107 protein-coding genes and 1 tRNA gene (1 of these 108 running past the window's edge) are annotated in these 114,039 nt (G+C 64.8%); 49 read left to right on the forward strand and 59 right to left on the reverse strand.

The genetic code is table 11. The annotated features are described in order from the left end of the window. The first annotated feature begins 245 nt into the window (after positions 1 to 245). Complete coding sequence (locus RFA01S_RS06560) at positions 246 to 2,075, forward strand: phosphoenolpyruvate carboxykinase (GTP) (RefSeq protein WP_032392102.1); 1,830 nt, start codon at positions 246 to 248, stop codon at positions 2,073 to 2,075. A gap of 66 nt (positions 2,076 to 2,141) precedes the next feature. Here the strand turns inward: RFA01S_RS06560 and RFA01S_RS06565 are convergent, their stop codons facing one another. Beyond that, a complete protein-coding gene (locus tag RFA01S_RS06565) occupies positions 2,142 to 3,020 on the reverse strand; it encodes an ROK family protein (protein WP_032406054.1) in 879 nt (292 codons plus the stop codon). 9 nt (positions 3,021 to 3,029) lie between these two features. After that, on the reverse strand, positions 3,030 to 3,824 hold the full coding sequence (locus RFA01S_RS06570) for a class I SAM-dependent methyltransferase (RefSeq protein WP_052060391.1): 795 nt from the start codon (positions 3,822 to 3,824) through the stop codon (positions 3,030 to 3,032). A gap of 95 nt (positions 3,825 to 3,919) precedes the next feature. Between RFA01S_RS06570 and RFA01S_RS06575 the strand changes: the two genes are divergently transcribed. Beyond that, entirely contained in the window at positions 3,920 to 5,152 is a 1,233-nt protein-coding gene (locus tag RFA01S_RS06575; protein ID WP_032400525.1) for a glycosyltransferase family 4 protein, read from the forward strand. Here RFA01S_RS06575 and RFA01S_RS06580 read toward each other — a convergent pair. Next, positions 5,087 to 6,814, reverse strand: a complete 1,728-nt coding sequence (locus tag RFA01S_RS06580) for an MmpA family trehalose lipid delivery protein (RefSeq protein ID WP_072692035.1) — start codon at positions 6,812 to 6,814, stop codon at positions 5,087 to 5,089. The genes RFA01S_RS06575 and RFA01S_RS06580 overlap by 66 nt on opposite strands. Before the next feature lie 25 nt (positions 6,815 to 6,839). Here RFA01S_RS06580 and RFA01S_RS06585 point away from each other — a divergent pair, with 25 nt between their 5' ends. Next, positions 6,840 to 8,066 (forward strand): lipopolysaccharide biosynthesis protein, encoded by a 1,227-nt coding sequence (locus RFA01S_RS06585; protein ID WP_174557225.1) that lies wholly within the window; start codon positions 6,840 to 6,842, stop codon positions 8,064 to 8,066. Here RFA01S_RS06585 and RFA01S_RS06590 read toward each other — a convergent pair. Continuing rightward, positions 8,035 to 9,111 carry a substrate-binding domain-containing protein gene (locus RFA01S_RS06590; RefSeq protein WP_032406056.1) on the reverse strand — a complete coding sequence of 359 codons (1,077 nt, stop codon included), beginning with the start codon at positions 9,109 to 9,111 and terminating at the stop codon, positions 8,035 to 8,037. The two genes, RFA01S_RS06585 and RFA01S_RS06590, sit on opposite strands and share 32 nt — an antisense overlap. A 103-nt stretch (positions 9,112 to 9,214) precedes the next feature. On the opposite strand from RFA01S_RS06590, the gene RFA01S_RS06595 reads away from it, so the two are divergent. The 3 genes from RFA01S_RS06595 to RFA01S_RS06605 all read left to right on the forward strand — a co-directional run bounded on the left by RFA01S_RS06595 (position 9,215) and on the right by RFA01S_RS06605 (position 12,979). After that, entirely contained in the window at positions 9,215 to 9,652 is a 438-nt protein-coding gene (locus tag RFA01S_RS06595; RefSeq protein WP_032406215.1) for a MarR family winged helix-turn-helix transcriptional regulator, read from the forward strand. Between the two features lie 169 nt (positions 9,653 to 9,821). After that, positions 9,822 to 11,264, forward strand: coding sequence for a purine-cytosine permease family protein (locus tag RFA01S_RS06600; protein WP_032406057.1), 1,443 nt, complete (start codon positions 9,822 to 9,824; stop codon positions 11,262 to 11,264). Continuing rightward, a complete protein-coding gene (locus RFA01S_RS06605) occupies positions 11,261 to 12,979 on the forward strand; it encodes a nitrilase-related carbon-nitrogen hydrolase (RefSeq protein ID WP_032406058.1) in 1,719 nt (572 codons plus the stop codon). Before RFA01S_RS06600 ends, RFA01S_RS06605 begins: the two co-directional genes overlap by 4 nt. Before the next feature lie 101 nt (positions 12,980 to 13,080). On the opposite strand, the gene pgfA is transcribed toward RFA01S_RS06605, so the two are convergent. Beyond that, positions 13,081 to 14,205: a cell envelope lipid trafficking protein PgfA gene (pgfA, locus tag RFA01S_RS06610; protein ID WP_027495378.1), complete on the reverse strand. Its 1,125-nt coding sequence runs from the start codon at positions 14,203 to 14,205 to the stop codon at positions 13,081 to 13,083. A gap of 167 nt (positions 14,206 to 14,372) precedes the next feature. On the opposite strand from pgfA, the gene RFA01S_RS06615 reads away from it, so the two are divergent. Beyond that, the gene (locus RFA01S_RS06615) at positions 14,373 to 15,518 is read left to right on the forward strand and encodes an acyltransferase family protein (protein WP_080966193.1); all 1,146 of its coding nucleotides are present in this window, start codon (positions 14,373 to 14,375) and stop codon (positions 15,516 to 15,518) included. Here the strand turns inward: RFA01S_RS06615 and RFA01S_RS06620 are convergent. The 3 genes from RFA01S_RS06620 to RFA01S_RS06630 all read right to left on the reverse strand — a co-directional run bounded on the left by RFA01S_RS06620 (position 15,496) and on the right by RFA01S_RS06630 (position 20,507). Further along, positions 15,496 to 19,743 (reverse strand): alpha-(1->3)-arabinofuranosyltransferase, encoded by a 4,248-nt coding sequence (locus RFA01S_RS06620; protein ID WP_139278395.1) that lies wholly within the window; start codon positions 19,741 to 19,743, stop codon positions 15,496 to 15,498. The two genes, RFA01S_RS06615 and RFA01S_RS06620, sit on opposite strands and share 23 nt — an antisense overlap. A 22-nt stretch (positions 19,744 to 19,765) precedes the next feature. Then, positions 19,766 to 19,936: a DUF2613 domain-containing protein gene (locus RFA01S_RS06625; RefSeq protein WP_072692026.1), complete on the reverse strand. Its 171-nt coding sequence runs from the start codon at positions 19,934 to 19,936 to the stop codon at positions 19,766 to 19,768. Positions 19,937 to 20,039: 103 nt separating this feature from the next. Beyond that, positions 20,040 to 20,507 carry a universal stress protein gene (locus RFA01S_RS06630; RefSeq protein WP_027495380.1) on the reverse strand — a complete coding sequence of 156 codons (468 nt, stop codon included), beginning with the start codon at positions 20,505 to 20,507 and terminating at the stop codon, positions 20,040 to 20,042. Between the two features lie 154 nt (positions 20,508 to 20,661). Here RFA01S_RS06630 and RFA01S_RS06635 point away from each other — a divergent pair, with 154 nt between their 5' ends. Beyond that, the gene (locus tag RFA01S_RS06635; RefSeq protein ID WP_032406059.1) at positions 20,662 to 21,837 is read left to right on the forward strand and encodes a glycoside hydrolase family 3 N-terminal domain-containing protein; all 1,176 of its coding nucleotides are present in this window, start codon (positions 20,662 to 20,664) and stop codon (positions 21,835 to 21,837) included. A 62-nt stretch (positions 21,838 to 21,899) separates the two neighbouring features. Further along, positions 21,900 to 22,502, forward strand: a complete 603-nt coding sequence (locus tag RFA01S_RS06640) for a TetR/AcrR family transcriptional regulator (RefSeq protein WP_027495382.1) — start codon at positions 21,900 to 21,902, stop codon at positions 22,500 to 22,502. 115 nt (positions 22,503 to 22,617) lie between these two features. Here the strand turns inward: RFA01S_RS06640 and RFA01S_RS06645 are convergent, their stop codons facing one another. Both RFA01S_RS06645 and RFA01S_RS06650 read right to left on the reverse strand, forming a co-directional pair. Then, the gene (locus RFA01S_RS06645; RefSeq protein ID WP_032369490.1) at positions 22,618 to 23,475 is read right to left on the reverse strand and encodes a MaoC/PaaZ C-terminal domain-containing protein; all 858 of its coding nucleotides are present in this window, start codon (positions 23,473 to 23,475) and stop codon (positions 22,618 to 22,620) included. After that, on the reverse strand, positions 23,472 to 24,818 hold the full coding sequence (locus RFA01S_RS06650; protein ID WP_032367092.1) for a 3-oxoacyl-ACP reductase: 1,347 nt from the start codon (positions 24,816 to 24,818) through the stop codon (positions 23,472 to 23,474). The genes RFA01S_RS06645 and RFA01S_RS06650 overlap by 4 nt, the downstream gene beginning before the upstream one ends. Before the next feature lie 139 nt (positions 24,819 to 24,957). Between RFA01S_RS06650 and RFA01S_RS06655 the strand changes: the two genes are divergently transcribed. After that, complete coding sequence (locus tag RFA01S_RS06655) at positions 24,958 to 26,256, forward strand: acetyl-CoA C-acetyltransferase (protein WP_032406060.1); 1,299 nt, start codon at positions 24,958 to 24,960, stop codon at positions 26,254 to 26,256. 149 nt (positions 26,257 to 26,405) lie between these two features. Here RFA01S_RS06655 and RFA01S_RS06660 read toward each other — a convergent pair whose 3' ends face one another. The 5 genes from RFA01S_RS06660 to RFA01S_RS06680 are packed head-to-tail and all read right to left on the reverse strand — an operon-like array spanning position 26,406 to position 31,169. Next, complete coding sequence (locus RFA01S_RS06660; protein ID WP_032406061.1) at positions 26,406 to 27,725, reverse strand: ABC transporter substrate-binding protein; 1,320 nt, start codon at positions 27,723 to 27,725, stop codon at positions 26,406 to 26,408. Then, positions 27,722 to 28,765 (reverse strand): branched-chain amino acid ABC transporter permease, encoded by a 1,044-nt coding sequence (locus tag RFA01S_RS06665; RefSeq protein ID WP_032406062.1) that lies wholly within the window; start codon positions 28,763 to 28,765, stop codon positions 27,722 to 27,724. Before RFA01S_RS06665 ends, RFA01S_RS06660 begins: the two co-directional genes overlap by 4 nt. Before the next feature lies 1 nt (position 28,766). Continuing rightward, positions 28,767 to 29,645, reverse strand: coding sequence for a branched-chain amino acid ABC transporter permease (locus RFA01S_RS06670; RefSeq protein WP_032374817.1), 879 nt, complete (start codon positions 29,643 to 29,645; stop codon positions 28,767 to 28,769). A gap of 26 nt (positions 29,646 to 29,671) precedes the next feature. Further along, positions 29,672 to 30,394, reverse strand: coding sequence for an ABC transporter ATP-binding protein (locus RFA01S_RS06675; protein ID WP_052060393.1), 723 nt, complete (start codon positions 30,392 to 30,394; stop codon positions 29,672 to 29,674). After that, complete coding sequence (locus RFA01S_RS06680; RefSeq protein WP_052060446.1) at positions 30,384 to 31,169, reverse strand: ABC transporter ATP-binding protein; 786 nt, start codon at positions 31,167 to 31,169, stop codon at positions 30,384 to 30,386. The genes RFA01S_RS06675 and RFA01S_RS06680 overlap by 11 nt, the downstream gene beginning before the upstream one ends. A 184-nt stretch (positions 31,170 to 31,353) precedes the next feature. Between RFA01S_RS06680 and RFA01S_RS06685 the strand changes: the two genes are divergently transcribed. The 4 genes from RFA01S_RS06685 (at position 31,354) to RFA01S_RS27405 (ending at position 37,336) form a co-directional block, all read left to right on the forward strand. After that, entirely contained in the window at positions 31,354 to 32,658 is a 1,305-nt protein-coding gene (locus RFA01S_RS06685) for a PucR family transcriptional regulator (protein ID WP_052060394.1), read from the forward strand. A 228-nt stretch (positions 32,659 to 32,886) separates the two neighbouring features. Next, positions 32,887 to 35,115, forward strand: a complete 2,229-nt coding sequence (locus RFA01S_RS06690; RefSeq protein ID WP_052060395.1) for a VanW family protein — start codon at positions 32,887 to 32,889, stop codon at positions 35,113 to 35,115. A gap of 170 nt (positions 35,116 to 35,285) precedes the next feature. After that, positions 35,286 to 35,777 (forward strand): flavin reductase family protein, encoded by a 492-nt coding sequence (locus RFA01S_RS06695; RefSeq protein ID WP_032369483.1) that lies wholly within the window; start codon positions 35,286 to 35,288, stop codon positions 35,775 to 35,777. 968 nt (positions 35,778 to 36,745) lie between these two features. Then, on the forward strand, positions 36,746 to 37,336 hold the full coding sequence (locus RFA01S_RS27405) for a hypothetical protein (protein WP_139278396.1): 591 nt from the start codon (positions 36,746 to 36,748) through the stop codon (positions 37,334 to 37,336). Positions 37,337 to 37,683: 347 nt separating this feature from the next. Here RFA01S_RS27405 and RFA01S_RS06705 read toward each other — a convergent pair whose 3' ends face one another. The 3 genes from RFA01S_RS06705 to RFA01S_RS06715 all read right to left on the reverse strand — a co-directional run bounded on the left by RFA01S_RS06705 (position 37,684) and on the right by RFA01S_RS06715 (position 41,297). Then, a complete protein-coding gene (locus RFA01S_RS06705; RefSeq protein ID WP_027495393.1) occupies positions 37,684 to 39,519 on the reverse strand; it encodes an acyl-CoA dehydrogenase in 1,836 nt (611 codons plus the stop codon). 79 nt (positions 39,520 to 39,598) lie between these two features. Further along, positions 39,599 to 40,222: a class I SAM-dependent methyltransferase gene (locus RFA01S_RS06710; protein ID WP_032406065.1), complete on the reverse strand. Its 624-nt coding sequence runs from the start codon at positions 40,220 to 40,222 to the stop codon at positions 39,599 to 39,601. 22 nt (positions 40,223 to 40,244) lie between these two features. Then, a complete protein-coding gene (locus RFA01S_RS06715; protein WP_052060447.1) occupies positions 40,245 to 41,297 on the reverse strand; it encodes a glycoside hydrolase family 183 protein in 1,053 nt (350 codons plus the stop codon). A 191-nt stretch (positions 41,298 to 41,488) separates the two neighbouring features. Between RFA01S_RS06715 and RFA01S_RS06720 the strand changes: the two genes are divergently transcribed. After that, positions 41,489 to 41,923: a MarR family winged helix-turn-helix transcriptional regulator gene (locus tag RFA01S_RS06720; protein ID WP_032367083.1), complete on the forward strand. Its 435-nt coding sequence runs from the start codon at positions 41,489 to 41,491 to the stop codon at positions 41,921 to 41,923. Positions 41,924 to 41,928: 5 nt separating this feature from the next. Here the strand turns inward: RFA01S_RS06720 and RFA01S_RS27655 are convergent, their stop codons facing one another. The 5 genes from RFA01S_RS27655 to RFA01S_RS06740 form a co-directional block, all read right to left on the reverse strand. Further along, positions 41,929 to 42,090, reverse strand: a complete 162-nt coding sequence (locus tag RFA01S_RS27655) for a hypothetical protein (protein ID WP_167328661.1) — start codon at positions 42,088 to 42,090, stop codon at positions 41,929 to 41,931. A 174-nt stretch (positions 42,091 to 42,264) separates the two neighbouring features. Further along, positions 42,265 to 42,921 carry a TIGR04282 family arsenosugar biosynthesis glycosyltransferase gene (locus RFA01S_RS06725; protein WP_032392113.1) on the reverse strand — a complete coding sequence of 219 codons (657 nt, stop codon included), beginning with the start codon at positions 42,919 to 42,921 and terminating at the stop codon, positions 42,265 to 42,267. Next, positions 42,918 to 43,571, reverse strand: a complete 654-nt coding sequence (locus RFA01S_RS06730) for a glycosyltransferase family 2 protein (protein ID WP_032390239.1) — start codon at positions 43,569 to 43,571, stop codon at positions 42,918 to 42,920. The genes RFA01S_RS06725 and RFA01S_RS06730 overlap by 4 nt, the downstream gene beginning before the upstream one ends. Next, positions 43,564 to 44,622 carry an NAD-dependent epimerase/dehydratase family protein gene (locus RFA01S_RS06735; protein WP_032390238.1) on the reverse strand — a complete coding sequence of 353 codons (1,059 nt, stop codon included), beginning with the start codon at positions 44,620 to 44,622 and terminating at the stop codon, positions 43,564 to 43,566. Before RFA01S_RS06735 ends, RFA01S_RS06730 begins: the two co-directional genes overlap by 8 nt. After that, the gene (locus RFA01S_RS06740) at positions 44,619 to 45,416 is read right to left on the reverse strand and encodes an S-methyl-5'-thioadenosine phosphorylase (RefSeq protein ID WP_032369478.1); all 798 of its coding nucleotides are present in this window, start codon (positions 45,414 to 45,416) and stop codon (positions 44,619 to 44,621) included. Before RFA01S_RS06740 ends, RFA01S_RS06735 begins: the two co-directional genes overlap by 4 nt. Before the next feature lie 112 nt (positions 45,417 to 45,528). Between RFA01S_RS06740 and RFA01S_RS06745 the strand changes: the two genes are divergently transcribed. Beyond that, the gene (locus tag RFA01S_RS06745; protein WP_238325037.1) at positions 45,529 to 46,812 is read left to right on the forward strand and encodes a hypothetical protein; all 1,284 of its coding nucleotides are present in this window, start codon (positions 45,529 to 45,531) and stop codon (positions 46,810 to 46,812) included. Here the strand turns inward: RFA01S_RS06745 and RFA01S_RS06750 are convergent. The 5 genes from RFA01S_RS06750 to RFA01S_RS06770 all read right to left on the reverse strand — a co-directional run bounded on the left by RFA01S_RS06750 (position 46,799) and on the right by RFA01S_RS06770 (position 52,205). Further along, entirely contained in the window at positions 46,799 to 47,464 is a 666-nt protein-coding gene (locus RFA01S_RS06750; protein WP_032367078.1) for a methyltransferase domain-containing protein, read from the reverse strand. The genes RFA01S_RS06745 and RFA01S_RS06750 overlap by 14 nt on opposite strands. Beyond that, complete coding sequence (locus RFA01S_RS06755) at positions 47,461 to 47,931, reverse strand: hypothetical protein (RefSeq protein ID WP_027495403.1); 471 nt, start codon at positions 47,929 to 47,931, stop codon at positions 47,461 to 47,463. Before RFA01S_RS06755 ends, RFA01S_RS06750 begins: the two co-directional genes overlap by 4 nt. 102 nt (positions 47,932 to 48,033) lie before the next feature. Beyond that, entirely contained in the window at positions 48,034 to 48,732 is a 699-nt protein-coding gene (locus RFA01S_RS06760) for a hypothetical protein (protein ID WP_032367076.1), read from the reverse strand. 155 nt (positions 48,733 to 48,887) lie between these two features. Continuing rightward, entirely contained in the window at positions 48,888 to 50,474 is a 1,587-nt protein-coding gene (locus RFA01S_RS06765) for a GMC family oxidoreductase (protein WP_032367075.1), read from the reverse strand. 42 nt (positions 50,475 to 50,516) lie between these two features. Next, positions 50,517 to 52,205: an aldehyde dehydrogenase family protein gene (locus RFA01S_RS06770; RefSeq protein WP_032406221.1), complete on the reverse strand. Its 1,689-nt coding sequence runs from the start codon at positions 52,203 to 52,205 to the stop codon at positions 50,517 to 50,519. Between the two features lie 224 nt (positions 52,206 to 52,429). Here RFA01S_RS06770 and RFA01S_RS06775 point away from each other — a divergent pair, with 224 nt between their 5' ends. Then, entirely contained in the window at positions 52,430 to 53,617 is a 1,188-nt protein-coding gene (locus RFA01S_RS06775; protein WP_032406067.1) for a PucR family transcriptional regulator, read from the forward strand. A gap of 4 nt (positions 53,618 to 53,621) precedes the next feature. On the opposite strand, the gene RFA01S_RS06780 is transcribed toward RFA01S_RS06775, so the two are convergent. The 5 genes from RFA01S_RS06780 to RFA01S_RS27660 form a co-directional block, all read right to left on the reverse strand. Next, complete coding sequence (locus tag RFA01S_RS06780) at positions 53,622 to 54,596, reverse strand: esterase/lipase family protein (protein WP_027495408.1); 975 nt, start codon at positions 54,594 to 54,596, stop codon at positions 53,622 to 53,624. A gap of 188 nt (positions 54,597 to 54,784) precedes the next feature. Then, positions 54,785 to 54,858: transfer RNA gene (locus RFA01S_RS06785), tRNA-Gly, on the reverse strand. A gap of 19 nt (positions 54,859 to 54,877) precedes the next feature. Then, positions 54,878 to 56,671, reverse strand: coding sequence for a putative bifunctional diguanylate cyclase/phosphodiesterase (locus RFA01S_RS06790; RefSeq protein ID WP_051364986.1), 1,794 nt, complete (start codon positions 56,669 to 56,671; stop codon positions 54,878 to 54,880). Positions 56,672 to 56,814: 143 nt separating this feature from the next. After that, the gene (locus RFA01S_RS06795; RefSeq protein WP_072692037.1) at positions 56,815 to 58,926 is read right to left on the reverse strand and encodes an Rv1355c family protein; all 2,112 of its coding nucleotides are present in this window, start codon (positions 58,924 to 58,926) and stop codon (positions 56,815 to 56,817) included. A gap of 2 nt (positions 58,927 to 58,928) precedes the next feature. After that, the gene (locus RFA01S_RS27660) at positions 58,929 to 59,657 is read right to left on the reverse strand and encodes a hypothetical protein (RefSeq protein ID WP_051364987.1); all 729 of its coding nucleotides are present in this window, start codon (positions 59,655 to 59,657) and stop codon (positions 58,929 to 58,931) included. 140 nt (positions 59,658 to 59,797) lie between these two features. Between RFA01S_RS27660 and dcd the strand changes: the two genes are divergently transcribed. From dcd to RFA01S_RS06835, 7 genes are all read left to right on the forward strand, one after another. Continuing rightward, entirely contained in the window at positions 59,798 to 60,376 is a 579-nt protein-coding gene (dcd, locus tag RFA01S_RS06805; RefSeq protein WP_027495411.1) for a dCTP deaminase, read from the forward strand. A gap of 105 nt (positions 60,377 to 60,481) precedes the next feature. Continuing rightward, complete coding sequence (locus tag RFA01S_RS06810; protein WP_162182861.1) at positions 60,482 to 62,050, forward strand: Hsp70 family protein; 1,569 nt, start codon at positions 60,482 to 60,484, stop codon at positions 62,048 to 62,050. Positions 62,051 to 62,135: 85 nt separating this feature from the next. Continuing rightward, positions 62,136 to 63,575, forward strand: a complete 1,440-nt coding sequence (locus RFA01S_RS06815; RefSeq protein ID WP_032406223.1) for a CYTH and CHAD domain-containing protein — start codon at positions 62,136 to 62,138, stop codon at positions 63,573 to 63,575. Between the two features lie 82 nt (positions 63,576 to 63,657). Further along, the gene (locus RFA01S_RS28000) at positions 63,658 to 64,725 is read left to right on the forward strand and encodes a hypothetical protein (RefSeq protein WP_052060397.1); all 1,068 of its coding nucleotides are present in this window, start codon (positions 63,658 to 63,660) and stop codon (positions 64,723 to 64,725) included. 150 nt (positions 64,726 to 64,875) lie between these two features. Further along, the gene (locus RFA01S_RS06825) at positions 64,876 to 65,163 is read left to right on the forward strand and encodes an ANTAR domain-containing protein (protein WP_027495414.1); all 288 of its coding nucleotides are present in this window, start codon (positions 64,876 to 64,878) and stop codon (positions 65,161 to 65,163) included. 161 nt (positions 65,164 to 65,324) lie between these two features. Continuing rightward, positions 65,325 to 66,269, forward strand: a complete 945-nt coding sequence (locus RFA01S_RS06830) for an Hsp70 family protein (protein WP_052060398.1) — start codon at positions 65,325 to 65,327, stop codon at positions 66,267 to 66,269. 83 nt (positions 66,270 to 66,352) lie between these two features. Then, a complete protein-coding gene (locus tag RFA01S_RS06835; RefSeq protein WP_032374830.1) occupies positions 66,353 to 67,432 on the forward strand; it encodes a fused (3R)-hydroxyacyl-ACP dehydratase subunits HadA/HadB in 1,080 nt (359 codons plus the stop codon). 241 nt (positions 67,433 to 67,673) lie between these two features. Here the strand turns inward: RFA01S_RS06835 and RFA01S_RS27665 are convergent, their stop codons facing one another. Beyond that, the gene (locus RFA01S_RS27665) at positions 67,674 to 67,838 is read right to left on the reverse strand and encodes a hypothetical protein (protein ID WP_155289045.1); all 165 of its coding nucleotides are present in this window, start codon (positions 67,836 to 67,838) and stop codon (positions 67,674 to 67,676) included. A 37-nt stretch (positions 67,839 to 67,875) separates the two neighbouring features. Continuing rightward, a complete protein-coding gene (locus tag RFA01S_RS06840) occupies positions 67,876 to 68,589 on the reverse strand; it encodes a GntR family transcriptional regulator (protein WP_032406070.1) in 714 nt (237 codons plus the stop codon). A 119-nt stretch (positions 68,590 to 68,708) separates the two neighbouring features. Between RFA01S_RS06840 and RFA01S_RS06845 the strand changes: the two genes are divergently transcribed. The 7 genes from RFA01S_RS06845 to RFA01S_RS06875 all read left to right on the forward strand — a co-directional run bounded on the left by RFA01S_RS06845 (position 68,709) and on the right by RFA01S_RS06875 (position 76,138). Beyond that, on the forward strand, positions 68,709 to 69,755 hold the full coding sequence (locus tag RFA01S_RS06845; protein WP_032406071.1) for a sorbitol dehydrogenase: 1,047 nt from the start codon (positions 68,709 to 68,711) through the stop codon (positions 69,753 to 69,755). Continuing rightward, complete coding sequence (gene manD, locus RFA01S_RS06850) at positions 69,752 to 70,957, forward strand: D-mannonate dehydratase ManD (RefSeq protein ID WP_032374833.1); 1,206 nt, start codon at positions 69,752 to 69,754, stop codon at positions 70,955 to 70,957. Before RFA01S_RS06845 ends, manD begins: the two co-directional genes overlap by 4 nt. 8 nt (positions 70,958 to 70,965) lie before the next feature. After that, entirely contained in the window at positions 70,966 to 71,901 is a 936-nt protein-coding gene (locus RFA01S_RS06855; protein ID WP_027495421.1) for a sugar kinase, read from the forward strand. After that, the gene (locus RFA01S_RS06860) at positions 71,898 to 73,310 is read left to right on the forward strand and encodes a mannitol dehydrogenase family protein (protein ID WP_032406072.1); all 1,413 of its coding nucleotides are present in this window, start codon (positions 71,898 to 71,900) and stop codon (positions 73,308 to 73,310) included. The genes RFA01S_RS06855 and RFA01S_RS06860 overlap by 4 nt, the downstream gene beginning before the upstream one ends. Next, positions 73,307 to 73,966, forward strand: coding sequence for a bifunctional 4-hydroxy-2-oxoglutarate aldolase/2-dehydro-3-deoxy-phosphogluconate aldolase (gene eda, locus RFA01S_RS06865; RefSeq protein WP_032406073.1), 660 nt, complete (start codon positions 73,307 to 73,309; stop codon positions 73,964 to 73,966). Before RFA01S_RS06860 ends, eda begins: the two co-directional genes overlap by 4 nt. 158 nt (positions 73,967 to 74,124) lie before the next feature. After that, a complete protein-coding gene (locus RFA01S_RS06870; RefSeq protein ID WP_032406226.1) occupies positions 74,125 to 75,522 on the forward strand; it encodes an MFS transporter in 1,398 nt (465 codons plus the stop codon). A 175-nt stretch (positions 75,523 to 75,697) separates the two neighbouring features. Beyond that, positions 75,698 to 76,138: an Hsp20/alpha crystallin family protein gene (locus RFA01S_RS06875; RefSeq protein ID WP_027495425.1), complete on the forward strand. Its 441-nt coding sequence runs from the start codon at positions 75,698 to 75,700 to the stop codon at positions 76,136 to 76,138. 68 nt (positions 76,139 to 76,206) lie between these two features. Here the strand turns inward: RFA01S_RS06875 and RFA01S_RS06880 are convergent, their stop codons facing one another. The 8 genes from RFA01S_RS06880 to RFA01S_RS06915 are packed head-to-tail and all read right to left on the reverse strand — an operon-like array spanning position 76,207 to position 83,205. Beyond that, the gene (locus tag RFA01S_RS06880) at positions 76,207 to 76,827 is read right to left on the reverse strand and encodes a TenA family protein (protein ID WP_032406074.1); all 621 of its coding nucleotides are present in this window, start codon (positions 76,825 to 76,827) and stop codon (positions 76,207 to 76,209) included. After that, positions 76,824 to 77,576, reverse strand: a complete 753-nt coding sequence (locus tag RFA01S_RS06885; RefSeq protein ID WP_032406075.1) for a glutamine amidotransferase — start codon at positions 77,574 to 77,576, stop codon at positions 76,824 to 76,826. The genes RFA01S_RS06880 and RFA01S_RS06885 overlap by 4 nt, the downstream gene beginning before the upstream one ends. A gap of 9 nt (positions 77,577 to 77,585) precedes the next feature. Beyond that, positions 77,586 to 78,611 carry a phosphotriesterase family protein gene (locus RFA01S_RS06890; RefSeq protein WP_032406076.1) on the reverse strand — a complete coding sequence of 342 codons (1,026 nt, stop codon included), beginning with the start codon at positions 78,609 to 78,611 and terminating at the stop codon, positions 77,586 to 77,588. Continuing rightward, positions 78,608 to 79,642, reverse strand: coding sequence for an ABC transporter permease (locus RFA01S_RS06895; RefSeq protein ID WP_032374888.1), 1,035 nt, complete (start codon positions 79,640 to 79,642; stop codon positions 78,608 to 78,610). The genes RFA01S_RS06890 and RFA01S_RS06895 overlap by 4 nt, the downstream gene beginning before the upstream one ends. After that, the gene (locus tag RFA01S_RS06900) at positions 79,639 to 80,424 is read right to left on the reverse strand and encodes an ATP-binding cassette domain-containing protein (RefSeq protein WP_032392130.1); all 786 of its coding nucleotides are present in this window, start codon (positions 80,422 to 80,424) and stop codon (positions 79,639 to 79,641) included. The genes RFA01S_RS06895 and RFA01S_RS06900 overlap by 4 nt, the downstream gene beginning before the upstream one ends. Positions 80,425 to 80,428: 4 nt before the next feature. Continuing rightward, positions 80,429 to 81,442, reverse strand: coding sequence for a substrate-binding domain-containing protein (locus RFA01S_RS06905; protein ID WP_032406077.1), 1,014 nt, complete (start codon positions 81,440 to 81,442; stop codon positions 80,429 to 80,431). Beyond that, positions 81,439 to 82,335 (reverse strand): carbohydrate kinase family protein, encoded by an 897-nt coding sequence (locus RFA01S_RS06910; protein WP_032406078.1) that lies wholly within the window; start codon positions 82,333 to 82,335, stop codon positions 81,439 to 81,441. Before RFA01S_RS06910 ends, RFA01S_RS06905 begins: the two co-directional genes overlap by 4 nt. 3 nt (positions 82,336 to 82,338) lie before the next feature. Further along, a complete protein-coding gene (locus RFA01S_RS06915; protein ID WP_230592013.1) occupies positions 82,339 to 83,205 on the reverse strand; it encodes a BtpA/SgcQ family protein in 867 nt (288 codons plus the stop codon). Positions 83,206 to 83,407: 202 nt separating this feature from the next. Here RFA01S_RS06915 and RFA01S_RS06920 point away from each other — a divergent pair, with 202 nt between their 5' ends. After that, complete coding sequence (locus tag RFA01S_RS06920; RefSeq protein WP_032406079.1) at positions 83,408 to 84,433, forward strand: LacI family DNA-binding transcriptional regulator; 1,026 nt, start codon at positions 83,408 to 83,410, stop codon at positions 84,431 to 84,433. Here RFA01S_RS06920 and RFA01S_RS06925 read toward each other — a convergent pair. The 4 genes from RFA01S_RS06925 to RFA01S_RS06940 form a co-directional block, all read right to left on the reverse strand. Beyond that, positions 84,394 to 85,476: a M20 family metallopeptidase gene (locus RFA01S_RS06925; RefSeq protein WP_032392132.1), complete on the reverse strand. Its 1,083-nt coding sequence runs from the start codon at positions 85,474 to 85,476 to the stop codon at positions 84,394 to 84,396. The two genes, RFA01S_RS06920 and RFA01S_RS06925, sit on opposite strands and share 40 nt — an antisense overlap. An 84-nt stretch (positions 85,477 to 85,560) precedes the next feature. Continuing rightward, on the reverse strand, positions 85,561 to 86,394 hold the full coding sequence (locus RFA01S_RS06930; RefSeq protein ID WP_032406080.1) for an alpha/beta fold hydrolase: 834 nt from the start codon (positions 86,392 to 86,394) through the stop codon (positions 85,561 to 85,563). A 19-nt stretch (positions 86,395 to 86,413) separates the two neighbouring features. Continuing rightward, entirely contained in the window at positions 86,414 to 87,631 is a 1,218-nt protein-coding gene (locus RFA01S_RS06935; RefSeq protein ID WP_052060400.1) for a lipase family protein, read from the reverse strand. Positions 87,632 to 87,640: 9 nt separating this feature from the next. After that, complete coding sequence (locus tag RFA01S_RS06940) at positions 87,641 to 88,507, reverse strand: hypothetical protein (RefSeq protein WP_139278398.1); 867 nt, start codon at positions 88,505 to 88,507, stop codon at positions 87,641 to 87,643. Positions 88,508 to 88,573: 66 nt separating this feature from the next. Here RFA01S_RS06940 and RFA01S_RS06945 point away from each other — a divergent pair, with 66 nt between their 5' ends. After that, positions 88,574 to 89,335 carry a TspO/MBR family protein gene (locus tag RFA01S_RS06945; RefSeq protein ID WP_032406081.1) on the forward strand — a complete coding sequence of 254 codons (762 nt, stop codon included), beginning with the start codon at positions 88,574 to 88,576 and terminating at the stop codon, positions 89,333 to 89,335. On the opposite strand, the gene RFA01S_RS06950 is transcribed toward RFA01S_RS06945, so the two are convergent. Genes RFA01S_RS06950 through RFA01S_RS06960 form a run of 3 tightly spaced genes read right to left on the reverse strand, consistent with a single transcriptional unit; the run spans position 89,323 to position 92,677 of the window. Further along, a complete protein-coding gene (locus RFA01S_RS06950; RefSeq protein WP_032406082.1) occupies positions 89,323 to 91,092 on the reverse strand; it encodes an FAD-dependent monooxygenase in 1,770 nt (589 codons plus the stop codon). The genes RFA01S_RS06945 and RFA01S_RS06950 overlap by 13 nt on opposite strands. Next, positions 91,089 to 92,015: a fumarylacetoacetate hydrolase family protein gene (locus RFA01S_RS06955; RefSeq protein WP_032406083.1), complete on the reverse strand. Its 927-nt coding sequence runs from the start codon at positions 92,013 to 92,015 to the stop codon at positions 91,089 to 91,091. Before RFA01S_RS06955 ends, RFA01S_RS06950 begins: the two co-directional genes overlap by 4 nt. 26 nt (positions 92,016 to 92,041) lie before the next feature. Next, a complete protein-coding gene (locus RFA01S_RS06960) occupies positions 92,042 to 92,677 on the reverse strand; it encodes a VOC family protein (RefSeq protein ID WP_032406084.1) in 636 nt (211 codons plus the stop codon). Between the two features lie 154 nt (positions 92,678 to 92,831). Here RFA01S_RS06960 and RFA01S_RS06965 point away from each other — a divergent pair, with 154 nt between their 5' ends. Both RFA01S_RS06965 and RFA01S_RS06970 read left to right on the forward strand, forming a co-directional pair. Further along, the gene (locus RFA01S_RS06965) at positions 92,832 to 93,455 is read left to right on the forward strand and encodes a TetR/AcrR family transcriptional regulator (protein WP_072692027.1); all 624 of its coding nucleotides are present in this window, start codon (positions 92,832 to 92,834) and stop codon (positions 93,453 to 93,455) included. 28 nt (positions 93,456 to 93,483) lie between these two features. Further along, positions 93,484 to 94,143 (forward strand): enoyl-CoA hydratase/isomerase family protein, encoded by a 660-nt coding sequence (locus RFA01S_RS06970; RefSeq protein ID WP_032406085.1) that lies wholly within the window; start codon positions 93,484 to 93,486, stop codon positions 94,141 to 94,143. On the opposite strand, the gene RFA01S_RS06975 is transcribed toward RFA01S_RS06970, so the two are convergent. The 3 genes from RFA01S_RS06975 to RFA01S_RS06985 are packed head-to-tail and all read right to left on the reverse strand — an operon-like array spanning position 94,112 to position 96,657. After that, positions 94,112 to 94,882 (reverse strand): TetR family transcriptional regulator, encoded by a 771-nt coding sequence (locus tag RFA01S_RS06975; RefSeq protein WP_052060402.1) that lies wholly within the window; start codon positions 94,880 to 94,882, stop codon positions 94,112 to 94,114. The genes RFA01S_RS06970 and RFA01S_RS06975 overlap by 32 nt on opposite strands. Positions 94,883 to 94,894: 12 nt before the next feature. Continuing rightward, positions 94,895 to 95,680 carry an SDR family NAD(P)-dependent oxidoreductase gene (locus tag RFA01S_RS06980; protein WP_052060403.1) on the reverse strand — a complete coding sequence of 262 codons (786 nt, stop codon included), beginning with the start codon at positions 95,678 to 95,680 and terminating at the stop codon, positions 94,895 to 94,897. Next, positions 95,677 to 96,657: an SDR family oxidoreductase gene (locus RFA01S_RS06985; protein ID WP_032406086.1), complete on the reverse strand. Its 981-nt coding sequence runs from the start codon at positions 96,655 to 96,657 to the stop codon at positions 95,677 to 95,679. Before RFA01S_RS06985 ends, RFA01S_RS06980 begins: the two co-directional genes overlap by 4 nt. A gap of 118 nt (positions 96,658 to 96,775) precedes the next feature. Here RFA01S_RS06985 and RFA01S_RS06990 point away from each other — a divergent pair, with 118 nt between their 5' ends. Together RFA01S_RS06990 and RFA01S_RS06995 are read left to right on the forward strand one after the other, a co-directional pair. Next, on the forward strand, positions 96,776 to 97,405 hold the full coding sequence (locus RFA01S_RS06990; RefSeq protein WP_027495446.1) for a TetR/AcrR family transcriptional regulator: 630 nt from the start codon (positions 96,776 to 96,778) through the stop codon (positions 97,403 to 97,405). A gap of 237 nt (positions 97,406 to 97,642) precedes the next feature. Beyond that, positions 97,643 to 100,000 carry a thiamine pyrophosphate-binding protein gene (locus tag RFA01S_RS06995; RefSeq protein ID WP_032406230.1) on the forward strand — a complete coding sequence of 786 codons (2,358 nt, stop codon included), beginning with the start codon at positions 97,643 to 97,645 and terminating at the stop codon, positions 99,998 to 100,000. Between the two features lie 12 nt (positions 100,001 to 100,012). Here the strand turns inward: RFA01S_RS06995 and RFA01S_RS07000 are convergent, their stop codons facing one another. Then, positions 100,013 to 100,219 carry a helix-turn-helix domain-containing protein gene (locus RFA01S_RS07000; protein ID WP_027495448.1) on the reverse strand — a complete coding sequence of 69 codons (207 nt, stop codon included), beginning with the start codon at positions 100,217 to 100,219 and terminating at the stop codon, positions 100,013 to 100,015. Further along, positions 100,219 to 100,701 carry a DUF2975 domain-containing protein gene (locus tag RFA01S_RS07005; protein ID WP_032406087.1) on the reverse strand — a complete coding sequence of 161 codons (483 nt, stop codon included), beginning with the start codon at positions 100,699 to 100,701 and terminating at the stop codon, positions 100,219 to 100,221. Before RFA01S_RS07005 ends, RFA01S_RS07000 begins: the two co-directional genes overlap by 1 nt. A 176-nt stretch (positions 100,702 to 100,877) precedes the next feature. Between RFA01S_RS07005 and RFA01S_RS07010 the strand changes: the two genes are divergently transcribed. Further along, positions 100,878 to 101,723 (forward strand): GAF and ANTAR domain-containing protein, encoded by an 846-nt coding sequence (locus RFA01S_RS07010; RefSeq protein WP_139278399.1) that lies wholly within the window; start codon positions 100,878 to 100,880, stop codon positions 101,721 to 101,723. Between the two features lie 227 nt (positions 101,724 to 101,950). Then, positions 101,951 to 102,163 carry a hypothetical protein gene (locus RFA01S_RS07015; protein ID WP_139278400.1) on the forward strand — a complete coding sequence of 71 codons (213 nt, stop codon included), beginning with the start codon at positions 101,951 to 101,953 and terminating at the stop codon, positions 102,161 to 102,163. 12 nt (positions 102,164 to 102,175) lie between these two features. Here RFA01S_RS07015 and RFA01S_RS07020 read toward each other — a convergent pair whose 3' ends face one another. Continuing rightward, positions 102,176 to 102,856: a TetR/AcrR family transcriptional regulator gene (locus tag RFA01S_RS07020; RefSeq protein WP_032406088.1), complete on the reverse strand. Its 681-nt coding sequence runs from the start codon at positions 102,854 to 102,856 to the stop codon at positions 102,176 to 102,178. Positions 102,857 to 103,015: 159 nt separating this feature from the next. On the opposite strand from RFA01S_RS07020, the gene RFA01S_RS07025 reads away from it, so the two are divergent. The 10 genes from RFA01S_RS07025 (at position 103,016) to RFA01S_RS07070 (ending at position 111,781) form a co-directional block, all read left to right on the forward strand. Further along, entirely contained in the window at positions 103,016 to 104,218 is a 1,203-nt protein-coding gene (locus tag RFA01S_RS07025) for a cytochrome P450 (protein ID WP_032406089.1), read from the forward strand. Next, on the forward strand, positions 104,215 to 104,412 hold the full coding sequence (locus RFA01S_RS07030) for a ferredoxin (protein ID WP_027495453.1): 198 nt from the start codon (positions 104,215 to 104,217) through the stop codon (positions 104,410 to 104,412). The genes RFA01S_RS07025 and RFA01S_RS07030 overlap by 4 nt, the downstream gene beginning before the upstream one ends. Beyond that, positions 104,409 to 105,551 carry an NAD(P)/FAD-dependent oxidoreductase gene (locus RFA01S_RS07035; protein WP_032406090.1) on the forward strand — a complete coding sequence of 381 codons (1,143 nt, stop codon included), beginning with the start codon at positions 104,409 to 104,411 and terminating at the stop codon, positions 105,549 to 105,551. Before RFA01S_RS07030 ends, RFA01S_RS07035 begins: the two co-directional genes overlap by 4 nt. Before the next feature lie 8 nt (positions 105,552 to 105,559). Further along, positions 105,560 to 105,952 carry a hypothetical protein gene (locus RFA01S_RS07040; RefSeq protein ID WP_032406091.1) on the forward strand — a complete coding sequence of 131 codons (393 nt, stop codon included), beginning with the start codon at positions 105,560 to 105,562 and terminating at the stop codon, positions 105,950 to 105,952. A gap of 75 nt (positions 105,953 to 106,027) precedes the next feature. Then, positions 106,028 to 106,717, forward strand: coding sequence for a 1-acyl-sn-glycerol-3-phosphate acyltransferase (locus tag RFA01S_RS07045; RefSeq protein ID WP_238325026.1), 690 nt, complete (start codon positions 106,028 to 106,030; stop codon positions 106,715 to 106,717). Between the two features lie 34 nt (positions 106,718 to 106,751). After that, positions 106,752 to 107,297, forward strand: a complete 546-nt coding sequence (locus tag RFA01S_RS07050) for a TetR/AcrR family transcriptional regulator (protein ID WP_032406093.1) — start codon at positions 106,752 to 106,754, stop codon at positions 107,295 to 107,297. A gap of 106 nt (positions 107,298 to 107,403) precedes the next feature. Beyond that, positions 107,404 to 108,993 (forward strand): GMC oxidoreductase, encoded by a 1,590-nt coding sequence (locus tag RFA01S_RS07055; protein WP_032406232.1) that lies wholly within the window; start codon positions 107,404 to 107,406, stop codon positions 108,991 to 108,993. 20 nt (positions 108,994 to 109,013) lie between these two features. Beyond that, positions 109,014 to 110,306, forward strand: a complete 1,293-nt coding sequence (locus RFA01S_RS07060; RefSeq protein ID WP_032406094.1) for a lipase family protein — start codon at positions 109,014 to 109,016, stop codon at positions 110,304 to 110,306. A 258-nt stretch (positions 110,307 to 110,564) separates the two neighbouring features. Further along, positions 110,565 to 111,308 (forward strand): EAL domain-containing protein, encoded by a 744-nt coding sequence (locus RFA01S_RS07065; protein ID WP_162182862.1) that lies wholly within the window; start codon positions 110,565 to 110,567, stop codon positions 111,306 to 111,308. 140 nt (positions 111,309 to 111,448) lie between these two features. Then, a complete protein-coding gene (locus tag RFA01S_RS07070; protein WP_027495461.1) occupies positions 111,449 to 111,781 on the forward strand; it encodes a DUF3140 domain-containing protein in 333 nt (110 codons plus the stop codon). Between the two features lie 118 nt (positions 111,782 to 111,899). Here RFA01S_RS07070 and RFA01S_RS07075 read toward each other — a convergent pair whose 3' ends face one another. The 3 genes in view from RFA01S_RS07075 to RFA01S_RS07085 are tightly spaced (at most 23 nt apart) and all read right to left on the reverse strand, a layout consistent with a single transcriptional unit that may run on beyond the window. Then, positions 111,900 to 112,502: an RraA family protein gene (locus RFA01S_RS07075; protein ID WP_032367031.1), complete on the reverse strand. Its 603-nt coding sequence runs from the start codon at positions 112,500 to 112,502 to the stop codon at positions 111,900 to 111,902. 23 nt (positions 112,503 to 112,525) lie between these two features. Then, positions 112,526 to 113,518 (reverse strand): tripartite tricarboxylate transporter substrate binding protein, encoded by a 993-nt coding sequence (locus tag RFA01S_RS07080; protein ID WP_032371761.1) that lies wholly within the window; start codon positions 113,516 to 113,518, stop codon positions 112,526 to 112,528. Then, positions 113,515 to 114,039 carry the final stretch of a tripartite tricarboxylate transporter permease gene (locus RFA01S_RS07085; protein WP_032406095.1) on the reverse strand. Its footprint extends 999 nt past the window's final position, so 525 of the gene's 1,524 nt are visible here — the last part of the coding sequence; its start codon lies beyond the right edge, outside the window; the stop codon is at positions 113,515 to 113,517. The genes RFA01S_RS07080 and RFA01S_RS07085 overlap by 4 nt, the downstream gene beginning before the upstream one ends.

A 114,039-nucleotide genomic window follows, 5' to 3' on the forward strand; every position in this document is an offset into this window, starting at 1 on the left:
GAATCGGTCTTGTGACCAATCGGACAACACCCTGTTTCTGGAATCACGTCGCTCGGCGTTAACCTGATGAACAGGACATCCGGCGCTCGGTCCTCAGCTTGCTGTATCCAGTAACATGGTGTACTGCAGCTCGAACGGCCGAGCAGCGCCCCGCCGAGAGGGGAAAACCGAGATCTACTCGTGCGTGCTTGCCCACAGCGATCGTGCGAATTCTTCCCGGTTCCGGCTAACCCCAGGAGAGTTAGATGACCTCAGCGACCATTCCCGGTTTGAGCGGCACCGACAGCGTGCCGACTCGACACAAAGAACTGCTTGCCTGGGTTGCTCAGGTAGCCGAACTGACCGAACCGGACTCCGTGGTGTTCGCTGACGGATCCGACGCCGAATGGGAGCGCCTGACCGACAAGCTGGTCGAGGCAGGAACCTTCACCCGTCTCAACGACGAGAAGAAGCCCAACTCGTTCCTCGGCAACTCCGATCCGTCGGACGTGGCCCGCGTCGAGTCGCGCACGTACATCTGTTCCAAGGAAGAGATCGACGCCGGTCCCACCAACAACTGGATGGACCCGTCGGAGATGCGGTCGTTGATGACCGAGCTGTACCGCGGTTGCATGCGCGGACGGACCATGTACGTCGTTCCGTTCTGCATGGGACCGTTGGACGCTGCCGATCCCAAGTTGGGCGTCGAGCTCACCGATTCGGAGTACGTCGTCATCTCCATGCGTGTGATGACCCGCATGGGTCAGGCCGCTCTGGACAAGATCGGCGACGACGGGTTCTACGTGAAGGCGCTGCACTCGCTCGGTGCTCCGCTGGCCGAGGGTCAGGCCGACGTGCCGTGGCCGTGCAACGACACCAAATACATCACCCACTTCCCCGAGGACCGCGAGATCTGGAGCTACGGATCCGGTTACGGCGGCAACGCGCTGCTGGGCAAGAAGTGCTACTCGCTGCGTATCGCGTCGGCCATGGCCCACGACGAGGGCTGGCTCGCCGAGCACATGCTGATCCTCAAGCTGATCTCCCCCGAGGACAAGGCGTACTACATCGCGGCGGCATTCCCGTCCGCGTGCGGTAAGACCAACCTCGCGATGATTCAGCCGACCATTCCGGGCTGGCGTGCCGAGACCATCGGTGACGACATCGCGTGGATGCGCTTCGGTGAGGACGGTCGTCTCTACGCCGTCAACCCGGAGTTCGGTTTCTTCGGTGTCGCTCCGGGCACCAACTGGGATTCCAACCCGAACGCGATGAAGACCATCGATCAGGGCAACTCGGTGTTCACCAACGTCGGCCTGACCGACGACGGCGACGTGTGGTGGGAAGGCCTCGAAGGCAAGCCCGATCACCTGATCGACTGGAAGGGCAACGACTGGACGCCCGAGTCCGGAACCGATGCCGCACATCCGAACTCGCGGTACTGCGTGCCGATGGCTCAGTGCCCGTCGATGGCTCCCGAGTGGGACGACCCGCAGGGTGTGCCGATCTCCGCAATCCTGTTCGGCGGACGACGCAAGACCACCGTTCCGTTGGTGACCGAGGCCCGCGACTGGCAGCACGGAGTGTTCATGGGAGCCACCGTCGGCTCCGAGCAGACCGCTGCCGCCGAGGGCACCGTCGGTACCGTCCGACGCGACCCGATGGCCATGCTGCCGTTCCTCGGCTACAACGTGGGCGACTACTTCCAGCACTGGATCGACCTCGGCAAGAACGCCGACGAGTCCAAGCTGCCGAAGGTGTTCTACGTCAACTGGTTCCGTCGCGGCGACGACAAGCGCTTCCTGTGGCCCGGATTCGGTGAGAACTCGCGCGTGCTCAAGTGGATCGTCGAGCGCATCGAGCACAAGGCCGCGGGCGTCGAGACCCCGATCGGTGTCGTCCCCACGGCCGAGGCACTCGACATCGACGGCCTCGACACCACCGTCGACGACGTCGCCGAGGCACTCGCGGTGAACACCGACGAGTGGAAGGCCGAGATCCCGCTGATCCAGGAGTGGTTCGACTTCGTCGGCGAGAAACTGCCCACCGGAATTCAGGACGAATTCGACGCCCTCAAGCAGCGTCTGGGCGCGTAGTATTCACGAGACAGAACGGGGCTCACCGAGGGGTGGGCCCCGTTCTGGCTTTCGAAGTATGCGAGATCAGGCAGTGAGAGCGGCCGCGCCGTGCAGGGTGCCGAGTCCGCTCAACGCAGCCGGCACCACCTGCAGGCCGTCGAGGAACTTCAGGCGCGCGTGCAAGGCGATCGACTCCCGGATCGGATCCCACAGCGGCGGGCCGGCCTGAGCGAAGCCGCCGCCGATCACCACCATCCGGACGTCCACCAGTGCGACCGCCGAGGCGATGGCCTGACCGAGCGCCACTCCGGCACGTTGCAATGCGGTGACGGCGAGCGGTTCGCCCGCGGCGGCATCCGTAGCCAGTTCGACACCGGTGTTCCCCGGCCAGCCCTGCTCCCGAGCCCACCGCACCGCCGAGGGGCCGCTGGAGACGGTCTCGACGCACCCGATTCCGCCGCACGCGCAGGGCGTCGTCGAACCGGGGACGACGATGTGGCCGATGTGCCCGGCATTGCCACTGGCCCCGGCAACGATTTTCCCGCCCAGCACCAGGCCCCCGCCGATGCCGGTGGACACCACGAGGCTGAGCACGTCCGGTATCCCGACAGCGGCACCGAATCGATGCTCACCCAATGCCGCTGCGCTGCCGTCCATGGCCAGAAGTACCTCGGCGTCGGGCAGTGCGGCGGAAATGTGTTCGCGCAGGCCGAATCCGTTCTTCCACTCGTCGACATTGATCGGCGCGACCGACCCGGTGACGAGGTCGACCGGACCGGAACACGCGACCCCGACCCGCGTCACGTCGACGCTTCCGACGACCCCGTGCAGCAGTTCGGCACAGGCCTCCCACACGCCGGTGGCCGGTGTCGGAACTGTCTCCGGGTGCTGCGGACGTCCGTCGTCGCCGACGAGTGCCGCTGTCATCTTGGTGCCGCCGATGTCGAGCGCGAGTGCCGTCATCGATCCAGGTTATGCGGGAGTGGAGCCTGCGGAATGCCCCATTGGGTATGCGTTCGGTTTCAGGACCAGGACGAGGTTGCTGCCGAGGAACTCACGGAGTATCGGTATACGCATCATCCACCATGCCCAGCGCGGGTGATAGCGCGGAAACGCGGCCAGTAGCGTTGCGTTGGGAGTGCTTCGCGCCCAACGTAATCCGTCTGCCGCGCTGATGTCGAACAGGGATTCGCCGAATCGGTTCTTGGGTTCGTGCCCGGTGGTGCGGGCGTAGCGTCGGGCCGCGTATTCGCCGCCGAGATAGTGCCACGGCCGGGTCTCGTGGCCGCCGAACGGGCCGAACCAGATGGTGTACGAGAGCACCGTGAGGCCGCCGGGTTTGGTGACGCGCAACATTTCCTCGGCCATGGTCCACGGCTCGCGGACGTGTTCGGCGACGTTCGACGAGAAGCAGATGTCGACGCTGTCGTCGAGGAAGGGCAACGCCATGCCGGAGCCGCGAACCGAACCGGGGATCTGCAGTCCGGCGGCGTGCATTTCCGAGGCGTCGGGTTCGACGGGCAGATAGCGCGTGCAACTCGCGCCGAAGACCTCGGCGAAGTATCCCGGTCCGCCGCCGACGTCGAGCACGGTCGCTGCCGACATGTCGGTGCCGGTCAGGCCGCGGTACAGGTCTCCGATCAGTTCGACCGAATCACGGGCCAGGGCACCGTAGAAGATGTCCGGAGAACTCTGCTCGTGCCCGAAGTCCTTCAGGAGTTTCACCGAGCGACGCAGTGTCGCGCGAGAGGCGAACAGTCGTGTCACGGCGGAAGTCACGAAAACGAACCCTAGCGGTTAGTGTGGCAGCGGTATTCGACGACGGTCGAGAAGCGAGCACGGTGGATGGGGTGAAGCGAGCGGTGCGCGAGGTTCTGTTGCTGTGCTGGCGCGATACCGGGCATCCGCAGGGCGGTGGCAGCGAGCGCTACCTCGAGCAAGTAGGCGCGGGCCTGGCTCGACGCGGTGTCCGCGTCACGCTGCGGACGGCGTCCTATCCCGGTGCTCCGGCCGAGGAGATCGTCGACGGCATCCGGATCAGTCGCGGTGGTGGTCGCCTGTCGGTGTATCCCCGCGCTCTGGCCGCCATCGCCGCCGGTCGGCTCGGTTTCGGGCCGCTCAAAGGGATCTCCCCGGATGCCGTGATCGACACCCAGAACGGCATTCCGTTCTTCTCCCGCGCAGTACTCGGTGTGCCGGTGACGCTGCTGGTGCATCACTGTCACCGCGAGCAGTGGCCGGTGGCGGGCCCGATGATGGCAAAGCTCGGCTGGTGGCTCGAGTCGACGATCTCACCGAAGGTGCACCGCCGCAATCAGTACCTGACGGTGTCGTTGCCTTCTGCAGACGAGCTGATCGCTCTCGGTGTCGACCGGGAGCGCATCGCCGTGGTCCGCAACGGTGCCGACGACATCCCACTGTCTGTACCGGAAGGCGGCGAGGACACCCGCACGCCCCACCCGTCCTTGTCCGTGCTGTCGAGGCTGGTTCCACACAAGCAGATCGAGGACGCGATCGACGTCGTGGCTGCACTGCGCGGCAGCATTCCCGACATCCATCTCGACGTCATCGGCGGCGGGTGGTGGGAACGGAATCTTCGCGAGTACGTCACGAGCCTGGGCGTCGATCGATACGTCACCTTCCACGGTCACGTCGACGAGGAGCGCAAGCATGCACTGCTCGGTCGGTCGTGGGTGCATGTGATGCCCTCCCGAAAGGAGGGCTGGGGCCTCGCCGTCGTCGAAGCTGCCCAGCACGGTGTTCCCACGGTGGGCTATCGCAGCTCCAAGGGGCTGACCGATTCGATCATCGACGGCGTCACCGGTGTTCTCGTGGGTGGTTCGACATCCGGAGCGGAGGACCGCGATGTGTCCGCGCTGACCGGTGCCGTCGCCGAACTGCTGCAGGATGCCGAGGCCCGCACTCGCCTCGGTGAGAAGGCACGAGTCCGCGCGGGTGAGTTCTCCTGGGGCCAGTGCGCCGACGGCGTGTTCTCGGTGCTCGACGGGACGACGCGCGGCACCTGGTCGTCAGGCCTGGTGGGGGCGGCCGACGCGCACACGCCTGCCGAATCGGCTCAGGAGTCCTACCGCTAGTCCGCCGAGCAACAGCAGTGCCCACGCCAGATGTGCGAGCACAACGGCTGTTGCCGAACGACTTTCGAGCATCGCCGGATCCGGCACCCGATAGAGGCTCAGTTCCTCGTCGGAGTACACGGCGTCGAGTCGGTCCAACGTCTGCTGCGCATTGCCGAGCTCGCCCGGAGTCGTGCTCTCCACCAGTACCCAGCCGACCCCCAGGGCCGCCAGAGTGTCCGCGGAGTCGCCTGCGAGCAGGGCGTTCTGCACGTCCGTCGCCCGTTTTCCTTCCCCGCGGACCGTGCCGCCTGCGACGAGGAGTTCACCGGTCTGCAGCACGTCGACCGGCAGCATGCGGGGTGCGGGATCGAGAACGGGTGCTGAGCCGCTGTAGGGAAAGCGGCGAAACATTCCGGCGGGAAGGACGGCCACGTCGCCGTCCTGGTCGGCGAGTTCCGCCGACACCGCTTGCCACGACTGCGGGTACGTCACCGGTTTCAGTGCGCTGCCGACGCCCCAGCCGAGGTCGGGGAGCGCAACGAGCAACGCCAGCACGGCAACGCCCCCCGGGAGCCACGCGTTGCCGAATCGGGTGCGTCGGGACGCCAACCAGCTGATACCGGCCGCAGCGGCGAGGGCGTACATCGGCATGGCCAGCGCGACCCACTTCTGCGAATCGCGGAGCAGACCGGCCCCGGGGACGGTGTCGCCCAGTACGCGAGCCGCCGCCAACCCCGGTCCGGTTGCTGCCAGCGCAGGAAGCACGATGGCAGCGAGTGCAACGACACCCAGGCCCACGATCACCGGATTGCGTCGACGGCGATACAGCGGCCGTATCCCGAGAGCGACGACGGTCAGCAACAGGACCGTCCCCATGACAGCGAAAAGTCCTGTCCGAGAACCGGGTACGGCGTCTGAGTTCCAGATGCCGCCGAGACCGGCCAGACTACCCACCGTGCCCAGACCCGGTTCGGCGCGTGCTGCGAACGCGGCCCAACCCGCCGGATCCGCCGGTTCGACGCCACCGCCCGACACCATCGTCGCCGCCAGCCACGGCACCGACGCGACGGCGGCGATCGCGAGGGTGGCGACCACGCGCAGGCCGCGTCGGGCACCCCCGGGGAGGGCGACGACGAGTAGCGCGACGGTTGCCGCCAGCAACGCACCGGTAGGGGTGAGCCCGGCCGCGGCCAGGCAGACGGCGAGGGCCCACCAGGAGCGACCGGACCTGACTGCGAGTGCGGCGACCACCGTCCACGGGAGGGCGGCGTAGCCGACGAGCAGACTCCAATGTCCCTGCAGCAGGCGTTCGGCGACATAGGGGTTCCACACGGCCACCGTCGACGCGACGAGCAGCGCAGGCAGTGGTGCGGTGGGCAGCATCTTCTGCGCCATCACCGCCGCGCCCCAGCCGGCCGTCCACAACGCCAGCAGCAGAACGGCCTTGACCACAAGGCCGCCGTCGAACACCGTGGTCAGGGCCGCGATCGCGGCATCCTGCGGCACTGCCCGCGCGGCCGCGTCGGCGATTCCCCAGGCGGAGTCGGTGAAGTAGGAACGGGGGGTGCTGACGGCGTCGCGAAGCAGGAGATATCCAGGGCCGAGCAGTGGTCCGAGAACGACGAGCGAGAGCAGCAGGCTGTAGAGCGGCGGCGTCCACCTCGACCTCGACCACGCCATGATCGGCACCCTATACCGTGGACGCATGTCGTTTCGCGCCTCGTCCGAGGCAGACCACCCGGCGGGTGCGTCCGTCGCCGGGATGGGGATGGTGACGGCCGGCTCGATGTTCGCCAATGTCGTGGCGTATCTGCTACAGGTGCTCGCGAGTCGCATGCTCGGCGTCGAGGGTTACGGCGAGTTCGCGAGTCTTCTTGCGGTGCAATTGGTTCTGGCGGTCCCGGCGTTGGCGTTGCAGTCCGTCGTCGCGCGCGAGGTGGTGCGCGGCCGCAGTTCGCGCGAGCTGCGTGGCGTCGGCTACCGCTGTGCGGCGGTCGCGGGTGTGCTGGCTCTCGCTGTGTCCCCGGCTTTGTCGGCGGCCATGGACGTCTCGGCAGCGGCGACGGTGTCGGCCGTGATCGCTGCGCCGGTGCTGGTGTTGTTGGCCGCGGAGCAGGGGCTGCTGCAAGGACGCGGCCGGTTCGGCGCACTGAGCGTGGTGTTGGCGGCGGCCGGTTTCGGCAAGGTGGCGCCGGCGGTGGTCGTGTTGCTGCTCGGCGGCGGCCCGGGTTCGGTGCTGCTGGCCACGGCGGCCGGTATCGGCGTGGTGGCCGTCGGCGCGCGGTCGGCCGCCGGAGCGCCGGTGAACGCGGTGTCGGAAACCAGGGTGACCGTTCTGACGGTGCTGCAGGCCTCGCAGGTGCAGTTGGTGCTGATCGCGATGTCCGCATTGGATCTGGTGCTGGCTCGGTCGTTGCTCAGCAGTACCGAAGCCGGGCTGTATGCGGTCGGTGCCGTCGCGTCCAAAGCGGCGTTCTGGCTGCCGCAGGCGGTCGGAGTGGTGTTGTATCCGCGCATGGCGAACCCGCTGCACTCGGCTGCCGCAGTGCGATCGGCGCTGACCGTCGTCGCCGGACTCGGCACGGTACTGGTACTCGGGGGCGCGCTGGCGTCGCCGCTACTTCCTTTGGTTGTCGGTGACACGTATTCCGGTGTGCAGCAATACGTGTGGCTCTTCGTGCTGCAGGGGGCGTGTCTGGCGGTACTGCAGAGCGCACTGCTGTGGGCAATCGCGGGGGAGCGCACCCACCTGGCCCTCGTCGCCTGGTTCGCCCTCGCGGTCGAGGTGCTGCTGTTGCTGTTCGTGGCCTCCACCCTGGCCCAGTTCGTCACCGTCGCAGCCGTTACCGCCGCGGTCACGATGGCCGTCGTGTGCGGCGTTGTCCTGTTCGGCGACAGAATCAGTCGCGCGCGGGCCGGATCTCGCCGATGATCTCGAAGTCGACAGCACCGGCCAACGCCAGATAGATCGGTTGCGAGACGTGGCCGTCGGACAGAAACAGGTGCCCACGGGCACCGGTGAACGACACCGAATCGGATACGGATTCGATGATGCGAACATCTGCTGTGCCTGCCCTGTTCACCAGCGCGCCCAGCAGTTTGATGCCCTCGTAGCACGACTGTCCCAGTGCGCCGACGATCGGCGCATCGACCCCGAATGAACGAGCGAAACGAGCCGAGAATCCCAAACTTGCTTCGGTGGCGAGGGTTTCGAAATAGCCGGACGCGACGTACAGCCCGTGGGTGTTCTCGCCGCCGGCCGCCAGCAACATGTTCTCGTCCATCAGTGGACTGAGACGGATGCAGTGCCCGTCCAGCCCGGCCCCGGCGAATTGCTGATGAAAATGGACTGCGTCGTCGCCGATGAGGAGGACCACGGTCGCGTCGGCACCCGACCGCTCGATCGCGGTGACGGTCCTTGCGAAGTCGCTCGTGCCGACCGGTGCGAACTCCGCGTGCACCACCGATGCGCCCAGCCCACGGAGCCGAGTTGCCGTGATGGAAGCGCTCTTTCGGGGCCAGACGTAGTCGTTTCCGACGATTGCCCAGCGGCGTCGTCCGAATTCGCGAACGAGGAACTCCAGCGCCGGGACCAGTTGGTTGGCAGGGGTCTCACCGGTGATGAACAGTCCCGGGTAGCGGTCGCCGCCCTCGTACATGGAGGTGTACACGTACGGAATCCGTCCGAGCGTCACCGGAATGACGGCTCGCCGTACCGCCGAAGTGTGCATCCCCGCCACCGCATCGAGGGCACCGGCATCGAGCAGCGTCGCGACCTCGTGGGCCACCGTCACCGGATCGCGGCCGCCGTCGATGGACATCAACTCGACGCGGCGGCCCAACACGCCGGCCGAGGCGTTGAGTTCGTCCCTGGCCAGCTGGGCCGACAGCTCGCTCGAGGGTCCGATGATGCCGAACGGTCCGGACATCGGAAAGATCAGGCCGACGCGAAACGTGTCGAACCGATCGCTGTTCATCGTGCCGTCCGTCCGCTCGGTGTCTCTTCGCGGTTCGCTTCACCATAGAATCGCTGAGGGAGACTGTAGCGCCGACGCAGTAACCGAGCAGGGGGACGATCACGTGGATCACCAGGATGCTGCGTCGGCAGCGCGTTTGCTCACCGTGGTCGAGCGGGCCGTGTCGGATCGATTGCGCGCCTCCCTCGTGCCGTGGGAATTGGACCTCGAAGAATGGCGAGTGCTGTCGCTGTTGTCCGACGGTGAGGGACACACGATGGCCGAGACGGCGGAGTTCGCATTGCTCTCGCCGCCGACGTTGACCAAGGCGGTCAACCGGCTGGTGTCCAACAATCTGGTGCACCGCCGTACCGGCACCGTCGATCGTCGGCAGGTGCTGATCCGCTTGACGGCCCGTGGGAAAGCAAAGCACGACGCGGCCGCCCCGATGATGAACGACGCCGCGGCGATGGTCTTCCCGTCGGAGTCGGATCGTGAGCTGTTGCAGTCTCTGCTCCGGGCCCTCGAGACCAACGCGAAGACGGCCTCGATCACCCACTGACCTTTCTCGGCGTCCGGTCTCGGACGCGGTCTCCGCCGTAACCTGCCAGGTCGGCCGCTTTCGTGATCTCTTTTTAACATGTTTCACATTGCAATAGTGTCCACGGAAAGTATTGTTCCGATGCAGCGCAGCCAGCGCTCTCGCCGCGAACCGAAGTGGACACCCGTTCATGAACATGAAGAAATACTTCGAGGGGCCAGCGACCAGCCTCGACGATCAGATCGAAAGCTACGCAACCTCCCGAGTGCCCGACGACCAACGCTGGCGGCGGCCGGCGATCCTGCTGGTCCTCACCGGCAACGTGACCGCGATGTTCTGGTTCGCCCTCGGCGGCCAGATCGGGTTTCTGGTGGGATGGCCGATGTTCCTGATCCCCGTGGCGTACATGGTGATCGGTGCGACGCTCGTCGGCAGCCTCATCATGCGTATCGCCAGCCAAGAGGGTCTGTCGCTGCCACTGCTCACCCGCGGGCTCGGGTTCGGAACCAAGGGTTCTGCCGTCGCCTCGCTCGTCTACGCGGTCAACTACGTGTTCTACTTCATCTTCGAGGGCAGCATCGTCTCGCACGGGCTCAGTGAGCTCGCGGGGATCGAGATCGACTCCGCCTGGGCCACAGTGGTATTCGCGCTGGTCGCACTCGTGGCGCTGTTCTTCTCCTGGCGCGGTACGCACTCGATGAACATTCTGCAGCGCTTCGGGATGCCGATCTTCCTGATCCTGTTCGCCGTCGGTATGTACATGCTCGCCAGCGGTTACGTACTCGTCGGGCCCGGCGAATGGGAAGCGACCGGTGGATTCACCGCCACCGCACTGTGGCAGGCGTTCAGCCTCGCGAACGGGCAGGTCGTGTTCCAAGCACTCATCGCCACCGACTACGGACGGTTCGTCAAGAAGAGCGTCAGCTATGTCGGAACGGCCGGACTGATGCTGGCAGAACTGCTGATGATCGTCGTCGTGATGATTCTCGGTGTGTTCCTCGGTTTCACGATGCTGCGTCATTTCACCGGAACCACTGCAACACCGGAACTCTCGGCCACCGACCCGGGACTGTACTTCGCCATCGTCATGGGTCTGCTCGGCGTGATCTTCGCGGTGGTCACCCAGGTTCGCATCAACGTCATGAACCTGTATTCAGGATCCCTCGCCCTGTCCAACGCGTGGGATGTGCTCTCGCCCAGGAAGGTCGGGCGTCAATGGTGGATGGTGGCGCTACTGGTGGTGGGCGTGCTGTGCTACCCCGTCAACATTCTGCAGTACACCGACAAGTTCCTGGCCGTCACCGGCATCATGACCAACACCTGGATCTTCATTCTGCTCGCGGACTACTTCGTATGCAGAAGACTGCTCGGCCTGGCACCCCGCGACAACATCGAGTTCCGCGAAGGGCGAGTGCGCAATTGGAACCCCTGCGGCATCGTCGCCATGGCAGCGGGCGTCGCGGTGGGCGGGCTCGGCGTGTTCGGACTCTACCCGTCGTATTACGCGTCGTTCATCGCCATGCTTCTCGGTCCTCTTCTCTACGTTCCGCTCACGATGGCAACCCGCGGACAGTTCTACGAACCACCGAAATCGAACGATACCCTCATCGCCGAAAGGATTGTGGCGTCATGACATTCACTGCAGCAGCCGTACAATTCGAGCCCACGCTGTTCGCGAAGGAATCGAACGTCACCGCTCTGAGCGATCTCGTGGAGAAGGCGGCGTCGGACGGGGCGCGCCTGATCACGACACCCGAGATGGCAACCACCGGCTACTGCTTCCACGACACCGAGGAAGCGGCAACCGTCGTCGAACAGATCCCCGGCCCCACCACCGAGACGTTCGCCGAGATCGCGTCCCGTCGTAACTGCTACATCGTCGTGGGCATGCCCGAAGTCGATGCGACGAGCGGATTGTTCTACAACAGTGCAGTTCTCATCGGTCCCGAGGGAATCGTCGGCACACACCGCAAGACGCATCCGTACATCGCCGAGCCCAAATGGGCGGCCCCGGGCGATCTCGGGCACCAGGTGTTCGAGACCCCGCTCGGTCGCATCGCACTGCTCATCTGCATGGATCTGCACTTCCTGGAGACGGCGCGAGTGGCTGCGCTTCAGGGTGCCGACGTGATCTGCCACATCAGCAACTGGCTCGCCGAACGCACTCCCGCCCCCTACTGGATCAGTCGGGCCTTCGAGAACAACTGCTACGTCATCGAGAGCAACCGCTGGGGTCTCGAACGAACCGTTCAGTTCAGCGGCGGCACCTGCATCATCGAACCCGACGGAAACGTGGCCGGCCGCCTCGACGTCGGTGACGGTATTGTCCTCGGCGACATCGACATTCGTCGCACACGAGAGGCCGGGCCCGTGCGCAGGCCGAATCTGTACCGTGAACTGCAGACCAACACGTACGCGTGGAACCCGCTCGATTTCTTCACCCTCTACGGCCACTCGCCCTTACCGGCCGGGCGGACTTCGTCGGTGAGCGTCGTGCAATGCACTCCGGGGACGTCGATCGACGGCAATCTCGACGACATCGAGCAGTGGGCCGCCGGCCTTGCAGGCGCGAGCGATCTCATCGTGTTTCCCGAACTGTCCGTCACCGGGCCGGTCTCCGCGGATCGCCCGCCGCGCGAGGTCGGGGAGTCGATCGACGGGACGTCGCTCTCACGCGTCGTCGATATCGCTGCCCGGCATGGTGTTTCGATGGTCGTCGGTGTGGCCGAGCACGACATCGGTTCCGATCGGGTGTACAACTCCGCAGTGCTGGTTCAGCCGGACGGAACCTGCACGGCGTACCGCCAGATCCATCTGTCCGTCGAACACACCTCGCTGTTCGACGCGGGCGACCGCTGGACCGTCGTCGACCTTCCCGTCGGGAGAGTGGGAATGCTCGTCGGTCACGATGCACTGGTGCCGGAGGCCGGCCGAATTCTGGCGCTGCGTGGTTGTGATCTGATCGTTTGCCCGGCCGCACTCGCAGGCACCTTCGTCGGCTCCCATCCGGGAACCGACATCCCCCATGCAGCAGAGATTCCCACCGGAGCCGATCCCACGCACTGGCATCACATGCGCGTCCGGGCAGGCGAGAACAACGTGTACTTCGCGTTCGCCAACACGATCGACACCGACCGCGGAATTGCCGGACACAGCGGAGTATTCGGGCCCGACACCTTCGCCTTCCCCCGAACCGAAGCCCTCGTCGAGAGCGACGCGCCGGGCCGCGCGACCTGCGTCGTGGACACCACGAGCCTGGGTGGGGCGTACCCCACCAACGTCGTGCGCCGCAAAGACCTCGTGCTGATGCGGCAACCACACCAGTACGGAATCCTCTCGACGGCCTGAGTGGCCGAAAACGCCAGTGGCGTGGTCATGTCCCCGCTGGGGCACACAACCACGCCACTGGCTATCTGGTCGTTCCGCAGGCTCTACTCCTGCATAGGCACTTACTCCTTGGAGAGGTTCGTCCTCGGAATCTCTTCCGTGCGATCGGTCGTCCAGTCGCGGTTCGGTGCGGTGCCGCCACTGGGGGTCGGGCGGGGACCGGTGTCGGTGCGGGCCGGCTGACGGTGTCCACCGTTGCCGCCGCCGCGCAGCAGCAGAACGACTCCGGCGATCAGCGAGATGACACCGAGGATGCCGGCGACGATCGGAACGGTGCGGCCGAAGAGCGACAGCTTGTCCTGGCCGTCCTTCGCCTGCTGGATCTGGTACTCGACGGTGTTCTCGTCGAACGTGATCGGGGCCTTCAGCACGTCGACCTCGGGACGGCCTGCCTCACGGCCGTAGTACTGGTGGATCTGCTCTTCGCCCTTGACGACGACGCCGGTCTCGGGCTCGACCCACAGGGTGCGGGTGTTCTCGTACCAGCGGGTCATCGTCACCGGTGCGGTTCCACCTTCGACGCCCCAGGTGTCGGCGGGCAGCGTGACCTTGTTGGTCGGCAGGTTCACCACGGTCGACAGGTCGACCGGTCCGACGGTCTGCTGGTACTGGTACACCGGCGTGCCGTTGATTTCGGTTTCCTCGACGAAGTCGATGTCCTTCGAGGCGCGCGCGTTGACGTCGAAGTACGGGTAGCTCTTCTGCTCGGCGTTGAACGGGAACTTGTACTGCAGACCGGTGTGGGCCACTTCCTCGGCCGGCTTGTCGCCTGCCACCTGAATGGTGCCGATCGGGCTTTCGACGGGCATCGAGGTCTTGCGGTCGATGCTCACGCGGTCGACCGTGGCGGTCAGCAGGCCGGTGTCGGCCTGCTTGTCGGTGCGGCGCAACGTCTGTCCGGCCTGAAGAGTCATGATGTCGGCGTCGGAGGGATCCTCGACGGTGACGAATCGCTGTGAGGTCAGCGGAACGTTCTGATCGACCACGGCGCGACCGGCTGCCAGCGACCGCGCGTCGAGGACGCTTCCGGTGCCGGTGGAGACTGTGGTGACCTCGAGGTCGAGTGGAGTCTTCTCGAGCGCCGAGACGGTGTAGGTGGGGATGAGGATGGCGGCAACCACCAGAAATGCGCCCAAGCCGATGAGGAAAAGGGCCAATATCCGGCTCGGCCCTGAGCGCTCCGCCATGCTGAATCTCCTTAGTCGACCGCTTCACTGGAAGACACCGCAGGCGGGATCGTACGAATTCCCCGATGCGCTGCCCGATTTCTTACGACACGTCGCAGGTGACAGTAACAGTCGACAGTGGCACCGGTCTCGTCCATGCCGGTTCGACACGGCACACTTGAGCCACCATGAGCACTCGAGTCCACTCGGCGTCCGTCGTACCGTTGCGTGCCTTCGTGCCCGCTCTGGAGGGGATGCGGGCAGTTGCCGCGCTCGGCATCGTCGTCACCCACGTCGCATTCCAGACCGGGGCCGCCAATTCCCCGCTGATGGGCCGAGTCTGGGGCCGGTTCGATCTCACGGTGGCGATCTTCTTCGCGCTGTCGGGATTTCTGCTGTGGCGCCCGCATGCCGCGCAGGCCCGCGGACTCACGCAGGCGCAGCCCACTCGCCGCTACTTCTGGTCTCGCGCAGTGCGCATCCTGCCCGCCTACTGGGTGGTCACGGTGCTCGTCCTGCTGTTTCTGCCGCACGCAGGCGGGGACTATCGGGTGTGGCTGGCCAACCTGTCGCTGACCCAGGTGTTCGTACCGTTGACGCTGACCGAGGGCATGACGCAGATGTGGTCACTGTCGGTGGAGGTGGCGTTCTATCTGTTGCTGCCGCTGTTCGCCTGGCTGATGATCCGGCTTCGGGGATCGTCGGCGAGGTACCGGGTGTGGGTTCTGCTCGCTGCGTCCGCGGTGACGCTTTCCTGGGCGTTCATTCCGATCGCGACACCGGAAGCCATCCATCACGACAACTGGTTGCCCGGCTACTTCCCGTGGTTCGCCGCCGGCATGGTGCTTGCCGAAGTATCGGTCGGTCCGCAGATGTGGGTGCATCGTTGGGCGCGTCGCACATGGGTGATGCCCGCGATCGCGGTGACGGCATTCGTTCTGTCGGCGACGCCGCTGGCGGGCCCACAGGGATTGGTGCGGCCCGAGCCGTGGCAGTTCGAGCTCAAGATCGTCTTCGGTGCCGTGCTGGCGTTCGCGATGCTCTCGCCGTTGGTGCTGGCCGATTCCGGCCGCAGGCATCGGGTGTTCGAGCATCCGGTGATGCTGACCCTCGGCCGCTGGTCGTACGGGATCTTCATCTGGCACCTGGCCGTGCTCGCCGTCGTGTTCCCGGTGTTCGGCATCGTCCCCTTCTCCGGCGGCATGTGGTTCGTGCTGACGGTGACCCTGGCACTGTCGATTCCGGTCGCTGCCGCGAGCTATGCGTTGGTGGAAGAGCCGGCCCGGCGCAGGTTCGCGCCGAAGAAGGCGGTTACGGCTTCCGCATCGCGCTGACGGCCAACGCGACGATGCCGATCAACGAGGCCAGCTGCACCGCGTAGGACCCGCCCACGTATCCGTCGGCCGACCGCCACGGTCCGAGTGAGAGCAGCGCTGCCCCCAGCAGGGCGAATCCTCCTGCTGCGCACACCGATACGCGAGACGTGAGCTCCGACCCGTAACGGCGGTTCAGCAGCGCCGAGCCGACACCGAGAACCAGCACCGAGATCGCTCCGACGACGCCTGCCAGCACGATCGCCGCGCCGAGCAGCGCCGCGAACGCCACCGGAGTGCTACGCCAGGGCCTGGGCGCGGGGCCTGGATCGACGACGCCGCGGGGCCGTCGCACCGCCGCGATCAGAAACGGAATCAAGAGCAGTAGTCCGCCGAAGATCCCGAGTCGGTACCAGCGGTCGGTGGTGAAATCCAACGACACCGTGCCCGACGCCCCGGCCGGGACGATCCAGGCCTGCTGCCAGCCGTCGACGACCACCGGAGTCAGTTCGGTCCCTCCGGGTGTCGTTGCCCGCCAGCCGTTGTTGTTGCTTTCGGGGATGACGAGCAGGCGATCCGAGGTGCTCGAGGTAAGGGTCACTTCGCGGTGATCGGGGCTCCATGCTGTGGTGCGCGCCGCCTGCGGTGCAGACGTGTCCGGCCACAACGCCGGAATGGGCATGGTGCGCAGTCGAAGCCCGTCGACGAAGAACGACGCTCCGGGTTCGACGACGATGTCCTGGCGTCCCTCGGGGAGCGACACGGGATTGACGAACTTTTCGTTGACCGGGATGTCCGCGTCGCAGACCGATGCGGGTAGAGCTGCGCCGGAACGGAATTGGTCTGCGGTCGCCGTCACCGAGGTGCGCACCGTCTGCCCCGCGATGGACACCAGGGGTCCGTCGAAGCAGTCGACCGTGATCTGCCGGTCACCGTCGTACGGCGGCCCGATCGGCTCACCGGCGGACAACGGTGTGACCTCGGCAAATCCGGGCGGTTGAGATTGGATGAAGCCCAACGAGTTTCGGTCGAGTACGCCGTCCCAGTCGACGATGGAGAGCACGATCCTGTCGGTCACGTACGGTGCCAACGCGAGTGTCGTCGAACCCTCGGTATCCACATCGCGCACCATCGGACCGTTGCCCAGGTTCACTGCCACCCGCGTGGGGTGGGCAGGCAATGCGCCGAGGCTGGGGCTCAGCTCGAGCCCGTCCACCAGTGTCGGAGCGGGCAATTGGATGGTGAGAGTGGGGTCGGTGCCGGCTCGATCGGTGATCGACTTCTCCGGTGCCGTCCACGACGTACGCGGGTCGCCGTCGGTGGCGGCGAAGGCCGAACCGTCGAGGTCCGCGACGTCGGACGCCCCACTCGCCAACGGCCGGCCGGGTTGAGCCAGCAGGGCCTCGAGCTCGGGGGACTGCCGCGTGCGTACCGTCAGCTCGGGGATCACCGCGGTGCCCATCGGGACGTCGATCGTGCGCGAGAAGCGGCCCAGTTCCTCCGGCGACTTGGACAGTCCACTGCTGCACCGGATTCGATCGTCGGTGTCCAGGCAACCGGAGCGGCCCGGAAATTCTTGGCCCAGCTCCCACGCGTCGACGCTCGCGCCCGCAGGAGTGGGCGGCAACACCGCGCGATGCACGATGGAGACCGGCTTCGGGTTGTCCCGGTCGGAGTAGTCGTCCACCGACACCTCGCTGATGCCGAACTGACTGCCCCGGGTGCCGTCGACCGTCGACTTCGCGGTGATGCGCAGCCACGGAGTTTCCCCACCGGGCAGCGACACCGTCATCGGGTCTCCCGGCTTGTCCACCCGGGCCGCCGTCGAGCCGTTCGGAGTGGTGACCTCGACCCACTTGACCGGGTCTCCGATCGTTCCCGGGCTGGTCCGCATGTGCAGCAGCCCGCCGCGCACCGGAGTATCGAAATCGAGTTGAAGCCATTGCCCCACAGCGCGTTCGATGCCGTTGCTGATCCAACCGGTGGCCAGGTCACCGTCCACTGCGGCCGCGACCCCGCTGCCGGGCACACTGCCCCCGATCTGAGTCGCGTCCGACGCCGAACTCGACGCGGTCAACGTCGCGCCTTCCCACTCCGCGTCCACGGTCTGCGCCCCGTACACCGGATAATCGGGAACCTCGTTGAGCGAACGGCGGGGCTCGTCGGCGGCCCGCAACGCGGAGTTGTGATTGTCCACCTGACCGAAGTCGGTCTCGCGATTCATCGGTGTGTCGGTCACCGTCACCGAATCGACGGGCAGGCCCGCAGCAGCTGCATCCGACGCCAACAGCGTCGGCCCGGCCGGAACGGGCAGGCGAACACCGTTGTTGCGCAACTCGTTCGATCGCAGAATCGACTCGGGCCCGCCCTGCACCACCGGCACCCGATCCACATCGACCGTGTACGGACCGGAGGCAGGTACGTCCGCTGCGGCATCGACCGCGTAGATCTCTACGGCCGGATACGGAGGCCGTAGATCGCCGTCCAGAACCACCCCGTCCACCTGACCCGGTGCCACGTCCTCGCCGAACTCTGCCACCTTCTCGAGCCCCGGCGAACCGTCGAGCACGCGGTGGACGGACGCCGGTCGGGTGGACCGCGAATCCTCCGGATCCAGGTCGTTGCGCACGACGACGTAGCTGATGCCCTGTCCCACAAGGGTATCGGCCAAGCCGGTCGACGGCCTGCCGTCGGCGAAGAGTCGTTGCACCGAGTCGAGGGCGCGAATGGCACCGGGCGGCGTGAGCGGCACCGCATCTCGGACGGCCCAGGGCGTGGTCGCGAGAGCCTGCAACGGCTCGTCGCGCGTCAGGCCCCAGGTCTGCAGAGCGAACGGTGCGCCGGGCACGATCAGTGCACGCTGCGCGTCGGAACCGTCGGGACTCGAGCCGGAGGCATGGTCGGTGAGCCAGTCCGCGGCGTCGTGCCAGTACTGCGGCACGGCCTCGTACGCACCGCGCGGCGCGAGCTTGCCCGTCCATGCCAGCGCCGTCGAGAGCGTCAGCGCCACCAGGACCAGCGCGGTCACCGCCATCATCGGGTGCTTTTCGGGATGCGCGACGGCCGCTCGCCACGTCGGCCGTGGAACCGAACCCGGCAGTGGAACCCGGGCCAGCAGATGAGCGAGGCCGAGTACCAACGGGATTCGGATGACCGGCTCGAGTTTGTGAATGTTGCGCAGAGGTGCGCCCGCGGAATCGAGGAACACTCGCACGGTTGCCGCGAACGGACCGTCGAGATCGCCGACGAACCCTGCGCCCAGGCCAACGAGGCCGACGAACAACATGATCGTCAACCGGCCGCGGGCCGGCATCGAGCGCATCGCCAGCCCCGCAATGCCAGCGGCCGCGATCAAGCCGGTCGCGATCACGGCAGCAGGCTGAGTCACCAGCACGGCGCCCGCCACCCGTTCGGGAGAGACGAACGGGGTCCAGCTGCCGGTACCGCGTAGTACCTCGGTCAGCGACGTCCACTGGGTCGTCGTGCCGGACGATTCGATGTAGTCGAGGAACGGCGGAGAGACCTTGCCCAGCAACAGCAGTGGGACGATCCACCACAGTGTCGCCAGCACCAGAAAGCCGGTCCACCAGGCCGCGAATACCAGCCAGCGGCGGTTCGGCCGATGGCACAGCAGCCAGATGACGGCAACGAGAACGGCGGCGGCGGTGGCGACGGCATTGACCGCGCCCATCAACGCCACGGCCAGTGCCGATTGTGCCGCCGCACGCCGAACCGTGTTCGTTGCGGACCGACTGTTCAGGTAACGAACGATGGGAACGAGCACCCACGGCGCGAGCATCATGGGCATCGTCTCCGAGGAGATCGACGCCAGAGTGGTGATCACCCTGGGGGACAGCACGAATGCTGTCGCTGCGATCAGACGGGAAGTGCGACTGCCGACACCGAGTGCCTCGGCGAGCCGGACGATTCCCCAGAAGCCGGCGACGAGTAGCAGCGCCCACCAGATGCGTTGCGTGATCCACGGTGGGATCGACAGCAGATCACCGCCGGCGAAGAACGCCCCGTGCGGGAAGAAGTAGCCGTAGGCCTGATTCTGCACCTGGCCCAGCGGTGCTGCGCTGTTCCACTGATGCGAGGCGCGTTCGAGAAATCCGAGAGGGTTCTGCGCCAGGTCGTACTTGGTATCGGCGACGGTGAAGCCCGGGACCTGCAGAAATGTGAGCAGGAATGCGAGAGCGGAGACTCCGAAGAGCCAAATCCGACCGAGCGGCTCGGCCGAGATCAACGATCCACGTGAGCGACCAGCGTCAGCGGCTGCCGTACTCAACCTGGTTCAGCAAGGACGAGTCGGCGTTTCCGGTGCGATCGATGTCCGGCCGAGAGTTGTCTGCTGCACCGGCGGTGACTCCGAATACGACGCCGGCACCCAGTACGGCTCCGACGACGGCGGCAATGACACCCGGGACAGCGAACTTCATCTCGGTTCTCCAGTCAGTCGGCTCAGTGAAGCAGTGGGCGAGGTTGTCCCCCACGCGGGCATCACGGTATCACCTGCACCCTGTGAACCGGCCGGTGGACGCGTTACTTTCCGGGAGGAACGATCAGCACGGGTCGATGGCTGTGCCGCAGCACGTGCTCGGCCACCGAGCTCTGCAGTAGGGCCCGCAGCCCCGTGGTGCCTCTGGTGCCGGTGACGATGATGTCGACGTTCATCTCGTCGGCCTTCTCCACGATCGCGCTCCAGATGGCGGTGGTGCATTCGGTGCACTGGCCTTCCACCTTCAGGCCTGCGGCCTCGGCCAGGGCGACGCCCTCGCTGTTGGTCACCTTCGCGTCGGTGAGAGCGACGTCCTCGGCCTCGTCGTCCGGCACCCACTCGGGCTGCATGACGCCCGACAGACCTGACATCCGCGCTGCTTGACGCACCATCGGTTCCCAGGCCGTGACGACGATCGCGCGAGAGGTGGTGAGAAACCGTCCCGCATAGTCGATGGCTCGTTTGGCGTTGTCGGAACCGTCGTAGGCAATGAGTATGAGGTCAGCAGTCATGGTGGTGATTCTCCTCATGTCGCTTTCGTCCAGATTACCCCGCCCCCGCCCCGGATCAATGTGGGTTTCGGTCGCTCGGAGTGCAACAAAGTCGCATTGATCCCAACCGGAGGGCGGTCAGCAACACGCAACTTCTCGGCTACCGTCGTATTCCATGCGACTTCGGTTTTCGGTTCGGTCCGCTGCAGCAGTGACGGTCGGGGTGGGGTTGCTCGTCTCGTGTTCCAGTGAATCGTCGCAGGTGGCCTCGACGCAGTCGGCTCCGTCCTCGACGACGACCGCTCCGCAGACGACGGTCCCGCAGTCGACGCCTCCGCCGGCCGACGCGTGTGTCACCTTCGTCGACGGTCTGACCGAGCGACAACGTCTCGCTCAATTGCTCACCGTGGGCGTCACCGGAACGCAGGACGCGATTCGGATCATGTCCACCGAGCAGGTGGGCGGGATCTTCGTCGGCAGCTGGACCGACGAGTCGATGCTCGGTAACCGTGAGGTTCCGCAGGTGCTCGACGCGTCCGCGGTGGCACCGATGGTGACGATCGACGAAGAAGGCGGACGCGTGTCGCGGGTTGCCGATCTGTTGGGTGCGGCACCGTCGGCGCGGGAACTGGCGCAGACGATGTCGGTGGACGAGGCGTATCAGGAGGCCTTGACGCGAGGCCGGGGACTGAAGGATCTCGGCGTCACCGTCGACTTCGCGCCGGTTGTCGACGTCAGTGCTCAGCCCGATGATTCCGTCATCGGCGACCGCTCGTTCTCCGACGATCCGCAGGTCGTCATCGAGTACGCGGGGGCGTACGCGAAGGGGTTGAAGGATGCGGGTGTCGAGCCGGTCATCAAGCACTTTCCCGGGCACGGCTCGGGTTCGGGTGACTCGCACACCGGGGCCGTCACCACGCCGCCGCTCGACGAGCTGAAAGCCAAGGATCTGCTGCCGTTCGCCGCGCTCGACACTACCGGAGTGGGCGTCATGGTCGGCCACCTCGACGTGCCAGGACTGACCGACCCCGGTGTTCCCGCCAGCATCAGCCCTGCGGCCATGGCGTTGCTGCGCGACGGCGTCGGATACGGAGCGAAGCCCTTCGACGGTCCGATCTTCACCGACGACCTCAGTGGCATGGCGGCGATCACGGCCCGGCTCGGGATCGTCGACGCGGTCGAGTCGGCGTTGGTGGCCGGAGCCGATGTGGCGTTGTGGCTGACCACCGATCAGGTGCCGGCGGTGTTGGACAATCTGGAGGACGCAGTGGCGACGGGGCGCCTTCCCGCAGCCCAGGTGGACGAGGCGGCGGCGACGGTTGCCCGGTTCAAAGGGGCGTGCGGAGCCTGATCGGTCGTCGCTCGACCTTACTGTGGAGTAACGTCTAGTGCTTCGTACGTATTGGAGGATCCATGGCTGGCGGCACCAAGAGACTGCCCCGCGCCGTCCGCGAGCAGCAGATGCTCGACGCGGCAGTGGATGTGTTCTCCGACAACGGGTTTCACGAGACATCGATGGATTCGATCGCCAAGAAGGCGGCCATCTCGAAGCCGATGCTCTATCTGTACTACGGCTCGAAAGACGAGCTGTTCGCTGCGTGCATTCATCGTGAGGGCCTCAAGTTCGTCGAGGCCCTGACGCCCGCTGCAGACCCGACCCTGACGCCGCGCGAACAACTGCGCCGTGCGCTGGTCGGTTTTCTCGGCTTCGTCGGCGAGAACCGAAAGTCGTGGATGGTGCTCTACCGCCAGGCGATCGGTCAGCAGGCTTTCGCCTCGCAGGTGCAGAGCAGCCGAGACCGGTTGATCGAGCTGACCGCAGGTCTGCTGGCGATGAGTACCCGAGACCCGGAACAGTCACAGAACTTCGGGCTGATGGCCGTAGCGCTGGTCGGGGCCGGTGAGGCCGTGGCCGACCGCGTGGCAGGCGGAGAAATCGAGGTCGACGCGGCAGCGGACCTCCTGGAAAACCTGGCGTGGCGCGGACTCGCCGGCAAGAAAACTGCCACAACCTAGCTGGCCGCCCGGGTCGTTCCGCAGGCTCCACTCCTGCCGCCACCTACACAGCCGAACTCGAAGTTATGGACGGAAATCCGAGGAAATCCGTCCATAACTTCGAGTTCGAGCCAACTCAGCGCAGGGTTCCCGTCAGATGCGGGTAACCCTTCTTCGGGTTCTTCAGTGACAGGTCCCAGCCGGTACCGACGGCATCGGCGTAGGCATTGATCGTCGCGGGCAGGATGATCGGCTTGCCGAATCGGATGCTGTACTTCACGGCCTCCGGGATGCGGCCTTCGACCGTCTGCAGTACCGCTGCAGCACTCCACATTCCGTGTGCGATGGTCTTCGGGAAGCCGAAAGCCTTTGCACCGAGCGAGGATACGTGGATCGGGTTGCGGTCTCCGGAGATGGCCGCGTACCGGCTGATGATCCGCTGATCGACGCGCAGGGTGCGGGTCGGGGGCGGCGGTACCTCGTCTGCAGGCGGTGTTTCACGGGGTCCACCCGAGAGCGAGGTCTTCTGCAGGCTCAGGAAGCTCGAGGTCTGCTTCCAGACCAGTTCGCGTCCCACCTTGACCTCGCTGATCAGGTCGACCAGCAAGCCCTTGCGGTGCTCGCGCAGATTCTCCGCGTGCACTCGAATATCCAGCGGCTCCGATGCCGAGATGCCGCGGAACTGCTCGATGACGTTCTCGGCGTGCACCGAACCGATGGCGGCGAACGGAAAGCCCTTGGACACCATCAGTTTCATCACTGTCGGGAACACAAGCGTGAACGGGTAGGTGATCGGGAGTTGATCGCCGAATCGCAGCCCCGTCGCGCGGCAGTAGCCGGCCAGGTTGTCCTGGTCCACTCGCAGGCCCTTGAGCTCGAACACGGTGCTGGGCACCGTCTTCGACTTGGACCCGAGGAAGGGCAAGGCACCCAGTGCAGCCGAGGTGTAGATCTGGGACGTCTTCGGCTGCTCGGTGAGCGTGACGGTGCTCATGCGCCGAGGAGGCTCTGGCCGCACACGCGCACGACCTGCCCGGTGACGGCGTTGGATGCGGGAGAAGCGAAGTAGGAGACCAACTCCGCGACGTCGACGGTCTCGCCGCCCTGCAGCAGCGAGCTCATGCGCCGTCCGGCCTCGCGGGTGGCGAACGGGATGGCCGCCGTCATCGCGGTCTCGATGAAGCCGGGAGCAACCGCGTTGATGGTGATGTTCTTCTTCGCGAGCACCGGTGCGGAGGCGTGCACCAGGCCGATGACGCCGGCCTTGGAGGTGCCGTAGTTGGTCTGGCCGCGGTTGCCCGCGATACCGGCGATGGAGGAGACGTCGACGACGCGGCCGCCGTCCTTGAGCGCGCCGGATGCCACCAGCTCGTCGGTGATACGCTGCGGCGCAGCGAGATTGACGCCGATGACGGAGTTCCAGCGGGCGTCGTCCATGTTCGCGAGGGTCTTGTCGCGGGTGATGCCGGCGTTGTGCACGATGATGTCGGCACCGCCGTGGCGCTCGAGCAGGTGCTTCGAGAGGACCTGGCCGGCGTCGGGCGAGGTGACGTCGAGGGCCAGCGAGGTACCGCCGACCTTGTTGGCCGTCTGCGAGAGTGCTTCTCCCGCTGCGGGAATGTCCGCGGCGATGACGGTGGCTCCGTCACGGGCGAGAACCTCGGCGATGGTGGCACCGATGCCGCGGGCAGCGCCGGTGACGACGGCGACCTTGCCGGCGAGCGGCTTGTCCCACGAGGCCGGCGCCTGCGAGTCGGCGTCGCCGACGACGATGACCTGGCCGTCGACGAAGGCGGACTTGGCCGACAGCAGGAAGCGCAGGGTGGATTCGAGGCCGGAGAGTCCGGTCGACGCGTTGGGGGAGATGTAGACGAGCTGAGCCGTCGCGCCGCGCTTGACCTCTTTGCCCACGCTGCGGGTGAAGCCTTCGAGGGCGCGCTGCGCGATGTGCTCGTCGACGCTCGACGTTTCTTCGGGGGTGGTGCCGATGACGACGACGCGAGCGGACGGTGCCAGGTTGCGGATGACCGGCTGGAAGAACTTGAAGAGCTGCTCGAGCTCGGCGACGTTACCGATGCCGGTGGCGTCGAACACCAGTCCGCCGTGCTTGTCGTCGTGCGGCTGCGACTGCGGGTAGTCCGAGAGCAGCTCACGCAGCGGCTCGACGAGGCGGCCGTTGCCGCCGATCAGGACCGGTCCGGCCAGTGGCGGCTCGCCTGCCTTGTAGCGGCGCAGCTTCTCGGGCTGCGGCAGGCCGGCCTGCTTGGCGATGAAGGCTCCCGGCGCGGACGCGAGGAACGTTGAGTAGAGATCTGGGGCTCCCTTGGAGGCTGCCACTGTCGTACCTTTCATTCAGCGCTGCTCGCTCTGAGGGCGAGGCGCACGACCGGGTGTCGACAACCAACTTACTCGCCAGTAAGATGAAACTCCACCAGGGCCATTCCCCACATGCTGGGGACGATGTTTGGAGACGTCAGTGACAAGCAAGCAGCTACGACCGGTCGCAATCGTCGGTGGCAACCGCATTCCGTTCGCGCGTTCGGACAAGAAGTACGCGCTGGCGTCCAACCAGGACATGCTCACCGCCACCATCGACGGTCTCGTCGCCCGTTTCGGTCTGCAGGGCGAGCGTCTCGGCCTCGTCGCAGCCGGTGCCGTGCTCAAGCACTCCCGGGACTTCAACCTCACCCGTGAGGTCGTGCTCGGCAGCGCGCTGAGCCCGTACACCCCGGCCTTCGACATCCAGCAGGCCTGCGGTACCGGTCTACAGTCGATCATCGCCGTCGGCGACGCCATCGCCTCGGGCCGGATCGACGCCGGTATCGGCGGCGGCGTGGACACGACGTCCGACGCTCCGATCGGTGTCAACGACGAACTGCGCGAGTTCCTGCTCTCGCTGAACCGGGCGAAGAGCACCACCGCTCGCCTCAAGCTGCTCGGCAACGTCCGTCCCGGCATGCTCGGCATCGAGATCCCCCGCAACGGTGAGCCGCGTACAGGCCTGTCGATGGGTGATCATGCCGCCATCACCGCGAAGGAATTCGGTGTCCGCCGCGAGGACCAGGACGAACTGGCCGCAGCGAGCCACCACAACATGGCGGCTGCGTACGATCGCGGATTCTTCGACGACCTGGTGACGCCGTTCCTCGGCCTGACTCGCGACGACAACCTGCGTCCGGGATCGACCGTCGAGAAGCTGGCCACCCTCAAGCCGGTCTTCGGAACCAAGCTGGGCGACGCCACCATGACGGCCGGCAACTCGACTCCGCTGACCGACGGCGCGTCGGCTGCGCTGCTGTCGAGCGACGAATGGGCTGCCGAGCGCAACCTGCCGGTGCTGGCGCACCTCGTCGATTCCGAGACCGCCGCCGTCGATTACATCCACGGCAACGGATCGTTCAAGGACGGACTGCTAATGGCCCCGACGTACGCGATTCCGCGTCTGCTCGCCCGCAACGGTCTGACTTTGCAGGACTTCGACTACTACGAGATCCACGAGGCGTTCGCTTCGGTGGTGCTCGCGACGCTGCAGGCGTTCGAGAGCGACGCGTACTGCAAGGAGCGTCTGGGACTCGACGGTGCGCTCGGTTCCATCGACCGCAGCAAGCTCAACGTCAACGGGTCCTCGCTCGCCGCGGGCCATCCGTTCGCCGCGACCGGTGGACGCATCGTCGCGTCGCTGGCGAAGATGCTGGCCGAAAAGGGTTCGGGCCGCGGCCTGATCTCGATCTGCGCGGCCGGTGGCCAGGGCGTCACCGCCATCATCGAGCGCTGATCACCGCAGCTTCGGCTGCTCCCCGATACGGGGACACGATCTGGGGGTCACAGGGTCGGCGGATCCGGCAAACGAGGGGTTTTCGGATCTGCTGATCACAACGTCGAAAAGGCACGCAGAGCTCGCTCTGCGTGCCTTTTCGTATCCGGTCAGCCGGGTATGCCGCTTTCCGGCGGAGTCGATTCGTCCCCGGTGTATTCCTCCACTGCCGAGTCTCCGATGTCGGTCTGCAACACGGCAGTCAGGTACTCGGGTACACCTCCACGGATCTGGAAGACACTGGCTCCGGAGATTCCGAGGTGGCTTTCGTCGGAGTATCGGAACGGGGCCAGCTGCGGGCCTTGGAAGTCCATTCCGCCGTCCTGGATCGCGGAGACGATGCCCTCACGGGTGGGATTCTCGCCGGCCGCCTGAAGTGCCTGTACGAACGCGTACGCCTGGCTGAGTCCGTAGATGCGGTAGTTGGTCAGTGGGTCACCTGTTCCGTTCTGAGCCCAGACCTTCTGCCACAGTTGCGTCCACGGATTCTCGGGGGAGTCGACGCCGGGGATGTATTCGAGCGAAATCATGCCTTCGAGGGACTGGGCACCGTTGGTGACCGCGCCCTGGGAGAAGCGTCCGAGCAGAGAACCGACCAGGTCGACGTCGGAGCCGATCGAACTGTAGAACCACTCGGGATCGTAGTTGAGCCGCATCGCGGTCAGTTGGCTCAGTGCGGTGTACGACGGGACGTTGAAGCCGAGCACGAGGTCGGCTCCGGCACCCTGTAGAGCGGCGATCTGTGGTGCGACATCGGTGTTGCCGGAGGTGTAGCGCACGACCTCGACGATCTGGTCGTCGAGATACTGGCGTACCGCGGCTTCGCTGTCCCTGCCGAGATCGTCGTCCTGGAGGAACAGCCCGACCTTGGCGTCGGGCCGGTTCTTCGTCACCCAGTCGCCGATGATCTTGCCCTCGACCTGGTAGTCGGGCTGCCAGCCGAAGGTATTCGGGTACTTCTCGGGGTCGTTGCCCCACATGATCGCGCCGGAGGAGACGAAGAGATCCGGCACACCCTCCTCGTTCAGGAAGTCGATGACTGCGCTGTGCGTCGCTGTGCCGAGTCCACCGACGACGGCGAACACTTCGTCCTGGAGGACGAGTTCGTTGACGACCTGGGTGGTGGTCGTCGGATCGTAGGAGTCGTCACGAACGACGTACTCGATCTGCCTGCCATTGACGCCGCCCGCGGCATTGACGTAGTCGAAGTAAGCCTTTGCGCCCGTGGGTATTTCGCTGTAGCCCGGTGCTGCGACCCCGGTCAGGGGGAAGTGGGCTCCGATCTTCACCGAGGTGTCGGTGATGCCGATCGTCGAGCCTTCCGAGGATTCTGTTGCCTCGTCTCTACCGCCTGCACCGCACGCTGCGGCCAACGAGACGACGGCGACGAGTGCGGTCGTTCTGACCGCCACCGATCCGAACTTCTTCATTTCATCTCTTTTCTGGTTGAACGCAACCTTCGAAACGTGCCCACCAGACCCAGTGGGGCGAACAGGATGACCAGGACGGTGAAGATGCCGGTCACCAGTGGTGCGAGTTCGGCGGATTGCAGACTGCTCAGCCCCAGATCGAGTCCGAGGTTGGTGACCACCGGTGGGATGTAGGTGAGCAGCAACGCCCCGATCAGTGCCCCGGACAGAGTGCCGAGCCCGCCGATGACGACGGCGGAGAGCAATGTCAGGGAGAGCGTCAGAGTGAACCCGCTCGGGGCCGCGATCCGCGCCGACATCGCGAGGACGGCACCTCCGGCACCCGCGCATGCGGCGCTGACGACGAACGCCAGGATGCGTGCCCGCCCGAGGGCGATTCCGGACAGCTCGGCGGCTACTTCGTCGTCCCGAACGGCCCGCCAGCGACGGCCGATCCGGCTCGACGAGACGTTCGCCAACAGGAAGAACACGACGACGAGCAGCACCCAGCTGACGTAGGCGACGAATTTGGTTCCGCTGAGCTCGTTTCCGGTGACGAAGAACATCATGTCGTCGATCAGCTCCGGCACTTTCGGGGCCGGGACGACGAGACCCTGTTCACCGCCGAGGTAGTCCGAGAAGTACAGGGCCAGTCCCGGTACGGCGACGGCCAGAGCCAGCGTCGCGCCGGCCAGGTACGGGCCGTGCAGTCGGGCGGCGGCCACTCCCACGACCACGCCCACCAGGGCAGAGATCACGGTGGCGGCCAGCAGTACGAGGGGCACCGACCATCCGGAATCGTTGGCCCGCAGCATCAATGCCGCGGTGTACGCACCGACGGCCATGAACGCACCGTGCCCGAGCGAGAGCTGCCCGCTCAGACCGGTCAGCACGGTCAATCCGCCGGCTGCGATCGCCAGGTACGCGACCGACGTCAGCTGACTCTGACGGAAGGTGCTCAGTGATTCGAGCGCCAGCACGATGACGACGAGTCCGATAACAGCGCAGAGGAAGTGGCGTCGTACCGGGGTGGCCGTGATTCGAGTGAGAGTTGAGTTCACGTCATACCCTCCTGGCTGCTGCGCTGGCGAACAACCCGCTCGGACGGACGAGGAGAACGACGATCAGAATGATCAACGCCGCGCTCGACACGAGGTCCTGGCCGAGGTAGCCGCTGACGAAACTGAGCCCGACGCCCATCAGCAGGCCTCCGACCACTGCGCCTGCCGGGCTGTCGAGACCGCCGAGAACGGCTGCGACGAAGCCGAAGACGACGATCGAGTCCATGTACCCGGGGTGCACCAGAGAGCCGCCGGCAATGAGCAGCCCGGCCAGCGATCCGACAACTGCGGCCAAAGCCCAACCGAGCGTGAGCATTCGACTCACCCGGACTCCGAGCAGCTTCGCCACCTCCTGCTCGAATGCGCTGGCGCGCATCTTCAGTCCCAGATCGGTGAACCGGAACAGCAGAATCAGCAAGCCCAGGACCACGAGAACGGCGACGATCTTGAACACGTCGTATCCGGTCAGGGCCACGTTGATCTCCCCGACCTTCTGGCCGGTGAGACCGAACGGTGCTGGGAACGAACGAAATTGGTTCCCGAAGATGATGGCCGCAACCGCGTGGATGATGATGAACAACCCGAGCGTCAGAATCACCGGGTTGATGTGCGAGGAGCTGTCGACGAACCGAATGACGAGTCGTTCGATCAACGCTCCCAACAGCAGTCCGCTGAGCAGCGCGACTCCGAAGCCCAACCAGTACGAGTAACCGGCGTCGATGACGACCAATGCGACGTACGTGGTGATCATGGCCATCGGTGCCTGGGCGAAGTTGACGATGCGGGTCGATCGCCAGATGAGGACGAGAGCGAGGGCGAACGCGGCATAGACCATGCCTGTCGTCACGCCGTTGATGAGGATGGTGAGCAGTTGTTGCACTGTGGCTGGCGTCCTTTCGGCTTGCTCTAGAACCCGAGATAGGCGTGTCGGAGGGCGTCGTCCCCGGCCAAGGTGTCGGCCGGGCCTTCCACCGCGACCTTGCCCAGATCGAGGACGACGGCATGTTCGGCGATGGACAGTGCACTTCGTGCGTTCTGTTCGACGAGCACGACCGTCATCGATTCGGAATCGACGAGTGCGCGCAGCGTTTCGAAGATCTGAGCGGCGACTTTCGGCGCCAACCCGAGCGACGGTTCGTCGAGCAGGAGAACCGACGGCGTTGCCATCAGTGCTCGACCGATCACCAGCATCTGCCGTTCTCCGCCCGACAGCATGTGCGCCGACGAGGTTCGGCGTCCGGTCAGCGGCGGGAACATGTCGTAGATCCGATCGAGGGTCACGGCGTCGTGACTTCTGTTGCGTCCCAACGCACCGAGGCGAAGGTTCTCGTCGACGGTCAATTCGGCTATCACGCCCCGGCCTTCGGGCACGTGTGCAAGCCCTTTGCGGGACATGCGATCCGGAGGTATGCCGACGATGTCGACGCCGGCGAGCTCGATACGTCCCGACGTCGGCTTCAGGAGGCCGGAGACAGTGCGCAGCAGCGTGGTCTTTCCGGCACCGTTCGCTCCGAGTACGGCGGTGATCGTGCCCGCGGTGACGGTCATCGACACCGAATCGAGGGCGGTGACCGGCCCGTAGTGCACGGTGAGGTCGGTGATCTTCAGGTGTGTCGCGTCAGTTGTCATGTGCCACCTCGTTTCCGAGATATGCGGCCAGTACGGCCGGATCCTCCCGAATCTGATCCGGTGTGCCTTGGGCGATGACCTTGCCGAAGTCGAGGACGTAGATCCGGTCGCACACGGTCATGACGAGGTCCATGTGGTGTTCGACGAGCATGACCGATGTTGCCGGTCGGTCCGGGTGGGAATCCTTGTTTGCTGATGTGAGAGAGCGGATTTCGTCACCGAGTTCGCTCATTTCGTCGTTGGACAGGCCCGAGGCGGGTTCGTCGAGCAGGATCAACGACGGTTCGCTTACCAGTGCGCGCGCGAGGGCCACGCGTTTGCGCACCGCGTAGGGCAGGCTCGGTGGCAGCCGGTGCGCGTAGCCGTCGATGCGCAGTCGTTCCAGGGTGTTCATTGCGGTCGAGCGGACCGCCGCGTCGTCGGCCGCGCTCGAGGGAAGGCCGAGGAGGCCGCTGAGGATTCCGGTGCGTGCCGTTCGGTCGGCCCCGACCATGACGTTGTCCAGCACGGTCATTCGATCGAACAGTCCCAGTCCCTGCAGCGTTCGGCTCATGCCGAGCCGGGGCAGGTCGTGTGGGCGCAGGCGGCTCAAGGTTTCGCCGTGTCGGCCCAGGGTTCCCGATTGGGGTCGAACGAGACCGCACGCAACGTTGAACAGTGTGGTTTTGCCTGCCCCATTGGGTCCGATGACGCCGAGGACTTCGCCGGGGCGTACCTCGATGGTCACTCCGGAGAGCGCGACGATGCCGCCGAAGGACACGTCGACGTCCGTCATGGTGAGGACCGGATCCATCGTGTCGAGAGAGTTCAAGTGATGCACCTCACAATCTGTTGGGTCCACTATGGGGCGTCCAGCACAACGCGCGGTATGGGCGCTCCGCACAGAATGTTTGGGTGTCTGGGCACCAGTAACGGTCAAATCACCCTGTGATGTGGGCTCTGTGCGCAAAAATGGGCGGATGGCTTCTCCCGGGGTGCGTCGCGCGACGTCGCGATCCGCTGCGCGCGGCGCTGTGAAGCCCTCCGAACAGGAGAAGATTCGCGGTGCGTGGGCCGCGCTGTTGCCGCGGGCGGATGCGATTGCCGACTCGATCACGCTGGCGCTGATAGAGCAGGAACCCGCGTACCTGGCAAGCACCACTCCTGACATCGCCGGCGAAATTCGTCGCAGTACTCGCGCGCATATCAGCCAGGGCCTACGCACGCTGTCCGGTCTTGCGGCCGCGGGCGACAACGCCCGAGAGGTATGGCGTCGCACCGGGAGAGAGCGTGCGCGCCAAGGCATTCCGATGGAGTTGGTGCTGAAGGCGTATACGCTCGGGAGTCGGACGCTGTGGGAAGAGTTGATGCTCGAGCGTGAACAGTGCAGATCCGTGATCGACGAGCATCTACTGCTCGTCGCCGGCCAGCAGTTGTGGAGAGCGCTGGACAGTCAGTACGAAACTCTCGTCGAGGCGTACCGCCAGGAGAGCGCGCGTATGCAGCAGCGCGATCTCGCCAATGTGCTGGTGATCTTGGACGGTCTCCGGTCGGGCCGAGGCGGCGATCCGGCTTTCGTGATCGAGGCCCGCGCGACCCTTGGCCTTTCGGCCTCACAGCAGATCGCCTGCGTGGTCGGCCCGCTCGACGATCAGGGGTCGCCTCCGCTCCCCGCGCCCGAGGACGCGATGGACCAGATCGGCGCAGTGTCCCACTGGAACACTCGGGACGGGCACCAATTCGCGCTCGTGGCACTCGGGACCGGATCGTGGAGATCGGTCATCGACGCCCTAGCCGCGCGGGCGGTCGGCCCGGTCGGTGTGGCGCATTCGCCCGAGGGCGTGGCGTCGTTCGCGGCGGCGTATCGCCTGGCGGCACTGACGGCCGAGACCATCACCGAAGACAGTGGCGTCGCGTTGGCGACGGACCGACTACCGAGGGTGATCATGGCCGCCGATGATCAGTCGTCGGAACTGTTGGTTCGCCATGCGCTCGGCGCTCTGTTCACGCATCCGGAGCCCCACCGAGAAACGTTGCTCGACACGTTGGCGCACATGCTCGCTTCGGACGGTTCGCCCACCAACGCTGCGAAGGCGCTCTACTGCCATCGCAACACCGTCATCTACAGGGTGCGTCGAATCGAGGAGTTGACCGGGCGTGACTTGACCGATGCACGCGACCGGCTTCTGCTCACTCTTGCGCTGGTCAGGACGGGGCATTGGGCGCGGGCCGTGGAGCGGGACGACGGTTCGACGACCCACGGTTCATTCAATCGAATGAAATGACGATGGCAATTCCGAACTCGCTGTAACGAGTGGTTGAAGTCTGCATATATTCCGTGTGGCTCCGTACTGCTGCCTGACCCCCGACCCGGCAGCAGTGCGGGGCCTTTTGCGTGCGGCGCGTGCGAGGGTCTCAGAACGAGCGGTGCTGTGCGGTTTGCGTAAGCTCGTCCGCGGGGTACGCCGCGCAGCAGGCCGGAATATGAATCGACGGTCCTGGAAGGGTCGAATGTGAGCGAGGGCAACAGTAGGTCGGGTGACGCGCCGAAGGGTGCCGAGCCCCGCCCCGACGTACCGCCGTACGACACGCCGACCGAGGTGTTCGGGGCCATCCGCGACGACGCCGAGGAGCCGAAGCACGCAGAGCAGCCGGTCTCCGAGGGCCAGGACGCCACGGAATCCGATGCGAACAAAGCCGAATCGAACGATGCCGAGCCGACGCTGGCCGAGGGAACCGAAGCCGATGGCACCGCCGAGATCGACCGATCCGAGCCGGTTGCCGACCTCGATACCGCCGGAGATCCGGACGTCGACCAAATCGGCGAGGCCGAGTCTGCTGCACCCGGCGCGAACGCGCAGCCCGCACCGGTGGCAGACGAATCGCCGACGGTGGCGCAGCCCGTTGTTCTACCGTCCTCTTCCTCTGACGCCGGGCAACCTCAGCCACCGGCCGAACCTCCCTCTACTCGTCCTGAGAACGGTCCGTCGGAGCACGACGGATCCGGGTCCACGCCGCCGTGGAAGAAGATTGCCATCGGTACCGGCGCGGTGGTTGCCGTCCTCGGGTTGCTGTACGCGGCGGACTGGATTGCTTCCAGCGATCGGGTTCCGCGCGGTGTGACCGTCGCCGGTATCGAGGTGGGCGGCAAGAGTCATTCCGACGCCGAGGCCGTACTGCGTGCCGAATTGGGACCTCGGGCGGAGGAGCCGATTCAGGTGGGCATCGACGACCGGCAGGTCGAGGTGTTGCCTGCCGCGGCCGGGCTGGGAGTCGATTGGAACGCGACGCTCGATCGCGCGGGGACGCAGCCCATCAACCCGATCACGCGTCTGACGTCGCTGTTCGGAAGCCGGGAGATCGGCGTCGTCTCGACCACCGACGAGCAGGCACTCTCGGTAGCCATCGACGGCCTGCGAGCGGAGACGGACCGTGCGCCCGTCGAAGGCGACGTCGTCTTCGAAGGTGCCACCCCGGTAGCCGTCGAACCGCTGGCCGGGCGAGTTCTGGACGCCGACGGGACGCGTCGAAATCTGCAGACCGAGTGGTCGACGGGTGCGACCGAGGTCGTGTACGAATCCACCCCTGTCACCGTGACGCAGGATGCGGTCGATCAGGCTCTGTCCAACGTCGCGGCCCCCGCGGTCTCTGAGCCGGTGGTCATCGAAGGTCGACAGAACGTGGATGCAACGTTGCCGGTGGACCGTGTGGGTGAGGTGCTGCGCTTCGACCCGGACGGGCAGGGCGGTCTCACGCCGATCTACGACACCGGTATCGCCACCGGCATTCTTGCTCCGCAACTGGTCCGCACCGAAGTTCCGCCCAAGGACGCGTCGTTCACGTTCTCCGGCGGAGCTCCCACCGTCGTTCCCGGAGTGATGGGTGAGCTGGTCGAGTGGAACAAGACCCTCGAGCAGCTTCCCGCCCTGCTGGCTGCGGACGGTCCGCGCTCGACCGAGGCCGTCTACGAACCGGCACCGCCTGCCCTGACCACCGAAGCGGCTGAGAATCTCGGCGTGCGAGAGGTGGTCGCGGAGTACACGACCGGAGGTTTCGAGTACGCGTCGGGCGTGAACATCGGGCTCACCGCGCAGATCGTCAACGGCGCGCTGGTCAAGCCGAAGGAGACGTTCTCGCTCAACGGGTACACCGGTCCGCGCGGGACCGCTCAGGGCTTCGTCGAATCGGGAATCATCGACAACGGTCGACCCGATCGTGCCGTCGGCGGCGGCATCAGCCAATTCGCGACGACTCTGTACAACGCGTCGTACTTCGCGGGCATGGAAGACACCGACCACACCGAGCACAGCTACTACATCAGTCGATACCCCGAGGCCCGGGAGGCGACGGTCTTCGAAGGTGCCATCGACCTGAAGTTCACCAACCCCAACGACACCGGCGTGGTGATCGAGTCGTTCGCGGATTCGTCCAGCGTCACCGTCCGGCTGTGGGGCACCAAAACCGTCGACGTCGAATCGATCACCGGGCCCCGGACGCGGCCCACCTCGCCCAATACCGTGACATTGCCGGCCGGTGCCGGCTGCGTCGCATCCGGCGGGGGACCGGGATTCACCGCCAGTGACACCCGGGTGATCAGCGACGCCGCGTCGGGCAGGGAGATCTCGCGCAACACCAGAACCGTGAAATACGACCCCATCCCGATCGTGAAATGCGTCCAGCCCGATCGTCCGGCTCCGACCCCCGAACCCGACGACCCCCCGCGCCCGAACGACGACGAGTGACGTCCTGTGCTCGACGTGTCACTTCGAATCACGCGGATTCGGACTGTGGCGTCGACGCTCGATCGGGTGTTTGCTGGATGTAGACGTATGCCCGGAACGAATGCCGCCGCGACGAGGTTGCAACAGTAGAGGTGCGCTCGGCACCGCACGATCGAAAGGGAGCATCCTCCATGACGCTCACACGCACCGTCCTCGATCAACAGACACTTCGTGAGGCGTACGCGCAGTTCCCCAGCGGCGTCGTGGCGATCGCTGCGAAAATCGACGGTGCCCTGGTGGGCTTGGCGGCCAGTAGCTTCGTGTCGGTGTCGATCGATCCACCGTTGGTAGCGGTGTGCATCCAGAACACGTCGACCACGTGGCCGAAGCTGGAAGTTGCGCCGAACATCGGCGTCAGCGTGCTCGGGGAAGCACACAACGATGCCGTCCGCACTCTGGCTGCGAAGACCGGTGACCGCTTCGCCGGTCTCGACCTCACCGTCACCGACGGGGGCGCGGCCTTCATCGTCGGTGCCACCGCCTGGCTCGACACCACCGTCGAGCAACAAATTCCAGCGGGCGATCACGCAATAGTGTTGCTACGCATCCATTCCCTCGAAGTGCAGAGTGAAGTGAATCCAATCGTGTTCCACGGCAGCAAGTTCCGCAAACTTCAGCAGTAACCGCTGTTCGACTTGGTTCGGCCCCCTTCAGCCTGTTCGGCCCGCCCACGGGTTCGGCCCTGTCCGCCCACCTTCGGCCTGTTCGGTTCGCCCACCGGTTCGGCCCTGTCCGCCCACCTTCGGCTTGTTCGGTTCGCCCTCCGGTTTTCGCAAACGCGCGCGCACTTGCTGAACGCGCGCGAAATAGTAGCCCAATCACGGGCAATTCTGCGCGCATCTGACAAATGCGCGCGCGTTTGTCAGGTCGGTCTCGTGAAGTCGGCCGGCGACGCTTTGCCGAGCCGGTTCTCCTGGTGGTGCAGCTGCGCTTCGCTCGGTGCGGCCTCGTTTGCTCGTCCACCTGTTTCGGCTCCGTCTGCTTCGCAAACGCGCGCGCACGTGCTGAACGCGCGCGACATAGTGGCCGAATAGTCGACAATTCTGCGCGCACCTGACAAATGCGCGCGCGTTTGCGGGACTGACAGCTAGGCGAACTGGTACGCCGGTACCTGTATTCATCCACAAGCCCGGAGTTGTGCACAGTCGTCAGCTTTCGAGCTCGACTCCGTCGACGCATGGCCGAGACTCGGAGCATGAAGGACGACCGAATGATTCGACGCTCCGAGGCGCTGGCAGACGGGAGCGCCGATCACGAGTTGCGCGCAATGTATGAGCGGGGTGGCTGGGAGCGTTTTGTGAATGGCGTCTACGTTCCGTCGTCGAGATTGGCCGGGCTGACAGAACAGGAGCGGCACAGACTGTTGATCGATGCGGTTTTGCCGATCTTGTCCGGTGGTTACGTCGTCAGTCACCGTTCGGCTGCACTGCTGCACGGTTTACCCTTACCCACTGGCGGATTGGACAAGGTTCACGTCACCCGACACCGCCGCGGCGGCGGTCGTACGAATACGGCTGTGACCGTGCACTGTGCACCGTCCTTATCGAGCGTGACGGTCGACGGTGTCTCGGCGACCTCTCTGGCTCGGACAGTGGTCGACCTTGCTCGAACCGAGACGCTGCTGTCTGCGGTAATCGCAGGTGACGTGGCGTTGAAGTGCTGTGACGAGAGTGAGCTCGACGCGGAGTTGCAGCGGGCTAGGGGCTGGAAAGGTGTGGCGCAGGCGCGACGAGCGGTGAACCTCATGGACGGGCGCAGTGAAAACCCCGGGGAATCGCAGAGTCGAATCATATTGCGCGAGGCTGGATTCGACGTCGAGTCTCAGGTGGAGATCCTGGATCCAAGTGGGCGATCGGTGGCACGGATCGATTGGATGGTCAATGGCCTCGTCGTATGCGAGTTCGACGGTAAAGCCAAGTACACGAAATACTTACGACAGGATGAGAACCCCGGCGACGTGGTGTTCAGGGAGAAGGTACGGGAGGACGCGGTGCGCGATCTCGGATATCCGGTGGTGCGCTGGACCTGGGCGGACCTGGCGAATCCAGCAGAGTTGGTGGCTCGCGTTGCCCGAGCTGTAGAACGGGCCGCTGCCTTGCCGCCACCGCGAGGCAGCGTGCGAATTGCATCGAGTCGGGAGCAAACGCGCACGCATTTGCCGAACGCGCGCGAAATCGCCTAACTATTCCGCAGAATTCGCGCGCATCTGACAAACGCGCGCGCGTTTGCGCCGGGGCCGGGGGAAGCGTCGCCAGGGCTAGGGGGAAGCCTTTACCGGGGGAGCGTCTACGTGGGTCGGGTTCGGTGTCCGTGGCGCGTGAAGTCCATCGGCCCCGGCTAGGTCGCAAACGCGCGCGCATTTGCCGAACGCGCGCGAAATCGCCTAAGTATTCCGCAGAATTCGCGCGCATCTGACAAACGCGCGCGCGTTTGCGCCGCTACGTAGGCCGTCAACCAACCCACACCCGGCGCACATAGAACAACGGCCGCACCCGATGAACAGGTGCGGCCGTCGAAGGTTTCAGGGAATCAGAATGCTGCTTCGTCCAGTTCCATGATGTCGTTGTCGATGTTGGTGAGGATGGCGCGCGTGGCGGTGAGCTGCGGCAGGATGTTCTTGGCGAAGAACGAGGCCACTGCGATCTTGCCCTCGTAGAACGCCTTGTCCTTGCCCTCTGCGCCGTTGTCCAGTGCGGCGATGGCGATTTCGGACTGACGCAGCAGCAGCCAGCCGATGAGCAGGTCGCCGAAGCCCATGAGGAAGCGCACCGATGCCAGGCCGACCTTGTACAGCTCGGTGGGCTGGTCCTGTGCGCCCATGAGGTGCTGGGTCATCGAGGTGACGATGGCCTGGACGTCCTCGAGGGCGGTGGCGAGCAGTGCGCGCTCGGCCTTGAGGCGTCCGTTGCCTGCTTCGCTGTCGATGAACGACTTGATCTGTCCGGCAACGTGAGCCAGGGCTACGCCGCGGTCGCGGGCGATCTTGCGGAAGAAGAAGTCCTGCGCCTGGATGGCGGTGGTGCCCTCGTACAGCGAGTCGATCTTGGCGTCGCGGATGTACTGCTCGACGGGGTAGTCCTGCAGGAAGCCGGAGCCACCGAAGGTCTGCAGCGATTCGGCGAGCACCTGGTAGGCGATCTCCGAGCCGACGCCCTTGACGATGGGCAGCAGCAGGTCGTTGACGCGGTAGGCGATGTCTTCGTCGGCGTCCGAGACCTGCTTGGCGGTGATCGGGTCCTGGTGTGCGGCGGTGTAGAGGTACACCGCGCGCAGGCCCTCGGAGTACGCCTTTTGCATCATGAGGCTGCGGCGCACGTCGGGGTGGTGCGTGATGGTGACGCGCGGTGCGGTCTTGTCGGTCATCTGCGTCAGGTCGGCGCCCTGGACGCGTTCCTTGGCGTACTCGAGTGCGTTGAGGTAGCCGGTGGAGAGGGTGCCGATTGCCTTGGTGCCGACCATCATTCGAGCGTGCTCGATGACGTCGAACATCTGCGCGATGCCCTTGTGGACCTCGCCGACGAGCCAGCCCTTGGCGGGGACGCCGTGGCCACCGAAGGTGAGCTCACAGGTGGCGGAGGCCTTGAGGCCCATCTTGTGCTCGACGCCGGTGACGAAGGCGCCGTTGCGCTCTCCCAGTTCACCCTTCTCGAAGTCGAAGAGGATGGACGGAACGAAGAACAGGCTCAGGCCCTTGGTGCCGGGTCCGGCACCTTCGGGGCGGGCGAGCACGAGGTGGAAGATGTTCTCGAAGAGGTCGTCGGAGACGGCCGAGGTGATGAAGCGCTTGACGCCCTCGATGTGCCAGGAGCCGTCGTCCTGCTTGATCGCCTTGGTGCGTCCTGCGCCGACGTCGGATCCGGCGTCGGGCTCGGTGAGGACCATGGTGGCACCCCACTGGCGCTCGACGGCGACCTTGGCCCATTCCTTCTGCTCGTCGGTTCCGTTGTGGTACAGGATGTTTGCGAAGCCGGGGCCTGCGGAGTACATGAAGGCGGCGGGCTGCGAGCCGAGGAGCATCTCGTTGATGCCCCACAAGAGGTTGCGAGGCGCTGCCATGCCGCCGACCTCTTCGTCGAGGCCGACACGCCACCACTCACCGTCGGCGAGGGCCTTGTAGGACTTTTTGAAGGATTCGGGCAGCTTCAGGCTGTGGGTCTCGGGATCGAAGACCGGGGGGTTGCGGTCGGCGTCCGCGAAGGATTCCGCCAGGGGGCCCTCGGCCAGGCGTACTACCTCGCGCAGCATGTCACGGGCTACTTCACCGTCCATGTCGCCGAAGTTGTCGCCCTCGAGGGTCTCGTCGAGTCCGAACAGCTCGAAGAGATTGAATTCGAGGTCCCGGAGGTTGCTCTTGTAATGGCCCATTGCTCGTTCGCTCTCCAGTCGGTGGTGCGGTCTCGTGAGTACCGCCCAAGTTAGCTACTCGTCGGTAACTTAACGGATATTACCCCCGATCGGTTCCGCTGCCAAGGGCGGACCTACTCGCCAGTAATAGAGCGTCGATCGCTGTGCCGCCGGTCACGTCTCGATACCGGTTCTCGGCCGTGGTGACGGTGAGTCGGTCCCCGATGTCTGTCACCAAATCCTCTGGCGTGTACAGGATCTCGGGTTCCTGTGGACCGCCGACGCCGTCGGTGATGTTCGACGAGTGATGGCCGAGAATCATGAGGATTCCGTCAGGTTTCAACGCGGACATCGCAGCCGATACGGCTCGGCGTCGCTCGTCCGGAGGTGAATGGAGGTAGAACATGAGCACCAGGTCATAGTTGGGCTCGGTTGCCAGCTTCGTCACATCGGCGTGTATCCAGGTCAGGCGCTCGCGCACCGACCGCGGGGCCGACTCGGCCACTCGACTCGCCCGCGTCAATGCCACCGACGAGAAGTCGACGGCGTCCACGATCCAGCCGCGCGTCGCGAGCCAGATGGCGTTGCGGCCTTGGCCGGCCGCCAGATCGAGGGCTCGACCGCGCGGGATTGTCGTCGCGACTTCGACCAACGTGGCGTTCGGAGCCTCGCCGTAGACGAGTTCTCGGCGTTCGTACTTGCGATCCCATTCGGCAGCGTCCACGCCGGAAGCCTAATGGGAACTGCTACAGCGTGGCCCGCAGCAACAGCACGTTGTAGTTCTGGAACACCGTCGCCAAGAAGTAGAGGTCGCGGCCCGTCGAGAACGGGTGGATGTACGGGGCGTAGATCGAGCTGATCTCGCGAGTGTCGACCAGTACCTCGGGTGGGCTCCACGGTCCGACGGGCGATGAATAACGCCGCAGCACAATGGAATTGGCGTTGTCGGTGGTCATCATCAGGTACTGGCCCACCGCAGCGTTGTATGCAACCGACAGTTCGCCGACGCCGTCGACGATGGGGGCGGCCGCAGCAGGGTCGCCCTTCTTCCAATCCTTACCCGTCCAATATTCGTATTCGCCGAGCCTCGTGATGTCCGCATCTCTGACGCGAGCGACGTGGCCGAGTGTGGAGCGACCCGGCGGTGTGCCGTACTGGTAGATGTATCCGTTGTCCTTCAGGTAGGCGCTTTGCTGGAAGTTTCGATCTCCGCCAGCGCTCGGCCTGTGGGTCTCGGGTAGTGCGGCCCAGTTCTCTCCGTTGTCGGTCGAGGCGGCGAGGCCGGAGAAGTTGGTGTCCCAGGTACCTGCGGGTCCCCAGTTCTTGACCGACATGAGGTTGAGGTACTGGGTGTCGCCCACGGCGACTCCGGCGGTGGGGATTCGGCTGATTTCGACGAAGGGGATCTTGGGGCTGGGGACGACTTCTTTGGTCTGTCCGACGGCGTCCTTGACGACACTGTCGAAGTTCATGCCATCGGCGAGGTTTCGGTCGCTGCTGCGGACGATGGCGTTGCTGCGCCAGGACCAGAGGCTGCCTTGCAGGAGGTTGGGGACGCCGACGCCTGCGGTGTCGCCGAAGGCGGTCAGGACCTCGCCTCGGCCGTTGTCCCACATGATGCCGAGGTCGGTGCCGATCATGTTGACGTTCTGGGTCATGTTCGGGCTCGACATTCCGGTCACCTGGGCGACGGCCTGTGCGCGGCCGTGCAGTTGCGGCAATCCGAATGTTCCGTTCAGACCGGCGATGGGGTTGATTGCGTTGGGGTCGGCGAGGGCCGTTTGGCCTGTGACCAGCATCGATGCCGTCACCGTCAGTGCTGCGACTGTCAAGAGTCTGGATCCCACGCGTGTCAAAACTGCCCCGTTTCATGGTGTTTCCCCGATAACACCTCGCAACCATGGCAGCGGTTTGTTATGGGCAAGTTCAATCAACTCGTAGCCTGTTTCGCGAATCGGGCGAATGCCCCTCGGTGTCGTAATCTGGACACGTGAGTGATCTACCCGATTCCCAGCTGGCGCGGGATCTGTCCGTCAGTGCGATGCGGCTGAATCGGAGACTGCGTCTGCGGCATTCGAGCGACCGGTTGCCGGTGGCTCAGTTGTCGATTCTGACGACGTTGCTTCGTGAGGGGCCGATGACTACCGGTGAACTGGCTTCTCGGGAGCGAATCAAGCCGCCGTCGGTGTCGCGGTCGTCGCATCAGTTGGTCGAGGCCGGCCTGATTGTCCGTGAGCCGCACCCGACCGACGGCCGGCAGGTGGTGCTGCAGTTGACCGAGGCGGGCGTTGCGACTGCTCGCGACGAGGTGGCGTCTCGCGAAATCGCTCTTGCCGAACAGCTGGACGAGTTGTCGGCTCGGCAGCGGGAAACGTTGGCCGCAGCGTCGGCAATCCTGATCGAATTGGTCGATCGAGTCGACTGAGACCGTCAGTTCTCGTGTTGAACTTCGCGATCGAGACCGTCGATATTCCACTCGATGGTGGATCCGAGTTCCTCGGAATCTCCTCGGTGCGCGACGCGGCCGAGGACGGTGGCGACTATTGCAGCGCACACCATCCAGACGACTACGCCTATCAGCAACCCGGTCATGGACACTTTGTAGCACTGATGTCTGAGAAATCGCCGTGAAACGGTGGTTATGAAGTGTTGCTGTTCGATATACATCGCGTGCGGTCCGGCAAATGCGACAAAGTGAAGCTTCTTGTTCCCCAACAGATGTGGAGACCCGACGGATTGTTTTCGTGTCCTTCTCGAAAACAAAAATCAATGAGTTTTGCGTAATTGTTCGACGACTCGGCGAAAGCGACTGTTCGGTGTGCACATATGCGACACCACATCGAGATCGGACTCGAAATCCACATCTCGCAATTGCGACACCATGGTGACCTCGGCTCCCGCAGCGGTCAGTGCCACCCGAGTGTCGTCGCCCGTCGACGGTGCCGACATCGGTACGTCCAGCAATGCCCGGGCCTGAGCAGGATTCCGTAGACCCAGGATCCACCAACCGCCGTCCTCGGCGGCACCGAGTAGATCGGTGTCGGCCAGCAGCGCGGCTGCGTCGCTGAGCAGTCGCCCGGTGACCTGCGGGGTGTCCATTCCGATCTGAAGTACCGCACCCGCGGGTGCGGCGTCGGCGTGCGCATTCGCCAGCCGTTCGCCCAGTCCGTCGCCGCGCTGCGGGATCACGGTGAACGACGCGAGGGCTCGGGTGAGTTCCTCGGCGCGGGCCGCGTCGTGAAGATGGCCGGTGAGGGCCACGACGCGGTGGTCGACGTCCGCTGCCGCGACGGCGTCGAGGGTGTCCAGCAGCGCGGCAGCTGCCACTTCGGCGGCGGCCGCGTCGCCGATCGTGGCGGCGAGGCGAGTCTTGGCAAGTCCTGGAACGGGTGCTTTGGCCACGACGAGGGCGGTGACGGTCACGAGAGCACCTTCCAGAAGTCGCGCACGGCCACGATGGTGCCGCGGACCGAGCCGGAGACCTTGGATGTGCCTGCGGTTCGTGGTCGGTAGTCCACGTCGTGTTCGACGACGGTCCAGCCGGCCTCGGCCGCGAGCACGAGTAGCTGCAGCGGGTAGCCGGAGCGTCGGTCGGTGACTTCGAGGTCGAGTAGTGCTTGTCGGCGGACCGCTCGGATGGCACCGAGGTCGTGTACGGGCAACTTGTACTTGGTCCGAAGTCGAAGAGACAGAACGGCATTGCCGATTTTTGCGTGCAGCGGGGAACTTCCCTTGGCGGGCCGGCGACGGCCGACGGCCAGGTCTGCGCTGTCCAGTGCAGCAACCAGGGTGGGTAGGTCGCGCGGGTCCATCGAGCCGTCTCCGTCGAGCACGCAGACGATATCGGTGTCGGCGGCGAGGACGCCCGCGTGCACGGCAGCTCCGTATCCGGGCACGATTTCCGCTACCACTGCCGCGCCGTGGGCGGCTGCCACCGCGGCGGTGGCGTCGGTCGAATTGTTGTCCACGACGATCGTTCGATATCCCGGCGGGATCGAATCCAGCACGGCTGGAAGCGATTCGGCTTCGTTCATGCAGGGAATGACGACGGTGACCGATCCGGGCTCAGACACGGGGTGGGCCCGTTCCCTCGGCGTCGCGCAACGGTGCGTCGGCGAACGCGGTGAGACCGTCCTGCGGCAGGATCTGCGCGCGAAATCCCAGAACCTCTTCTGCCCGCTGTGGACTGGCGACGATGTGCCGTACGTCCCCGGCTCGGTACTGGCCGGTGATTTCGGGCGCTGGTCCACCCCTCGCGTCGGCGAGAACGGACGCCACCTCTCCGATGGTGATCGGATGACCCGAGCACACGTTGAGCGCGGTGAAGCCGTCCAGTTCGGCGGAGATGGACGCGATGTTCGCTGCTGCCACGTCGTGCACGTGGACGAAATCGCGGGCCTGCTTGCCGTCCTCGTAGACCGTGGGCGGCTTCCCGAGTTCGAGCGAGGACCGGAACATTGCCGCCACACCGGAATACGGGGTGTTGCGCGGCATGTGCGGGCCGTACACGTTGTGGTAGCGCAGCGCGACGACGGAACCACCGGTCGACAGTGCCCACGCGGAGGCGTAGTTCTCCTGCGCCAGCTTGCTCGCTGCGTAGGTGCTGCGCGGTTGCAGCGGTGAATCCTCCTCGACCAGTAGCCAATCGAGTGGCTCGCCGGACGCAGGGTCGCGGTTGTCGAACAGCCCGGCGTCCAGATCGGCCCGGGTACGCGGTCGCGGCACGACGGTCTCGCCGGAGGAATTGAGGTAGCGCCCTTCGCCGTAGACCACCATCGACGATGCCAGTACCAGGCGGGAACACCCTGCCTCGTACATCGCCGCGAGCAGGACTGCAGTTCCGAAGTCGTTGTGACTGGCGTATGCCGGTGCGTCCGCGGCGTCGACGCCTGCGCCGACGACAGCAGCCTGATGGCACACGACATCCACACCGCGTAACGCTTCGACGAGTGAATCCTTGTCTCGCACATCCAGATCGGTGATGCCCTCGGCTGTCGCGCCGGGTCCGTGAGCGGAACCCAACATGGCGTCGACGGCGACCATCTCCAGATCGGTGTCGCGCGCTGCGTCGAGAATGTGGCCCCCGATGAATCCGGCTGCGCCGGTGAGCAGTACGCGAGTCATGGCAGCTCGACCGGCAGTGTGACTCCGGCGTGCACCCGGCAGTGCGGGCACTCGCCGGTCGGCGCGTCGCGCACCGCGGATCGGACGAGCGCCTTGAGCGGTTCGATGTTCTTCTGGAATTCGGCGAACACGTCCACTGCTTTGACTCCCTGACCGGATTCGATCCCGGCGTCGAGGTCGGTCACCAACGCTATCGGCGCGTAACAGAGTTCGAGCTCGCGGGCCAGGACGGCCTCGGGGTGACCGGTCATGTTCACCAGTGTCCAACCTTGGCGCGCGAACCATTGGCTTTCGGCGCGAGTGGAGAACCGGGGACCCTCGACGACCACCATGACACCGCCGTCGACCGCGGACCCCTGGACGGCCGCGCTGCGTAACTCCGCGCAGTAGGGATCGGCGAATTCGACGTGGATGCCGCCGTTGTCGAAGTAGGTCTGGGTGCGGCCAGACGTCCGATCGACGAGTTGATCCGGAATCACGACGGTTCCCGGACCGTATTCGGCCACCAACGATCCCACGGCGCACGGGGCGAACACGCGGCTGACACCGAGCATGCGCAGCGCCCACATGTTGGCCCGATACGGCAGGGTGTGCGGCGAGTATTCGTGAGCGCGGCCGTGTCGAGGTAGAAAGGCAACTCGTCGTCCTTCCACCTCCCCGACGGTGATCGGTGCGCTCGGTGATCCGTAGGGCGTGTCCAGCTCGATCTCTTCGGCGTCGTCGGCGAAGAACGAGTAGAAGCCACTGCCGCCGATCACCGCGATCTCGGCCTGTAACCCCGCTTGCGTGTTCATCTACCCATCCTCCATCACCGTCGGTCGATATGCTGGTCCGAAACCGTGTTCGTCTTCAAGTCCGCAGGGAGAAAACACTATCCGTTACTGGAGAGAAGCCGTCGCCGGTGCGCTGGCCGTCGTGCTCGTTGCCGTCGCGTTCGTCGTTCCGTATCTGGGCAACGAGATCGTCACCCCGATCATCAACAGAACACCGCAGCAGGTGCGCGATTTCGCCGACGCCGCACCGCTGTTCGGTTTTCGTGAGGTTCATGTCGGATGGGGAACGCCGTTCGCCGTCCTCATCGCGGTGGCGACCGTGCTGTGGGGACCGACCGTGGCTCGACGCCTGTCCTGGACGCGGCTGTTGTTCGTCGTCTGGGGTGCGTCGGCGGCGTGGACGATGGCGCTGGCGATGGTCGACGGTTGGAAGCGTGGGTTCGTCGACCGATTGGCCTCGACGGACGAGTACCTGCACGAGGTGCCCGGCATCACCGACATCCCCGCGACACTGCGCGGATTCTCCGAGCGCATTCTGGATTACCAGACGGATTCGTGGACCACTCACGTCTCGGGCCATCCGCCCGGTGCGCTGCTGACGTTCGTCTGGCTCGACCGTCTCGGTCTGAGCGGCGGGGCCTGGGCGGCAACGCTGTGCGTGTTGGTGGGAACCAGTGCCGCAGTTGCCGTGGTTCTCACGCTCGGTGTTCTGGGCGACGAGGACATGGCCAGGCGCGCAGCACCGTTCGTGGCGATCGCACCGGCAGCGATCTGGATCGCCGTCTCCGCCGACGCGTTCTATGCCGGGGTCGCGGCGTGGGGTATCGCGCTGCTGGCGGTCTCGACGAAGCGCTGGCTGTGGCCCGCATCCATCGGTGCGGGAGTGCTTCTCGGATTCGGAATCTATTTGAACTACGGCCTGGTGTTGATGGGTCTGCCCGCGGTCGCGGTGCTGATAGCGGGCCGAAAGGTTCTGCCGTTCCTCGGCGCGGTGATCGGTGCCCTGCTCGTTGCGGGAATCTTCACGGCGTACGGATTCTGGTGGTACGACGGGTACGAGCTGGTGCAGGAGCGGTACTACCAGGGCATCGCCAAGGATCGTCCGTTCGAGTACTGGGGCTGGGCGAACTTCGCTGCACTGTTCTGCGCGCTCGGCGTCGCTGTGCCGGCGGCCTTCCCACGCATCGCCGCGCGGGTGCAGCCGATCAACCTGTTGGTGCTCGGCGGCCTCGCGGCGGTGGTGATGGCCGATCTGAGTCAGCTGAGCAAAGCGGAGACGGAGCGAATCTGGCTGCCGTTCGCGATGTGGATGTTGATCGCCCCGGCGGTGCTGCCGCGTCGAACACATCGATTCTGGTTGGCGCTGCAGGTGATCGGGGCCTTGGCCGTCAATCATCTGCTGTTCACGAATTGGTGAGTGGAGCCGGAGTCATCTGCGCGAACCAGCGGCCGTCGATCGGAGCCACGTCCACCATCTGCAAGCCGGCGGCGCGGGCGAGGTCGGCGGTGGCGTCGGCGCTGACACTCGACCAGGCGAACCAATCGCCGACCATGGTGTCGGTTTCCCAGCGAACGGTGCGGTGCCGAATACCGGAGTCACTCGGTTCGTCCACCTCGGCGATGATGGCTCCGTGTGGTGCCAGCAGATCGGCGGCTCGGCGTAGCAGGCGCACCGGATCCCCGCCGATGCCGATGTTGCCGTCGGCGAGCAGCACACACGACCACGTGCCGGTGCCGGGCAGAGGCTCGAAGAGGTCACGGAGAACGGCGTTTCCGCCGCGGCCGATGGTCAGGTCGACGGCAGCCTTCGACGTGTCGACGCCGAGCGCCGAGAGTCCACGTCGGGCAAGAGCTTCGGTCAGCCGGCCGGGTCCGCATCCGAGATCGATGGTGGACCCGGTACATCGGCTGATCATGGCGTGGTCGGCTCGGCGATCCTCTTCCGAGGATGCGCTTCCGCCCATCCAGCGGGCCGTGGGCAGACGTTCTCTCGAGCCGTCGGAATCGCCGATCCAGCAAGGCAATCCAGCGGCGGCGCGGTGGAAAAGGGTGTCTGCGGTGACGCTCATGTTCGGCTCCGTACCACGGTGAAGCGAATGAAGTAGACGACGGCGCTGGCGGCGAACAACACCGTTGTCAGAACCAGCCATCGTTCCAAGAAGGGGTCTTGGGTCAAACCTGTTGCCGCACGATAGGTCTCCGCGCCCTGGGACAGTATTCCGGGGAAGAACATCAAGAACGTCAGTGCTGTGCCGAGGGCCGGGACGCGAATGTAGTTGATGGGCGAGACGGTCAGCTGCAGTCGTCCGAGCCCGGTGAGAAGGCGATCGGCCGCCGAGTACAGCGGGAACAGAACCGCGTCGTGCAGCAGTACCGATCCGAAGAACCAGACGGCAATGGAATGCCACCAGATGTCGCTGTTCCACAACGTTTTCGGTCCGGCGATGTGGACGACGTAGCCGACCAGAGCGAAAGAGAGCAGCAGGCCGACGGCATGCAGAGGGTGGCCACCGTAGATCCGTCGGAAGGCTCTCATTCCCGGTCCCCTGTCGCGTTTTACGAAACGTCTGTGAAAGCACCAGAGCGCGAGCAGCACCGACGTCGTCGGTGACTGCCCGCGCACGGGTTCAGGAGCTGATTATGCGGCAGTCTTGACCGTGATGGTCGCAACGCCGACGAGCAGTCCCGGGGTGACAGCGTCGGTCTTGAACGTGTCGTTGAGCAGTCCGGCTGCGGTCTCCGAGATCTTCACCTGCGTGCCCTGCAGGATGGCGGTGTTCTCGGGGCCGGTTGCCAACGGCTGCAGGGTGCGGCCGTCGAGGTCGAACAGCACGGCGTCGGCAGCAGCCTCTTCGCCGTTGACCGTGACGTCACCGGTGAGCAGCGACGTGCCCGGGTCGATGTCGAAGTTGGTCAGCTCGACCACGGTCTCGCCTGCGGTCAGCGACAATCCGCTGCCGTCGTGGTTGATCTCGCCCTGCACGTAGGGGTCGACCGTGCCGGGCTCCCAGTACTTGACGTCGCCACCGGTGATCGGGAAGCGAATGGAACCGTCTGCGAGAGTTGCGGTTCCGACTACGCCCGGCGTGAGGCCGAGGGTGGTCAGTGCGCCCAGGAAGCCGGGGTCGAGAGCAACTGCGGTGTCGACGCCGTTGCTGAGGTCGGCGACCTCGGCTGCGGGCTCGGGAGTGCTCTCGGTGGTCTCCATGGCCGACGATTCCGAGGAGGTGGCTGCGTCGGTGGTGCTGGATGCGTCGTCGCTGGAGCACGCGGCGAGCGGGACGATGGTGAGTGCACCGATTGCGGTGGCGGCCAAAGCTTTACGAACAGTGAACATGTCGGTCAACCTTCCGTGCTCGTCTCTCGAGCGTTGTGGGTTATTCGGCGCTGCTTGCCGATCGGATGGGTCTTCATCGCGATGCCTGCATTGAAGCGGTGCCGACCTGTTACCCCACGGTGTGAACGGTCAAACCAGACATGTTCACGTTCGGCTCAGCCCAGGATCAGATCCGCGGCTCGTTCGCCGATGATCACCGACGGTGCATGGGTGTGGCCGCGGATGATGCTGGGCATGATCGATGCGTCGGCGACCCGGAGTCGGTCGACACCCCGAACCCGCAGCGCGGCATCGACGACGCTGCCGGCATCGCTGCCCATCCGCGCGGTGCCCACCGGGTGGTACAGAGTGTGCGCGTTCTGCTCGAGGGCCTCGGTGAGCAGATCCGCCGGGGAGATGTTCGACGCCACCCTGGGGCGTACGACGTCCCCGAGCTGGCCCTTCAAGGACGGGGTTTCCGACAGCGCGACGCATACGCGCAGTCCCTCGATCATGGCCTTGCGGTCCATGCCGTCGGGGTCGCTGAGGTAACGCGGCTCGACGATGGGCTTGGCCAGAGGGTCGGCGGACCGGAGCGTGATCTCGCCTCTGCTCTTGGGTTGCAGCAGGACGGTGCCGATGACCGCGGCGTGTGCGTCGGCGGCGATCAGGCCTTCGTCGAAGAACGGGGCCGGTCCGAAGATGAGTTCGAGGTCCGGCAGCGGCAGATCTTCGCGACTCCGGATGAAGCCGTATGCCTCCGCGACGTTGGAGGTGAGCATGCCGCGTCGGCGCGCGAGATAGTTGATGAGTTCGGGAATCTTCTCGGCATGGAAGAGGGAGTCCTTCTCGGTCTTCCATCCGATGAGGGCGGCCAGGTGGTCGAGGAGGTTCTGCCCGACGTCCGGCGAGTGGTGCCGGACGGTGATGCCGTGGGCTGCGAGCTGCTCCTTGTCTCCGATGCCGGAGAGCATCAGCAGCTGCGGTGTGTTGATGGCTCCGCCGGACAGAACGACTTCCTTGTGTGCGCGCACCGTATGGGTGACGCCGTCGGAGGTGTATTCGACGCCGACGGCGGCGCTGCCCTCGAAGAGAACCCGGGTGGCCTGTGCCTCGGTGAGGACGGTGAGGTTGGTGCGCTTCTTGGCCGGGCGAAGGTAGGCGTCGGCGGTGCTCCAGCGGGCGCCGCGTTTCTGGTTGACCATGGTGCGGCTGAAGCCCGTGGGTTCGGGCAGGTTGGGGGTTTCCACCGAGTAGCCGGCTTCCTCGACGGCGGAGAGGAAGGACGAGGTGAGCGGGCGTGAGCTGCGCTGGTGGGAGACGATCAGCGGCCCGCCGGTTCCGGCGTCCAGTTCTGTTGTGCCCTCGATGTTCTCGATCTTGCGGAAGTATCCGACGAGGTTGCGGAACGACCACGAGTCGTCGGAATTGGCCGCCCACTCGTCGTAGTCGGCGGCGAATCCGCGTACCCACATCATGGCGTTCATCGACGACGAGCCGCCGAGCATCTTGCCGCGCGGCCAGTAGATGCTGCGGTCGCGTAGCCCCGGCTGCGGTTCGGTGAGGTAGTCCCAATCGACCTCGGTACGAAAGAGTTTGGAGAACGCGGCGGGGATGTGGGCGAACTTGTTCTTGTCTTCCGGGCCTGCCTCGAGCAGGATCACGCTGTTGCGGGGATCGGCGCTGAGCCGGTTGGCCACCACTGCGCCGGCCGAGCCCGCGCCCACGACGATGTAGTCGGCGGTTGTGTTCTGTGTGCTCATGATTGTCCTTCGGGTTCGTCGGCAGCTGTCGTTGGACGCTGCTCAGCCGCGCAGGGCGGAGGCGAATATTGCCGGAAGTTTGGTCCAGGACGGTGCTCCGGCGAATGCGGTAAGCAGTTTCCCGGTCGATGCTGCGGTTTTGTTGGTGACGAACCACGGCGGCTTGGGGGAGATGGACATCTCTCCGCTGATCAGCGACCTCGACAGTGGGCGGAAGGGTCCGCGTACCACGGTCCGTTCGGCACCGTCGATCAGTAATGCGTTGTGCACGATGCCGATTCCGCTCTGCACATCGTCGACGGTGTGGCCGGGGAACGCGCCCCAGGTGGCCGATGCGGTGAGGAATCCGAGGGCGGTCCAGGCATTGACGGCAATGGTGCCGTACCGCAGGTCTGCAAGCATGGAGTCGAACTTCTCACCGAGTTCCTTGATGGTGCTCGGCGTGCCGATGATGTTGATGCCGAGGGTGCCGGTGAACTCCTCGTTGGCCGTCTGGACGGCCTTGGCGGCGAATGCTGCTCCGCTGTAGGGCAACTCGATGACGCCCATCACGGGTGCGAAATACTCGGTCTGCAGAAGCGGTGCGTACTCGCCGGGATCGAGGTCGGTGATGAGCACCCGGCCACCGCCGTCGCCGAGCCGTTCGGCCGACGGGTACGTGGCGGTGGCGTCGGACACCCGTCTGTCGCTGCCCGGGTAGTAGGGGGCGCGGGCCGGTGCCCGGTCGAGTGCGGCGCGCAGGGCTGCGATGAACTCGTCGCGCTGCTTCCATTCGGAGGACAGCACGACGACCTGCGAAGCGACACAGTTGTATCCGCTGTTGTGCAGTCGCTGGGTGGCTACGTGTTCGGCTTGGAACTCGATGTCCGCGCGGCTCCACTCGCCCGGCAGCACGATGGTGGGCGAGACGCCACCGAGTTCACTGGAGATCTCCTTGGTCAGGATCGGCCGGTTCGCCGCCTTACGGGCGGCACCGTCGGGTCCCGGGCCGAAGACGATGGCGTCGTGGGTGATTGCGCTGCCCGTCATGTGGACGTGGTCGACGCGATCGTGGTTGACCAGGTAGGTGCCGACGTCGGCTCCACCGGTGAGCAGACGCAGCGCGCCGATGTCCACCAATGGGGCGAGGATCTTCTCGAAGACCGGCAGCAGTGGGTCCATGATGGGGTTGAGCTTGAGCGCGACGACCCGGTTGAAGGCGATCAGTTCGTACAGGGCGTCGAGCGGGGCGATCGAGGTGATGTTGCCCGCGCCCAAGACGACGCCGACGCCCGCGGTGCGCGTCGGGTCGAGTTGGGCGAGGCCTGCGGTGCGCTGTGCGGTGGCACGGTCGATTCCCGGCCGGAGCCACACCTCGGCACTGAACCCGTTGAGCAGTAGCTTCTCGAAGTTGTTGAGCGGCAACACCGATACGGTCGTTCGTCCGCCCGGGGCTGTTCCGAACTTCGCTCCGGCCAGCGGGCTGCCGCCTGCCTCGAGCGCCGAGAGGGTGTGCGCGAGCGTGCCGAGACCGCCGAGAAGCGAGTACGGGCCGGAGAGCCATTCCTCACCGAGCAGGTTGGACGAGGGGTCGAGGCCTTTGACCGACGCGGCGGCGGTCACCCATTCCTGCGCATGCGTCGTGGTGAGGGCGTGCATGCGCTCGAGCAGCGTCCGGCGGTCGGCCAGGCCGAGCCTGCCCCAGGTCTGCTCGCCTGCGTCGAGGTCGGCAAGAGCGGTATCGACCGCCAGGGAGGCGTCCGGTCCGTTCGTCGGTACAGGCTGCAGATGCGGGGTGACTTCGCTGGTCAACTTTTCGTCTCCACTCGTCGTTCGGATACACGGCTTCGAGTGTGATTCTGGTCGCATTCGGGGCGGCAGGCTATGGGCCGCCGCTGTCAATCGAGCGCAGCGGATTGTGCCGTCGCACAGTTTGGGTGTGGCGTGGCTTACATCGGCCGGGCTATGGTTCAGTCATGACCACCACCGAGTCCGCTCTGCATCCGTCACCGACCGAGCTGGCGGCGGCGATGCTCGACGACGTCGACGAGCTGGCGAGCGAACTGGTCCGGCGCATCCTGGGAGCCGAGCACGCGTATCTGGAGGCGACGCTGCTCACCGCGGATCAACTTCACGAAGCGTCTCGCAGCAATCTGGCCTCGATGTTGGGCAAGCTGTCCGGGCGTGCGCCGGTTCGGCTCGAGTCGGCGCAGCAGGCGGGCAGGCTCAAGGCCGAGCAAGGTGTACCGCTGGCGGCATTGCTGCACGCGTTCCGGCTCGGTGGTCGGCTGGTCTGGGACGAGTTGATGGTGCGTTCGCACGGCCGGGCCAGCCACGCGCTGCTGGACATGGCGGCGCAGGTGTGGGCATTGGTCGACGTGTATTCCGACGAGGCGGCCGAGGCGTATCGAGAGAGCGCCGATATGCGAGCCCGCGAGAGCGCCGAAGCCCGCGGCCGGCTGATTCGGGTGCTGTTCGCCGATCACGCCGCGAATCCGGCCGCGGCGGCGGATGCCCTGCGTGCGTTCCGAATTCCGGATCGCGGCTTTTTTGCGGTGGTATCCCAGGAACCCTCGTCGACGGGACTCGGTATCGAAGGCGTCGTCGCTCGGTTGCGGGCCGCGGGAACCGAGTCGGTGTGGGATGCCGAGGTGGACGGCAGCATCGGATTGTTCTGTGCCGCTCGGGAATCCGACATCGATACGGCACTGGTCACTTTCGGAGAACTGTGCCCGGGGCGGATCGGTGTCAGTTCGGTGTTCCGGTCGCCGTCGGGAATCGGTGACGCCGTGGGGCAGGCCCGTCTGGCCCGGTCGTGCAGCTTTCCCGATTCTGTGCCGTCGACGCCGGTGCGCTACGACTCGGTCCCGGTGCCGTTACTGCTCGCGCGCGACCCGAAATCCGGCCGTATCGCGGCTCGTCAGATCCTCGGCGATCTGTTGGCGTTGCCCCGCGCCGAGCGGACGAGTCTGCTCGCCACTCTCGATGCGTGGTTCTCGTGCGGTGGCTCCACCAAGGATGCCGCGGAACAGCTGCACTACCACCGCAATACGGTGTTGTACCGATTGCGGCGTATCGCCGAACTCACCGGTCGCGACTTTCGTGATCCCGTGCAGGCCGCCGAACTCTATGTCGGGCTTCGAGCCCATCAGCTACTGACCTGACGGGTCAGTGGCTGGCCAGCACGACGTCGAGGATTCCCGTTCCCAGCGGTACCGGAACGCAGGACGGCTGACGCGCATTCGCGGGGTCGAGTGCGTTGAGCGCCAGACGCAGCGCGGTCGGGTCGTAGGTGAACGTGAAGTGGGCGACCTCGGTGTCGGGGCACACGTCCTGGATCACGATGTTGTGCGCTCCCGGATCTCGCAGCAGCGCATTGGTATACGGCTGAATCACCTCGTCGACCTTGGTGGCGATCGAGGTGTAGTCGACGCCGGGGACGGTGTCGCCGCCGGCGTTGAGGTTCTCGAGAAAGTCCGATCCGGCCATCAACTGGGCGAGGCCCGGTCCGAATTCGTCGGCCACCAGACCGGTCGCGCCGGGCACGGCTTGTACGACGGGGGCGACTCCGTACATGGTGCCGCCGTAGGTCGGTGACGCGATTCCCACCCATCGGTCGACGACATCGGCCCCGCCGAGCCGGTTGACGAAGTATCGGGCGACGGCAGCACCCTGCGAGTAGCCCACCACGTCCACCGCCGCGGCACCGGTCGCGTCGAGGATGGTCGCCGTCATCGATTTCAGTTGTGCTGCACTGTCTTCGATGACGCCGTAGCCGTTGGACTTACCGTCCGGTGAAGTGCCGTAATTGATCGCGAAGACACAGAAGCCTGCGGCGCGCAGGATGGGTGAGAAGCCGGCCCAATCGGAGTAGGCGGTGGCGTCGGTGCCGTGGACGAGAACGACAGGATTGGGGTGCTCGGCAGAGGGCACGCAGCTCATGTCGTTGGCCCCGGGCGGGGCGGCGTCGCGGTTGGTCGACGCGTACCGAATGGCATCGGCGTGGTCGGGTTGAGGCGGTGCAGCGGCGATGGGCATGAGTGGGCCGGCATGTGCGAGTGGTGCCGCTTGGGTCGACAAGGCCGACAGTGCAGCGGTGAGTGCGACGACGAGAAGAATCAGACTTCGGCGTGGTCCGCGCATGATCACACGGTATTCCTGCAGTTGTGAAATGTCCCTACGAATTCGGACATGAACGCATAAAAGTCACAACAATAGTTCTGTAGCGATTTTTGTGTCGCATGCCGATTGCCGACCGAGCTACCGGTGACGGCGAGGGTGCAGACGCAGGGATCGATCGAAAGACGGGTTTACCGCCGACAAGGGGAACGTGGAGCCGGTGACGGGAATCGAACCCGCCTCTCAACCTTGGGAAGGTCGCGTTCTACCAATGAACTACACCGGCGTGTGGTGCGGCGTCCAGATTAGCAGGGTGGCCCGACGTCGATGCGTACACCGTGCAGCAGGGCCTGGGCGTCCTCGGCCGGCACCGGTTCGGAGAAGAGGTAGCCCTGAGCGCGGGTGCAGCCCAAGGCCACCAATGTGCTCCTGGCACTCTCGGTTTCGACGCCCTCGGCGATGATGCTCAGGCCGAAGGCGTGCGCGAGCCCGATGATCGACTGGACGATCGCGAGGTCGTCGGTCGCCCCTGATCCGAGGTCGGTGACGAACGCGCGGTCGATCTTGAGCGCGTCGACGGGCAGTTCCTTGAGGTGTGACAGCGAGCTGTATCCGGTACCGAAGTCGTCGATCGCCACCTGCACGCCGAGGTCCCGCAGTTCTCGGAGCGTCACTCGAGTACGCGAAAGATCCTGTACGACGGCCACTTCGGTGATCTCCAGGCACAGGTTGCAACCCGCGATCGAGAATTCGTCGAGGGCGCTCGCCACGGTGGCCGCAAAGCCGGTGGTGACCAGCTGTACGGGCGAGATGTTCACGCGCATCACGATGTCGAGGCCGGGGATGTCCCGTTGCCACGCCGCCAAGGTCCGGCACGCGTAGTCGAGAACCCACCGACCGAGCTCGCCGGCGAGGTTCGTCTCCTCCGCCACCGGAATGAAGGCCGACGGTGGTAGCAGCCCGCGGGTGGGGTGACGCCACCGAACCAGTGCCTCCACCGCAGTGATGCGCCCGGTGACGAGGTCGACCTCGGGTTGGAAGTGCAACGTCAGCGAGTCGCCTGCAATGGCGTCACGCAGATGGATCTCGACGTCGTTGCGGAGTTCGGATTGCGCGTGCATCTCGTCGGTGAACAGCGAGATATGATGTCCACCAGCACGCTTGGCCACCAGAGCGGCTTGCCCTGCTTGCCGGAGCAGAGAGTCGGCGGTGTGGGTGCCGGGCTCGCCGAAGGCGATTCCGATGCTGGCGCTGCGACCGATTCTCTCGACACCGAGAGTGACCGGTGCCTGTATCGACTCGGCGATCGTGCGGGCACGGTCGGTGGCGACGCGGTGCGAGCACGGGCCGGCCAGGACCACGACGAACTCGTCGCCGCTCAGGCGGGCCGCGAGACTCGCCGATTCGTCGACGAACGCCTGCAGGCGTTCGGCGACAGCCTGTAGGTACTGGTCGCCGGCGAGGTGTCCGAGGAAGTCGTTCAGCGCCTTGGTGCGGTCCAGGTCGATGTGCAACACCGCCACCGGACCGGGCATCGACGGATCGAGTCGGTCACGGAGGTGCTGCGTGAGTGCGGTGCGGTTCGGGAGTGAGGTGAGACCGTCGTGCAAGGCCGAGAACCTGATCTGTTCCTCGGCACTGACTCGCGCCTGCAACTGCGACAGCAGAGCAGCAATTGCTTTGAGGGCGTTCAGTTCTGCCTGGGACCAACTTCGGTCTCCCACTTTGATGAAGCCCAGAATCCCGGTGGTGCGTTCGGAGTGCAGCAGCGGCACGACGGCCATCGAGGTGGCGCTCAATCCCGAGGCGGTCTCGACGCGTCGGCGATAGTCCTCCTGCTCCGGGTCGGGCCGAAACACTGCCGGTTCGGACAGTGTTTCGGCCATCGCGAAGACCGAGTCGGCCTCGTCGAAGTAGACGACGGCCAGGGGGTCGGGATCGGGCACGCTCAGGCGCGGTGGCCATTCCGCGGTGAGTCTGGTTGCCCGGGCATCGAAATCGTGGTGCCGGAGAAAGCTGAAATCGATGCCGAGGTAGTCCACGAGCTGACGCAGTACCGACAGGTATGCTTCTCGCACCGTCGCCGCGTCGACGCCCATGAGTTCGGTGGCGACGCCGGTGACGAGGACCTCGAGTGTCCGACTGTTCTCCAGGGCCCTACTCCCGCCTCTCGTCGACGCGGTCTCGTGAACCGCTCCTGTAGACGCAGTGCAGGACTGTTCCCCCTGGTCTATGCCGGACTCTACCCCGGTAAGGACGCCGAAACCGCGACTCTGCGACTGTATATCGCGCCTCGTGGCGCAGTGCCGAGCCGCAACACCAGAGCGATCGACTCGGCCTCGTCCAGTTCCGCCAACGTCCGCAGCTCGAAGTTCAACTGCTGCAACGTCTCTGCGTGGGTCGGAGACAATTCTCGGTGCTCGTCCATCGTGCGCGCGTAGAGGAACGGTGGTGAGACGGGTTGAACTGCCAGTGCGTGCAGATGTGAAGTCACCCAAACGTTCTCCGTTGCAAATCCACCCCGGATGTAATGCGCTGGAGTCGATCCGGGCACCACGATCACTGCGAGCGCGGAGCTCGCCGATACCCGATCGCGCATGTCGGTGGCCAGAGCAGCGCCTGCGTTCCAGGCAGACACGAGCGCCATGACGTCGGGCCGCCCGATGATGTCCAGCGTGGACAGGTCTGCGGCGTCGATGCCGAGGCTGGCGACGTCGATGCCCCGATCCGGGTCCGGATCGCCTGCCCAGCGCAGTTCGGAGAACATCTCTCGGTGCAGATGCGGCGTGAGATACCGAATCCGGTCGGCGGCCGCGAGAATGTCCGCTGCCGCGGTGATGGACTCGCGCGCCGTCAACAGCACGGCACGTCCGCCTTCGGCGGCTGCGGCCGCAACGAGATCGGCGACCACCGCATCGTCCAGCGTCGACGGTGACCCGAGCTCGCGGTCCGTGGATCGGGTGAGCACGGCGTCGAGGAGGCGTCGATCGGTGATCGGCCCGGCGGTACCGTCGCGCAACGACAGCTCGACCGCCTCGTCGGTGATCTCGATGCCGGCGAGCGTGCCCTGGGCGTCGGCGGCTACGCGCGCGTTGAATCCGGCTGCGCCCACAGCGACGAAGCTGCCGCGGTACGCGATATCGAGAGTGGACGTTCGGGATCGATCGACGTCGACCCGGAAGGTCGGCCCGTTCGAGGAGAAGGTCCACGGCTGACTGTTTCCACCGGAAGGCGCTCGGCGTGCTGCTTCGAGTATCGAGTCATGAGAATCCACGCTCTGCGGACCGGCCGCATCACCCGAGTCGACCTGTCTGCGGGTGGGGGCCGGCGTGTTCAGCCCGTCGAGGTGCACCTCGAGATCGATGCGGATACGGCCGGACGGTAGGTGCGCTCCGGTCCCGAAGCGTCGGACCGCCGCGGCGATGGTGGCACCCCCGAGTTGGACGTCGCCGCCCAGCTGGGGCCATGTCTCGATCGTTTCGCCCACCTCCACCATCGAGGCCGCCATCCGAGCCGAGAGCAGGGAGGCGTCGAGCTGATCGAGGACGATGGGAATCTTGTCGCGGGTTCCGAGTCCGTGCAGGCCGGCGGACTCGATGTCGCCGAGTACTCCATGAAACACCGGCCGCTGTGGTTCGAGGTCGAATCGCTCGACGTCCAGCAGACCTCGATCGGAGGTCTCCATCAGTACGGGGATTCGACGCGACCTGGCCGCCTCTCGTGCGCGGACCTTGATGTCGAGGGAGTCGCATTCCTCGACGAGCAGGTCGAGTCCGTCGAAGAACTCGTCGATCGTGGTCTCGTCGATCCCGTTCCGAAAGACCTCCACCGTCAGGTACGGATCTATTTCGGCGATTCGCCGGGCGGCGACGATCGCTTTGTTGACACCCAGATCGATGATCGACGCCGGAATCCTGTTGAGGTTCGACAGTTCTATCTCGTCGAAATCCGCGAGGCGAAGAGTTCCGCAGATTCCCTCGAGTGCAAGAGTGTGCGCAATGGCGTGTCCGACGCTCAAACCGATGACGCCGATCGTGAGATCTCCCAATTTCTGCTGTTCCTCGAGAGTTATCTTGTTTCTGTTTCGGTCCAGTCGGAGGTGCCGATACGAATTCGGACCGAGAACGGCGACGACGGTATCGCGCCACGGGAAATAGACCCACCTGTCGCTTTCGTCGAGAAGGCTCTGCTCAGGGCTCGGCAACAATGCATGCAGTCCGGCTCGCTGAGTGGCGCGTTCGTCGAGAACGGTGATCGAGGTGTCACCCCGTAGCTCGTCCAGGGCGGCTCGCTGTGTGGCGACCGTCTCGTCGAATATCACAGGCTGCCAGCTGTATTCGGCAGTGTTCGGAATCGTCACGACGCCACCGCCGAGTGCAGGTTCTTCGACGTGCCGTGCTGCGCGAGCAGCGAGACCGTGTTGCGTTTCATGCGCCGCCACGTCTCGAGTTCGGCATCGAACGCGAGAGTCGTTCGGTCCCACCAGAACACCTCGGTTCGGTATCGGTCGTCGGGGTAGGGCACCGGTTCGATGTGCGTTGCGATCGCTGCTCCGGTGCGCAGCCACGCGGCGCGGACGTGGGAGGCGGCAGTGGCCAGCGCGTAACGAGCGCCCAGCAGTGCTGTGCTGTACGCCGGTGACTGCGCGATCATGGTGGTGACGGCGCGGCCGCGGGGTGCTCCCGGGGCAACCCACGCCGACTTGATCTCGACGACCCCGTCCTCGATGCGGCTGTCGAGCATCGCGCGAACGCGGTGTCGGCCCTCGGGATGCGCGGCGAATTCGACGAGTGCGTGTGATTGATCGGCCGAAGAATACGGCCCTTGAACGCGAACTCCGCCGAGGATCGTTCCGGTTCGGTCGAGAGCGGCGAAGAACAATGCGGTGGTCCCGCCGTCGCGAATTGCCGATATCTCGAGCGCTGGTGTCACGTCGTGGCGTCGATAGCTTTCTTCGGCACCGTCGAGAAATTGCGTCCACAAAGCGGGACTTCGGGTGGGAGTCGTGGCCAGAATGTGGCACTGGGAGGGATGATCGAAGTACGAAGGAACGTCGATTCGAATGCGCTTGGGTCGAATGTACATAGGGGCTCTTCCTGAGGGAGTGTCACCGAATGTGAGAGGTGTGACCGATCGATTGTCCGACTGTTCGGTCCGCACGTACCTGTGGAAGTGGTCACTCGGGTGCTTCGCGTAAGGCCCGTGAGGACCAGTAGCCTGCAGTGGTGCTGCTCTCCGACCGTGACATTCGTGCCGAAGTGACCCTGGGCAACCTGGCGATCGATCCCTTCGATCCGTCGATGGTGCAGCCGTCGAGCGTCGATGTGCGACTCGACAAGCTGTTCCGGGTGTTCAACAACACCCGGTACACCCACATCGATCCGTCCCAGCAGCAGGACGAGCTGACGACGTTGGTGGAGCCACGAGCGGGTGAGCCGTTCGTTCTTCATCCGGGGGAATTCGTCCTCGGTTCCACTCTCGAACTGACGACGTTGCCGGATTATCTGGCGGGTCGACTCGAGGGGAAGAGCTCTCTGGGCCGGCTGGGACTGCTCACCCACTCGACGGCAGGATTCATCGACCCGGGATTCAGCGGCCACATCACGTTGGAGTTGTCCAACGTCGCCAACCTGCCGATCACGCTGTGGCCGGGAATGAAGATCGGGCAGCTGTGCCTGTTCCGGCTGTCGTCACCCTCGGAGAATCCGTACGGCAGCGCTGCGGTCGGCTCCAAGTATCAGGGGCAGCGTGGTCCCACTCCGTCGAAGGCGTATCTGAACTTCATCCAGTCGGACGTGACATAGACCAACGTTCGGTCTGTTTTCTTGGACGAAACCTGGTGAGTTCCCGGTTGTAGCGGTATTCTGGTGCTCGAACGTGGGTTGGGGCCTACCAGAATGAGGTTTCTCGTGTCCGCGGTACCCGATCCGTCCGTGCTCGGCGCTTCCTTGGGGTCGAGTGGCGTCCGCAGTGTGATCAGCGACAGCTCGGGTGTCGACACGGTGCTCCACGTCCTCGAACCGGTCGCCACCGGGCCTGCGCCCAACGGTCTCGCCCCGGATCCTTGGGATGCCGTCGTCGCCTCGGTGCACAGCACGGCAGACGAATACGCGTCCGCTCGCCACTACCCGGTGCTCGCCCTTCGGGAGAGCGATCCCGACACGGCCTTCCGCGAGGACTTCTCCGACGGCATCGTGCTCGTATCCGAACTGGGTGCGCAGCTGGGCGCGTTACGAGAAACCGGAGTGCTCGCCGGCGAGCGTTGCGTCGCGCTGTTCGACGTCGGCGCATCCGGCACCAGCGTGTCGGTGGTCGACGTCGAGTCCGGTCGCGTCCTGGCCTCGCATCGCACCGAAGAACTCCGCGGCGACGACTGCGACCGTGTGCTCAGCGACCACCTGATCGAGACGTTCGGCGCGGCGGAGGCGTTGACGGTGGCAGCTCGTCGACATCTTGTGCACGACGTGCGAGACGGCAAACACCAGCTGTCGATCCTGCGCAGCGTCTCTGTCGTCGGGCCGTTCGTCGGCGGTCGCGCCTCGTTGTGGCGACACGACCTCGACGAGCTCATCGGCGACGCCGTTCGTGCAGCAGTCTGCGCTGCTGTCGACGTGCTCGAGTCCGTCGCCGCGAGCGGCGTTCACGTGGAGGCGATCGTCGCAGTCGGCGGCGGTGCCAACATGCAGATCGTTCGGCAGACACTGTTCGACGCCCTGTCGTTGCCCGTCTACGTTCCGGAACGGCCGGAATTGTTGGCTGCCCGTGGGGCGGCCGGGATCGCGCGGACCGTGGGAGCCAGGCCTGCACCGGCCCCTGCCGTGACCGCCGTGACCGCCGTGACCGCCGTGCCCTCCCGTCGTCCGCGGCACAGCGGCAGCCCGTCTCGGCGAATGGCCAGGGCCGCGAAGTCCCGCCGCGTCGGGGGCGCACTCGCCGCGCTCGTTGCGGTGTGCGTGGCCGGAACCGTGGTCGCGGCAGCGGCCCGGACCACCGACGACACCCCCGAACCGTCGATCGCGACCTCCCAGAACGCGTCGCCCTCCGCCCGATCGCAGGTTGTGATGCCGGCGGTGGACGGCTCACCGTCCGTGTCGACGCCGCCCTCGGTGCCGGCCACGGACGTGGCCGCGTCGTCCTCGACGTCTCCGACATCTGGAGTCTCGACGTCCTCTCCTGCACCCACCTCGCCGAACAGTGCCGAGTCACCGCCTCCAACCCGCACGATTCCTGACGTCACTGTCCTTCGGCCCGCGCGTGAGGGCACTCGAGTTCCGACGACGACCACGGCTCGGACCACCACGACGGCTCCGATTCACCCCACGACCACCACTGTGCCGACCACCACTGTGCCGACCACCACTGTGCCGACCACCACTGCGCCGACAACCACTGCGCCGACCAGAACGACGTTGCCGCACACCACCACTCGCGCCTCGACCCCGACGAAACCCACGATCACCACGCCTCGGCGACCGTAGACACCGCCGTTCGATTCGCCGTGGCGGCGATAGATCTACGGTTTCGACCGCCACGGGGCAGCGTCCTCGAGGCAGGATGGTCGGTATGGAGTCACAGACCGAGCGCGAAGACAAGTTCGATGTCGATGCAGACTTCGAGTTCCCCTCCCTCACCTCGCTCGTTCCTGCCGACGGCGCGGCGGTGGAGACCGACACCGAACTGGTCAGCGAGTACTTCGACACCACCGGTCACGATCTGCTGCGTCGGGGAATCACCCTTCGGCGACGCACCGGAGACTCCGACAACGGTTGGCACGCAAAGGTTCCTGCGGAGAAGGCGCGAACCGAGATCAGGCTTCCGCTCGGCCACGGCGACCCGCAGGTCGTGCCCGACGAGCTGGCCGACGTACTGCGCGGGGCGGTCATGGGCAAGCAGTTGTCGGCTGTCGCCACCCTGACGACGCGTCGGAAGATTCGTACCGTCACCGATGCAACCGGAGCCGTCGTGGCCGAATTCGCCGACGACGCGGTGTCGGTCGTCCTGATCGGCGGCGCGACCGGGCCGCAGTGGCGTGAGGTGGAGGTCGAGCTCGGGCCCGCCGGCTCGGAATCGTTCCTGAAGAAGGCGAGCAAGGTGCTTCGCGCGTCGGGTGCGACGCCGTCGGCACATCCGTCCAAGTTGAACCGTGCGCTGTCGGTGATTCGGGAGGAGCCGGCGCACGACGGGCTTCGGTTGCTCGTCGATTATCTCGACGAGCAGGCGCAGGCCATCGTGGCCGGCGACGTGTATCTGCGCCGCGGACTGGATCCGATTCACTCCACGCGGGTGGCCATCAGGCGCTATCGCAGTACGCTTCGCGTCTTCGGTAGCGTGTTCGAGGACGAGCCCGCGGCCGCACTCGAAGCCGAATTATCTTGGTATGCAAGCCTGCTCGGCGAGGTGCGGGATCGGCAGGTGCAGCGGGCGCGGTTTGCAGCGGCGCTGCGAGACCTTCCGTCGGAACTAGTTCTGGGCCCGGTGGCGTCGCGTATCGAGAACGACCTGCTGGCCGAGCAGATCCGACACCGCGAAGCCGCGATGGCCGAGCTCGACGGCGAGCGCTACCGAGAGTTGCTCACGACCGTGGCTGCCTGGTCGAGGGGATTGCCGATCGATGGCGAGGTGAGTGAGCGGTTGCTGATCAAGCTGGCGCGCAAGGCCGGTAAGAAGGCCGTAGACCGCACCGAGAAGGCTGTGCGAGGCACCGACGACGAGGAACTGCACCGCGCGAGGAAGGCCTCGAAGCGGGCTCGGTACGCGGCCGAGTTGGTGGCACCCGTCGTGGACAAGAAGGTGTCCAAGTCGAATATCAAGAGATACAAGCAGATTCAAGAAGTTCTGGGCGAGCATCAGGATGCCGTCATCGCGGCGGAGATTCTGCGCACCCTCGGGGCTCGAGCGGGAACCACCTCCGGCGAGAACGGGTTCACGTTCGGACTCCTCTTCGAGCGTGAGCGCCGTGCAGCCGAACTAGCTCGTGACGAGGCGAGCAAGCTGGAGTTCTGACCCCGCACACAAACCGTCGTTTTCCCCGTTTGTGCCCTCGAAGTGTACTGTGAGGCCGAATCGAGTAGGGGGGTCGACGGGTATGTCCGTTGCGTTGGGCGTTCACGTCGGAACCGACGAGATCTCGGCCGTCTTGGTCGAAACCGATCTGCCCGGTCTGGGCCCGGTCACCTCGCGACCCGTGTCGATCGCCGCTGCCCCCGGCGGAATCGGTGACGCCGTTGCGACGGTTCTCGGAATCATGCGTGTACAGGCAGCTCAACGAGACCTGATCGTCGACGGTGCCGCCGTGGTCTGCGACAACCTTCTGCACGGCGAGATCGTTCGGGCCGCGCTGGCCGACCACCGCGTCGTCGACGTCGAGGTCTTGGCGATGGACGATCCGCGGTTGCCCGACGAGTACCCGTTGGACGTGGCCGCCGCCGTCGTCGGTGCCGCGTCCAGGACGGGCCGCCCGACGGGTGACGAGATCGCTGCGGGGCAACCCGGCTTGGACGATCGGGCCGGAGAATTCGATGCTGCGTCGCGGGGATCTCGATGGACCATGGTCGGATTGGGTGTGGCCGTGCTGGCTGCTCTGAGTGGGGCAACCGTGTGGGCGTTCTCCTCGCCCGCGCCGACTCAGGACGCAGTACTCGATACCGCAGATTCCAGCATCGCCCCATCGGCGCCCGGTCGGCCGGCGTCGAACGCCGGGCCGGTTGTTCCTGTGGCTGGGCCGTCCGCGGTTCCACCGATCGGCGCGGGTGTTCTGGATGTGTCGACCGTCGGCTCCGGGTCGGGCGACATCTGGATCGACGCGGTCCCGGCGGCCCCGAGTGCGACGTCGAACGCACCGAGTTCGTCGTCGACGGGACGGGGCAACTCGGGTGGCGGCAATTCCGCCCCCGGCGGTCGGGATACGAAAACAGAGATCTCGAAGCCCGAGACCGAGACTCCGCCGACCGACGACGAAACCACAGCTCCCACCGATACGGACGTCCCCGATCCCACGGAACCGGGTCCGACCGAGCCCACGGAGCCGACGGAGCCCACGGGGCCGACCGAGCCCGTGGAGCCCACGGAGCCGACCGAACCCACGGACCCTTCGGGGCCGACGGATCCCGCGCCTCGGACGGAGGAACCACCTGTCATCGATCCGGCCGAGTGACGATTTTGTCGATAATCCGTTGTGAGCGAGCGGGTTCGCTACTTCGAAAAGTCCGTGGTGTGACAGGTGTGTGAATTCGACTCGGACACCTGAACTTCTGCTCGAGCCTGGCTACCATCGGGTGATCGACCAGTAGACGGTGAGTTCTCGGTGACCGACAAATCCGCAGTAGAACCGGTGACGCGCACGACCATCGACAGGGCGGTGGGTGTCCTCATTGCCTTGCGCGGCTGCAGTCCGGATGAGGCGTTCGCCGAATTGGCAGCGCACAGTTTCCGTTTCGATGTTTCTCTCGTGCAGTCGGCTCGATCCATCGTCACTGCGGCACGAGGAATGGACTCCGACAACGGCGTGGGCTGTGCCGCGATGTCGTCGGCGCAGGAGGAGTGGGGCTCGTTGCTCGCCGACCGTCGGGACGGATTCGGGCACGTCGCCTGACCCAACTCGTCGCCCGAGTGGTTGTAACGAATCCCAAAACAAACCGAAAGTTGAATAGAACAGGGCATTTACCGACTCCTCGACGGTTCGAGGCGCTACGATCGCCAGGTCGGAGTAGCTAGGCGAGTCGAGGGAACATGAGATCTGTCCTTGGTGTCTCGGTGGGTTCAGCCATTGCCCGGGGTGTAGCCCTGGATGCGTCGGACGAGTCGGTACGTTCTGCGCACGTCGTGCGATCGTTCGATCCCGACGACCATCTGCAGGTCGCGCTCGATCTGTTGGATTCGATGTCGCGGGATCAGATGGTGGATCGACCGGACATCGTTCTCGCCGTTCCGGACGATCCCGGTGCGCGCGGACGCACGTCGGCGTATTCCACGTACGAGGCCGATCGTCTGCTGGTGGCGTCGGAGCTCGGGGCACAACTTCGGTATCTACGCGGCACGGGGATGCTCGAGGGTGCGCGCACCGTGGCCGTATGCGACATCGGAGCGTCGGGAACCACCGTGTCCATTGCCGACCCTGCCACGGGAGCGGTGCACAGTTCGGTCCGCACCACGTTGTTCGGCGGGATCGGGTGTGACGCCCAGATCTCGCGTTACCTTCTGTCCGTCTACGGGGCAGACGAATTGGCCTCGGAACGGGCCCGCGCGGAGTTGCTGGTGTCCGTTCGCACGGCACGCGAACAGCTGTCACGCCTGCGGGTGGCCGAGGTCGCCGGGCCGTTCGTCGGCGGACCGGTCCGGTTGTGGCGCAACACGTTCGACGATGTTCTCGAGCGCAGTATCCGATCGCTGGAAGATTGGGTGGCCAGCATCATCGTCGACGCACCCTGCGCCGTGAATGCGTTGGTGATGGTGGGCGGATGCGCCAACCTGCCGTCGCTTCGTCGGATGTTTCGACGCGATCTGATGTTGCCCGTCATCGCGCCTGCCAATCCCGAGTCCCTCACTGCGCACGGGGCTGCCCTGATGGCGATCGATGCGGTCGCGTCGCGCCAACACCGTCCGCGCGGCGCGATGAGCAGTGCGTCGGTGCTGACGCAGCCGGCCGCGATGGTGGGCATGGTGGGGTACCGGGACGCCCCGCGGCACCGTTCTGCCTGAGCCCCTTCCTGGCCAACGTGCGTCGTCGTTGGGTAGGTTGCTCGGGTAATGATGAACAGTAGGGACGAGACGGTGGGGCAACAGTGGCAGAGCAGGTAGCGGAGTCCGGCGCAGCAGCATCCGATGCGGGAGCATTCGATCCGGCGGAGCACGCGCGCAGCATGGTCGGGTATCACTACCGCACCGAGGACTACTACGAGGTGGGCCGCGAGAAGGTTCGCGAGTACGCCCGTGCCGTTCAGGATTTCCACCCCGCCCACTGGGACGGCGATGCCGCAGCAGCGCTGGGCCACAGCGCTCTGGTGGCCCCGCTGACGTTCATGTCGTTGGTCGGCACTCTGGCGCAGAAGAAGCTGTTGCAGTCCATCGCCGAGGGCTACGACCTCAGCCAGATTCTGCAGACCGATCAGGTACTGGTGTTCCAGAAGCCGATTCTGGCCGGTGACCAGTTGACCTGCGATGTCTCCCTCGACGCGTTCAAGACGGTCATGGGTCGAGACATGATGATCACCAAGAACGTCGTGTCCAACCAGAAGAACGAACTGGTGCAGACCACGTACACCACGCTGCTCGTGGGGCGATCCGGCGAGATCGATCCGGCCATCTCCGAGGCGGCTCGCAACATCGTGATGTTCGGTGCGACGACCGACACCAGCAGTGCCGAGGCGAGTGAGCACGACACCCTGTCCACTCCGCAGGAACACGAGCCGCTCATCGTCGAGGAGTACCGGGGTCAGCCCACTCGGAAGTTCGACGAGGTGAATGTCGGCGACGAGTTGCCCTCGCGCACTGTGCGTTTGACTCGCGGAGATCTGGTGAACTACGCCGGCGTCGCCGGTGACGCGAACCCGATTCACTGGGACGAGAAGTTCGCCAAGATGATCGATCTCGAGAACGTCCTGGCGCACGGGATGCTCACCATGGGTGTCGGCGGCGGATTCATCAGCGAGTGGCTCGGCGATCCAGGCGCGGTGAAGGACTACACCGTTCGATTCACCACCCCGATCCCGGTGGACACACACAAGCCGGCCGAAATCGTTTTCGGCGGCAAGATCAAGTCGAAGGACGAGGAGTCCCGTACGGCCGTCATCTCGATCGGCGCGACCTTCGAGGGCAAGCGAATCTTCGGCCACCGCGCTACTGCGACAGTGCAATTGGGCTGAGCCTGTTGCCGCGTATCGGCTCCTCGGTTTCGGATTTCTGACTCCGATCGGCGTCGGGTTTCCGAATGTGGGGAGCTGATGTGTGGGTGGGGGCGTGGATGTGTGGGTGGGGGTTGCAATCTACGCCCCGGTTCGGAATTTACGCCCCATGCGGGGGGCGTGGATTGCTGCTGGGGGCGTAAATGTGTCGGCTGAGCCACGCCGTCGAAGCGGTGTGACCCGAAGAAGGCACTTGCGCAAATCAGCGAACGATGTCCATGCTCGGGTCGTTCTTGGGTTTGTGGTCCCAAATGGAGGTGTCGGACTCGAGGGTCTGGCCCTCATGGGTGGGTTCCACCGGCTCCGGTAGTTGTCGCCACTGTGCCCGCGGGGCGTGCTGAGGTTCGATGCTCGATTCATCGTCCATGGTGGTCAAGCTACCCGCCGTAGCGGCGCAGCCGCACTCATTCCCAGCTGGAGACAACCTTGCGCGTCGGGCGTTCGTTGCTGTTGGAGAACAGGTGTGGGCTTTTGCTCTTGATGTATTCGACGTCGGCGAACACGGCGCGCAGGTGCTCGCGCATCGACTGGGCGGCGGCCTCGAAGTCTCGGGCTTCGAGGCCGTCGACTATTGCGGTGTGTTGTTCGATGAGGTCGGGGATGGGACGGGTGTCGCGCAGTCCGAGTCGTCGGGCCCGGTCCAGATGAGCTTTCGCGGATTCGACGGATCGCCATGCGGCGGAATGTCCTCCGGCTGCGAGGAGTAGCTGGTGGAATTGCTCGTCCAACTCGAAGAATTGGTCCATGTCGATTCCCGGCTCGGCCTGCGCTGCCAGATTGGCGCGCAACGCAGCGAGGTCCTCGTTCGAGCGAGAGGTGACTGCATCTTTCAAAGACGCGGTTTCGATTGCCTCCCGGACGAATTGGGCATCGGCAACACGGTCGGTGTCGACCCGCGAGACGAAGGTGCCGAGTTGTGGGAAGACCTGAACCAGACCCTCTTCGGCCAAGAGGATCAGGCTTTCGCGGACGGGCGTGCGGCTCACGGACATTTGCTCGGCGAGGTCGTTCTCCGACAGCGGGCTACCCGGGGGGAGCGTCAGCGACACGATGCGTAGGCGCAATTCTCGGTACGCCCGCTCCCGTGCGGTGACTTTCCTGCTGCTCTGTGTGCTCACCGGTCAAGACTAACGTGACCTCGTGGGTGACCCACAGGGCCGAAGCCTTGACGAAGTGCTGGCCGTCACTAGTATGGTAGTACTGATATTCAAGGCACTACGGCGGAGGCTCTACAGCGATGGCAGTGATCAGCGGCAACGACGAGGCAGCCGTCCTACACGGTCCACGTGACCTGCGGGTCGAGAAGATCGACCGTATGCAGGTCGGCGACGGCCAGGTCAGGGTGGAGGTACACGGCGTGAGCCTGTGTGGCTCCGACCTGCACTACTACGCCGACGGCCGCAACGGCTCCAACTCGCTGACGCAGCCCACCGTCTTGGGTCACGAGGGATTCGGGGTCGTCACCGAGGTCGGCGCGGGCGTGCCCCAGGACCGGATCGGCCAGCGAGTGGCCATCGAACCCGCGATTCCGAACGGCACCTCACCGCTGAGCCTGAGCGGTCACTACAACGTCTGCCCCAGCGTTGTCTGTTTCGGATCCCCACCGAACCACGGACTGCTGCGGCAATCCGTCGTTCTCGCAGCCGAATTCGCGCACCCACTCCCGGATTCGATCGGCGACGACGTCGCTGCGCTGATCGAGCCCCTGGCCGTCGCAGCGTGGGCTGCCGCACGGGTCGGGTCGGTGCTGGGCAAGCGCATCGCGATCACCGGTGCCGGGCCCATCGGTCTGTTGGTTCTGCAGACGGTCATCGCCCTGGGCGCGTCGGAGACGACCATCACCGACGTCGCACCAGCTCGACTCGAGGTCGCGGCAGCGCTGGGTGCCACCACGACAATGCGTTCCGGCGAAGACGCACTGCCGGAAGGCGCTTTCGACATCGCCTTCGACTGCTCGGGACATCCCGGAGCCATTGCCGACGCGGCACGCTCACTCGGCCCGGCAGGCATTCTGGCGCTCGTCGGCGTGCCCGGACGCGCGTCTGCCGAATTCCCCATCGGAGCAGTGCAACGCTGGGAGCTCGACATCCGCGGGTGCTTCCGTTACGGCCCCTCGGCATTCGCCGACGCGATCGCACTCGCCGGATCGGCGCGAGTGGACCTCGCGGCACTCGTCACATCGACGTACCCGTTGGCCGAATCTGCCGCAGCGCTCGAGGCCGCGCTCGCCGACCCCACCCAGCTCAAGATCGTCATCGACACCACTTCGCAAGGACCGCAATGAAAATCATCGACGCCACCGTCATCGTGACGGCTCCGGGCCGCAACTACGTCACGCTCAAGATCACTACCGACGAGGGCATCGTCGGGTGGGGTGATGCGACGCTGAACGGACGCGAGCTCGCAGTCGAGTCGTACTTGAAGGACCACATTGCGCCACTCCTGATCGGACGCGATCCCCATCGGATCGAAGACATCTGGCAGTACCTGTACAAGGGTGCCTACTGGCGACGTGGGCCGGTGACCATGACGGCCATCGCAGCCGTCGACGTCGCACTGTGGGACATCAAGGGCAAGGCCGCCGATATGCCGGTCTACCAGCTCCTCGGTGGTGCTGCACGAGACGGGATCATGGTCTACGGGCACGCCAGCGGCGGTAGCATCGAAGAGATGCTCGACGACGTCCAAGCGCATCTCGACAAGGGCTACAAAGCAATTCGTGCCCAGTCGGCCATTCCCGGTCTCAAGAAGACCTACGGAATTCCGGTCGACGGCTTCTACGAACCCGCATCCGGCGCTGCGCCGCAGGAAGATTCGTGGGATACCGCCCCGTACATGCGGTTCGCACCGCAGATGCTCGGTGCCGTGCGCGAACGTCACGGGTTCGACTTCCATCTCCTGCACGACGTGCATCACCGTCTGAGTCCGATCGAGGCCGGACGCCTGGGTCGCGACCTCGAAGAGATGCGGATGTTCTGGATCGAGGATCCCACTCCAGCCGAGGATCAGAGCGCCTTCGCCACCATTCGCCAACACACGACCACCCCCATCGCCGTCGGCGAGATCTTCAACTCGATCTGGGACTGCCAGGATCTGATCACCAACCGGTGGATCGACTACATCCGAGCGTCGGTCTCACACGCCGGCGGCATCACCCATCTGCGCAGAATCTTCTCGTTGGCGGATCTCTACGGCGTTCGGTCCGGATCTCATGGTGCGGGCGATCTTTCGCCCGTCTCCCTCGCAGCCGCATTGCATGTCGATCTGTCGATCCCGAACTTCGGCGTGCAGGAGTACATGGGTCACGTCGACCCGACCGGCGATGTGTTCCAGACCAGCTACACCTTCACCGACGGTTTCATGCACCCGGGAAACAAGCCGGGCATCGGCGTCGAGGTGAACGAAGAGGCCGCCGCGAAGTACCCGTACAACCCCAAGTATCTGCCCGTCAATCGCCGTCTCGACGGCAGCATGCACGATTGGTGAAGCGCCACATGACCACAACGCAATTCGATGTCGTCCTGCTCGGCGAGCCCCTCGTCGAGGTCTCGACCACCGAGGCCTTCCGACACGGAGCGCACGGGGTGCTCGGGGTGTCGGGAGATGTCGTCAACGCAGGTGCCGCTGCCGCGGCCGCGGGTGCCTCGGTCGCGCTGATCGCGCGGGTATCCGACGACGAGCTCGGCGACGCCGTCTGTCGGCGAATTCGTGAACTCGGTATCGACGACACCTACATTCGGCGAGTTCCCGGACAGCAGGGTGTCTATTTCCTGCACATCGATCCGGAGGGGAATCGCCAGTTCTCCTATGCCCGAGCCGGATCGGTGGGCAGTCAGCTCGATGTGGCAGACCTGCCCGAGGGTGTGATCGAGCAGGCGGGTGCCGTGCTGGGCGGCGGAATCGCTGCGGCACTGTCGCCGACGCTCGCCCGCACGATGCTGCACGCGGCGCAGCGCTCGGGCAGATTCGTCTACGACCCCAACTTTCGCCCCAGGTTGACCACGGCCGACGAGGCCCGCGCATTCCTGCAGAGCGTTGCTCCCTGTACCGAGGTGATGGTGCCATCGGCACCGAGCGAGATCGAATTGCTCCTGGGCACAACCGAACCGGAGGCTGCTGCAGCTTTCCTGATGGGCTGGGGTGCACGTTCCGTGGTGGTCACGCGAGGGTCCGAAGGGTCCAGCATCTTCACCGCTGCGGGGACGTCGCACCAGCCGGTGATCCCCGCGCTCGAGGTCATCGATCAGACCGGTGCCGGTGATGTGTTCGCCGGCACCCTGACGGCGCGTCTCGCTCTCGGCGACGATCTTCGCGAGGCGGCGGCCATGGCAGCTGCTGCGGCATCGCTGAGCGTCGGCGGGCGGGGCGGCACCGGTCTCATCGCACCGCTGTCCGAAATCCGACGTCACAGAGAACGAGTGACGACATGACGGTGGCCACGCGATTGTCCGATGCGACCGCCGAGGTCGTTCGTCCCACCGCCAGCGGAATCGTGCATCTCGGCGTCGGGGCATTCCATCGGGCGCATCAGGCCGCGTTCACCTACGAGGCGGCGCTGCTGACCGGTGAGACCAATTGGGGCATCACCGGTTTCACTCAGCGCAGTAACACCGTGGTGGAACAGCTTGCCCCACAGGACGGGTTGTTCACCCTGGTGCAGAAGGGAACCGAGGAGACGACGGCGACCGTCGTCGGTTCGATGCTCGACGTACGGAACGCGGCCGCTGACCCCGGCGCGGTTGTCGAGGCCATCGCCGATCCCGCAACGCACATCGTCACGCTGACGGTCACCGAGAAGGGGTATCGACTCGACCCCGCGTCGGGTCGATTGCGCCTGGACGATCCGGAGATCGCGGCGGATCTGGCCGGCAGGCCGCCGCGCACCGTTGCCGGACAGTTGGTGGCGGGCTTGGCTCGACGCATGGCGGGCGATGCGCCTCTCACGGTGTTGTGTTGCGACAACCTACCGTCGAACGGGCGGATTCTGTCCGAACTCGTCAGTGCTTTCGTCGAGGCACGCGGCATGAACGACGGCCTGGCCGAATGGATCTCGCGTCGAGTCACATTCCCCAGCAGCATGGTCGATCGAATCGTGCCGGCTACCACCGATGAGGACAGGGCGGACAACGAACGAAGAACGGGCCTGCGCGACGACGCCCTGGTGGTGTGCGAACCCTTTCGGCAGTGGGTGATCGAGGACGATTTCGCGGGTCCGCGACCGGCGTGGGAACGAGTGGGCGTGCAGTTCGTCGACGACGTGGAGCCGTGGGAGACCATGAAGTTGCGCGTCCTCAATGCCACTCATTCGGTGTTGGCCTACCTCGGAATTCTGCGTGGACACAACACCATCGCGGAGGCGGTCCAGGATCCGGAGCTCGACGAGATATGCCGGGCCATGGTTCTCCGAGATGTTGCGCCGACGACGGCCGGCGGAATGGACGCTGTCGGGTACGGCAACGAGGTACGCACGAGATTCGGCAATCCGGCGCTGAAACACACCACCCGGCAGGTGGCGATGGACGGATCGCAGAAGCTCGGACCGCGCCTACTCGGAACCGTGCGGGACGCCACAGACGCCGGTGGTTCGACGGACATGCTCGCCCTTGCCGTCGCAGCCTGGTGCGCCTTCGTTCTCGCCGAGACGGAAGCCGGACGTGCACTAGACGATCCGTTGTCGGCGCAGTTGACCCGGGCCGGGTCGGCGTCGGACCTGCTCGCTGTCGAGTCCATCTTCGGGTCCGATCTCGGGCCCACGTCACCGTTCGGCACGCAGGTCGTTGCGTGGACCGACTTCCTACGGACCAACTCGCTCGGCGAGTGGAAACGAGTACTCGTATGACCTTCGAACCCACTATTTCTGGCGAAAGCCTTACCGCTCGCGACGTATTGCGCGTGAGCCCGGTGATTCCTGTGGTGGTCATCGATCGGGTCGAGGACGCAGTGCCGCTGGCGCGTGCACTCTATGCGGGCGGTATCGGCATCATCGAGATGACGTTGCGGTCCGAGGCCGGGCTCGGTGCCATTGCGGCGATCGCTGCGGACGTGCCGGAAGTGGTCATCGGCGCGGGAACGGTGTTGAACCGCGACGATGCCATGAGATCGGTGGATGCCGGCTCTAGGTTCCTGGTCTCACCCGGATCGTCGAAGGGTCTTCTCGACGCGGTACGCACGCTACCGGTGCCTGCTCTGTCAGGCGTGTCGACTGCGACCGAGGCGATGACCGTTGCCGAGGCCGGATCGACCGAGATGAAGTTCTTCCCGGCCGAGTTCTCGGGTGGCGCAGCGGCACTGGGCGCGCTGGCAGGCCCGTTGCCGCACTTGACGTTCTGCCCCACCGGCGGGATCACTCCGCAGAACGCTGTCGACTACCTGGCATTGCCGAATGTGGTGTGCGTCGGCGGTAGCTGGCTCACGCCGCGCTCACTGGTGCAGGCGGGGGACTGGGCCGCGATAGAGGAACTGGCCCGTTCTGCGAGTGCGCTCGGCACCGCGTAGTTCGGTTCGCGAAGGGTCATTGACGTATTGGTATAACAGTGCTTGTATATCACTGTGGCGAGCGCCACCAACCCTCCTCGATGAGGCACAGGTCTCGCGGAGGCCGCGGCGAACTCGCATCATGAACTCATCGATCATCACCAGCAATGGAGCTTCGGATGTCACAGGACACCAACGAGTCGACGGACGATCGCGGTAACACCGCCGTCCCGACTCGCAGCACTAAAGACCTCACCAAGGCGGCGATGTCCGGTTGGCTGGGTACGGCAATGGAGTTCATGGACTTCCAGCTGTATTCGCTCGCCGCCGCGATCGTTTTCAATCGCATCTTCTTCCCCGACGTGAGCCCGGCGATCGGCTTGATCGCGGCCATGGCCACTTATGGAGTCGGCTACGTGGCCCGCCTGGTCGGTGCCATCTACTTCGGCCGGATGGGCGATCGGATCGGTCGAAAGAAGGTCCTGTTCATCACCATTGCGATGATGGGCGCATCCACCACCCTCATCGGCGCACTGCCGACGTACGACGCGATCGGCATCATGGCACCGATCCTGCTCGTTGCCCTCCGCCTGATCCAGGGATTCGGTGCCGGAGCCGAAATCGCCGGTGCGACGGTCATGTTGGTCGAGTACGCACCGGACAAGCGTCGAGGCCTCATCGCATCGCTGGTCTCTCTGGGAACCAACTCCGGAACCCTTGCGGCCTCGGCTATCTGGGCCCTGCTGCTCGCTGTCCTGTCCGAGGATCAGTTGCTGAGCTGGGGCTGGCGAGTGCCGTTCCTCGCGAGCTTCTTCCTGATGATCTTCGCAGTGTGGTTGCGCTCGAACCTGAAGGAAAGCCCGGTCTTCGAGGAGCGTGCCGACGTGGTCGACGGTGTGGCTCTCTCGCGCGACGAGATCGAGAAGACCGACGAGGACGTGAAGGTCAGCGTTCTCGAGTCCGGTCTCAAGCAGAAGAAGGGGCGCGCGTTCTTCATCGCGCTGGGTCTGCGGTTCGGTCAGGCGGGCAACTCCGGACTGATTCAGACGTTCCTGGTCGGTTACATCGCGTCGACGCTGCTGATCGATCGTTCCATCGCCACCAGCGCGATCGTCTACGGCTCGCTCATCGGATTCGCCACCATTCCGCTCATCGGAATCCTGGGCGACAAGTTCGGCCGCCGTCCGATGTACATGGTGCTCAGCGCCCTCACCATGATTCTGGCGTTCCCGCTGATGCTGATGGTCACCAGCGGCAACACCGTAGCCCTCGTCGTCGCAATGGTTCTTGCTCTGAACCTCGGTGTGCTGGGCCTGTTCTCGCTCGAAAGCGTGACGATGGCGGAGCTGTTCGGCGCACGTACCCGCTTCACGCAGCTCGCGCTGTCCAAGGAGATCGGCGGCATCCTCGCCACTGCCATCGGACCGCTGCTCGCGGCCAGTCTCACCGCGTGGACCGGTAGCTGGTGGCCCATCGCGGCAATGCTCGTGATCTACTCCGCGATCACCCTGGTGTCGGCCTACCTGGCACCGGAAACCAAGGGGCGCGATCTCGTCAGACTGGCCGACGCAGCCTGAGATGTCCGCAGTGGTGCAGTTGAGCCCACAGCTGCACCACTGCAACACAATTGGACACAAAAAAATCGAACTACCCTATTGGCACTCTCCGGTGGAGAGTGCTAATTTGGGTTCTGCACAGTGAAGGGCGGCCCGCCACAGGGGCGGACGCTTCGTCGTACAGGAGGTGGTTGCTGTGCTTCGCTTCGATCCGTTCCGTGACCTCGACTCGATTGCTGCCGGCATGCTCGGCGCGACCAGTGGTTCGGACCGTGCGCCCAGATTCATGCCGATGGATCTGTACAAGCTCGACGACCATTACGTACTCAACGCCGACCTACCCGGCGTCGATCCCGGCTCCATCGACGTCGACATCGACCGCGGCACCCTCACTCTGACGGCACATCGCACCGCTCCGAGTAGTGATGGTGTGCAGTGGCTTTCGTCGGAGCGGTTCGCCGGAACGTACCGTCGGCAACTCTCCTTGGGAGACGGCGTCGACGCGGAGAAGATCTCGGCCTCCTACGACAACGGGGTCCTGACGGTCACCATCCCGCTGGCGGAGCGGGCGAAGCCGCGCAAGATCGAGATCGCTCACGACAACACGCAGAAGACCATCGAGCCGCAGAAGAGCTGAGTGCGCTTCGCGCAGTGGTGCGGCAATGCGCCGCCCAGGGCACATAACCGCACCACTGCCGCAGGCACTCACACTGCGTTGTGAAATTTGTTCTCGGCGGCCAGCATCCCCTCGAACCACCTGTCGAGTGTCTCGTCGTCCACGGCGGCCATCCGGTCGACTTCTCGGGCCAGAGCGTCGACCTGAGCGGCAAACGCTGATCGAGTGTGCATCGCAATCCATTCTTGAAGTGCCGGTTCGCGTTCGGTGGAGAACCTCATCGCAGTTCGGCACCACGACAAGTACAGAGTCTCGGCGGCGAACATCGCTACCAGAGCGGCACTTCTACCTTCTCGCTGCGTGAGTCCGAAGGCATAGTCCGACAGCGCCGAGGAACTCGCGATCAACTCTTCGGTATTGCCGTCGAACGGAAACTTCTCGCGGAGACCGGCGAAGTACGCTCGCTGTTCTCCGACGAGGTTCGACATCGACATCACATGATCCGACGCGTCGTCCAATGACGTCGACTCCGCGACGACCAGCCCCAGAATGCGGACTGCAGTGAGTACGAACGCCTCCTCGATCACCAGGTACCTTCGAAAGTCCTCATCGGAGAGTGATCCGTCCGTCGATTGCACGATGAACCGAACTTGCTGAGCAGCAGCGAGGTTGGGCTGTTGACGCTCGACGAGTTGCTGCGAGCGGGTCACGCGCCGGCAACCCACGTGATCAAGCCGTCGAACAGGTCGGTGTAACCGGGCCATAGTTCGCAGAACTCGGGCGGGGCCCAGTGCGGCGAGCAATCGGAGGTGAAGACCGCGGATCGGCCCGAGCCGTATTCGCCGACCGCGACGAGCGGATCTCCATTGATGGTGGCGGGCACGGCAGCGCCCTCCTTCGGTACCACTCGGTTGTAACCGAGCAAGGCGGGCCACTGTGTTCCGCTGGCACCCAGTGCGGCGTGCGTGCTGTCGACGACATCGGGAACCATTCCGCCGGGAGCCTCGACTCGGTCGTCTTCGGCCAGCAGTGTCACCGGCAATACGTCGGCGAGCACAGTCTGCCGATACGCGGCGCGCGCTTGGAAACCGGAGAACGACAGGTACCCGCCGATCATGATCAGTCCTCCTCCGCTGCTCACCCACTCACGCAGTGCGGCAAGCCTGTCGTCGCCGGCCTGGAAGCGGTCGAACACGTTGGGCGCGAGCTGAATCGAATTGGCTCCGATATCCGACAGCACGATTACGTCGAACTCGGACAGGGCCTCGGCCGTGCCGGGGAATTGTGTGGGAACGAGGTGCGCGGGCATGTGAACCACTTCGTGCCCGCGCGAGGTGAGTGCGTCACGCAGGGGTCCGACCCCTTCGACGTAGGAATGGACGGTGAATTCGTCGACGCCTTTGACGTGGGTGGACGAGGTCATCCAGCTTTCGCCGGCGATCAGAACTTTCTTACCCATGGTGGTTCTCTATCCTTTTCCGGCGCTCTCGAAGAGCGACCTGGGGTTGTCCTGCATGAGCGAGGAGACGTGGTGTGCGTCCATTCCGCTGCGGACCAGCCGCGCTGCGAAAGAGACTGGAACGTAGGCCAATCCGTTGCCACCGAACTTGCGGAGCATCGACTTGAGAAAGAGATCGTGACTGAGCAGCAACTGGGATCGATAGCCGCCACCGACGAGGCCGCAGATCGCGAACGCCGTATCGGCGGGCGACGGCGACTGGCCCTCGCCTGCGAACTCGAAGGGCATGCCGATCATGTCGAACTCGAGGAAGACTCCGCGATCGGCGAGGGCGCACTGATAGTCGGGGTCGTCGCCCGAGGGGTCCATGTGGCAGAGCACCACAGCTGCCGGGTCGACACCCATCTCGTCCACGACGATGTCGAGGACTTGATGCCCTCTGCGTTGCCAGCCCGGGAGATGGACGAACAAGGGTACGTAGGTTTCTCTTTGGGCGATGCAGGCGGCTCTCAGCGCTTTGGCCTCGGCGTCGGTGAACGACGGCGAAACGCCGATCTCACCGATCACCCCCGGCCGCGGCCCGTCGCCGGTGAATTCGGCGATGAGCCGGGCCGCGAGGTTGTCGATACCGAGCGCGGTGACCTCGGGCGGGTGCGTGGGTTCGAGATACCAGCCCGAACCCATGACGACGCGTACTCCGGTCTCGCGTGAGTAGTGCTCGAGGATCTCGGGTCGCCGCCCGATGCCCGGCGGCGTGAGGTCGACGACCGTGGTACCGCCGTTGTCCGCGAACACTTTCAGGTCGTCGAGTACGGCCGCCGCGTCGTCCACTCGGCAGTTGTCTGCGCTGTGGTACGGGTTGTCGTGCAGCAGCCAGGCGCGGTCCGCCGATACCGGACCGGACAGCAACTGCGCCAGAGCCGGGTCGGCAGCTTCGGAATACGCGGTCGAGGCGTCGTTGTGCAGATGCTCGTGCGGTAGCACCAGTCCCAGTTCGCTGGAGTCGATCGGCCCGGTGACGGTCTGGACGATCATTGCTTACCCGGTGCGCTCTGCAGGTGCTTGAACAGCGAAGCCAGAGAGTGCCCGCGCATGTTGATCCAGATGGCAACGAGCAGAACGACACCGGTGATGATCGGTGTCAGGAACGGGCTCACACCGAGTAGCGTCAGACCGTTGGCGATGATGCCGGTCAACACTGCACCGATGACGGTGCCGATGACCGTTCCCCGGCCGCCGAACAGGTTGGTGCCTCCCAACACCACTGCGGTGATGACGGTGAGCTCGAAACCATTGGCGGAGTTGGCCGATCCCGAACCGAGTCGTGCAGCGATCAATAGGCCCGCGATGCCCGCGGCGAGCCCGGTGAAGACCAGGGTCATCATCAGCACGCGACGGGTGTTGACGCCGGAGCGTCGGACGGATTCGACGTTCGAGCCGATTCCGGTGACGTAGCGGCCGAATCGTGTGCGATTGAGCGCAACAGCGCCGACGATCACGACGGCCAGAGCGATCCAAGCGCTTGCCGAAAAGCCCAGCCACGACGCCGTACCCAGTTTCGCGAAGGCGGTACCGGGAGTGATCGGCACCGAGAAGCCCTCGGTCCTGTACAACGCGATGCCGCGGATGATGGACAGGGTTGCCAGGGTGACGATGAACGGCGGAATGCCCTGATACGCGGCGAGCCAGCCGTTGACCAGGCCCCATGCTGCGCCCATCAGTGGTGCCGCGACGAACACCACCGAGGAGTCGACGCCGGCTTGGATGAGTTCGGCACTCATCGCGGCGACGAAGGCAACGGTCGCTCCGACCGACAGATCGATCTGACCGGTGGTGATCACGAACGTCATGGCAACGGCGATGATGAGCACCGGAGCAATCTGCGTCGCGAGATTCGAGATGTTGGTGAAGGTCAAGAACGAGGACGTCGTCACCGAGAACACCAGGGCCACTGCGACGGTGACCGCCAGCATGGCCAGGGTGGGTTTGTTGGTCTGCTGCCACAGAGTCGGGCGAGCCGCGAGTTTCTCCACGGTCGGCTGGGCTTTCTTGTCCACGGTGATCATGGGCGGCCTTCCGGCGAGGAGGGTGAACGCTGGGGAACCGGCGTGCGCGTGATCAATCCGACGAGCGACTCGATGTTCAGATCGCCGATCGGAACATCGTCGACGCTCTGCCCCTCGTACATGACGGTGATGCGGTCGCAGACCCGGAACAGGTCCTGTAGGCGGTGCGTCACCAGGATGACTCCGACGCCTTGGGCTGCGACGTCGGTGATGAGCTTCAGAACCGATTCCACCTCTGCCACAGCAAGAGCGGCGGTGGGTTCGTCCAGAATCAACACGTCCGGTCGAAACGAGACCGCGCGTGCGATGGCTACCGTCTGGCGTTGCCCACCGGAGAGTTGCCCGATCTCCTGGTAGGTCGACTTCACCTTCACGTGCAGGTCCGCCAGAATCTTGGCGGAACGTTCGTGCATCCCGTGGCGATCGAGGAACGGCCCCTTGCGTGGCTCGCGGCCGAGGAACAGATTGCTTGCGACGTCCAGGGTGTCGCACAGGGCGAGGTCTTGGTAGACGATGCCGATTTTCTTCTGTTGTGCGTCCAGCGGTGTCGAGAAGCGCACGGGTTCTCCGTTGACGCGCATCTCGCCACCGTCGTGTTGGACGGCACCGGCAAGGATTTTCATGAGCGTCGACTTGCCGGCGCCGTTGTCTCCGACGACGCCGAGTACTTCGCCGCGGGCGAGTCGAAGGTCGACTCCGCGAAGCGATTTCACCGGGCCGTACGATTTGGTGATTCCCGAGAGTTCGATCAGTGGCGCGACCGTCAGGTCTTGTTGTGCCATAGGGCTACTTCTCCAGGTAGTACATGTAGTCGCCGACGTTCTCCGGAGTGACGATCTGGGTCGGTACCGGGATGTCAGCGAGTGCGGTCCGTCCGCAGCCGAGGTCGATGGCGGCATTCATGGCCTCGTAGCCGAACTCGAAGGTGTTCTGCTGCACGACGCCTTTCAGCCACCCTGCGTTGAGAGCGGAGACGGCCTGATCGGACAGATCCCAGCCGACGGCCTGAATTCGGTCCTGCGCGTTCTGACTGTTCACGGCGGCGACCAACCCGATCAGAGCAGGCTCCCCGGTGGCGTACACGTACTGCATGTCCGGGTTGCCGGTGAGCAGGTTCTCGGCTGCGGTCTGCGCGTTCTCCTGGATGTTGCGGCCGTCGACCACGGTGCCGACGGTCATCCCGGCCGCCGAGACGGTATCGGTGAAGCCCTTCTGACGTTCGAGCTGGATGGTGCTGTTGAGTGCGCCGACGATTCCTACGGTGCCGGTGTTGTTCGCCAACGCAGTGAGGGTGTCGCCGATCTGAACGCCGCCTTCGGCGTTGGCGGTGCCGACCTGCGTGTCCACGGCAGGATCGTCGACGGTCGCGTCGACTGCGACGACCGGAATGCCCGCAGCATCGGCCTTGACGATCGAGGGCTTGATGCCGTCCGTGTCGATGGCATCGACGATGATCGCGTCGACGCCCGAGGCGATGAGATTGTCGAAAGCGTTGGCCTGGCTGACCGAGTCGTCGTTACCGCTGATGATCTGCAGCTCTACGCCGGTCTGGTCCGCGATCTTCTGGGCAGCATTGTTGATCTGATTGAAGAACAGCGCCTGGAGGTTGATGGTGACGAGGCCGACCTTGAGGGCACCGTTCTTACCGTCGCACGAATCGGCGACGCGGCTCGGATCCGGGATGCTCGACGCGGCTGCGTCGGTTCCGCCCGCGGTGTCGCTGCTGGATGCGGAGTCGCACGAGGTGAGGGTGAGCGCGAGTGCGGCACCGAGAACGAGGGGGAGTGCGCGTTTGATCATCGGGTCTCCTGAAGGTCGACAGTGGCGAGCGTGGTCGTGAAGTCGGTGAGTTCGGTCGGCGTGGGGCATCCGCGTGGTCCGGCTGTGGCGCAGGCGAGTGCTGCCGAGATTCCCGCCATTCGGGCTGCGTGGATCGGGGGTTCGCCCGCGTCGATGAAGGCGATGTAGGTGCCGCAGAAGCAGTCTCCGGCTCCGACGGCATCTATGACGTCGACCGGTACTGCCGGTTCGGTGATGGTCTCACCCGAGGGTGTGACCAGGGTCCACCCGCGTTCGCCGTCGGTGACGACGAGGTGGGTGTCGTGCTCGGCGGTCAGTATCGGCCACCGTTCGGCTGGGATGCCGAAGCTGTTCTGCCACAGACTGCGTCCGACGATGACGTGGTCGGCAAGGGCGAATGCGTGCAGTGCGGCGTCGAGGTCGTCACAGCCGTCGAGGTCGATGGCGAGGCCTACGTTGTCGGGGAGTGTGGGTGGGAGCATCGATGCGCGGTAGCCGTCGAGGAACACGCGTCCGCCGTCGACAGAGAGCTTGTCGAGGACCGTGCGTAGTCTGCCTGCGTCGTTGGCGTCGTCTTGGCTGATGATCGATCGGTCCCCGCCGTCGGCGATGAGAACCACTGCGGTGGAGAGGAATGCGTCGCGCGGTGCCCAGCTGGTGTCGACTCCGTCGCGTTCGAGGGCCGCGAGGAATTCGGAGGATCGGATGTCCGGGCCCACCGCGCCGGCGAACGCGACGCGGGCTCCCATGCGGGCTGCCGACACTGCGGCGTTGGCATTCATGCCGCCGTCGATCGACTCGATCGTCGTGGCCTGCACCCTCTCTCCGAGGGTCGGAACATGCGGAACATGAACCGTCACATCGTTGTTGGCGTAGCCGAAAAATACGATCATCGTCTACTTCCCGGCTGCGCGGGACACGTCGCGAACCTTCTCGCCGGAGACCCGGCCCCACCAGCGTGCGTTCTCCTTCACCGAAGAAGCGATGATGGCACCGTCGCATTCGTTCATCAGGTCGGCGACGTTGGCCGCCGTGATTCCCGATCCGATGATGACGGGGAGGACCGTGTTGTTCTTGATGACCGACACCTCGTCGACCGAGGCGGCGTCACCGGTTCTCGAGCCGGTTGCGATGAGCACGTCTGCGTCGAAGAATTCTGCGTCCTCGGTCTGTTCGGCGATGGTGCGATCGGCAACGATGGCGTGGGCACCGTGCTTGACGTGCACGTCGGCGAAGATCTTGACCGGGTCGGCACCGATGCGATGGCGAAAGCGGGTGGTCTTGGCTGCCTGGCCTTCGATGAATCCCTCGTTGGCGATGTAGGCGTTTGCCCACTGGTTGACCCGCACGAAGCTCGCTCCGGCGGCCCACGCTGCGGCCACGCCGCATTCGCCCGCGTTGGACAGGATTGATACTCCGACTCTGCTGCCGAACTCACCGACGACGGAGGCGGTGACGACGCCCATGCTGGCCGCTGTTTCGTATCCGTGCTCTCCGGGCTTGAGGAAGGGTATGTCCCAATGATTTTCGACGATGACGCCATCGAATCCGTTGTCGATGTACGCGTGCGCCTCCTCCACGGCGAAGCCTGCGATCTCGGAGACGGGCTGGCCCTTGTAGTGCGGGCTGCCCGGCAGTGCGGGTAGGTGGATCGCGCCGATGAGTGCGGGTGCGGAGGTGAACATCTCGGCCAGCGCCGACGGCTTTGTCGGAAATACCCCCAGCGAAGCTGAGGGGTTCGGATCCGACGGGGACGTACTCACGTAAGGAGCTCCTCTGGTGTGGGCGTCGACCAAGGCGATGTAATCGATTGCCTCGTATGTATGCACCGTAGGCGATCGGCACCGGGTCGTGTCAAGGAATTCTTGAGTCGTTTATGTAAACGATTACCTCTACTGTGTAAACAGCATCGCAAGCGACCGTGCGGTTCGCTAGCCTCGGTTCACACGCGAGAGTAGGAGTTGGATGCGCAAAGCAACCATTCGTGACGTCGCGGAGCGCGCGGGCGTCTCGACAGCCACGGTGTCTCGGGCGCTCTCGGGGTCACGTCCGGTGTCGGACGACGTTGCCGCGAGTATTCGGCAGGCGGCGGCCGATCTCGGCTATTCGGGCAACATCATCGCCAGTTCGCTGCGCCGCAACCGCACGGACACGGTTGGGATGGTGGTGCCCAGTATTGCCAACCCGTTCTTCACCTCGCTCGTCGTCAACGTCGAACATGTTCTCTCGCAGCGTGGACTGCAGTTGTTCCTGTGCGATTCGCGATCGGATCCGGAAGTCGAGGCGCAACGGCTGCGTAGTCTGGTCTCGCGTCAGGTCGACGGCATCATCATCAGCCCGTGCCATGGAGAACGTTCTGCCGAGGCGGTTCGTGCGTCGGCCCGTGCGATCCCCGTGGTCCAGCTCGACCGCTTCGCTCTCGATACTCATACCGATTGGGTCGGCGTCGATGATGATGCCGCTCAGGGCCTGATCATGGATCACCTTGCTGCACAGGGTGTTCGGAGTGCCGCGTTCATCAGTTCCGAGCTGACCAATTCGTCGACGGAGTTGCGGCGGGCCGGCTTCTTCCGCCATGCCGAGCGCGTGGGGATTCGGACGCGGGACGAGTGGACGTTGTTGGGTGATTATTCGATCGACTGGGGGCGTGAGTCGTCGCGCTCGATCCTCGCTTCTCCCACGCGGCCCGATGCGGTGGTGGGTGCGGACGACCTGATCGCCCTCGGGGTGCTGCAGAGCTGCCAGGCTCTGGGATTGTCGGTCCCGGGCGATGTGATGGTCACCGGGTTCGACGACATTCCGTTCTCTGCATTGAGCAATCCGCCGCTGACCACCATCCGGCAACCGCAGGAACGAATCGCTGAAGAGGCCACTCGCCTACTGGATCAGGCCATGAACAGCGATCACACCGGCACTGCGCACATCGCGTTGCAGCCGGAGTTGGTGGTCCGTCAGTCGACGGTCGGCCACGCACGCGTCGCCGCGGTGTAGGCCACGATCGCCGCATCGAGTTCGTCGAGCGTGACGGTTTCGTCGGCGGCGTGCATCAGTGCCGGCGTCCCCGGCCCCCACACGACAATAGGGGCACCGGGGGCAGCGGATCCGATGATGGACGCGTCGGTGAAGTACGTGACCGGTTCTGTAGCAACGGTATGCGGAAGGCCATCCACCCATCGGTCGCCTTGGGGTGTGCGAACTCCGGGCAGATCGATGCGAGCGTCGGCGTGATCGACCTCGGGTTGATCGCGCCACCAGGACAGCAGTGCCGAACCGTCCCCGACGGTGCGATGGTCGACGACGACGTGTGCGGTGTCAGGAACGATGTTGGGTGCCGAGCCGCCGTCGATCAATCCCACGTTGAACGTTTCGGCGCCCAGGAACTGATCCGTAGACAGCGGGAGCTCGGTGCGGGCTCGTGCCAACACGTCGACCAGTTTCATGATTGCACTCTCACCCCGATGCGGAGTACTTCCATGTGCTGCAATGCCTTTGGTGGTCACATCGACCCACAACGCACCTCGATGCCCCAGATGGACGCGATTTCCCGTTGCCTCGGGAACCACGACCGCTCCTACGGCGCACTCGGCGACGGCGTGGCGAGCGGCACGCGCACCGAGTGACCCGATCTCTTCGTCGCTGGTGAGCAACAGGGCGGCAGGAACCCCGTTGTCGAAGGCGTCCATCACCGCAGCGGTGGCGGCAACAAGCCCGGCCTTCATGTCCGAGGTGCCGCGGCCACGGAGAACACCGTGTTCGATATCTGCAGCGAAGGGATCGAACTGCCAATTCGACAGATCACCCGCCGGCACGGTGTCCACGTGGCACGCGAACATCAACCGCGTCGACGTCGGCGGGGAGGGATTGGTGATCAACAGCCATGGGTGGGGACCATCCGGATCGCCGTCGATGGCAAGGTCACCGACGCGGGCCCTGAGCACGGACACGATTTCGTCCATCGACGAGCGCTGGGGGCGGGGATCACCCGACACAGTGGGCTGGGTGACCAGTTCGGTGAGAAGTCCGACGGAATCCATGACTCCAGTATGCCCGTGGTGCCTGCGGCAGTGGTGCGGCAGAGCGCCGCAGAGGGCACATAACCGCACCACTGCCGCAGGCATCTATGAGGCGTTGGCGATGATTGCCTGCGCGGCTTCGGTCGGTGCCTGAGTCGGGATCCAATGTGTCACTCCGGCAAGCACAGTCAGGGTGTAGCGGGCATCGACGTACTGTTGTGCGCGTTCGATGGCCGAGCGGCCGATGAAGGTGTCGCCGTCACTCCACACCATCGATGTCGGGACTGTGATGCGCAGACGGCCGATACCAGGGTTGGAGAACGGCAGTCCGCGATACCAAGTGACAGCGAAGGGAAGTGCGCCGTAGTCGACGACGTCCCTGCGCGTGCGCTCCAGGTCGTCCGCATTCATACCGCTTTTCTCATACCACTTTTCGGCCCTCTGGCCAGGCCGTGTCATCCATTTCTCGGGGAGCACCGGCAGTTGGAAGAATGCGAAGTACCAGGAGTGCAGAATTTGTCGTGAGGTGAGCAGAGCCGTCATGAACGACCCGGGATGCGGGACGGAGAATGCCGTCAGCGACGACACCAGATCGGGGCGTCGGCCTGCGGTGACCCACGCGATCATCGCTCCCCAGTCGTGGCCGACCACATGCACCGGGGCACCGATTTCGTCGATGAGGGCCACGACGTCGTTGACGAGCGCACCGACGCGATAGTCGCGTCGGCGTTTGGGTCGGGCACCCGGCGAGTACCCGCGTTGATCGGGCGCGATTGTTCGGAACCCCGCCTCGTTCAGCTCGTTCATCACGGCGGACCACGACGCGGCACGTTCGGGAAAGCCGTGCAGCAGCAACACAATCGGTCCGTCCAGAGGTCCCTGGTCGAGGACGTCGAACTCGAGTCCGTCATGGGTGTAGCGTGCGATCCTCCCGCTCACCGAAGAATCCTTTCGTTGGTCAGCACGTGCTGGGAACCGATGCACCGGCGAATTCGGCGGCGAGGAATTGCATGGCCGAGTCGTCGCTCACGTTGTGTCCCTGCTCTGTTTGTTCCTGAGCGACGACCCGATCGCCGAGCGCACACGCTGCGCGGACGGCGTCGGCCGTCCACTGCGGTAGCACGATGTCGTCGCGCGCACCGTAGGCGACGAACATCGGCACGGTGGTTCGTACCTGAGGGAGGGTGTAGCGGCCGATCAGATCGAACAGCTTCTGTTCTGCCTCGGGGGATCTCGGCGCGAACTCCGTCGGTGCCATCTCGCTGACAGCGCGCTCCTTGGTTGCGGTGTTCGTGCCCTGGCACGCGAGTAGTAGTTCTGTGTTGGTCTGAGCGACCGTGCCGCTGTAGTCCCGAGGGTCGAGGGTGGGATCGACCTGTTGCGCCCCGTAGAGCAGGTACGGCAGCAGCCCTTTCTGCGGTGTGGTCAGGGTGCCGTCCCTGGCGGCACGCGCAAGCGGTGCCAGATCCGTGGGCGGGGACAGTGAGACCGAGGCGATCAGTTCCAGCCCTTGCCCATAGCTGGAGTTCAATTCGTTTGCGGCCCAGGCTGCTTGCCCGCCCTGCGACAGTCCGACGGCTGCCCACCGAGCAGAGGTCTCGGGCAGGGCGTTGTGGACGGCGCGAGCCGCGTCGATCATGTTGTGGCCCGCAGTGCGCGGCTCCAGGTACGGGTGGGTGCCGTCTCCGCTGCCGAGTCCTTGATAGTCGGGTAGCACCGTGACGTAGCCGAGTTCGGTGAAAGCCTCGACCGTGGAGTCCAATCCGAGTAGGTCGGGGTACAGGGAGGGCCCGCAGTCGGCTTGTACGCCGGTGGTGCCGTGGCCGTAGACGACGATCGGCCATCCACCTGCCGGAGGTGTACCGGGCGGAACAGCGGCGACGCCGGAGACCGCCGTCGCAGAATCATCGACACCGGATGTCGATTCGTACACGAAGCGATAGACGGTCGCACCTGTCGCAGTGAGCCTGGCCGACCGGGACCCGAAATCCTCCGATTCGAGCAGCGTCCCCGCAGTGCCCGTCAGCTCGTACTGCGACTGTGCTGCAGACGTACTTGCGGGCGCGGGCGAGTCGGGTCCAGCGGGCGACGAACTGCATCCGACGGCCGTCAGCAGCGTGAGCCCGCACGCAATTGCGAAGACTCGGCGAGACGGCAGGGCAATGGATGCGGGCATATCGCGTGTCTACCAGAACGCAGCCAACAACTCGTCGGTCGCCTGCAGCGGCGCATACCCGTCGGGAATGGCGCGACGGCATCCGTCGAGTTCGATGGTGAAATTGCGAATGTTCGACGGCCATCCAGCAGCATATGTCGTCACCGCCGTCCGCGTCGCAGACATCGTGCAGGGTCCGGCGGGTGCCAAGTCCTCGATCGATATCCCGATCTCGCCGGTGACTCCGGTGAATTCGGTGCCGGAGAACAAGCAGTACGTGTAGCCGATGGTCAGACCCGCTGCGCGCTCACTGCCGAGGAGAACCTCGGAGTAGTGAGGGGAGCAGCTCGAGACTCGTTGCCGGTCGTAGCTGATCACCGATACGTCGTGTTCGAATTCGGTAACCATATCGAGTGCCCGAATTTCGGCGATGGCGCTGTAATTCAGCAGCCCGCATTCCCCAGTAGGGAGAGTCGGTTCCATTGCGCGCCCTCGGTTGTCGACGAGCCATATCTGCGGCGGCTCGACGACGCTGTATGTCGGGCAATAGCCGCGGATCAGCGTGCTTTCGGACGGCGCGTTGAGTAGGCGGATCACCTCGGTGAGGTCACCTTCGTATCTGTGCTCGCGGTAGGGCACGGTGTCGGGGGCGACCCCCTCGTCGATTTGGTCGCAGACGATCGCCGCGACTGGAACGAAATCGTCCGGCACCGTCCCAGGTGTGGGCCGAGGGAATCTCGGCCGCGGCTCGTCTATCTGGGGCCCTCGGTCGCACCGAAATGCCTCTGCAGATCCGATTTCGGCGACGACCCGGTGGGGACTCAGCGACGCCGGCGACGCACAGGTGACCGCGGTGATGGCGACGAGCATCAGTCCCACCGTCCATCGCCATGTCATCAGCACAACGTAGCGGCATTGCAGTTCAGGGTTTGTCGCTTCTGTTTTTCGGGGACTATCGCAGCCATGAGGATTGGCGTCGTTGTCAGTGCGGTCGTTGCGGTTGTGGTGTCGTTTCTCGGCTCCGGCGCGTGGATAGGGACGCCCATTGCCGAGGCGGTCGGCGGGGCGCTCAGTGCGACGTCGACGCTGGTGGCTCCCGCTGGTCCCGCGTTCTCGATCTGGTCGGTGATTTACACCGGTCTCGTCGTCTATGCCGTCTGGCAGTTCCTACCCGGTCGAACTGCCCGTCATGACGCCTTGCGGGCACCGGTCATCGCGTCGATGTTGCTCAATCCGGCGTGGATTCTCGCGATTCAGTTCGGGCAGGTGTGGCTCAGCGTGGTGGTCATCGTCGCGCTGTTGGCCGCTCTCGTGCGAGTCTTCGTACTCCTGCAACAGCAGCGCCCGGAATCCGTGGTCGACGCGGTGATCACCGACGGCACGATGGGTCTCTATCTCGGGTGGGTGTGCGTGGCCACCATCGCGAACATCTCGGCGTGGCTGGTCGATCTCGGAGTCACCGGTGGCGCGACGGTCTGGGCGGTCGTTGTACTGGCCGTCGCAGCACTGGTCGGGGTGACTCTGGCGCGTTACTCGAACGGAGCGATCGCTCCGATGTTCGCCATCGTGTGGGGACTGGGATGGCTGGCACAGGGGCGCCTCGGCGGCGAGCTGACGAACGCCATGGTCGGATGGACGGCAGTATCTGCCGCAGTGATCGTCGCCGTCGTGACGGTGGGAATCAGGCTCCGATCACGGCGGTCGACGGTCCGTCAGGCGGCGTAGTACTTCCTCCAGTGCGTTTCGAGGAAGTCGGACAGCGAACTCCCCGAATCGTTGGTACGCCAGGCGACGTGACCGTCGGGTCGGACGAGTACTGCTCCGGACTCACCTACCTCGTACAGCGATATCAGTTCGTTGCGATCGACGCCGACGGGTGCGTCCAGTACGACGAGCGACATACCCGGGCGTACATCACGCATACCAGCAATCAACGGTTCCCACGCAGAACCGTCGAAGGTGAACAGCGTCAACATGTTCGGGTCCAGCACGTCGTGCGGCGAGACGAGTTGCCCGTCGACCGAGACGAGCGCGTGAGGCAATCGCGCACCGGGGTACGTGGTGGGCACGTAATCGACAACATCTTCCACGGGCTTCGTCGACGCGTCTTGGGCGATCAGTGGACTGTCGTAGAGGAAGCCGAATTGCAGGCCGGTGGAGACGAAATGCTCCAACTGCAGTGGAATCGCGGCTGCGATTTCGGCGCGCAGTTCCGCCGACCCGGGGGCATCCGGGCGCAGGCTTCGTGATCGGCTCATCTGCTTGCGGGTTGCTGCAGCCGCGATGGGCGCGATCAGTCGGCCCGGAAGTTTGTTCAGTGGTGCCCGCCCCATGGCCTGAGTTGCCTTGGCCAGCATGGCGTTGGTGATCCCGATCCGCTTGCCGATGTCGTCCATGCGGAAGTGGTTGGCCACGCTCTGTTCGGCGAACTTCTCCACCACCGGGCGGCGCTCGGTGTCGTAGGTGTCCAGCAGCTCCGGGCCTGCCGCACCGGAGAGCACGGCATCGAGCTTCCACGCGAGGTTGTGGGCATCCTGCACTCCGGAATTGAGCCCGAAGCCGCCGGTATGCGGAAAGCGGTGAGCGGCATCGCCCAGCAACAGGAGCCGATCGTGGCGGAAGGTGTCGGCCGTCTGAGACGTCATCACCCACGTGCCCGTCGACTCAAGCGTGAAGTCGTTCGTACCCAACGCCTTCGGTAGCGTCTTCTCCCAGAATCGGCGGCCATTCCTGGCGATCTCCTGCGCTGGGTGCAGATAGGCCGTCATCAGGATGTAGCGGTGATACGCGTGCGAGATGAGCACTCCGCACAGGTCCGGGGTGTAGATCCAACTCAACAGCGGACGCGCGTCGTCAGGAAACAGTGTGTTCGACGTGAAGAACGCACTGCCCATGTTGGCGAGTACCGGTCCGGTCAGCGATATCCCGGCTGCGTCGCGGGTCGCGCTGTTGGCACCGTCGCAAGCGAGGACGTACGGCGCACGTACTTCGGCGGCGTCACCAGTGAGGCTGCGGAAGGCGACGCGCGCGTCACCGGAGTTCGATTCGACCGATTCGACGGAGACTCCGCGGCGAAATTCGATCAGCGGTTCGGCGTCCACGGCGTCCCACAGCACGGGCATCAGAATGTGCTGGCCGATGTGCGACACCATGTACGGGCTCTGGCTTTCCACGATGGCTTTGCGTTCGGGATCGGACAGCAGATCGATCGACCCGATGGCGTCACCGGCCAGGTCGCCGTACCAGCTGATCAGATTCACCTGTTCGTGCGGAGGCGACATCGCCGCTATCGACTTGGCCAGTTCGGGGCTGTACTCGTTCCAGATCTCCAGTGTCCGAGCATTGATCACGTGAGCCGCCGGATGGAACAGTGGACTGGTTCGACGCTCGAGCATTACCGTTCGAATACCCCTGCGCGCCAGCAGAAGCGCTGCAGTGGTACCCGCCGGGCCGGCACCGATGATGACGACGGGAGTGCTCATCGGACGACGGTTTCCTGGGTCCCCAGGTCGATCGACCCGTCCGGAGTGCGAATGGTGGCAGTGACGACGTCGTCGACCGAAAGGTACTTCGGGTTCTTGGCTTGGCGTGCGAAGAAGAACTTCCACTTCAGCGCAGGCGGGATGAGTTCACCGATCTTCTGGATCGCTTTGGGCGGCGCGGAGATTGCCGTGCCGATCGGAGTTCCGGTCAACAGGACGTCGCCTGCGGTCATGTTCTGAAAACGGGCCAGTCTGGTGAAGGCCTCGGCGGGCGGCGTGATGAGGTCGTCGCCGACGGTCTGGTCCTGACGGATCTCCCCGTTGACCGCCAGTGTCATGCGTAGCTCTGGCAGTCGTCGCAGCTCGTCGTTGTCGAGCAGCACCAGCCGAGGGCCGAGTGGAGTGAAGGTGGGATACGACTTGCTCTCGTACACCTGCACTTTCGTCAACTGGATCTCCCGAGCCGACACATCGTTGGCCACGACGAAGCCGGCCACGTAGGACGCGAGGTTGTCGTCGGTGACGGTTGTCCCGATGGGGATATCGGCACCGACCACCACGCCCAGCTCGATCTCGTAGTCGAGCAGGGCTACCTCCGGCGGTTGCCGAATGTGATCGTTCGGGCCGCTGATCGACGCGGACGACTTACGAAAGAACGTCGGCTGCAGGGTCTTCGGGTCCGAGCCGGCGTCGATCGCATGGGATCGGTAATTGAGCAACTGCGCCACCACTCGGCACGGTGCGGTGATAGGTGAGAGGAGTTCGAGCTCGGCGACATTCGTGCCTGTCCCCGATGCGGCGTCGATGGCCGACCGGTCGGCCAGTAGCTGATGGGTGGTCTGCGCAGTGGTGTCGATCCTGACGGCCTGGTCGCCGTCGAGACGCCACCAGCCGTCCGTGGTTCGAATGATGTTGATGGGCATAGCTTTCGATCCCCCCTAGCAATCGGTCACAGAGTTTTCGGTGTGATGGTCTTCTTGTTGGCGATCACCGGCCGGCCGGGCCTGGTTCCGGCCTCACGCTGCCGCAGTTCCTCGTGGGTCGCTCCGTTGCGGAGTCGGCTGAGGAGGTAGTCGGGGTCGATGTTGACGCCGATGGGATTGCGCGCGAATTCCTCGGTGAAGAAGAAGGCCGCAGTGTGGTCGGAATCGAAGTTCTCCACTTGGAACTCGAGCCGAATACCGTCCGGGTCCTCGTAGTACAGCGAGATCGTCGGCCCGTGGTTGATGGACCACACCGGAAGGATGCCCTGGCGCTTGAGCCGCACGTAGTTCTCCAGCAGTCGTTCCAGCGATCGGAACGTCAGGGCGATGTGATCGATGCCGTAGGCCTTGCGCCGCAGCTTGGCGAAGGGGAACAGGAACTTCACCGGCTTGGGCACGGCGATGATCGCGAGTCGATGCGACTCGTCGTCCCAGGTCAAGAACGTGATCTCGTCGTCCTGGTAGGCGATCTCGGCCCCGAACACCGTGCCGTACCAGCGCACCATCTCCTCGGTTCGCGCAGATTTGACGACCCAATGCGCGATGTAGTCGGGCGCGACCCGTTGCGTCTCGATCGTCGGTGCATCGTGCGTTGCGCTCATGAATCGACCTTTCGTCGCGATCGGAGTGTGATCCAGATTAAGTGCAGTTTGACTGTCAGTCAATAATTTGACTGATGGTCAGTCGAAAATCCGGAATGGGTGCGGTGCCGAGCGTGTCGTTGTAACAGAGCATTTGCTCTGTTACGGTCACGTCATGCCCCGCCCACGCGTGCACGATCTCGATCACCTACTGGATGTGGCCGAGGCGTTGGCCGTCGAGTCGGGCCCGGCCGCGGTCACCATTCGCGCGTTGTCTGAGCTGACCTCGGTGTCCAACGGGGCGATCTACCACGCGTTCGGGTCGCGGGCCGGACTCCTCGGCCGAGTGTGGTTGCGCGGCGCGCAGCGCATGCTCACCGTGCAGCGAGGGTCCGTGGACGACGCATTGGCGACGGGCACCGCGGTGGACGCAATAGTGGCTGCTGCGGATGCGCCGGCGCGCTTTCTACTCGATCATCCGACGGCCGGGCAGTTTCTCATGATTGTGTCGCGTCGAGAGTTGTTGGGCTCGAACGATATTCCGGACGCGCTTGCCGACGACCTTCGTATGCTCGATTCGACGCTCGTCGAGTTGTTCGTGCGGTTGTCGACCGAGATGTGGAACCGAGCGGATCGCACGGCCGTAGCCGTGATCAAGGATTGCACCGTCGAGCTCCCTGCCGCGTTGCTCCTGCGGGGTCGCCGTGCGCCAGACGCATCGGTGCGCGAACGACTCGCTGCCGCCGTGCGCGGCGTCCTCACTCTTCCTCCGCCCCCTCCACCGCCGAAGTCTTCATAGCCTCGGCACCCTCGAAAGGTAGCTCACGATGACTCCTACGCTAGAAATTCGCAGTGACATAGCGATTTTGACGCTCGGCTCGGACGAGAATCGATTCTCACCGGACTGGCTCGATGCGGTCGACGCCCACTTGGACCAGATAGAGCGGTCGGCGCGCGGGCTGATCACGGTAGGAGCGGGCAAGTTCTACTCCAACGGACTGGACCTCGACTGGCTGATGGCCCATGGTGATCGCGCCGATTGGTACGTCGATCGAGTGCAGACGCTGTTCGCCCGAATACTCACGTTTTCGATACCCACCGCCGCGGCGGTCAACGGGCACAGTTTCGGTGCCGGAGCGATGTTCGCCATTGCCCATGACTACCGCTTCATGCGCGAGGATCGTGGCTACTACTGCTTTCCGGAAGCGGATATCAACATCCCTTTCACTCCCGGCATGTCCGCTCTGATTCAGGCGAAGCTCTCTCCGCAGACGGCCATGGTCGCAATGACCACGGGACATCGGTACGGGAGCGCGGAGGCCCTCACTGCAGGTCTCGTCGACGGCGTAGCGGCCGAGGACTCGGTGATCGATGCTGCGCTGGAGCGGCTCTCGGCAATTGCCGGTAAGGACAAAGCCACCATCGGAGCCATCAAGACGACCATGTTCGCGTCGGTCACCGCTGCGCTGCGTCACGGCCGACAGTGACGTCGTAGTCGGTCGCGTCGCGCCGCGCAGGCGGGATCAGAAGGTGAATACGGCCGACGAGGGTCAGAGCCGTGTCGGCGTCGGCACCGTCGAACACCGCTGTGTGGATGCCGCGCATGGCACCCGTGAGCAGTCGGGCTGAGGCAGGGAGGTCTGTGGCACTGTCGATCTGCCCTGCTTCGGCAGCGGCGCGGAGTAGTTCGGTGATGGCATCGACGAAGCTGTCGTGCCAACGCTCGGCTGTGCCTTCGGATTTGGGGACTCCGAGATTGCGGAACAGCACGTGCGTGCGCGGTGTCTCGTAGATGCTCTCGGCAGCTATTCGCAGAAATGTCTGCAGCTGCTCGAGTGGGGTGCTCGGCCAGCCGGCGTCCGCAGACCGTTCACGGATGCGTTCGATCAGAACGGTGGCGGCGTCGTCGACGGCGGCGTGAAAGAGTTGGCGTTTGTTGGGGAAGTGGTGGAAGGCCGTTCGGGGTGCCAGACCGCATTGCGCAGCGACACTTTCGATCGTGATGTCTGCGTAGTCGGCGTGCCGAAGCAGCTCCTGGGTGGCCTCGATGAGGCGTGTCGGTGCGGGCCCGGGTTCGTCAGTGGTGGACGACCCGGCCCAGCGGTACAGCGTGGTGGTGTGGATGCCCAAGTCCGTGGCTACGGCTGTCGGGCTTTCGGAACCCCCGAATGCCCGTGCCACCGCCTCTCGGCGATCGGCGAGTGTGAATCTCGAGACCCTGGCCATGATCGTGACAGTCTAGTGCAGCATTCGTGCGAGGGCCGGGAGTAAAACTCGTGCGGGGACGATACCCGCCATCGCCGCCTGCAGAGCATTGCGGCGACCCGAAATGACATGTGGCCGTGACCGTTTGGCGTCGAGTTCCTTCATGGCGGTGGCGACGACGTCGGCCGGTGTCTGGTAGGTACCGGTGGCTGTGGCCGAATCGCCTATGACGTCGAAGAATTCGGTGTGGGTGGGGCCGGGGTTGAGTGCGAACACTCTGACTCCGTGTTGCGCTGCTTCGTACCACAGCGACTGGCTGAAGCTCAGCACGAAGGCTTTGGCGGCCGCATACACGGCAAGAGTCGGGACAGGTTGGAATGCCGTCGTGCTGGCCACATTGACGATGGTGCCTGCTGTGCGGGCGATCATGTCCGGCAGGAACGCCGAGCAGATGTCCACGACCGCGCGGATGTCGACGGCGACGAGCCGCTCGAAATCGTCGGCGTCGCCGTCGACGAACGGTCCCTGGACCGCAAATCCTGCGTTGTTGACGATGAGGTCGATGCGCTCGGGAACGATGGCGCGGAGCCGGCGACCACTGGCCTCCTCCGACAAGTCCCAGGGCACTGTTCGGCAGCGCACACCGTAGGTCGATTCGACCTCGTCCGCCAGCGCTGTCAGACGATCTTCCCGTCGGGCGACGAGCACCAGATCGGAGCCGCGGGCGGCCAGCACGCGCGCGAACTCGGCGCCTATTCCGGAACTCGCGCCGGTGACCAGCGAGCGGCCTGGACTGTAGCGAAAAGCCCTGCGGCTCATCGTTCCGTGCGTCCGAGTTCAGCGGCCGAGCGCCGGGCGAACTGTTCGTACGAGGTGGGTGTGCGTCCGAGCAGAGTCGGAAGAACCGTCAGGTCACCTGCGGGTAGGCCATGGCCGTCGTAGTGGGTCATCATCGTGCGGTACGCCTGACGTGCATCTTCCGGCCAGTTCTTCATATCGCGGGGATTCGACGCGGCCTGCGCGCCGCGAACGATATGTCCGAGCGAACGCAGCTTCGTCGATCGCACGGCGTGACCGATGACGGCAGGAAGTGCAGGCACCACATCGAGGGTATTCGTCAGCGACGAGGGCGGGATTCGGATGGCGGTCACCGGATGCCCCAGCACGCGTGACCAGATCTCGGCCATCTGGTGTCGGGTGAGTTCGACCGCGGACAGGTCGTAGGTGCGGCCGGTGTGCGGCGACGGGTCGATCAGTACGTTCGCCGCGGCCTCGGCGACGTCGGCGAGATCGACGACACCCATCACACTGTCCGGCGACACCGGGTACGGCATGACGCCCGCCTGCAGGAACTCCCACACTTCCAGGTAGTTCTGCATGTAGTGCGACGGCCTGAGCACCGTGGTGGGGATCCCGCTGTTTCGGAGCAGACCCTCGGCGATGTCCTTCTGGTGATGGTGTGTCAGCTGATGCAGGTCCGGATGGATGACCGAGTGAAACACGATGTGCTGCAATCCACTTGCCGGAGTCGTCGCGATCAGGTGCTCGATGATCGGTCTTTCGTCGATGACCTGGGTCGGTGCCGCGTGATAGAGCACGTCGGCTCCGGCCAGAGCTCTGTCGAGCGTGTCGGGCGACCGCAGATCGCCCACGACGACCTCGGCTGCCCCGTCTCGACGGGTGGTCGCAGCCTGACTGTCGTTCTTCACGACAGCGCGGACGGGCATCTTCTGCGCGGTCAGCTGCCGGACGAGCAACCGTCCGATCCCGCCTGCGGCACTGGTCACTGTGATCATCGGACCTCCTCGATGGTGAGCGCGGCAACTCCGGCTCGGTTGCATATATTGCAGATGAGCCGCAAATAACGCAAGAGGTCGACGCAAATGCCGGCTCGATCTGCATTAGTCTCGGACGGTGCCCTCGAACGACGTCGACGATGCAGAGCAGTCGCGGCGTGCCCGCCCACGTCGCGATCGCCGTCAGGCGTTGATCGACGCCGCGATCGAGATGATCTCCGAAGGTGCCAGCGCAGACATCAGTGCGGCGGCGATCTCGCGCAGAGCGGGTGTGGCGCACGGGTTGCTCTTCTACTACTTCACCGACAAGCAGGGCCTGGTGCAGGCTGCGCTGGCCGACGTTCTGGGCAAGTTGTCCGACGCGCAGGGGCCGCAGTCCGAAGAGCGGACCGTCCGAGCGCGGCTGGAAGGATTCGTCCGACGGCACATCGAGTTTCTGCGGGATCACCGAGCGCTCTACTTGCGCGTGGTGCGGGAGGAGGAGTTCGGTGAGGCAGGCGTCGAGAGCGCCCTCCGGCAGGCTCGCGCCGAGGGTGAGCGTCAGGTCGCGGCCCTGGCCGAACTTCCGGATCCGTTGCCGCCGCTGGTCGCTGTTGCGATTTCGGGGTGGACAGGCTTTCTCGATCGAACCGCCGATGCCTTCTTCGAGACGGCGGATCTCGATCTGGACGAGTCGGTCGCGCTGATCGTCGACGCATTCGAAGCTGTCATCGATTCCGCGACTCGCCGAGGTGCCGGGCCGCGGTGATCAGGTCGACCAGAAACCGCAAAGGCCGATTCCGAAAATTGCGCAGATTGCTCAATGTCGATGACTTCTATTGCGCAGCCCGCCGGGTTCTGGTCGACTGACGCCGGTTGCATCACAGACGCGACTGACTCGGCGCTTCGCAATCCGAACGCTTGCCTCATGGAGTGACGGGACCCATCCGGTCCCGCCACGTCCACTCGATGCAATCTTTCGTCGCCTATTTCAGGAGTGCTCGCCATGACCAGCCTCAGCTCGACCTCCGGCAATTCGACCGACGGTGATTCGGTCACCGGAGGGCGCGAAACCCTGCACGACATTTCCGAGCGGGTGCTGTGGCTGTCGACGTCGATGATCCATCACGCCAACCGAATCCGACCCAATCCGACGGGTCTCAAGGTGGGCGGTCATCAGGCGTCGTGCGCGTCGATGGTCACCATCATGACCTCGCTGTGGTTCGAGCAGCTCGAAGCGGGCGACCGAGTGTCGGTCAAGCCGCACGCGTCGCCGGTGCTGCACGCCATCAACTACCTTCTCGGTGAGTTGGACGAGAAGTATTTGACGACGCTGCGCTCGTACGGTGGGCTGCAGTCCTACCCGTCGCGCGCCAAGGATCCCGATACCGTCGACTACTCCACGGGGTCGGTGGGTATCGGTGCGACGGCACCTATTTGGGGCGCGATGTCGCGTCGTTTCGTCGACTCCGCATTTTCCGCGGACACCCCGAGTGGGTTTCGCGGCCGGCAGTATTCGCTCGTCGGAGACGCCGAGCTCGACGAGGGTGCCGTGTGGGAAGCCGTCATCGATCCGGGCATCGGTGAGTTGGGCGAGATCGTTTGGATCGTCGACCTCAACCGGCAGTCCCTCGACCGAGTGGTGCCGAACATCGCCGCGCGTCGCCTCGAGAAGATGTTCGACGCGGCAGGCTGGCAGGTCATCACCGTGCGTTTCGGTCGGCTGCTCGAGAACCTGTTCGCGCGTACCGGTGGTGACGCCTTGCGGCGTCGCATTCTCGACATGCCCAATCCCGAGTATCAGCGGCTGTTGCGGTGCTCGGCGTCCGAATTGCGTGATCGGCTGCCCGGCAACGGTTCCGATGCCGCGGCGATCACCGCGCTCATCGGTGACCTCGACGATCTGATTCTCACCGAGTCGATTCGCAATCTCGGCGGCCATGATCTCGACGCGCTGCGCGAGGCCTACGCGCAGATCGACGACACCCGGCCCACAGTGATCATCGCCTACACGGTCAAAGGCTTCGGGCTCCCTACACAAGGGCACCCGCAGAACCATTCCTCCCTGTTGACGATCGAGGAATATGCCTCACTCGCAGAGACTCTCGGCACGGATGCAGACTCGCCCTGGGGCCGCTTCGACGACGCCACAGCTGCCGGGCAGTTGTGCGCCGATGTCGCCGAACGGCTGCGCCGCGAGCCGGTGCCCGTCTCGGCACCGCCTGCAGTTCCCGCCGACATCGGTCGTACTCCCAAGGGCACGGCCACGACGCAGGCCGCGCTCGGCCGCACCCTGATCGACCTGACGCGTGAGGCCCCGGATGCGGCGCGGCGCGTGGTCACGGTCAGTCCCGACGTCAGCTCCACCACCAATCTCGGCGGTTGGGTCAACAAGGTCGGTGTCTGGTCGTCGTCGGAGCGGCACGATTGGTTCGGCGACGATGCCGAAACCATCATGCACTGGCGTGAGGGTCCCACCGGTCAACACATGGAACTCGGTATCGCAGAGACCAATCTGGTCGGATTGATGGGTGAGCTCGGGGCGACGTGGAGCCGGTGGGGAGAGCCGCTGTTCCCCATCGGGGTGATGTACGACCCGTTCGTCGAACGCGCTCTCGAACCGTGGTCGTACGGCATCTACGCGGGTGGTCAGTCGATTCTGGTCGGTACGCCGTCGGGTGTCACGTTGGCCGCGGAAGGTGGTGCGCACCAGTCGATCAAGACTCCGTCGATCGGTCTGGAGCAGCCCGGGTGCATCTCGTACGAGCCGGCGTTCGCCATCGACGTCGAGTGGACGCTCCTCGCCAGCATCGCCAAGTTGGGTCGTCCCGACGGCACCTCGGCATACCTGCGCCTGTCGACCCGTCCGGTCGATCAGACGTTGGCCGACGTGCCCAGCGATCCGGCGGCCCGCGAACGAAGGCGCAAGCAGGTGGTGGCCGGCGGCTACCCGCTCGTCCGACGTGACGGTGCCACCGTCACCATCGCGGCGATGGGTGCGCTCATGCCCGAAGCTCTCGACGCCGCAGCACGATTGGAACGCATCGGCATTCATGCGGACGTCCTGTGCATCACGAGTCCGGGCCAGCTCTATCGAGCCGTCCAGGCTCGACAGGGACACGGCGACGCGGAGTCGTGGATTCTCGATCAGCTGTTGCCGGCCGATCGGGCGACACCGATGGTGACCGTCCTCGACGGCCATCCGCACACGCTGGCGTTCCTGGCCACGGTGAACCGTGTGGCGTCGACGTCGTTGGGCGTCAGCAACTTCGGTCAGGTGGGCTCTCTGGACGAGGTGTACAAGCATCATCACGTCGACACCGATTCGATCGTCGGTGCCGCTCTGGATGTCACCGGGCAGTAGTGCCGCGGGTGCTCATTCGTCCACCCATTCCAGGAGGTCTCCGGGTTGGCAGTGCAGCACCCGGCACATGGCGTCGAGGGTGCTCAGTCGTACGGCTTTGGCCCGTCCGTTCTTGAGGACTGCGATGTTGGCGGGCGTCAGCCCCACGCGTTCGGCAAACTCGCCGACGCTCATCTTTTGCTTGGCCAACTGAACATCGATGCGCACCACGATGGCCATCAGATGACCGCGTCCATGTCGCTGCGCAGTTCCGTGGCCTGACTGAGCAGGGTCCTCATGACGACCATCAACAATGCGGCGACGGCGACGATGACGACGAGCAGGAAGAGCAGTAGCGGCAGGCCTGGGTCGTCGGCTCCGAATCCGACGTAAAGGAATACCGCGACCAGCACCACCCAGGCCGCGACGATCGACCACGTGATCGTGTCGACCCACACCAACGAGGTGCGGGTGAAGATGGCATTGCGGTTCACCATCGTCAGCAGCTTCCATGTCGCGACCACGACCACCTGAATGCACAGCACCCAGAAGATCGACACGATGGTCAGCGGCCATCGCAGGTACGCGGATTCGGGAGATTCCTGGGCCATGTGGGCGAACTGGCCGGGCAACGACATGACTTGCATCAGCACCAGCACCGCGAACAACGCGGCGAGAAACAGGCGAAGCAACAGGACTACCGCTCGATATCCACTCAGCATGGAGCGAGTATCGACAGTAATCTATCGAAAGTCAATAGATCAATGTGGTGTCCGATTCATCCAGTTCGGGTTGACAGCGGGCGTACGGTTGTAACATTCGGTGAAGGTCATCACCGCTGACAGGCCTCGTGCACGCCAACAGGTGTAATGACTGCACCATCTGGGACGCGATCTACTTGACCGATTCCACATCCAACGGCCCCAAACGAAGTGCCGCTACCGAAGCCACGGCTGCAGCCGCATTCGACGAAGAAATTTCGGCTGCTCTGCCTGTCCGGCGACGTCGGTATGCAGGCGAAGACTATTTTGCCGAGGACACCTTCGATGCTCTCGACATATTTCGCGGAATACTGCTCGAACACAAACGTTTTGACACCCTCTTGCAGGGCCTGTGTGAACAGGTGGTCGCTGCCATTCCGTGGGCTGACATGGCGGGAGTGACTTTGCTCCGACATGATTCCGACAATCCCGCGACGGCGGCATGTTCGGATGCGCGTGTGATCGATGTCGACACCGATCAGTACGCCGCAGACGAGGGCCCGTGTCTCGAAGCGGCGAGAACCAACCAGATCGTCAGTGTTCGGATCGACGAGGTCGTAACCCGCTGGCCGACTTTCGCGTCTGCAGCCGCCGCGATCGGAGTGAAAAGTTATCTGTCTGCTCCGCTGGCTGTCGACTCGGGTCATGCCGGTTCGCTGAATCTGTACGGATTCGACTGCGAGGGCTTCAGCGATGTCGACGAGGTTCTCGTCAAGATGTTCGTCACGTCGGTCGAAGCTGCGGTGTGGAATTCGCGACATGCAGCAGAAGCGAGAACGGAAGCGGCCGGTCTTCGTGAGGCGATGAAGACCCGTGGAACAATCGAGCAGGCCAAAGGAATCTTGATAGCCTTGCGCGGCATCTCGCCCGAAGCGGCATTCGCGGTTCTGGCGGAGCAGTCGCAGCGTGAGAACGTCCGTGTTGCCGTACTGGCAGCTCGGGTGGTGAACTCGGCGGTCTCGCAGGCCGTAGGGTCGCATTGACGCCATCAACTCCTCTCCCACTATGGTTCAGCGAAGCCGAACCGACCTGCGTTATCGAAGGTCGAGAAGGTCAAGGCCTATGACGGACACACCGATTCACGACGAACTTCAGCATTTTCTCGACATCGATACCGGCGGCGGGAGCCGGAAGGCTGCGGCCGTCGATCGGGCGGTCCCGGCCCCGGTACCCACGCATGTCCGGCCCCGGCATCACAGGGCCTGACGACGTGGCCACAGCCCGAGAGAAACAAGACGTAGCCCTCGCCGACTATCGACGCGCGAAGGAACACGAGCAAGGGCTCGCGGATGTGCGTGGGCAGACCGACGCCGATGTTCCCCTGGTTGTCGACGTCGACGATGCCGAATTGCAGGTCGCGGTCGATGCCGACGTGTCGGCACAGGAGGCTCTCAGTGTGGCTCTGAGGGCCGTCGACGACTAGAGCTGGACGCGATCAGCTTTCGTTGCCGTGCCGGACGGACGCAGTGGGTGCGACGGCCGCGTGGACGTCGCCGCTGTAGGACGCAGGCAAGGGACTACTGCACAGTGTGCGTGCCTCGTCGGTCGAAATGCCGAGTGCGCGGAGCACTCGCTCGGTGGTGCCGTCGACCGTCGCCGCTTCGTCGCGGTCGGGCTGTGCAAGGAGCAGACGGCCCATGGAGAGCAGCGAACCGGCGACGATCGCGAGCGCGAGATCCGGGTCGTCGACGTCGAATCTCCCTTGCGCTGCGGCCGATTCGATATCGCGACGCGACCGTGGTGCCAGGCCACCGGCCGCGGCGAACGCGGCGGCCTCGGAGTTGAGCAGGACGCGGCTCAATTGCGGTTCGAGGCGGAACAGGCGTCCGGACAGTCTGAACGATTGGGTGAACTTCTCGACCGGATCCTCGAACCCGACGGTGAGCGAATCGAGGTAGTCGCCGACGGACTCGAGAGCGGCGTCGATGGCGGCCTGCCACAGTTCTTCTTTGCTCTCGAAGTAGTTGTAGAACGATCCGTTGCTGACGTCGGCGGCCTGCGTTATTTCGAGCACGGGTGCGTTGGTGTTCCCGTTGGCGAGTAACCCTTGGGCGGCCTGGATCAGCGCGGCTCTGGTGCGTGCCTTGCGGCGCTCGACGCGGTTGCCTTCGGTCACGATCTGCTCCTGCTCTGCGTGGTCCGTGCAGCCTATCGCGAATCAATGATGACGAATTCGTCAAAAAGCCTTGACGTACAGCCGTGCCATGAGTGACGATATCGTCAACACCTTGCGACGGCAGGGGAATCGACTTCCGGCGGCACACCGAAGGACCTCATGACGACGAACGCGACGATCCCGCAGTACCGCACCGATCTGTACTCCACCGATGCGATTCTCGATCCGTACCCCCACTACGCCCGGCTACGCGCCCTCGGCCCGGTGGTGTGGCTGCCGCGCCAGCAGGTGTTCGCCGTCTCGCGTTACGCGGATTGCAAGGCGGTGCTGCTCGACGACGAGACCTTCATCTCGGGGGACGGCGTGGCACTCAATCCCGTCGCCAATCGGCTCGGCCGCGGAACGACACTGAACAGTGACGGCGACGAGCATGCGACCAAGCGATCGGTGCTGGCGCATCGACTCACGCCGAAGGCCGTCCGAAAGATGAAGGCGGCGGTGGAGGAGAAAGCCGAGACCATCGTCGACGCGGCACTGAAGAAACAATTTGTCGACGGCGTGGACGATCTCGCGACAGCGCTGCCGATGTCGATCGTGCCCGATCTCGTCGGGTGGCCGGAGGACGGCCGCGAGGATCTACTCCGCTGGGCTGGTGCGACATTCGACTCCCTCGGCCCCGTGAATCGACACTCGATCACCGCTGTCAAGGGTGCCGCAGAGATGCTTGCGTTCTCGCGGCGCGTGGTGCGAGATCGATCGGTGATTCCCGGGAGCATGGGCGACGACGTTCTGAAGGCCGCCGACGACAACAAGATTGAGAAGTCGACGTGTCCTGCGCTGATGATCGACTACCTCGGTCCCTCGCTCGATACCACCATCGGAGCGATTTCCGGTGCCCTCGACCTGTTCGCGCGGCACCCCGAGCAGTGGCAGGCGATCAGGCAGGACCCGGACCTGATACCCAATGCGATCAACGAGGTCGTTCGATACGAGTCGCCGATCAGAGCATTCTCGCGTCGAGCGGTCCGTGACGTCGAGATCGACGGATCACGAATCCCGAAAGGTGCTCGCGCACTGGTGGTCTACGCGTCGGCGAACCGCGACGAGCGTGAATGGGACAACCCCGATGCCTTCGACATCACCCGTGACGCGGCGCGTCAACTCGGCTTCGGTTCCGGCGTGCACGGGTGCGCCGGCCAGGGGCTTGCTCGTCTGGAAGCCCAGACCATGCTCCGAGTGCTGGCGCAGCGGGTAGAGAAGTTCGTTCCCGCAGGTACACCCGTACGCGCTGTCAACAACGTCATTCATCGATACGAACGGTTGCCGCTCAAATTGGTGGCAGCAGAAGGGGCACAGCCATGAGGATCGACGTCGATTGGGATCGCTGCGAGGGCCACGGCATCTGTGCCGAACAGGCACCCAAGGTGTTCAGCCTCGATGACGAGGGTGAACTGCACTACGCCTTCGATGGCAACGACATTCCCGACGACCTCGCGGCCTCGGCCCGGTCTGCGGTCGGCGTGTGTCCGGTGGCGGCACTGCGAGAACAGGCGTGAGCTCTCTCGAGAGCAGGATCGTCGTCGTCGGAGACTCCATAGCCGCGTGCACCGCTGTCCGCGAACTGCGGGCCCGCGGACACGAAGGTCCGCTGACGATGATCGGGGCCGATGCCGACGGTTGCTACGCGCGGCCGCCGTTGTCCAAGCACGTGCTCAAAGGCGAAGCAGCCGAGGCAGAAACGTGGGATCTGTCGGACCTCGGGATCGAGGCGATCGGCGATCGGGCCGTATCGGTGAATGTCGAGGCCCACACAGTCACGACCGCCGCCGGTACCGATGTTCCGTACGATCGGTTGATCGTCGCCACCGGAGCGGCTGCACGTCGCATCGCGGATCCCGGGCAAAGGGGCGAGACGGTGCTGCGGACCTTCGACGATGTTCGGGCACTGCGTCCGAAACTCGATGCGGCGCAAACGGCGATCGTCGTCGGTGCCGGATTTCTCGGCATGGAGTTAGCCAGTGCGTGCGTCTCGCGCGGAATCGCAGTCACTGTCGTGGACGTCGACCCTCCGTTGAAACGCCTACTGGGTACTTACCTGTCCGACGCGATTTCCGCGCGTGCCGAGGCCGCGTCGGTCGAGTTTCTCCGCGCGGACAGCCCGGTTACGTTGACGGGCAACCCCGTTACCGGGATCCAGTTCGCGGGCCGCACCCTCGACGCCGATGTGGTGGTCACCTGTGCCGGTGATGTGCCCGAGACCGAGTGGTTGAACGGCACCGGAATTGCCGACGATCGAGGTGTTGCCATCGACGAGCGCTGCGCCACAGCAGTTCCCGACGTGTTTGGCGCAGGCGACGTCGCGTATTCACGTGCCGGTTCCGGTCGAGCGCCGTTCTGGTCCAATGCCGTCGCGCAGGGCAAGGTCGCAGCGGCCTCCGCGCTCGGTCTCGAACCCACCTGTGCGCCCGCCGACGACTACTTCTGGACCGAGATTCTGGGACTGTCCATCAAGGTCGCCGGTCCTCTTCCGCTGCTGGGTAATCCGACCGTGCTCGAGGGTTCCGTCGACGACGGATCGGCGCTGCTGCAGTGGAACCACGAGGACGGCCGCACGACCATCGTTGCCTACGGCATGAAGAAGGCCGTCGGACTGCTCCGACGGCTTGCTCGCGACTCCGCTGTTCCCACTACGTAAGGAATTTCATGGCTTTCGGCTCTGCGTCCGGTCTGGTTCGTCGTCTTCCCGAGGCGGTCGGGCTCGGCCGGGCCGCGATCGGCATCGCCCACATGGTTGCGCCCACTCGCGCCAACGAACTCCTCGCTGGGCCCGACGCGGCGGTGGCGACGACGCGAGCTGCGGCTCGCACCTTCGGAATTCGTGAAATCTACATCGGCGGCGGCCTGTATGCGGCAACTCGGTACGCGCCGAAGGCCGTGCGCACTCTGCTGCGAGCAGGTGTGGCCGTCGACGTCTGGGACACCGCGGCGTTCGCGCTCACCGCTCACCTGCCGCAACGAACGAGAACAGCCGGCTGTGCAATTGCCGGAGGCTTCGTGATCGCCGGAGCGCTGGCAGACCTGCAACTGGACCGGTAGTCGGCGGTGGACAACATCGCTCGAGTCGTTCGCGCGGCGAGCATCAGTGCTGTTCGCCTCTACAATCGACTGGAAGTGACGGTAGCGCAACCGGTTCCGGATACCCCGGTGCTGTTCGTCGCCAACCACGGGTTCGGCGGAGTCATCGATCTCAATGGCTTCGCATTCTCGGCCGCATACGACGAGCTCGGTATCGACCGCGAGCTGATCACGTTGACCCACCAGATCGCGTGGACTCTGCATGCCGAGAAGCTGATCGAACCCTTCGGTGCCAGGCCCGCCGGGCGACATACGGCCCTGGACGCTTTTGCGGAGGGTAGCAATGTCCTGGTCTTCCCGGGCGGTGACGTCGATGCATTGAAATCGTGGCGGCATCGCAACGACATAGTGTTCTCGGGTCGGACCGGGTTCGCCCGGTTGGCAATCGAGGCGGGGGTGCCGGTCGTCCCCGTCGTCACAGCAGGAGCGGGGGAGTCCCTGCTGGTACTCAGCAGTGGTAAGCGGTGGGCGAAGGCGCTGAGGTTGGACAAGGTGCTGCGGCTCAAAACTTTTCCGCTGTCGGTGTCCATACCGTGGGGCGTCAATCTCGGTCTGGTTGGGCTTCTTCCGTACCTGCCGCTTCCCACCAAACTCGAGACCTCGGTGCTCGCTCCCATGCACGCCGAGGCCGACGAGACGGCGGAGGAGTTCGCGGGGCGGGTGCACGGGGCGATGCAGGCCGAGCTCGAAAAATTGACAAAGAATCGGCGGCCTCTCATCGGATGACTCGCCGAGCCGGCGATGCAGTCATACTCGGACCATGCGCTCGAAGCAGAAGATTCTCGACGCCACCCTCGGGCTCATCGTCCAGGGTGGGTTCGAGGATGTCACCATTGCCGCGGCTGCGCGGGCTGCGGGCGTGACGCGCCAGACGGTGTATTCGATCTTCAGCACGCGCGAGGACATGATTTCGGAGGCCATGGTCGGCCTTGTCGTCGGCATCATCGGTGGCATCCGAGAGGAGGCCGATCGAGCCGAAACGCCATCGGAGTTCATCGTCGAGATGATCGTGTCCGCACGCAACCTCGTTCGCAGCGAGCCTGTGCTCAACTCGCTGCTACGTTCCGGCAACGCAAATCCGTTGTTCGATCCGGACGTCGTGGATCGGGCCGAGCCGGTGGCGCGTCAATTCCTCGATGGCTACATCGAACGGAACCCACAATTCGATTCGACTCGGTTTGAAGGTATCGAGCGAGTGCTGGTTCGAGTGGCGCTGTCCGTCATCCTGTTCGACGACGCGCAGATCCACGACGACGACGGTTTGCGGTCATACCTGCGGCGCTGGCTGATTCCGCTCCTGTTCTGACGGACCCCCAAAAACTTGACACCATAAGCCGCATCTGTCTAGTTTTGCTTCGCACGTGCACGTGACACAGGTCTCGTGCGCGCTGCTGCACACCATTGGGGGGTACGTGTCGAATTTGAATCGCCGGTCGTTTCTCGGCGCGACTGCGGTTGCGGGATTGGCCGCACTATCGGGCCCGGGAGTGGCGCGAGCAGCGGGCGGGCGACGCGTCCAGATCCCGCTGACCCGCGAGGATCATCGTGTGGTGATCATCGGATCGGGGTTCGGCGGTGGCGTCGCCGCATTGCGCCTGGCCGAAGCCGGGGTGCCGGTTCTGGTGCTCGAGCGCGGAAGACGTTGGAACACAGGACCGAACGCAGACACGTTTCCCGATGCCACGTCACCGGACAAGCGAATGCTGTGGCACGGTTCGAGTCCCAACCTGTTCGGCAGGCCAGTTCCGTTCGATCCGTACGTCGGCCTCCTCGAGGCGGTGCCCGGAGACAACATGACTGCGCTGTGCGCGGCCGGTGTCGGAGGCGGATCCCTGATCTACCAGGGAATGACACTGCAGCCATCGCAGCCGGTGTTCGAGGAACACTTTCCGGCCGGACTGGATTGGCCGACTCTGAATCGGGTGCACTACCCACGCGTGGCGCGGATGTTGCAGCTCCAGCAGGCCCCCGACGAGTTGATCGGTACGCCCAATTATCAAGCAGCACGGGTGTTTGCGGCCAATGCTCGTCGAGCGGGTCTGCCGGTGTCCAAGATCCCGATGCCGATCGACTGGAACTTCGCCCTCGACGAGACGCGCGGGGTGATGGCACCGTCGTACACCGATGGGTCCGGTGCATTCGGAGTCAACAACGGCGGCAAGCACTCCGTGGACGTCACCTACATCGCCGCCGCCGAGGCGACGGGACTGGCCACGGTCGCGACGCAGCACGATGTCACGAGTGTCGAGCGGCGTGCCGACGGCCGTTGGACGGTCTATGTCGATCGAATCGATTCCGACGGAACGGTTCTGGAGAACAAGGTTCTGACCGCCGGCACGCTGATCATGGCAGCCGGAAGCCTGAACACCACCAAACTGCTCGTACGCGCCGGAGCGACCGGAGGCATTCCCGATCTCCCGAACGAGTTGGGGCAGGGCTGGGGCACCAATGCCGATCGCATCTACGTGTGGTCGAGCATCGAGCAGCAATTCGGTGCACCCCAAGGCGGACCGGTGGTGTTCGGCAGCCTGAACTGGGACGACCCGAACACTGCACACACCGTCATCCAGGCCTCGATACCGCCGTTGTCGTTCGATGCCCACAGCACAATGCTCGTCGGGTACGGAGTCAGCAGCGGCCGCGGCCATTTCGGCTACGACTCCTCCATGGACCAGGTGCGACTACATTGGCCGGCCAACGGCGACAGCCTGATTCAGGACGGTTCGATCGATCCGACGGTGCGTCGTATCGCCGGATCGGGCAGTGTTCTCACCGATACCAATGCACTGTTCCCGTCCACCTGGCATCCGTTGGGTGGGGCCAACATGGGCGCAGTATGTGATCTTGACGGTCGTGTCCACGGCCAGCGAGGACTGTATGTCCTCGACGGGGCACTCATGCCCGGCACCACCGCAGCGTGCAACCCATCCATGACCATCGCCGCACTGGCCGAACGTGCGCTGGACAACATCGTTGCCGACGACATCGGCACCGTTATCTGACCCCCACCAGAAAGAGACCGATGCATCTGTACCGCAACATGATCGGCGTCGCAGTCACCGCCGTGCTCGCGTCTTCCCTGACCGTGCTTGGAGGCTCGGCAGCGAATGCCGACCCCGTCGACGACTTCTACGTCCCTCCGGCTCAGGTCGTCGACGACCCGGGGGCCGTGTTGCGGACGCAGCCGATGTCACTGTTCGCGGCTCTGCCCGGTGCGGACGGTGCCTACCCCGTTCAGGCGCAGCGGGTGCTGTACACGTCACGGACGCAGGACGATACGCCGGTGGGCGTGTCGGGCACGTTCATCGAGACCGAGGTGCCCTGGCGTGGTGCAGGCCCGCGGCCGACCATCGTCGTCGCGCCCGGCACGGTGGGTCAAGCCGATCAGTGCGCTCCTTCTCGTGCGTTTCCGACGACTGTCAACGCTGTGACACAACCATTGTCGATCTCGTTCAATCAGGAGTTGTTGTCTTCCACTCTGTGGGGATCGATGGGTGCCAACGTGTTCGTGACCGACTACATCGGGTTGGGAACGCCCGGTGTGCACACCTATGTCAATCGTGTCGAGCAGGCTCATGCGGTGCTCGACGGTGCTCGTGCCGCGAACGAGCTTCTCGGTGATACCGATGCACCCGTTGGTATCTGGGGGTACTCCCAGGGCGGTGGGGCGGCAGCCGCGGCGGCCGAACTCGCCTCGGAGTACGCACCAGGTCTGAATGTGAAGGGTACGTGGGCCGGTGCTCCCACAGCGGACTTGCTCGAGGTGTTGAAGACCGTCGACGGGACGCTGATCGGAGGGGTGATCGGCTATGCCCTCAACGGGTTCGTAGAGCGGGATCCGAGCTTGCTGCCGCTCGTCGAAGAGCGACTCACCGATCACGGCAAGGCAGTGCTGAACGATCTGTCGACGCAGTGCATCGGCGACACCATTCTGAAGTACCCGTTCCTGCGAACCGAATCGTTGACCGCGGACGGCAAGTCGATGCTCGAGAACTTGGGCACCATTCCGCAGGCGGGTCGCATCCTCGAGGCTCAGCGGATCGGTCGCAGTACTCCGAACGCACCGGTGATGATCACCAGCGGACTCAACGACGACACCGTGCCGTACGGTCAGGCCCGGCAGTTGGCTCAGGATTGGTGTGGGCGAGGTGCCACGGTCGAGTTCCGAACCAACCCGTTGCCGCCGATCCTGCAGGGTGCGGTGTTGCCCAACCACTTCGGGCCACAGCTGATCGACGGGTACGGCGGCGCCGCTGCAGCGTTCCTGATGGATCGGTTCGCCGACGTCCCCATGGCACCATGCTCCATGGGTTGATCGGCGGCCGCAGGCGCTGGCGGCTGGTGCGAGGATTTGTACTGCGAAATCGTTGTCCCGCAGCCTCGACCGTCGAGCAGCGTGCCCATGACTATGTGGCGATAGCAGACGCGTTCGGGCTGTGCTGGCCGCCGGATGGACAGCGTGCCAGGGCACTGCTGACCAGTTTCGGCGACCGGGATCCGGATGCCGTCCTTGCCACGATGCGCCCGGTTGCGGCTCCTGTTCGGCTCCACCCGGTGGTTCGGGTGTGGAATCGTGCCGTTGGCTAGGGCCGCGTCGACACCGCTGCGCTCGACACTGCTGCGGTCGCGGCGTCGGGTGGAGGTTGTCATTGCCGGCGGTGGTCCGGACATTGTCTTTCAGCCGATCGTCCGTGCACGCGATGGGGTCGTCGAGGGATACGAGGCCCTGTCGCGTTTCCCGGCGGGCGGCGGTGACACCGAGGCGTGGTTCGCGGATGCAGCGCAGTGCGGCCTCGGTCCTGCTCTGGACAGATCTGCGGCCGTCAAGGCATTGGGCGAATCAGCGCGTCTGCCGGATGGTTGCTTCGTTGCGGTGAACCTCAGTGCTGCAACGCTACTGGTCGATGCCGCCCTCGTGGATGTGCTGCTCGACTTCGGCCGACGACGGTCACTGGTAATCGAGCTCACCGAACATGCCGCCCAGGACGACGAGGATGCGGTGATCGCAGTGTTGGCCGAACTTCGACGCGGCGGCGTCGCTGTCGCAGTGGACGATGTGGGATCCGGATACGCAGGTATGCGGCAGCTCGTCGTGCTCGAGCCGCAGATCGTCAAACTCGACGCGTTCGTCGTTCACGGCATGAAAGGCAATCGCGTGAAGTCGGCCTTGGCCGAACTGGTCCTCGAGTTCGCGCGAAAAACGGAGGCCAGGTGCGTGTTCGAGGGCATCGAGACCGACGACGACCTCGAAGCGGCCACGTCGATCGGGGCCGACCTGCTGCAGGGCTTCCGAGTGGGCCGTCCTGCGACGGTGTGATCCGATCTGACCAGCAGGTTGAGTACCGCCCAACTGTGGGTATGCGGCGGATTAGGAACGAGACGAGTTCCGAAGGCCGATGCGGTCGAACGGGAGACACGCGGCACCACCACCGAGGGTGAATCGAAGGAGACGGATCGATGGCCGATGACGACAGTGACATCAAGACGGAGTTCGATGACCTCGTCAACATGACGGCGAAGGAACTCGACGAGTTTCTCGGCACCGACGACTCGAAGGACGTCGGGCAAAAGAAGGACGGCGGCGAGTCGACGGGCCACGAGAGCGGCCGCCGCATCGTCGAAATCCTGAAGACGAAGAAGGCGGACCTGTCCGACGACGACTACGAGCACATGCGAAAGGTCGTCGGCTACTGCAAACGACACCTTGCGCAGCGGCCCGACGGGGACATCACCGACACCAAATGGCGCTACTCACTGATGAACTGGGGCCACGACCCGAAGAAGAAATGATCTCGCTTCGCTGGCGGGAGGTCTGCTCCACTCGGGGCCCCGGCTGCGGGAATCCCGCCACCGGGGCTCAGGAGTGGAGCAGACATTGCTCACGCCGTGGAGGACCTGGCTAGCGCATCTACGGCGAGAAGCTCGCTCGCTTCGAGGCCTCGCGCGCCACCACTTCCTCGGCCGCGACGATGACGTCGTCCACATCGGCACTCTTGACGACGACCACTCCGTCGGCGTCGGCGACGATGAGGTCACCGGGAGAGACGACGACTCCTCCGAGCGCGACCGGCTCGTTCAGTCGGCCCGGCCCGTTCTTGTAGGGACCCGCCGGTGTGACACCGCGTGCGAATACGGGCAGACCCAACTCGGCCAAGGCGTCGGCATCGCGCACGGCACCGTCGATGACGAAGCCGGCGATGCCGAGCGATTTGGCGCGAATACCGATGAGATCGCCGATGAGGGCGCGTGTGTCGTCACCTGAGCCGTTGACCACGATGACGTCGCCGGGGCGGGCGTCGTCGAGAGCCTTGTGAATGTAAAGGTTGTCGCCCGATCGAGTCCAGACGGTGTACGCCCGGCCGGTGACTGCTGCTCCGGCCCAGATGGGCCGCAGTCCGGCGATGATGCCGAAGCGCTCCTGGGCATCGCCTACGTTGGCTGCGGGCACTCGAGAGAAGCGTTCGATCATGTCGTCGGATACGGCAGTAGCGGAATAGGTTTCGGTACTCATGAGATCAATGCCTTTCGGGTGACTTATTGCTGGTCGGCGAGCAGTTCGGCGATGATCGGTTCGATCTCGGTTTCACGCTGTTCCCACAAGGTCGCGACGTCTGCACCGGAGACCCAATCGGGCTGCGTCGCTGCGCCGGTCAGCTTCTCAGCGACCGCCGGATCGGCCAGTGCAGTCTCGAGGGCATTCTGCAGCGTGGTCATCGTCGCGTCCGGGGTGCCCGCGGGAGCGCTGATGGCGAAGTTGTTGGTCATGAACGGGGCGTCGTATCCCTCGCTCGCCAGCGTCGGTACCTCGGGGATGAGCTTGTTCTGCTCCTCGGTGAGTACCGAGAGGATGTTCACCTCCCCCGAGGCGAACTGGCCGTAGAAGCTCGAGACTCCGCCGAGGGCGAAGTCGGTCTCACCCGAGACCAGGGCCGAGATCTTGTCGGCACCACTGTTGTAGTGGACGATGTTGAAGTCCAGGCCGAGGGTGTCTTCGAGGGTGCGGAGGTTGACGTGGTCGTCGCCGGCCCTGGAATCGGTGCCCACGGTGATGGACCCCGGGTTGGCCTTCACGGCGTCGAAGAGCTCGGCAATGTCTTTGTACGGGCTGGACTTGTTGACCCCGATCACGATGTCGTTCGATGCGAACGACCCGATGGGCGAGAAGCTTTCGCGATCGAACCCGGCTTTCTTGCTCGGGTCGAGGTATCGCCCGAGGATCGACGGGATGTTGGTGAAGCCGATGGTCTCACCGTCCGGCTTGGCGTTGGCCAGGTAGTTCAGTCCGACGACCTGGCTGCCGCCCTCCTTGTTGACGACCTTGACCGGCACGCCAAGTTCGTTCTCCATGGCGGGGGCCATGATTCGGGCCAGGATGTCGTTGCCTGCGCCTGCGGCGGACGGGACGACCCATTCGACGGTGGCACCGTTCCGTGGGAACGGCGCTCCGGAATCGGTTGTGCTCGAGCCGCATCCGGCAATCAGGGCGGCAGCGGAGATGGCCGCGACCAGGGTGGGCAGTGTTCTCATGAGACGGGCTCCTTGATGGGCTGGGTTCGGGTGGCGCGGCGGGAGAGGATGCGAGCGAGGACGGGGCGCAGCATTCCGAACAGAACGGCTGCGATGAAGACGAGCAGGAGAACCTTGTTGATGGGACCTTCGACGAAGACGCCGTAGTCCCCGCGAGACAGCGAGAGTGAACGCTGAAAGTTCTCCTCGAGCAGAGGCCCGAGGATCAGGGCCAGCACCAGTGGAGTCAGTGGAATCTTGGTGAGGTGGAACAGGTATCCGATGACGCCTGCGCCGAGCATGATGAAGATGTCGAAGACGCTGCCGTTGATGCTGTAGACGCCCAGGAACATGAAGGCCAGGATCATCGCCATCAGGTAGTGGAACGGGATCTTCAGTACGGCAATCCACAGGCGAACCAGTGGCACGTTGAGAATCAGCAGGATGATGTTGCCGACGAGGAAGCTGGCGATGATGGTCCAGGCCACTTCAGGGTTGTCGCGGAACAACAGTGGGCCGGGGATCAGACCGTTGATGGTGAA

Origin of the sequence: Rhodococcoides fascians NBRC 12155 = LMG 3623 (assembly GCF_001894785.1) — a bacterium.
GTDB lineage: Bacteria > Actinomycetota > Actinomycetes > Mycobacteriales > Mycobacteriaceae > Rhodococcoides > Rhodococcoides fascians.

Coding starts and splice junctions, on each gene's coding strand:
- RFA01S_RS06940 (WP_139278398.1), bottom strand. CDS start 88,507: ATGACATGGCGATGGACGGTGGGACTGATGCTCGTCGCCATCACCGCG.
- RFA01S_RS06565 (WP_032406054.1), bottom strand. CDS start 3,020: ATGACGGCACTCGCGCTCGACATCGGCGGCACCAAGATGACAGCGGCA.
- RFA01S_RS06995 (WP_032406230.1), top strand. CDS start 97,643: ATGACCAGCCTCAGCTCGACCTCCGGCAATTCGACCGACGGTGATTCG.
- RFA01S_RS06815 (WP_032406223.1), top strand. CDS start 62,136: ATGGAGTCACAGACCGAGCGCGAAGACAAGTTCGATGTCGATGCAGAC.
- RFA01S_RS27665 (WP_155289045.1), bottom strand. CDS start 67,838: ATGGACGATGAATCGAGCATCGAACCTCAGCACGCCCCGCGGGCACAG.
- RFA01S_RS06845 (WP_032406071.1), top strand. CDS start 68,709: ATGGCAGTGATCAGCGGCAACGACGAGGCAGCCGTCCTACACGGTCCA.
- RFA01S_RS06685 (WP_052060394.1), top strand. CDS start 31,354: ATGGCTTCTCCCGGGGTGCGTCGCGCGACGTCGCGATCCGCTGCGCGC.
- RFA01S_RS06640 (WP_027495382.1), top strand. CDS start 21,900: ATGGCTGGCGGCACCAAGAGACTGCCCCGCGCCGTCCGCGAGCAGCAG.
- RFA01S_RS06965 (WP_072692027.1), top strand. CDS start 92,832: ATGCCCCGCCCACGCGTGCACGATCTCGATCACCTACTGGATGTGGCC.
- RFA01S_RS28000 (WP_052060397.1), top strand. CDS start 63,658: ATGTCCGTTGCGTTGGGCGTTCACGTCGGAACCGACGAGATCTCGGCC.
- RFA01S_RS06695 (WP_032369483.1), top strand. CDS start 35,286: ATGACGCTCACACGCACCGTCCTCGATCAACAGACACTTCGTGAGGCG.
- RFA01S_RS06950 (WP_032406082.1), bottom strand. CDS start 91,092: ATGAGCACTCCCGTCGTCATCATCGGTGCCGGCCCGGCGGGTACCACT.
- RFA01S_RS07025 (WP_032406089.1), top strand. CDS start 103,016: ATGACGACGAACGCGACGATCCCGCAGTACCGCACCGATCTGTACTCC.
- RFA01S_RS07040 (WP_032406091.1), top strand. CDS start 105,560: ATGGCTTTCGGCTCTGCGTCCGGTCTGGTTCGTCGTCTTCCCGAGGCG.
- pgfA (WP_027495378.1), bottom strand. CDS start 14,205: ATGGCGGAGCGCTCAGGGCCGAGCCGGATATTGGCCCTTTTCCTCATC.
- RFA01S_RS07080 (WP_032371761.1), bottom strand. CDS start 113,518: ATGAGAACACTGCCCACCCTGGTCGCGGCCATCTCCGCTGCCGCCCTG.
- RFA01S_RS06625 (WP_072692026.1), bottom strand. CDS start 19,936: ATGAAGTTCGCTGTCCCGGGTGTCATTGCCGCCGTCGTCGGAGCCGTA.
- RFA01S_RS06750 (WP_032367078.1), bottom strand. CDS start 47,464: ATGAGCGTCACCGCAGACACCCTTTTCCACCGCGCCGCCGCTGGATTG.
- RFA01S_RS06645 (WP_032369490.1), bottom strand. CDS start 23,475: ATGAGCACCGTCACGCTCACCGAGCAGCCGAAGACGTCCCAGATCTAC.
- RFA01S_RS07030 (WP_027495453.1), top strand. CDS start 104,215: ATGAGGATCGACGTCGATTGGGATCGCTGCGAGGGCCACGGCATCTGT.
- RFA01S_RS07000 (WP_027495448.1), bottom strand. CDS start 100,219: ATGGCCATCGTGGTGCGCATCGATGTTCAGTTGGCCAAGCAAAAGATG.
- eda (WP_032406073.1), top strand. CDS start 73,307: ATGACCTTCGAACCCACTATTTCTGGCGAAAGCCTTACCGCTCGCGAC.
- RFA01S_RS06605 (WP_032406058.1), top strand. CDS start 11,261: ATGACATTCACTGCAGCAGCCGTACAATTCGAGCCCACGCTGTTCGCG.
- RFA01S_RS06895 (WP_032374888.1), bottom strand. CDS start 79,642: ATGATCACCGTGGACAAGAAAGCCCAGCCGACCGTGGAGAAACTCGCG.
- RFA01S_RS06975 (WP_052060402.1), bottom strand. CDS start 94,882: ATGGCCAGGGTCTCGAGATTCACACTCGCCGATCGCCGAGAGGCGGTG.
- RFA01S_RS06905 (WP_032406077.1), bottom strand. CDS start 81,442: ATGATCAAACGCGCACTCCCCCTCGTTCTCGGTGCCGCACTCGCGCTC.
- RFA01S_RS06870 (WP_032406226.1), top strand. CDS start 74,125: ATGTCACAGGACACCAACGAGTCGACGGACGATCGCGGTAACACCGCC.
- RFA01S_RS06615 (WP_080966193.1), top strand. CDS start 14,373: ATGAGCACTCGAGTCCACTCGGCGTCCGTCGTACCGTTGCGTGCCTTC.
- RFA01S_RS06945 (WP_032406081.1), top strand. CDS start 88,574: ATGAGGATTGGCGTCGTTGTCAGTGCGGTCGTTGCGGTTGTGGTGTCG.
- RFA01S_RS06765 (WP_032367075.1), bottom strand. CDS start 50,474: ATGAGCACACAGAACACAACCGCCGACTACATCGTCGTGGGCGCGGGC.
- RFA01S_RS06985 (WP_032406086.1), bottom strand. CDS start 96,657: ATGATCACAGTGACCAGTGCCGCAGGCGGGATCGGACGGTTGCTCGTC.
- RFA01S_RS06885 (WP_032406075.1), bottom strand. CDS start 77,576: ATGGGTAAGAAAGTTCTGATCGCCGGCGAAAGCTGGATGACCTCGTCC.
- RFA01S_RS07060 (WP_032406094.1), top strand. CDS start 109,014: ATGCATCTGTACCGCAACATGATCGGCGTCGCAGTCACCGCCGTGCTC.
- RFA01S_RS06560 (WP_032392102.1), top strand. CDS start 246: ATGACCTCAGCGACCATTCCCGGTTTGAGCGGCACCGACAGCGTGCCG.
- RFA01S_RS06900 (WP_032392130.1), bottom strand. CDS start 80,424: ATGGCACAACAAGACCTGACGGTCGCGCCACTGATCGAACTCTCGGGA.
- RFA01S_RS06760 (WP_032367076.1), bottom strand. CDS start 48,732: ATGTTCACTGTTCGTAAAGCTTTGGCCGCCACCGCAATCGGTGCACTC.
- RFA01S_RS06925 (WP_032392132.1), bottom strand. CDS start 85,476: ATGGATTCCGTCGGACTTCTCACCGAACTGGTCACCCAGCCCACTGTG.
- RFA01S_RS27660 (WP_051364987.1), bottom strand. CDS start 59,657: ATGTACATTCGACCCAAGCGCATTCGAATCGACGTTCCTTCGTACTTC.
- RFA01S_RS06740 (WP_032369478.1), bottom strand. CDS start 45,416: ATGAACACGCAAGCGGGGTTACAGGCCGAGATCGCGGTGATCGGCGGC.
- RFA01S_RS07075 (WP_032367031.1), bottom strand. CDS start 112,502: ATGAGTACCGAAACCTATTCCGCTACTGCCGTATCCGACGACATGATC.
- RFA01S_RS06935 (WP_052060400.1), bottom strand. CDS start 87,631: ATGCCCGCATCCATTGCCCTGCCGTCTCGCCGAGTCTTCGCAATTGCG.
- RFA01S_RS06775 (WP_032406067.1), top strand. CDS start 52,430: ATGACCACCACCGAGTCCGCTCTGCATCCGTCACCGACCGAGCTGGCG.
- RFA01S_RS06780 (WP_027495408.1), bottom strand. CDS start 54,596: ATGCGCGGACCACGCCGAAGTCTGATTCTTCTCGTCGTCGCACTCACC.
- RFA01S_RS06790 (WP_051364986.1), bottom strand. CDS start 56,671: ATGGGCGTCGACGCGGCGACGGTGCGAGAAGCATACCTGTCGGTACTG.
- RFA01S_RS06735 (WP_032390238.1), bottom strand. CDS start 44,622: ATGACTCGCGTACTGCTCACCGGCGCAGCCGGATTCATCGGGGGCCAC.
- RFA01S_RS07005 (WP_032406087.1), bottom strand. CDS start 100,701: ATGCTGAGTGGATATCGAGCGGTAGTCCTGTTGCTTCGCCTGTTTCTC.
- RFA01S_RS07050 (WP_032406093.1), top strand. CDS start 106,752: ATGCGCTCGAAGCAGAAGATTCTCGACGCCACCCTCGGGCTCATCGTC.
- RFA01S_RS06920 (WP_032406079.1), top strand. CDS start 83,408: ATGCGCAAAGCAACCATTCGTGACGTCGCGGAGCGCGCGGGCGTCTCG.
- RFA01S_RS06890 (WP_032406076.1), bottom strand. CDS start 78,611: ATGATCGTCCAGACCGTCACCGGGCCGATCGACTCCAGCGAACTGGGA.
- RFA01S_RS06955 (WP_032406083.1), bottom strand. CDS start 92,015: ATGCCCATCAACATCATTCGAACCACGGACGGCTGGTGGCGTCTCGAC.
- RFA01S_RS06675 (WP_052060393.1), bottom strand. CDS start 30,394: ATGACAACTGACGCGACACACCTGAAGATCACCGACCTCACCGTGCAC.
- manD (WP_032374833.1), top strand. CDS start 69,752: ATGAAAATCATCGACGCCACCGTCATCGTGACGGCTCCGGGCCGCAAC.
- RFA01S_RS06660 (WP_032406061.1), bottom strand. CDS start 27,725: ATGAAGAAGTTCGGATCGGTGGCGGTCAGAACGACCGCACTCGTCGCC.
- RFA01S_RS06705 (WP_027495393.1), bottom strand. CDS start 39,519: ATGGGCCATTACAAGAGCAACCTCCGGGACCTCGAATTCAATCTCTTC.
- RFA01S_RS06635 (WP_032406059.1), top strand. CDS start 20,662: ATGCGACTTCGGTTTTCGGTTCGGTCCGCTGCAGCAGTGACGGTCGGG.
- RFA01S_RS06860 (WP_032406072.1), top strand. CDS start 71,898: ATGACGGTGGCCACGCGATTGTCCGATGCGACCGCCGAGGTCGTTCGT.
- RFA01S_RS06590 (WP_032406056.1), bottom strand. CDS start 9,111: ATGAACAGCGATCGGTTCGACACGTTTCGCGTCGGCCTGATCTTTCCG.
- RFA01S_RS06630 (WP_027495380.1), bottom strand. CDS start 20,507: ATGACTGCTGACCTCATACTCATTGCCTACGACGGTTCCGACAACGCC.
- RFA01S_RS06580 (WP_072692035.1), bottom strand. CDS start 6,814: ATGGCGTGGTCGAGGTCGAGGTGGACGCCGCCGCTCTACAGCCTGCTG.
- RFA01S_RS06960 (WP_032406084.1), bottom strand. CDS start 92,677: ATGAGCGCAACGCACGATGCACCGACGATCGAGACGCAACGGGTCGCG.
- RFA01S_RS06755 (WP_027495403.1), bottom strand. CDS start 47,931: ATGAGAGCCTTCCGACGGATCTACGGTGGCCACCCTCTGCATGCCGTC.
- RFA01S_RS07070 (WP_027495461.1), top strand. CDS start 111,449: ATGGCCGATGACGACAGTGACATCAAGACGGAGTTCGATGACCTCGTC.
- RFA01S_RS06980 (WP_052060403.1), bottom strand. CDS start 95,680: ATGAGCCGCAGGGCTTTTCGCTACAGTCCAGGCCGCTCGCTGGTCACC.
- RFA01S_RS06585 (WP_174557225.1), top strand. CDS start 6,840: ATGTCGTTTCGCGCCTCGTCCGAGGCAGACCACCCGGCGGGTGCGTCC.
- RFA01S_RS06855 (WP_027495421.1), top strand. CDS start 70,966: ATGACCACAACGCAATTCGATGTCGTCCTGCTCGGCGAGCCCCTCGTC.
- RFA01S_RS06970 (WP_032406085.1), top strand. CDS start 93,484: ATGACTCCTACGCTAGAAATTCGCAGTGACATAGCGATTTTGACGCTC.
- RFA01S_RS06680 (WP_052060446.1), bottom strand. CDS start 31,169: ATGACGGACGTCGACGTGTCCTTCGGCGGCATCGTCGCGCTCTCCGGA.
- RFA01S_RS06910 (WP_032406078.1), bottom strand. CDS start 82,335: ATGATCGTATTTTTCGGCTACGCCAACAACGATGTGACGGTTCATGTT.
- RFA01S_RS06715 (WP_052060447.1), bottom strand. CDS start 41,297: ATGCTGGTCACAGGCCAAACGGCCCTCGCCGACCCCAACGCAATCAAC.
- RFA01S_RS06600 (WP_032406057.1), top strand. CDS start 9,822: ATGAACATGAAGAAATACTTCGAGGGGCCAGCGACCAGCCTCGACGAT.
- RFA01S_RS27655 (WP_167328661.1), bottom strand. CDS start 42,090: ATGACCGGGTTGCTGATAGGCGTAGTCGTCTGGATGGTGTGCGCTGCA.